Origin of the sequence: Arthrobacter mangrovi (genome assembly GCF_026011795.1) — a bacterium.
GTDB classification, from domain to species: Bacteria; Actinomycetota; Actinomycetes; order Actinomycetales; family Micrococcaceae; genus Crystallibacter; species Crystallibacter mangrovi.
The window spans coordinates 57,529-170,500 of the sequence record NZ_BRVS01000018.1 but is presented as its reverse complement, the minus strand read 5'-3'; the positions used below and the strand labels follow the sequence as shown (position 1 = coordinate 170,500).

The 112,972-nt window shown below is 68.4% G+C and carries 105 protein-coding genes, 4 tRNA genes and 1 other RNA gene (2 of these 110 running past the window's edge); 35 read left to right on the top strand and 75 right to left on the bottom strand.

Translation table 11 applies throughout. From position 1 onward, the window contains the following. Positions 1–331: the 5' end (the start) of a CDP-glycerol glycerophosphotransferase family protein gene (locus AHIS1636_RS15085; RefSeq protein ID WP_264796653.1), read on the bottom strand. 3,146 nt of this gene lie to the left of the window's left edge; only the first 331 of its 3,477 coding nucleotides appear in the window; its start codon is at positions 329–331; its stop codon lies off the left edge, out of view. Continuing rightward, entirely contained in the window at positions 328–1,857 is a 1,530-nt protein-coding gene (locus AHIS1636_RS15080) for a stealth family protein (protein WP_264796651.1), read from the bottom strand. Before AHIS1636_RS15080 ends, AHIS1636_RS15085 begins: the two co-directional genes overlap by 4 nt. A gap of 156 nt (positions 1,858–2,013) precedes the next feature. Between AHIS1636_RS15080 and AHIS1636_RS15075 the strand changes: the two genes are divergently transcribed. After that, a complete protein-coding gene (locus AHIS1636_RS15075) occupies positions 2,014–3,237 on the top strand; it encodes a CDP-glycerol glycerophosphotransferase family protein (protein WP_264796650.1) in 1,224 nt (407 codons plus the stop codon). A gap of 56 nt (positions 3,238–3,293) precedes the next feature. After that, positions 3,294–5,369 (top strand): acyltransferase family protein, encoded by a 2,076-nt coding sequence (locus AHIS1636_RS15070; protein ID WP_309298614.1) that lies wholly within the window; start codon positions 3,294–3,296, stop codon positions 5,367–5,369. Between the two features lie 49 nt (positions 5,370–5,418). Here AHIS1636_RS15070 and AHIS1636_RS15065 read toward each other — a convergent pair whose 3' ends face one another. Continuing rightward, a complete protein-coding gene (locus AHIS1636_RS15065) occupies positions 5,419–7,227 on the bottom strand; it encodes a glycosyltransferase (RefSeq protein ID WP_264796648.1) in 1,809 nt (602 codons plus the stop codon). Positions 7,228–7,265: 38 nt separating this feature from the next. Continuing rightward, positions 7,266–7,682, bottom strand: a complete 417-nt coding sequence (locus AHIS1636_RS15060) for a hypothetical protein (RefSeq protein WP_264796647.1) — start codon at positions 7,680–7,682, stop codon at positions 7,266–7,268. A gap of 120 nt (positions 7,683–7,802) precedes the next feature. On the opposite strand from AHIS1636_RS15060, the gene AHIS1636_RS15055 reads away from it, so the two are divergent. Together AHIS1636_RS15055 and AHIS1636_RS15050 are read left to right on the top strand one after the other, a co-directional pair. Further along, positions 7,803–10,358, top strand: coding sequence for a glycosyltransferase family protein (locus AHIS1636_RS15055; RefSeq protein WP_264796646.1), 2,556 nt, complete (start codon positions 7,803–7,805; stop codon positions 10,356–10,358). Continuing rightward, positions 10,355–11,416 (top strand): acyltransferase family protein, encoded by a 1,062-nt coding sequence (locus AHIS1636_RS15050; protein ID WP_264796645.1) that lies wholly within the window; start codon positions 10,355–10,357, stop codon positions 11,414–11,416. Before AHIS1636_RS15055 ends, AHIS1636_RS15050 begins: the two co-directional genes overlap by 4 nt. On the opposite strand, the gene AHIS1636_RS15045 is transcribed toward AHIS1636_RS15050, so the two are convergent. The 8 genes from AHIS1636_RS15045 to mptB form a co-directional block, all read right to left on the bottom strand. After that, positions 11,409–11,870 carry an FAD synthase family protein gene (locus tag AHIS1636_RS15045; protein WP_264796644.1) on the bottom strand — a complete coding sequence of 154 codons (462 nt, stop codon included), beginning with the start codon at positions 11,868–11,870 and terminating at the stop codon, positions 11,409–11,411. The genes AHIS1636_RS15050 and AHIS1636_RS15045 overlap by 8 nt on opposite strands. Positions 11,871–11,963: 93 nt before the next feature. Next, positions 11,964–12,887, bottom strand: a complete 924-nt coding sequence (locus tag AHIS1636_RS15040) for a glycosyltransferase family 2 protein (protein ID WP_264796643.1) — start codon at positions 12,885–12,887, stop codon at positions 11,964–11,966. A 12-nt stretch (positions 12,888–12,899) separates the two neighbouring features. Further along, positions 12,900–13,724 carry a CDP-alcohol phosphatidyltransferase family protein gene (locus tag AHIS1636_RS15035; protein WP_264796641.1) on the bottom strand — a complete coding sequence of 275 codons (825 nt, stop codon included), beginning with the start codon at positions 13,722–13,724 and terminating at the stop codon, positions 12,900–12,902. Further along, positions 13,721–14,737 (bottom strand): glycosyltransferase family 2 protein, encoded by a 1,017-nt coding sequence (locus tag AHIS1636_RS15030; protein ID WP_373875858.1) that lies wholly within the window; start codon positions 14,735–14,737, stop codon positions 13,721–13,723. Before AHIS1636_RS15030 ends, AHIS1636_RS15035 begins: the two co-directional genes overlap by 4 nt. A gap of 56 nt (positions 14,738–14,793) precedes the next feature. Continuing rightward, positions 14,794–15,582 (bottom strand): ABC transporter ATP-binding protein, encoded by a 789-nt coding sequence (locus tag AHIS1636_RS15025; RefSeq protein ID WP_264796639.1) that lies wholly within the window; start codon positions 15,580–15,582, stop codon positions 14,794–14,796. Then, on the bottom strand, positions 15,566–16,414 hold the full coding sequence (locus AHIS1636_RS15020) for an ABC transporter permease (RefSeq protein ID WP_264796638.1): 849 nt from the start codon (positions 16,412–16,414) through the stop codon (positions 15,566–15,568). Before AHIS1636_RS15020 ends, AHIS1636_RS15025 begins: the two co-directional genes overlap by 17 nt. Before the next feature lie 53 nt (positions 16,415–16,467). After that, a complete protein-coding gene (locus tag AHIS1636_RS15015) occupies positions 16,468–16,902 on the bottom strand; it encodes a DUF3224 domain-containing protein (RefSeq protein WP_264796637.1) in 435 nt (144 codons plus the stop codon). A gap of 72 nt (positions 16,903–16,974) precedes the next feature. Further along, positions 16,975–18,504: a polyprenol phosphomannose-dependent alpha 1,6 mannosyltransferase MptB gene (gene mptB / locus AHIS1636_RS15010; RefSeq protein ID WP_264796636.1), complete on the bottom strand. Its 1,530-nt coding sequence runs from the start codon at positions 18,502–18,504 to the stop codon at positions 16,975–16,977. Between the two features lie 241 nt (positions 18,505–18,745). Between mptB and orn the strand changes: the two genes are divergently transcribed. The 3 genes from orn (at position 18,746) to def (ending at position 20,271) form a co-directional block, all read left to right on the top strand. Next, a complete protein-coding gene (orn, locus tag AHIS1636_RS15005; RefSeq protein WP_264796635.1) occupies positions 18,746–19,360 on the top strand; it encodes an oligoribonuclease in 615 nt (204 codons plus the stop codon). A 166-nt stretch (positions 19,361–19,526) separates the two neighbouring features. Then, positions 19,527–19,602 (top strand) — tRNA-His (locus tag AHIS1636_RS15000). Positions 19,603–19,698: 96 nt separating this feature from the next. Continuing rightward, the gene (def, locus tag AHIS1636_RS14995) at positions 19,699–20,271 is read left to right on the top strand and encodes a peptide deformylase (RefSeq protein ID WP_264796634.1); all 573 of its coding nucleotides are present in this window, start codon (positions 19,699–19,701) and stop codon (positions 20,269–20,271) included. 27 nt (positions 20,272–20,298) lie between these two features. On the opposite strand, the gene AHIS1636_RS14990 is transcribed toward def, so the two are convergent. The 3 genes from AHIS1636_RS14990 to rnpB all read right to left on the bottom strand — a co-directional run bounded on the left by AHIS1636_RS14990 (position 20,299) and on the right by rnpB (position 22,704). Further along, positions 20,299–20,505 carry a hypothetical protein gene (locus AHIS1636_RS14990; RefSeq protein WP_264796633.1) on the bottom strand — a complete coding sequence of 69 codons (207 nt, stop codon included), beginning with the start codon at positions 20,503–20,505 and terminating at the stop codon, positions 20,299–20,301. 112 nt (positions 20,506–20,617) lie between these two features. Continuing rightward, on the bottom strand, positions 20,618–22,093 hold the full coding sequence (locus AHIS1636_RS14985; RefSeq protein ID WP_262104974.1) for a glyceraldehyde-3-phosphate dehydrogenase: 1,476 nt from the start codon (positions 22,091–22,093) through the stop codon (positions 20,618–20,620). 225 nt (positions 22,094–22,318) lie between these two features. Next, positions 22,319–22,704, bottom strand: an RNA gene (gene rnpB, locus AHIS1636_RS14980) — RNase P RNA component class A. A 93-nt stretch (positions 22,705–22,797) separates the two neighbouring features. On the opposite strand from rnpB, the gene AHIS1636_RS14975 reads away from it, so the two are divergent. Both AHIS1636_RS14975 and AHIS1636_RS14970 read left to right on the top strand, forming a co-directional pair. Next, the gene (locus AHIS1636_RS14975) at positions 22,798–23,562 is read left to right on the top strand and encodes a YaaA family protein (protein ID WP_264796632.1); all 765 of its coding nucleotides are present in this window, start codon (positions 22,798–22,800) and stop codon (positions 23,560–23,562) included. Between the two features lie 4 nt (positions 23,563–23,566). Continuing rightward, the gene (locus AHIS1636_RS14970; protein ID WP_264796631.1) at positions 23,567–25,336 is read left to right on the top strand and encodes an accessory Sec system protein Asp2; all 1,770 of its coding nucleotides are present in this window, start codon (positions 23,567–23,569) and stop codon (positions 25,334–25,336) included. Here AHIS1636_RS14970 and AHIS1636_RS14965 read toward each other — a convergent pair whose 3' ends face one another. Both AHIS1636_RS14965 and AHIS1636_RS14960 read right to left on the bottom strand, forming a co-directional pair. Then, a complete protein-coding gene (locus tag AHIS1636_RS14965) occupies positions 25,337–26,074 on the bottom strand; it encodes a zinc ribbon domain-containing protein (protein WP_264796630.1) in 738 nt (245 codons plus the stop codon). Positions 26,075–26,146: 72 nt separating this feature from the next. Then, a complete protein-coding gene (locus AHIS1636_RS14960; protein WP_264796629.1) occupies positions 26,147–27,052 on the bottom strand; it encodes a Nif3-like dinuclear metal center hexameric protein in 906 nt (301 codons plus the stop codon). Positions 27,053–27,150: 98 nt separating this feature from the next. Here AHIS1636_RS14960 and msrA point away from each other — a divergent pair, with 98 nt between their 5' ends. The 3 genes from msrA (at position 27,151) to epsC (ending at position 29,362) form a co-directional block, all read left to right on the top strand. Continuing rightward, the gene (gene msrA / locus AHIS1636_RS14955) at positions 27,151–27,675 is read left to right on the top strand and encodes a peptide-methionine (S)-S-oxide reductase MsrA (protein WP_264796628.1); all 525 of its coding nucleotides are present in this window, start codon (positions 27,151–27,153) and stop codon (positions 27,673–27,675) included. Positions 27,676–27,788: 113 nt separating this feature from the next. Continuing rightward, entirely contained in the window at positions 27,789–28,724 is a 936-nt protein-coding gene (gene cysK, locus AHIS1636_RS14950) for a cysteine synthase A (protein ID WP_264796627.1), read from the top strand. Between the two features lie 50 nt (positions 28,725–28,774). Then, positions 28,775–29,362 (top strand): serine O-acetyltransferase EpsC, encoded by a 588-nt coding sequence (gene epsC / locus AHIS1636_RS14945; RefSeq protein ID WP_264796626.1) that lies wholly within the window; start codon positions 28,775–28,777, stop codon positions 29,360–29,362. Between the two features lie 82 nt (positions 29,363–29,444). On the opposite strand, the gene gnd is transcribed toward epsC, so the two are convergent. From gnd to AHIS1636_RS14915, 6 genes are all read right to left on the bottom strand, one after another. After that, entirely contained in the window at positions 29,445–30,881 is a 1,437-nt protein-coding gene (gene gnd, locus AHIS1636_RS14940; RefSeq protein ID WP_264796625.1) for an NADP-dependent phosphogluconate dehydrogenase, read from the bottom strand. A gap of 145 nt (positions 30,882–31,026) precedes the next feature. Next, the gene (locus AHIS1636_RS14935; protein WP_264796624.1) at positions 31,027–31,929 is read right to left on the bottom strand and encodes a serine hydrolase; all 903 of its coding nucleotides are present in this window, start codon (positions 31,927–31,929) and stop codon (positions 31,027–31,029) included. 174 nt (positions 31,930–32,103) lie between these two features. Then, positions 32,104–32,176 (bottom strand) — tRNA-Val (locus tag AHIS1636_RS14930). 61 nt (positions 32,177–32,237) lie between these two features. Next, the gene (locus AHIS1636_RS14925) at positions 32,238–33,116 is read right to left on the bottom strand and encodes an NAD-dependent protein deacetylase (protein ID WP_264796623.1); all 879 of its coding nucleotides are present in this window, start codon (positions 33,114–33,116) and stop codon (positions 32,238–32,240) included. Between the two features lie 13 nt (positions 33,117–33,129). After that, positions 33,130–33,588 (bottom strand): peroxiredoxin, encoded by a 459-nt coding sequence (locus AHIS1636_RS14920; protein ID WP_264796622.1) that lies wholly within the window; start codon positions 33,586–33,588, stop codon positions 33,130–33,132. Positions 33,589–33,592: 4 nt separating this feature from the next. Further along, a complete protein-coding gene (locus tag AHIS1636_RS14915; protein WP_264796621.1) occupies positions 33,593–34,015 on the bottom strand; it encodes a DUF3052 domain-containing protein in 423 nt (140 codons plus the stop codon). A gap of 328 nt (positions 34,016–34,343) precedes the next feature. On the opposite strand from AHIS1636_RS14915, the gene aceE reads away from it, so the two are divergent. The 6 genes from aceE (at position 34,344) to fabF (ending at position 42,349) form a co-directional block, all read left to right on the top strand. Continuing rightward, positions 34,344–37,085, top strand: coding sequence for a pyruvate dehydrogenase (acetyl-transferring), homodimeric type (gene aceE / locus AHIS1636_RS14910; RefSeq protein ID WP_264796620.1), 2,742 nt, complete (start codon positions 34,344–34,346; stop codon positions 37,083–37,085). Between the two features lie 169 nt (positions 37,086–37,254). After that, entirely contained in the window at positions 37,255–38,526 is a 1,272-nt protein-coding gene (locus AHIS1636_RS14905) for a PucR family transcriptional regulator (RefSeq protein WP_264796619.1), read from the top strand. A gap of 95 nt (positions 38,527–38,621) precedes the next feature. Beyond that, complete coding sequence (locus tag AHIS1636_RS14900) at positions 38,622–39,599, top strand: ACP S-malonyltransferase (protein ID WP_264796618.1); 978 nt, start codon at positions 38,622–38,624, stop codon at positions 39,597–39,599. Continuing rightward, positions 39,596–40,663 (top strand): beta-ketoacyl-ACP synthase III, encoded by a 1,068-nt coding sequence (locus AHIS1636_RS14895; protein ID WP_264796617.1) that lies wholly within the window; start codon positions 39,596–39,598, stop codon positions 40,661–40,663. Before AHIS1636_RS14900 ends, AHIS1636_RS14895 begins: the two co-directional genes overlap by 4 nt. A gap of 109 nt (positions 40,664–40,772) precedes the next feature. Continuing rightward, positions 40,773–41,018 carry an acyl carrier protein gene (locus tag AHIS1636_RS14890; protein WP_005266827.1) on the top strand — a complete coding sequence of 82 codons (246 nt, stop codon included), beginning with the start codon at positions 40,773–40,775 and terminating at the stop codon, positions 41,016–41,018. A gap of 95 nt (positions 41,019–41,113) precedes the next feature. Then, positions 41,114–42,349 (top strand): beta-ketoacyl-ACP synthase II, encoded by a 1,236-nt coding sequence (gene fabF, locus AHIS1636_RS14885; RefSeq protein ID WP_264796616.1) that lies wholly within the window; start codon positions 41,114–41,116, stop codon positions 42,347–42,349. Between the two features lie 106 nt (positions 42,350–42,455). Here the strand turns inward: fabF and AHIS1636_RS14880 are convergent, their stop codons facing one another. From AHIS1636_RS14880 to ffh, 20 genes are all read right to left on the bottom strand, one after another. Then, positions 42,456–42,959, bottom strand: coding sequence for a DUF3145 domain-containing protein (locus AHIS1636_RS14880; RefSeq protein WP_262105019.1), 504 nt, complete (start codon positions 42,957–42,959; stop codon positions 42,456–42,458). Positions 42,960–43,161: 202 nt separating this feature from the next. Further along, positions 43,162–44,127 (bottom strand): tyrosine recombinase XerC, encoded by a 966-nt coding sequence (locus tag AHIS1636_RS14875; protein ID WP_264796615.1) that lies wholly within the window; start codon positions 44,125–44,127, stop codon positions 43,162–43,164. A gap of 127 nt (positions 44,128–44,254) precedes the next feature. After that, positions 44,255–45,454 carry a DNA-processing protein DprA gene (gene dprA, locus AHIS1636_RS14870; protein ID WP_264796614.1) on the bottom strand — a complete coding sequence of 400 codons (1,200 nt, stop codon included), beginning with the start codon at positions 45,452–45,454 and terminating at the stop codon, positions 44,255–44,257. Beyond that, positions 45,454–47,001, bottom strand: coding sequence for a YifB family Mg chelatase-like AAA ATPase (locus tag AHIS1636_RS14865; protein WP_264796613.1), 1,548 nt, complete (start codon positions 46,999–47,001; stop codon positions 45,454–45,456). The genes dprA and AHIS1636_RS14865 overlap by 1 nt, the downstream gene beginning before the upstream one ends. After that, on the bottom strand, positions 47,001–47,357 hold the full coding sequence (locus AHIS1636_RS14860; RefSeq protein WP_373875855.1) for a YraN family protein: 357 nt from the start codon (positions 47,355–47,357) through the stop codon (positions 47,001–47,003). The genes AHIS1636_RS14865 and AHIS1636_RS14860 overlap by 1 nt, the downstream gene beginning before the upstream one ends. A gap of 96 nt (positions 47,358–47,453) precedes the next feature. After that, positions 47,454–47,777 (bottom strand): DUF2469 domain-containing protein, encoded by a 324-nt coding sequence (locus AHIS1636_RS14855; protein WP_264796612.1) that lies wholly within the window; start codon positions 47,775–47,777, stop codon positions 47,454–47,456. Between the two features lie 63 nt (positions 47,778–47,840). Continuing rightward, complete coding sequence (rnhB, locus tag AHIS1636_RS14850; protein WP_264796611.1) at positions 47,841–48,734, bottom strand: ribonuclease HII; 894 nt, start codon at positions 48,732–48,734, stop codon at positions 47,841–47,843. Continuing rightward, the gene (gene lepB, locus AHIS1636_RS14845; protein ID WP_264796610.1) at positions 48,731–49,480 is read right to left on the bottom strand and encodes a signal peptidase I; all 750 of its coding nucleotides are present in this window, start codon (positions 49,478–49,480) and stop codon (positions 48,731–48,733) included. The genes rnhB and lepB (AHIS1636_RS14845) overlap by 4 nt, the downstream gene beginning before the upstream one ends. 2 nt (positions 49,481–49,482) lie before the next feature. Further along, complete coding sequence (gene lepB, locus AHIS1636_RS14840; RefSeq protein ID WP_264796609.1) at positions 49,483–50,190, bottom strand: signal peptidase I; 708 nt, start codon at positions 50,188–50,190, stop codon at positions 49,483–49,485. A gap of 19 nt (positions 50,191–50,209) precedes the next feature. After that, positions 50,210–50,569, bottom strand: coding sequence for a 50S ribosomal protein L19 (gene rplS, locus AHIS1636_RS14835; protein ID WP_262105029.1), 360 nt, complete (start codon positions 50,567–50,569; stop codon positions 50,210–50,212). Between the two features lie 222 nt (positions 50,570–50,791). Beyond that, positions 50,792–51,613, bottom strand: a complete 822-nt coding sequence (trmD, locus tag AHIS1636_RS14830) for a tRNA (guanosine(37)-N1)-methyltransferase TrmD (protein ID WP_264796608.1) — start codon at positions 51,611–51,613, stop codon at positions 50,792–50,794. Beyond that, on the bottom strand, positions 51,614–52,159 hold the full coding sequence (gene rimM / locus AHIS1636_RS14825; RefSeq protein WP_264796607.1) for a ribosome maturation factor RimM: 546 nt from the start codon (positions 52,157–52,159) through the stop codon (positions 51,614–51,616). Between the two features lie 103 nt (positions 52,160–52,262). Beyond that, entirely contained in the window at positions 52,263–52,505 is a 243-nt protein-coding gene (locus AHIS1636_RS14820; protein WP_262105034.1) for an RNA-binding protein, read from the bottom strand. Then, positions 52,505–52,939 carry a 30S ribosomal protein S16 gene (rpsP, locus tag AHIS1636_RS14815; RefSeq protein ID WP_264796606.1) on the bottom strand — a complete coding sequence of 145 codons (435 nt, stop codon included), beginning with the start codon at positions 52,937–52,939 and terminating at the stop codon, positions 52,505–52,507. Before rpsP ends, AHIS1636_RS14820 begins: the two co-directional genes overlap by 1 nt. A gap of 187 nt (positions 52,940–53,126) precedes the next feature. Next, on the bottom strand, positions 53,127–53,612 hold the full coding sequence (locus AHIS1636_RS14810) for a hypothetical protein (RefSeq protein WP_264796605.1): 486 nt from the start codon (positions 53,610–53,612) through the stop codon (positions 53,127–53,129). Positions 53,613–53,654: 42 nt separating this feature from the next. Then, a complete protein-coding gene (locus tag AHIS1636_RS14805) occupies positions 53,655–54,545 on the bottom strand; it encodes a VOC family protein (RefSeq protein ID WP_264796604.1) in 891 nt (296 codons plus the stop codon). A 60-nt stretch (positions 54,546–54,605) separates the two neighbouring features. Next, on the bottom strand, positions 54,606–55,823 hold the full coding sequence (locus AHIS1636_RS14800) for a hypothetical protein (protein WP_264796603.1): 1,218 nt from the start codon (positions 55,821–55,823) through the stop codon (positions 54,606–54,608). Positions 55,824–55,857: 34 nt separating this feature from the next. Then, positions 55,858–56,535 (bottom strand): alpha/beta fold hydrolase, encoded by a 678-nt coding sequence (locus AHIS1636_RS14795; RefSeq protein WP_264796669.1) that lies wholly within the window; start codon positions 56,533–56,535, stop codon positions 55,858–55,860. A gap of 34 nt (positions 56,536–56,569) precedes the next feature. After that, positions 56,570–57,103 carry an NUDIX hydrolase gene (locus AHIS1636_RS14790; protein ID WP_264796602.1) on the bottom strand — a complete coding sequence of 178 codons (534 nt, stop codon included), beginning with the start codon at positions 57,101–57,103 and terminating at the stop codon, positions 56,570–56,572. Between the two features lie 76 nt (positions 57,104–57,179). Further along, positions 57,180–58,763, bottom strand: a complete 1,584-nt coding sequence (ffh, locus tag AHIS1636_RS14785; protein WP_264796601.1) for a signal recognition particle protein — start codon at positions 58,761–58,763, stop codon at positions 57,180–57,182. A gap of 172 nt (positions 58,764–58,935) precedes the next feature. On the opposite strand from ffh, the gene AHIS1636_RS14780 reads away from it, so the two are divergent. Then, complete coding sequence (locus AHIS1636_RS14780) at positions 58,936–60,387, top strand: glucose-6-phosphate dehydrogenase (protein ID WP_264796600.1); 1,452 nt, start codon at positions 58,936–58,938, stop codon at positions 60,385–60,387. 121 nt (positions 60,388–60,508) lie between these two features. Here the strand turns inward: AHIS1636_RS14780 and AHIS1636_RS14775 are convergent, their stop codons facing one another. Next, positions 60,509–60,847, bottom strand: coding sequence for a P-II family nitrogen regulator (locus AHIS1636_RS14775; RefSeq protein ID WP_262105056.1), 339 nt, complete (start codon positions 60,845–60,847; stop codon positions 60,509–60,511). Next, complete coding sequence (locus tag AHIS1636_RS14770; RefSeq protein WP_264796599.1) at positions 60,844–62,148, bottom strand: ammonium transporter; 1,305 nt, start codon at positions 62,146–62,148, stop codon at positions 60,844–60,846. Before AHIS1636_RS14770 ends, AHIS1636_RS14775 begins: the two co-directional genes overlap by 4 nt. 175 nt (positions 62,149–62,323) lie before the next feature. Here AHIS1636_RS14770 and AHIS1636_RS14765 point away from each other — a divergent pair, with 175 nt between their 5' ends. From AHIS1636_RS14765 to AHIS1636_RS14755, 3 genes are read left to right on the top strand one after another with little or no spacing between them, the layout of a single operon-like run. Continuing rightward, positions 62,324–63,580, top strand: a complete 1,257-nt coding sequence (locus AHIS1636_RS14765) for an MFS transporter (RefSeq protein WP_264796598.1) — start codon at positions 62,324–62,326, stop codon at positions 63,578–63,580. Between the two features lie 55 nt (positions 63,581–63,635). Beyond that, positions 63,636–64,997, top strand: coding sequence for a carboxylesterase family protein (locus AHIS1636_RS14760; protein ID WP_373875854.1), 1,362 nt, complete (start codon positions 63,636–63,638; stop codon positions 64,995–64,997). 19 nt (positions 64,998–65,016) lie between these two features. Continuing rightward, the gene (locus AHIS1636_RS14755; RefSeq protein WP_264796597.1) at positions 65,017–65,814 is read left to right on the top strand and encodes a dioxygenase family protein; all 798 of its coding nucleotides are present in this window, start codon (positions 65,017–65,019) and stop codon (positions 65,812–65,814) included. A 115-nt stretch (positions 65,815–65,929) separates the two neighbouring features. Here the strand turns inward: AHIS1636_RS14755 and ftsY are convergent, their stop codons facing one another. Then, positions 65,930–67,132 carry a signal recognition particle-docking protein FtsY gene (ftsY, locus tag AHIS1636_RS14750; protein WP_264796596.1) on the bottom strand — a complete coding sequence of 401 codons (1,203 nt, stop codon included), beginning with the start codon at positions 67,130–67,132 and terminating at the stop codon, positions 65,930–65,932. 212 nt (positions 67,133–67,344) lie between these two features. Then, positions 67,345–67,572: a hypothetical protein gene (locus AHIS1636_RS14745; RefSeq protein ID WP_264796595.1), complete on the bottom strand. Its 228-nt coding sequence runs from the start codon at positions 67,570–67,572 to the stop codon at positions 67,345–67,347. A 133-nt stretch (positions 67,573–67,705) separates the two neighbouring features. On the opposite strand from AHIS1636_RS14745, the gene AHIS1636_RS14740 reads away from it, so the two are divergent. Both AHIS1636_RS14740 and AHIS1636_RS14735 read left to right on the top strand, forming a co-directional pair. Next, positions 67,706–69,256, top strand: a complete 1,551-nt coding sequence (locus tag AHIS1636_RS14740; RefSeq protein ID WP_264796594.1) for a CYTH and CHAD domain-containing protein — start codon at positions 67,706–67,708, stop codon at positions 69,254–69,256. A gap of 40 nt (positions 69,257–69,296) precedes the next feature. After that, on the top strand, positions 69,297–70,028 hold the full coding sequence (locus AHIS1636_RS14735; RefSeq protein ID WP_264796593.1) for a glutamine amidotransferase: 732 nt from the start codon (positions 69,297–69,299) through the stop codon (positions 70,026–70,028). Between the two features lie 64 nt (positions 70,029–70,092). On the opposite strand, the gene smc is transcribed toward AHIS1636_RS14735, so the two are convergent. Further along, entirely contained in the window at positions 70,093–73,749 is a 3,657-nt protein-coding gene (smc, locus tag AHIS1636_RS14730; protein WP_264796592.1) for a chromosome segregation protein SMC, read from the bottom strand. 240 nt (positions 73,750–73,989) lie between these two features. Here smc and AHIS1636_RS14725 point away from each other — a divergent pair, with 240 nt between their 5' ends. From AHIS1636_RS14725 to AHIS1636_RS14710, 4 genes are read left to right on the top strand one after another with little or no spacing between them, the layout of a single operon-like run. Further along, the gene (locus tag AHIS1636_RS14725; RefSeq protein ID WP_264796591.1) at positions 73,990–75,015 is read left to right on the top strand and encodes a 3-oxoacyl-ACP synthase III; all 1,026 of its coding nucleotides are present in this window, start codon (positions 73,990–73,992) and stop codon (positions 75,013–75,015) included. Next, on the top strand, positions 75,009–77,687 hold the full coding sequence (locus AHIS1636_RS14720; RefSeq protein WP_264796590.1) for an alpha/beta fold hydrolase: 2,679 nt from the start codon (positions 75,009–75,011) through the stop codon (positions 77,685–77,687). Before AHIS1636_RS14725 ends, AHIS1636_RS14720 begins: the two co-directional genes overlap by 7 nt. Next, positions 77,684–78,766, top strand: a complete 1,083-nt coding sequence (locus AHIS1636_RS14715) for an NAD-dependent epimerase/dehydratase family protein (protein WP_264796589.1) — start codon at positions 77,684–77,686, stop codon at positions 78,764–78,766. The genes AHIS1636_RS14720 and AHIS1636_RS14715 overlap by 4 nt, the downstream gene beginning before the upstream one ends. Before the next feature lie 11 nt (positions 78,767–78,777). Further along, entirely contained in the window at positions 78,778–79,593 is an 816-nt protein-coding gene (locus AHIS1636_RS14710; protein WP_264796588.1) for a serine hydrolase domain-containing protein, read from the top strand. Between the two features lie 10 nt (positions 79,594–79,603). Here the strand turns inward: AHIS1636_RS14710 and mutM are convergent, their stop codons facing one another. The 5 genes from mutM to coaD form a co-directional block, all read right to left on the bottom strand. Next, a complete protein-coding gene (gene mutM, locus AHIS1636_RS14705; RefSeq protein WP_264796587.1) occupies positions 79,604–80,605 on the bottom strand; it encodes a bifunctional DNA-formamidopyrimidine glycosylase/DNA-(apurinic or apyrimidinic site) lyase in 1,002 nt (333 codons plus the stop codon). Next, positions 80,598–81,293, bottom strand: a complete 696-nt coding sequence (rnc, locus tag AHIS1636_RS14700; RefSeq protein WP_264796586.1) for a ribonuclease III — start codon at positions 81,291–81,293, stop codon at positions 80,598–80,600. The genes mutM and rnc overlap by 8 nt, the downstream gene beginning before the upstream one ends. A gap of 11 nt (positions 81,294–81,304) precedes the next feature. After that, entirely contained in the window at positions 81,305–81,508 is a 204-nt protein-coding gene (gene rpmF / locus AHIS1636_RS14695) for a 50S ribosomal protein L32 (RefSeq protein WP_055240805.1), read from the bottom strand. A 2-nt stretch (positions 81,509–81,510) separates the two neighbouring features. Next, positions 81,511–82,110: a YceD family protein gene (locus AHIS1636_RS14690; RefSeq protein WP_373875853.1), complete on the bottom strand. Its 600-nt coding sequence runs from the start codon at positions 82,108–82,110 to the stop codon at positions 81,511–81,513. Between the two features lie 90 nt (positions 82,111–82,200). Continuing rightward, on the bottom strand, positions 82,201–82,680 hold the full coding sequence (gene coaD / locus AHIS1636_RS14685) for a pantetheine-phosphate adenylyltransferase (RefSeq protein ID WP_264796585.1): 480 nt from the start codon (positions 82,678–82,680) through the stop codon (positions 82,201–82,203). 73 nt (positions 82,681–82,753) lie between these two features. Here coaD and AHIS1636_RS14680 point away from each other — a divergent pair, with 73 nt between their 5' ends. Next, a complete protein-coding gene (locus AHIS1636_RS14680) occupies positions 82,754–83,995 on the top strand; it encodes an aminotransferase class I/II-fold pyridoxal phosphate-dependent enzyme (protein ID WP_264796584.1) in 1,242 nt (413 codons plus the stop codon). Positions 83,996–83,998: 3 nt separating this feature from the next. Next, positions 83,999–84,766, top strand: coding sequence for a spermidine synthase (locus AHIS1636_RS14675; protein WP_264796583.1), 768 nt, complete (start codon positions 83,999–84,001; stop codon positions 84,764–84,766). Here the strand turns inward: AHIS1636_RS14675 and rsmD are convergent. Genes rsmD through AHIS1636_RS14660 form a run of 3 tightly spaced genes read right to left on the bottom strand, consistent with a single transcriptional unit; the run spans position 84,747 to position 88,473 of the window. Then, positions 84,747–85,334 carry a 16S rRNA (guanine(966)-N(2))-methyltransferase RsmD gene (gene rsmD / locus AHIS1636_RS14670; protein WP_264796582.1) on the bottom strand — a complete coding sequence of 196 codons (588 nt, stop codon included), beginning with the start codon at positions 85,332–85,334 and terminating at the stop codon, positions 84,747–84,749. The two genes, AHIS1636_RS14675 and rsmD, sit on opposite strands and share 20 nt — an antisense overlap. 3 nt (positions 85,335–85,337) lie before the next feature. Beyond that, positions 85,338–87,545, bottom strand: coding sequence for an ATP-dependent DNA helicase RecG (locus AHIS1636_RS14665; protein WP_264796581.1), 2,208 nt, complete (start codon positions 87,543–87,545; stop codon positions 85,338–85,340). After that, complete coding sequence (locus AHIS1636_RS14660) at positions 87,538–88,473, bottom strand: DAK2 domain-containing protein (protein ID WP_264796666.1); 936 nt, start codon at positions 88,471–88,473, stop codon at positions 87,538–87,540. Before AHIS1636_RS14660 ends, AHIS1636_RS14665 begins: the two co-directional genes overlap by 8 nt. 200 nt (positions 88,474–88,673) lie before the next feature. On the opposite strand from AHIS1636_RS14660, the gene AHIS1636_RS14655 reads away from it, so the two are divergent. Beyond that, positions 88,674–89,159 carry a DUF3515 domain-containing protein gene (locus tag AHIS1636_RS14655; RefSeq protein ID WP_264796580.1) on the top strand — a complete coding sequence of 162 codons (486 nt, stop codon included), beginning with the start codon at positions 88,674–88,676 and terminating at the stop codon, positions 89,157–89,159. Between the two features lie 60 nt (positions 89,160–89,219). Here AHIS1636_RS14655 and AHIS1636_RS14650 read toward each other — a convergent pair whose 3' ends face one another. From AHIS1636_RS14650 to leuC, 6 genes are all read right to left on the bottom strand, one after another. Further along, positions 89,220–90,362, bottom strand: a complete 1,143-nt coding sequence (locus AHIS1636_RS14650) for a D-alanine--D-alanine ligase family protein (RefSeq protein ID WP_373875857.1) — start codon at positions 90,360–90,362, stop codon at positions 89,220–89,222. 2 nt (positions 90,363–90,364) lie between these two features. Further along, on the bottom strand, positions 90,365–91,402 hold the full coding sequence (locus AHIS1636_RS14645; RefSeq protein WP_264796578.1) for an NAD(P)H-dependent glycerol-3-phosphate dehydrogenase: 1,038 nt from the start codon (positions 91,400–91,402) through the stop codon (positions 90,365–90,367). Beyond that, the gene (locus tag AHIS1636_RS14640; RefSeq protein ID WP_264796577.1) at positions 91,399–92,163 is read right to left on the bottom strand and encodes a lysophospholipid acyltransferase family protein; all 765 of its coding nucleotides are present in this window, start codon (positions 92,161–92,163) and stop codon (positions 91,399–91,401) included. The genes AHIS1636_RS14645 and AHIS1636_RS14640 overlap by 4 nt, the downstream gene beginning before the upstream one ends. A 16-nt stretch (positions 92,164–92,179) precedes the next feature. Continuing rightward, positions 92,180–93,496 carry a UDP-N-acetylglucosamine 1-carboxyvinyltransferase gene (murA, locus tag AHIS1636_RS14635; protein WP_264796576.1) on the bottom strand — a complete coding sequence of 439 codons (1,317 nt, stop codon included), beginning with the start codon at positions 93,494–93,496 and terminating at the stop codon, positions 92,180–92,182. Positions 93,497–93,610: 114 nt separating this feature from the next. Continuing rightward, positions 93,611–94,210, bottom strand: coding sequence for a 3-isopropylmalate dehydratase small subunit (leuD, locus tag AHIS1636_RS14630; RefSeq protein WP_264796575.1), 600 nt, complete (start codon positions 94,208–94,210; stop codon positions 93,611–93,613). 15 nt (positions 94,211–94,225) lie between these two features. Next, on the bottom strand, positions 94,226–95,692 hold the full coding sequence (gene leuC, locus AHIS1636_RS14625; protein ID WP_264796574.1) for a 3-isopropylmalate dehydratase large subunit: 1,467 nt from the start codon (positions 95,690–95,692) through the stop codon (positions 94,226–94,228). A 159-nt stretch (positions 95,693–95,851) separates the two neighbouring features. Between leuC and AHIS1636_RS14620 the strand changes: the two genes are divergently transcribed. Continuing rightward, complete coding sequence (locus AHIS1636_RS14620) at positions 95,852–96,571, top strand: IclR family transcriptional regulator (RefSeq protein ID WP_264796573.1); 720 nt, start codon at positions 95,852–95,854, stop codon at positions 96,569–96,571. 56 nt (positions 96,572–96,627) lie between these two features. Here the strand turns inward: AHIS1636_RS14620 and AHIS1636_RS14615 are convergent, their stop codons facing one another. Beyond that, positions 96,628–97,626, bottom strand: a complete 999-nt coding sequence (locus AHIS1636_RS14615) for a thiamine-phosphate kinase (RefSeq protein WP_264796572.1) — start codon at positions 97,624–97,626, stop codon at positions 96,628–96,630. A 171-nt stretch (positions 97,627–97,797) separates the two neighbouring features. On the opposite strand from AHIS1636_RS14615, the gene AHIS1636_RS14610 reads away from it, so the two are divergent. Beyond that, positions 97,798–98,325, top strand: coding sequence for a DUF1697 domain-containing protein (locus AHIS1636_RS14610; RefSeq protein ID WP_264796571.1), 528 nt, complete (start codon positions 97,798–97,800; stop codon positions 98,323–98,325). Here the strand turns inward: AHIS1636_RS14610 and AHIS1636_RS14605 are convergent. The 6 genes from AHIS1636_RS14605 to AHIS1636_RS14580 all read right to left on the bottom strand — a co-directional run bounded on the left by AHIS1636_RS14605 (position 98,318) and on the right by AHIS1636_RS14580 (position 104,310). Next, positions 98,318–99,958 (bottom strand): GTPase family protein, encoded by a 1,641-nt coding sequence (locus AHIS1636_RS14605; RefSeq protein ID WP_264796570.1) that lies wholly within the window; start codon positions 99,956–99,958, stop codon positions 98,318–98,320. The two genes, AHIS1636_RS14610 and AHIS1636_RS14605, sit on opposite strands and share 8 nt — an antisense overlap. After that, positions 99,955–101,715 carry a GTPase domain-containing protein gene (locus AHIS1636_RS14600; RefSeq protein WP_264796665.1) on the bottom strand — a complete coding sequence of 587 codons (1,761 nt, stop codon included), beginning with the start codon at positions 101,713–101,715 and terminating at the stop codon, positions 99,955–99,957. The genes AHIS1636_RS14605 and AHIS1636_RS14600 overlap by 4 nt, the downstream gene beginning before the upstream one ends. Before the next feature lie 196 nt (positions 101,716–101,911). Further along, positions 101,912–101,984, bottom strand: a tRNA-Glu gene (locus AHIS1636_RS14595). Between the two features lie 120 nt (positions 101,985–102,104). Continuing rightward, positions 102,105–102,176: transfer RNA gene (locus AHIS1636_RS14590), tRNA-Gln, on the bottom strand. Between the two features lie 152 nt (positions 102,177–102,328). After that, positions 102,329–103,831 (bottom strand): glutamate--tRNA ligase, encoded by a 1,503-nt coding sequence (gltX, locus tag AHIS1636_RS14585; RefSeq protein ID WP_264796569.1) that lies wholly within the window; start codon positions 103,829–103,831, stop codon positions 102,329–102,331. A gap of 32 nt (positions 103,832–103,863) precedes the next feature. Then, the gene (locus AHIS1636_RS14580; protein ID WP_264796568.1) at positions 103,864–104,310 is read right to left on the bottom strand and encodes a MarR family winged helix-turn-helix transcriptional regulator; all 447 of its coding nucleotides are present in this window, start codon (positions 104,308–104,310) and stop codon (positions 103,864–103,866) included. Between the two features lie 110 nt (positions 104,311–104,420). Between AHIS1636_RS14580 and AHIS1636_RS14575 the strand changes: the two genes are divergently transcribed. Continuing rightward, positions 104,421–106,241, top strand: coding sequence for an ABC transporter ATP-binding protein (locus AHIS1636_RS14575; protein ID WP_264796567.1), 1,821 nt, complete (start codon positions 104,421–104,423; stop codon positions 106,239–106,241). A gap of 1 nt (position 106,242) precedes the next feature. On the opposite strand, the gene AHIS1636_RS14570 is transcribed toward AHIS1636_RS14575, so the two are convergent. The 6 genes from AHIS1636_RS14570 to AHIS1636_RS14545 form a co-directional block, all read right to left on the bottom strand. Continuing rightward, a complete protein-coding gene (locus tag AHIS1636_RS14570; RefSeq protein WP_264796566.1) occupies positions 106,243–106,842 on the bottom strand; it encodes a hypothetical protein in 600 nt (199 codons plus the stop codon). Beyond that, positions 106,843–107,616: a fumarylacetoacetate hydrolase family protein gene (locus AHIS1636_RS14565; protein ID WP_262105139.1), complete on the bottom strand. Its 774-nt coding sequence runs from the start codon at positions 107,614–107,616 to the stop codon at positions 106,843–106,845. It lies immediately after the preceding gene. A 72-nt stretch (positions 107,617–107,688) separates the two neighbouring features. Next, positions 107,689–108,471, bottom strand: coding sequence for an MBL fold metallo-hydrolase (locus AHIS1636_RS14560; protein WP_264796564.1), 783 nt, complete (start codon positions 108,469–108,471; stop codon positions 107,689–107,691). 90 nt (positions 108,472–108,561) lie between these two features. Then, positions 108,562–109,593: a M14 family zinc carboxypeptidase gene (locus tag AHIS1636_RS14555; protein WP_264796563.1), complete on the bottom strand. Its 1,032-nt coding sequence runs from the start codon at positions 109,591–109,593 to the stop codon at positions 108,562–108,564. Between the two features lie 373 nt (positions 109,594–109,966). Continuing rightward, the gene (locus tag AHIS1636_RS14550; protein ID WP_264796562.1) at positions 109,967–111,070 is read right to left on the bottom strand and encodes a branched-chain amino acid aminotransferase; all 1,104 of its coding nucleotides are present in this window, start codon (positions 111,068–111,070) and stop codon (positions 109,967–109,969) included. Positions 111,071–111,125: 55 nt separating this feature from the next. Beyond that, the gene (locus AHIS1636_RS14545; RefSeq protein ID WP_264796561.1) at positions 111,126–112,193 is read right to left on the bottom strand and encodes a 3-isopropylmalate dehydrogenase; all 1,068 of its coding nucleotides are present in this window, start codon (positions 112,191–112,193) and stop codon (positions 111,126–111,128) included. A gap of 205 nt (positions 112,194–112,398) precedes the next feature. Between AHIS1636_RS14545 and AHIS1636_RS14540 the strand changes: the two genes are divergently transcribed. Then, positions 112,399–112,972, top strand: partial view of a sensor histidine kinase gene (locus AHIS1636_RS14540; RefSeq protein ID WP_264796560.1) — the beginning only. The gene runs 635 nt beyond the window's last position; only the first 574 of its 1,209 coding nucleotides appear in the window; its start codon is at positions 112,399–112,401; its stop codon lies off the right edge, out of view.

The window sequence follows — 112,972 nt, the reverse complement described above, 5'->3', positions numbered from 1 at the left end:
CCCAATCCGGCCCCAGTTTGTCCGGCAACTCCTGCGCCAGATGCTCCAGGTTCAGGTCAACTTGGTACGTCACGCCGTCGGTGGACGCTGGGCTTCCCGGCGCCCGGCTGGCGCGGTCGACGTCGGCTACGCGGATCCAGCCCGCCTCGCGGTGGAGGGCCCAGACGGCCGCCGGCGCCAAGCCCGGGCTCACGGTGAAATCCACTGTCGCCGTGGTCCCGGACTGGACAACCCTGAGCTCATGGAGTTCGCGCCGTGCGGAATTGGACCTCGGGTCGAGCGCCTGCTCGGCCCTGGACTTGACCTTCGATATCAGTGAGGGCGTGTTCATTCTTCTCCTAGTTCAAACGAACCGGGCACCGGGAAATACGCTTCCAGGAAGTCGTGCAGCATCGCGTCCTGCCGCTCGGCAGGGACGTCGGCGGGACCGGTCTCGTTTAGGCAAAATACGTCGGCGTCCCTGTTGCGAAGCAGGCGCAGCAGCTTCACCGGCGCCGAGGGCTCCGTGATGTCGCAGAATCGGTAGTCAATGGTCCCGGGAACTGCAGCGCCGATTCCGTAACCGTAGTAGTGGGCCAGCGATGACGGAATGGAAATGTCCTCCGGGCTCCGGAACGGGGAACGGGTGGTCCGGGCGTGGTCGGAGGGAAAGTCCTGCTCGATCCGCTGCAGCGTGCTCACACGCTGCGCGTGGGCGGCGTGCTTGAACTTATAGGACACTGTCCGGCCGAATCGTTCCTCCAGCAGTGCCCGGTTCCGTTTGGCCGCGCTGTCCACCGGAAGGTCTGCCGCCGAGGTTCCGCCGGCAGGGATCCTCTGTTCGGAGAGGAAGAACTTCGCCAGGCCATTCCCGTGGAAGAACCGTTCCGGGCCGACGCGCCGCCCGAAGAATACGTCGTCGTTCAGGTAGAGGAAATGCTCGCTCAAGCCGGGAACCCGATGCAGCCTGGCCTCGATCGCGTGCGAGTTGAAAGTCGGCAGCGCCTCCGCCGGGAAGATTTCGCGGTGGTCGACGACGGTGATCCGCGGATTGCCGGTGTCCAGCCAATGCGGCACCTGGCCTGCCGTCACCAGGAAGATCCGGTTGACCCAGGGCGCGTAGTAGTCGATCGAGCGCAGGGAGTACCGCAGTTCGTCATGGGAGCGGTAGCGCTCAGGGTTGGCCGCGTGCGGGTTCACGGTTCCCGGATGGATCCGCGCCCAGGCGGCCTCACGCTCCCGCGCCCACCGGGGGTCCTCCCCGTCAACCCAGGTGTAGACGATGTCGACCGGGTCGATGACCTCGTCCATCCCTGCCGGGGGAAGGGCTTCCCCGGTGGGGCCGATTCGGCAGGCCAATTCGCTGCCGGACAGGACCAGGCCGTCCACGCAGCGGTACTCGAAGACGTCCAGCGGCCACGAATCGGGGCGCGCACTGCGGAGGAGCCCGGCCGGTGTCCCGTCCCTCCCCCCGAGGTAGAGGGCCCGGGTTTCTGCCAGCTGCCGCAGTTCGCGCGCAATCAAAGGGAGCCCCTCGGCAGCGGCCACCAGCCGGAGTCCGCGGCCCGGTGCCTTCGGCTCCAAGCGATAAGCGACTCCGGCGGACTCAGCCGCGGCCACGGCGAGCGCCGCATTTTCCTGTGCCGCGGCGACGGCCGAAAACCGCCGGACCTGCCTGGCCAGGACGGTTCCACCGGCTGTCCTCACAGGAACGTAGCCCGGCTCCAGATTGGCCCGGACGCCGTGCGTGCGCGCCTTGTCGATGCGTCCGGCCACAGCGCGCTGTGCCGCCGTGCGCCCCTCAATCACGTCGAAAGCCGCCTGCAGGACTGGCTGAGGCAGAAGGCGCGCGACCTTGCCCTTCATTCCTGCGATCATAAAATCCTTTCAGCACCGCTGGCGCCCCTCCTGCCCGGAAGAGCCGTTACAGTCTAGCAATGCCGCCTGACCGGGACAGTAGAGGCCCGGCGACGGCGGGCCGGCATGGTTCGTTAGGCTGTAAGGCACCGCTAGCCCTCCCGACAGGAGTTCCCCGTGCCGCGCATCGAGCAGTTCCGACGTGCTCTGAAAGTCCTTTCCGACCATGCCTCAAACCTCCTGCTCGAACGCAGGGTGCGGCAGCGGCTGGCGTCGGCTGCCCCCGCTGCCGGCCAAAAGTACGACGCCGTCATCTACTTCGCGGACGACGTCGCCAGCACCTACCAGGTGCGGCAGTGGTTCGGCCCGATGTCCAGGCTCGCGCGGACACATCCCGTCGCCGTCCTATGCCACCGGCCCTCCACAGCCGGCGCACTTTTGGAGGATGCGCCACTGCCCGTCTACCTGGTCACGGGCATTGCGCAGGTGGAGGAATTCGTCCAGGCCCACGGCGTCAGGGTGGTCTTCTACGTCAACAACAACCAGGCGAACTTCACTGTCCTGCGGCTCACCTCGCCAATCCACATCCACCTGAGCCACGGCGAGAGCGACAAGATCTCCATGGCCTCCAACCAGTTGAAGGCCTACGACCACTGTTTCATCGCCGGCGAGGCATCGCGGCGCAGGATAGAGGCCGCGGTCAGGCATCTGCGGCCCGGGAGCCTGGTCGAGGTCGGCCGGCCGCAGCTGGATGACTCCTTGGACGGCGCCGACGGACGCGCGCCGGAGGGAAGGACCGGCACGACGCGGCGCGCGACCGTCCTGTATGCTCCCACATGGGAAGGGGACCGCCCGGCCATGGCCTATGGCTCCCTCGTTTCCCACGGCCCCGCGCTGGTCGAGGCCATCCTGGCCAGCGGCGAGTACCGCCTCATCTTCCGTCCCCATCCCCGAAGCGGAACGCGGCTCCCGGCACACGGCCAGGTCCGCGAGAGGATCAGCGCGATGATCAAGGCCGCCGTCATAGCGGAGCCCGAGGCGGGGCACTACGTCGATGACCGCCCGGACTTCGAGAAAGCCATGTCGGAAGCCGACATCTGCGTCTGCGATATCTCCGCGATGGCGATGGATTGGCTGCCCCGGGGCAAGCCGCTCTTGGTTACGCGGCCGGCCGACCCCGGGGCCGCCGTCGACCGGAACGGAATCGCCGGCGTCGTTCCCCTGCTGGGCAGCGGTGATAGCGGCAACATCGTGCAGGTCCTGCACGATCTCGAGGCCGCTCCGGTCAGCCAGGACCAGGCGGACCTGGTCCGCCGGATCTTCGGCGACACCTCCCCCTACGCCAGCACGCGGCGCTTTATCAGCGCCTTCGAAAGGGCCCTGGCAGAGGCCGGCCTGTAGAATGGCGGGCTAACGGAGTCGGGGGTCCGGAGCAAAGTGCCGACAGGAGGCTTCTAATTTCAGCCGAACAGTCCAAAGAGGGCAGCGGGAAAACAGGTTTCCGCGCCGACATCCAGGGCCTGCGCGCCATCGCCGTAGGCCTGGTGGTCGTCTATCACCTGTGGCCCGAACGGCTCACCGGCGGGTACGTAGGCGTGGACGTCTTCTTCGTGATATCGGGATTCCTGATCACGTCCCACCTGATCAGCAAACCGCCGCGGACCGCCAAGGACCTGGCGCTTTTCTACGGCCGGCGGATCCGGCGCCTGCTGCCGGCCGCCTTCGTCGTACTGGCGGCCACGGCGGCAGCCGCCCGCCTGGTCGCGCCGCCAACCCTGTGGGAGGGCATCGCCAAGGAAGTCATCGCCTCCGCTCTCTACGTGCAGAACTGGGTCCTGGCCGGCAGTTCGGTTGATTACCTCGCGGCGGAAAACGAGCCGACCCCCACCCAGCATTTCTGGTCCCTGTCAGTCGAGGAACAGTTCTATCTGCTGTGGCCTGTCATCATCCTTGGCGTCTTCTGGGCCGCCGGCCGCGCCGGGCGGAACCCTGTCGGCCTGGTGCGGGCCGGCATCGGAACGGTCTTTGCCGCTTCGCTTGCCTTCTCCACCTATGCCACCGCCGCCGAACCAGGCAGCGCCTACTTCATCACTCCCACACGCATGTGGGAGTTGGCGGCCGGTGGCCTCGTCGCGACACTGGCTCCGCTGGCAGCAACCCGGCTCAACCCGGCGGCCAACGCCGTCCTTTCATGGACCGGAGTGGGCGCCATCGTCGTTGCCGGCGTGACCTACACGGATGCTACGCCGTTCCCGGGCTACGCCGCCGCGCTGCCGGTGCTCGGTACGGCCTTGGTGATCCTCGCGGCCTCCGGGCACCGGCTGTCGCCGACCCCCCTGTTCGCGGCCCGTCCGGTCCAGTGGCTGGGCGGTGTGTCCTACTCCGTCTACCTCTGGCATTGGCCCCTGATCGTGCTGCTCCCCTACGCCAGCGGCGGCGACTTGGGCTGGCTGGACAAGCTGGCCATCATCGCCGCGACCTTGGTGCTGGCCGCACTCAGCAAGACGTTCGTCGAGGACCGCTTCCGCTTCACCCGGGCCGCCCAGGGGCTGATTCCGACCTACCGGTTCGCCGCCGCCGGAATGGCAATCCTCGTCGCCGCCGGCGGCCTCCAACTGGCCGAAGTCGGCTTCCGCACGCAGCAGGCGCAACAACAGTTGGCTGCAGTCGAAACCAGCGATGATCCCTGCCTGGGAGCTGCGGCAGTCGCCCAAGGCCCCGAAAAGTGCCAGCCGGAACCTGACGCCCCGCTGGTTCCCGACCCGGCCTTGGCCAAGGAGGACCGCGCGGACGCCTACGAGGACCAGTGCTGGTCCAACGCTCCATTCACAGATCGTCCCGTCTGCAAATACGGCGACGGTGCGACCCAGGTTGCACTGGTGGGCAATTCGCACGCGGGCCATTGGCTCCCGGCGCTGCAGATTTTGGCAGAGAAGAACGACTGGACCATCTCGACATACCTGGTTTCACGGTGCAACCCGACGGATGTCCCGCTGAAGTTCGATACCCAGGAGAAGACCGACAACTGCAGGAAGTACGGGGACTGGGTCCTCGACCAGACAACGGGCGGCCAGTACGACCTGGTGATCACCTCCGAACGGCAGTCCGTACCGGTACAGGGCGAGTCCTGGAAGACGACCGAAGATCCCGCTGTCGACGGGTACCGGTCCTATCTGGCCGAATGGGACAAGGCCGGAACCAATATCCTCGTCATCAAGGACCCGCCCTATCCGGGCAACGAGATCAGCTCAATCCCCGACTGCCTGGCCGAGCACGAGGCGGATGCTGCCGCCTGCAGCGGCACTCCGCAGGAGTGGCACTGGATGGATCCCCTGTATACCGCGGCCCGGGGCCTGGATTCTCCGCGGATCCATACGGTGGACCTGGACAGCTATTTCTGTCCTCAGGGCACCTGCGAGGGCGCCGTCGGATCGGTCGTGACCTACTCCGACGGTTCGCACATCACGGCGACATATGCCAAGACGCTCGCCCCCTACCTCGAGCAACCCATCAGGAACGCTCTGAAGAGCTAGAGTTTGGCCGCCCGGAGCCGATCCGCCGGCTCCGGGCGCACCGCTGTCCCTAAACGAGTTTCAAGCTCAGCGAGGCGTGGGCCGTGGCGTAGGGCCTCCACGACGGGCCGGATCCGGGAAAGCCGATCCGGAAGGACTTCAGCACGTTGTTCCCATAGACCTGCAGGAGGATATCCAGCTCGGCATTGTCGTCGCGCACGCCGAGGCCGATTTGGTGCTCTGTCACCTCCGCACTGATGCCGAGGCGCCCCGGTCCCCGTGCCTCGATCTCGGCCGGGAAGAATGCGGGGGCGCCGCCCGTACGCTGCGCGACAACCAGGTTTGCCCGGAGCAGTCCTTCCGCGGCCGGGCCGGACTGCTGCACCCAGGTAATGTCACCTGTGATGCCAAGCCCGCCCGCTGGGGTGTAGAAGAGTTCCTCGAGCCGGAAATCCAGCTCAACCAGGACCAGCCGTTCCGTGCGCTGGCGCCACGCAGTCTCGATCGTGGCGGCCCATTGTTGCAGGACAGCCGCATCGGAGAACCGCTCGCTCCGTTCCCAGGCGACGGCACCCAGCCTGCGCGCCAGGTCATCGTCGTCGCACAACCGGATGACGCGGTCGGCGGCGGCCGCCACGTCCCGCGCAGGCACGAGGAACCCGTTGAGGCCGTCCTCGATCACGTCGCTCGGGCCGTAGCGGATGTCGTAGGCGACCGGCGGACATCCGCGGCCAAGGCTTTCCATGAGGGACAGCGGCTGGCCCTCGTTGCGGCTGGTCAGCAGGGAAAAGCTGGCGGTCTCGAACTGGGCCGCCGCGTTCGGAGTGTGCCCGTGAAGGCGGACTGCCTCGCCCAGTCCGAGCAGGTCGATCTTCTCCTGCAGCTCGTCGCGGAGCGAGCCGGTCCCGTAGATGTCCAGGCGGACGTGCGGCCTTTGTTGGTAAACGCGGGCCATGACCTCGATGGCTTGGGCGACGTTCTTCTGCGGCTCCAGCCGGCATGCCATGACTCCCCGGCCGGGGACCCGTCCGGCGAAGTCCGGCAGCTTGCTGCTCCGCGGTTTCGGATTCGGCACAGTGAAAAGATTCGTGGCGGTTCCGAAGCGGGCTTCGTAATCCTCGCGCTGCTTCCTGGTCAGGAAGACGAGACCGTCCCACGCCAGGCTGTTCTCGTGGATCGGCTTTTGGCCCGTGGCGAGCTTGCCTAGGAACGGGTCCCCGCCACCGCCGATATGGCTGTTGTGGAGCACCATGAGTTTGATGATGTTCGATGCTTCCAGCGGCGCGACCACCTTGCTGGCGAAGGAGCTATCGACGATAAAGGCCGCCGGCTGCCCCGCGGCGAGCTCGGTCATCCAGAAGCGGTAGAAATCACCGGCGCGGCGCCACTGGGCCACCGGGGACCCCGAATCATCGATGAGAGTCAGGAAGCGCCCCTTGGCCGCACCGTTCCCCGACTGCGGTGCTTCGTCCCGGAAGAACTCGGTCCCGTCCGGGCGGTAGAAGTGGCGGGCGGCGACCGTAGTGCCGTCGGGGCGGAGGAACGTCCGCGTGTAGATATTCCCGGCGGTGTCAAGGGTAACCTCGGGCAGCCCCCGCTGCCCCTCGTCCGCCGGGACGTCGGCCGGTTTGGGTCCCGCGACGGTCCTTGCGTCCACCGCACGGTAGTGCTGGAAGACGTTGAGGACCTCGGTGTCCCCGGAGAGCTTTCCCTGGCTGCGGAGCCGCTCGACGGTTGACGCGTAGCTTGGCTTGATGTCGAAAGTCAGGACAGCGGTCGGCCGGCCCGCCTCACCGAAAGCCCCCGCCCGGTGCAGGCTCATGGTGGTCATGCCGCCAAAGTTGTCCGCAATGCCCCACAGCACCATGAAATATTTCATGTCCGGAAGGCGACCCCCTCCAACTTCCTGCATGCCGCTCACGAGTCCTTCCTTTTCAGGCTCAAGTTGCCGAACTTAGTCGGGTAAGGAAGCCAGCGCGCCACGCTACGGTCCCAGGTGACGCGCGTCCTCGACTCGCCTCCCGGGCCGCGGCTGACGAAATAGACGTCGGCCAGGCTGTCGCCCGCGACGTCAAGCGCCCGGAGCGGAATACAGGCCGAGGCTTCCAGCCGCTGTCCTGCCGGGTCCAGCAGCGCCGGGAACTCACTCTCGACCTGGCTGTTCCTGCCCACGATGACAAAGGCCGCGGCGTCAAGGCCGGGCCCGCCGGGGCTGGCGAAGCCGGTCAACGTCAAATCGCCCGCCGAGTTGATACCGGTCTTGGTTAAAGTGAATCCTCCGGACGATGCAGCAGGCAAAGTTTCTCCCCATGGTCGATAAATGAAGTTCCGCACACGCGGTTAGGCACCAACCCTATCGTCACGGCCGATTCATTGTGCCGTTGGGACGGCAGCATCGCGGGTTCAGTAAGATGTCACCTGATGTTTCCCCCAACCCGTCGCAAGGACCACAACTTGACTGATCTTTTTGCCCTGCCCGGCCGTACGTTGCGAGAGGGGAAGCGCAGCCTACGGAAATCCCTCAAACCCGTGGCCAAGGCGGTCCTCCCCACGGTGGCCGGCATTGCCGGCGAAACCATCGCCCCGCGCAAACCGGCCCGCGTTCCTGCCGCCAGCGTCCCTGCCGTGTCCGCCGAACGGGAGCCTGCCGCTCCGTCAATCATCGAGATTGTCGCCGGCGGCGGCTCATTGGCCCCTACGATTATCCGCGAAGCACGTTCGGCCATCGCCGCCGGGGAGGCCCAGACCGTGCTCTCCGCCGGCCACAGCCTGCGCGCATCCGGTTCTCCGGTCAATATCGTAAGGAGCCTGCGGGGCATGGCCCTGCTGGTGATCTCCGGCACGGACCTGGCCTGGCGCGAGTTCCGCGACATCGATGATGACCGCATCCTCAACCTGTGCCCGGCGGAATACTTTGCGGCAGCGTTCGGCGAGGCGCCTGACGAGGCCTCCGAAACCCTTGAGCGGCTCCTGGCCAACCAGGGGCACGAAGAGTGGCCGGCGGCTGCCGTGCTGTCCGTTGCCGGCGTGGCTTTCGCGAGAAACCGGTTGGATGCGGCGAGGCTCCTGACCCTCCACGGACTGGGCAGGCCGCTGCACTCCCTGACACGTCTGCAGCGCCGTGAACTGGAACGCCTTCAGACCTGGTTCCCGGAAGGCTCGCGCCGGAGACCGCTGGAGAAGCCGCAGGCTGCCGTGAACTTCGGCCTGCTCAGCTACCAGCAGCCGGACGCGTGGTCGAGGAACGTCGGCGATTACATCCAGACCCTGTCCTCCATCGGACACCTGGTCCGGCACAGCAACCTCGAGTTCGCCGGCGATCCTGACCTCGTACAGTTCCTGGAGGGCGCCCGTTCCCGCGTCAAGGACGAGCGCCGGCTCGATAGCGCGAAGGCAACTGTGGGCGTCGTCGAGACGTTCCGGGATGCCAGCACGCTGCAGGATATCCCCGAGAACACTTGGGCCTTCGCCTTCGGGTGGTACATGCACCATACCTTCGGCCAGACGTTCAACTTCCCGTTCCACGCCAACATCCGGCCGATCTTTATCTCGTTCCACGTCAATAAGCCGGACATGCTGACGCCCGAGGCAATCGATTACCTGAAGGCATACGGCCCGGTCGGTTGCCGGGACTGGCAGACCGTGGCGCTGCTGCGGGCAGCAGGCGTGCCTGCCTTCTTCTCGGGCTGCATGACGACCACGGTGGACACCGTCTTCCGCCGCGAGGGCAGCGACGACCGCACGGCAACGGCGTTCGTGGATGCCCCCAAGACCGGCGAAGGCGATATCCTGCTGCAGACGCAGAGAAACATGCGCGAAATGTCGTTCACCGACAAGCTTGGCACCGCCGTCGAGTGGGTCGGCAATTACCACGAGCGCTACCGGAACATTTCGACTTCCCGGCTGCACTGTTTCCTTCCAGCCCGGTCCGTCGGCTGCGACGTCGATTTCCATCCCAAGAACCCGTCCGATGTCCGCTTCGGCGGGCTAATCGGCACTACGCCGCAGGATTTCGACAAGATCCGGCAGGGTATCCTGGACAAACTCGCCGCGGTCGTTCCCCTGATTGCAGGCGGTGCCTCCGAGGACGTCGTGTATGCCAAATGGGCGGAGGTTTGTGCACCAGCGATGGCCGAAGCAGACCGCTTCCTGGCCATGAAGCCTGCGGTTGAACCGACCGCCGAGGACATCAGCGGCATGGCCCGCAGCGCCCTCTCCTCGGACGGCAAGGCCGTCGACGTCGTCGTCGATTTGCGGCCCGGAAGAGCCGAGCACCTGCAGCGGCTGGTCAACTCCATCGCAGCCGCAACCACGGCCGAAGTCAGGCTTTGGGTACCGGATCACGACATCCCGCAGGACGTGAAAAACAACCTGAGGCTGCCGTCGCCCTCGCTCAGCGTGCAGTGGCTGTCCGGCAAGGAACTCAGCGGCGGGTTCGGCCCGGTGTCCGCGCAGCAGCGACGGAACGTGCTGCTGGCCCTGGTCCCGGAGATCCTGGCCGGAAGCAGCCGCGCGGTCTACATCAACGACGCCGTAATGCTGCGGGCCGATATCGCCGACCTGCTGCGAACGGAACTCGGCGGACAGGTCGTCGCAGCACGCGATGAGCACCGCAAGGGTTACCAGAGCGGCTTCCGGCTGCTCCGGTCTATTTCCATCCGACACCGCGCGAACCACGCGAAGGCGATGGAAATGGTGGCAGTGAGCCACGCCCTGCACCCGTTCGATTTCCGCGTGTTCGACGCATCGGTCCTGGTCATGGACCTGGAAGCCGCGCGTTCCGCAGGCGTCGCCCGGAGCGTCGTCGGCCTCCTGGTCAACTACAAGATGGACTTCGGCGAGGCGCTGAACGCCGTCCTTGGAGCCGCGCGGTCCCCGCTGGATCCGGCGTGGAATTATTCGCCGCTGCTTGGCGACGGGCATGAGGCCAGGCTCGTCAACTGGCGGGACGGACGGAAACCGTGGAGCTCGGGGTACGCCCCGTTCGCCGAGGAGTGGCGCCGCCTGTGACGGCCCGGGTGCAGCCGGACAGCGGGGCGCCTGCCCAGGCCCGCGTCCGCCAGACGTGGATCGACCAGGCACGCTGGGCCGCGATCGTCCTGGTCGTGGCCGGGCACGCGGTCGGCATGCTGCGCGGGAGCAGCGGCCTGGCCCTGGTGGTGTCGAATTACGTCTACATCTTCCACATTCCGGTCTTCGTGATGCTCGCCGGCTGGGGTGCCCGCCGCGCCCAGGCCGACGGGACCGGGCTGACCAAGATCTTCTGGCAGCTGCTCGTGCCGTACGTCCTGTTCCAGCTGATCGCCTTCGGCTTCAACTACGTCTTCGAGGATGACAACCCCAGCTGGTCCTTCACCTTCCAGACCTTCGGGCTGTGGTTCCTGGTGGCACTGGCCGGCTGGCGCCTGATCGGGCCGTGGTTCCGGGGACTGCGCTTCGCCGTTCCGATCGCGGTCCTGCTGGCCGTGGCGGCGGGCTTCAGCTCGAACATCGACGGGTTCCTGTCGCTGTCCCGCATCCTGTATTTCCTGCCGATGTTCCTGCTGGGCCCCTGGCTGGTGGACAGGATTTCCGAATGGCGCAGTGATCTCCGGTTCCGCATCGGCGGCGTCGCCGTACTGGCGGCGGGCGGCGTGCTGACCGTGCTGCTGGGCGGAAACTTCAACCGCGAGCCGTTCCTGGGGAACGTGGGCTACGAAGCGATGAAAATGTCGGCGCTCGAGGGGACCGGCTGGCGCCTGCTGGCGCTGGCCGCCGGCACCCTCATGGCGGCGGCATTCATGCTGGCCCTGCCGGGCCGGCCTAACGCCCCGTCCCGGCTGGGGTCGTCCGTCGCCGAAGCCGGGCGCCATACCATGTACCCGTACCTGCTGCATCTTCCGCTGCTGACCGTGGTGGGTTCCACCGCCCTGGTCGACGCCGGTCAGCCTACCCTGCGCACGGCGGCCTTTATGGCAGGCTCGCTCGCATTCTGCATCGTGGCCAGCTGGAAGCCTGTCAGGATGTTGACGGCCGTCGTCGTGGAGCCCCGGACCTTGTTCCCGCCGGCGCCCGGGAAGGTCAGCTAAGCTCCTTGACGATCTGGCTGATGCTGTCCAGGGTCCGCTTGAGCTCCTCGACGTGCCGCTCGTCGAACGCGCTGAGCACCCGCTTCATTTCCGTCGTGGAGATGCCGGAGGTCCGGGGCAGGTAGACGACCTCGACGCTGTCGCCCAGGTCGTCGAACTTCCCCTTCCAGTCCTCGCCGATCCCGAAGACATCCACCCCGTACTTGGCGATGTCTTCGCGCTTTTGCTCCCACCGGTCTTCCGGGATGGCTTCGTCGACATAGCGGATGGACCGCACGATCTCGATCCGCTGGTCGAAGGGGACAACGGGTTTCTTGCCCTTGAGTGCGTTGAACTCGTCCGTGGATACTCCGACGATCAGCCGGTCCCCCAGGGAGCTCAGCCGCTTCAGGATGTTCAGGTGTCCGATGTGGAACAGGTCGAATGTTCCGTAAGTGAGGACCGTCTTGCCCACGTGCTACCACAGACCTTTTCTTCAGCTGGAATTTACCTCTTGTTCAGTCTAGGGCAGTTCAGCGGGAGGCCGGCGCAGGACAGGCGGGCGGGCTCAGACCACGGGCCAGCGGCCGGCGGCACCCATCCTGACGATGGTCGACCATTTGAGTTTCCGCCTGGCCTCTCCGGGGGCCCACGGGTCCTGCGTCCAGCCCGAGCGCCAACCAGCGAACCAGGGCTTGAGCTGCTGCGGGTGCCGGCGCGAACGCGCGAGCTGGACGAGCGTCCAGGAGCCGACGTAGGCCCAGCTGAACGGCCAGTGCAGGTTGCGGCGGGCCAGCCAGACTCGGTTGCGTGCATTGAGGCGGAAGAATTCCTCGTGCCGCCGGGGGTCGATCACCGGGTGCCCGGCCCGCAGCCCGCCGGCATACCAGGTCCGGAAGCCCGTATCCCAGACACGCCATGCGAATTCAATACCCTCGTGCGCGTACCAGAAGCTCGACGGCCAGCCGCCCGTCTTCTCGAAGACATCGCGGCGCATGGCGATGGCCATTTCGACCACCGAGAAGACGTTGCTGGAATCGTGGTTGTCGCCCTTGCGCAGCCGGGGAATCCAGCGCTGCGGCGCGTCCGGGTCCGCCGGGTCCTCGATCCGGGGCTGGATCATGCCAATGTCCGGGTGCTCGCGGAACAGTCGTGCGCACGAGGCGAGGAAGTCTTCCTCCGGCAGCCACGCGTCGTCGTCCAGGAAGAACAGGAACTCGCCGGAGACTGCGGGCACGCCGGCGTTGCGGCCGGCCGGGATGCCAAGGTTCTCCTCGAGATGCAGTGCCTTGAAGCCGTCCGGCAGGCCCTCGGGCCGCCAGCCATTGCCAACGACGACGACGTCGAGCTCGACCCCGCGCTGCGCCTGCAGCGACCGGAACCCCCGCTGCAGGTCCTCCGGGCGCGTGCCCTGCGTGAGGATAACGACGCCGAACGTCGCCTTCGTCCGCGAGGCGCCTTCCGCCGTCGTGCTTTCCGCTGTGTCAGCCATGATGCTGCCGCCTCACTTCCGCAGCCTGGGCGAGGCCATAATGGCCACGAAATGGCCGAGGTTTACGAACAGGACGCCGGGCACGAGGACGTACAGCAGCCACCGCTCGCCGAGTTCGGCCTGGCCCGCCACGAGCGAAACGATCGCGGCAGCGAGGATCAGCAGGCTCATTTCGACGGAGTGCAGGACGCGGTGGAAGGGCAGGAAGCGGGCGAGGCGGCGCAGCCTGCCCACGAACGAGGCGGACGGAACCGCCTTCGCCTCGGCCGTGTCCGGCAGTTTTCCCAATCCTGCCAGGGCGCGCGATGCGTGGACCATCTCGTTCTGCGCTTTGTTGAGCACAATCAGCAGCGCCAGCACGGCGCCGAGGAACAGGTGCAGGTATGCGGCCGCCGGATCCGCATTGAGCAGGCCGAGGTCCAGGACGATCCGCAGGGCCAGCGCCAGCGGAATCAGCCCCTCGGTGGTGTAGTGGCCGATCTTGTCGAGGAAGATCCCCTTCGGGCTCTGTGTCCCCCGCCACCGCGCCACCTCGCCGTCACTGCAGTCAAAGTAGAGCTGAAGCTGGGAGAAAAAGACCGCCAGCAGCGGGCCCCAGATGCCGGGGATCAGCAGTGCGGCCGAGATGGCCCAGCCGGAGAGGATCATCAGGCCGGTGACGCCGTTGGCGGAAATGCCGGTGCGGACCAGGACGCTGGTCAGGTAGATCGAGATGTGGCGCAGGTAGAGCTCCGCGGTCCAGTGCTCGGCGTTCTTGCGGCTGCGCACTTCCGGAGGCTGCGCCACTTCGCGCAGCTGCTCCAGCGTCGGGCGGGCCGGACGGGTCGGGCCGCTCATGATTTCCTCCTGCTCGTGTCCACCGTGCCGTGCGCGCCGAAGATCCGGCCCCGCAGGTACCCCAGCCCCCAGCTGACGTGGATTCCGGGCAGGACGGCCAGCAGCCGGAGCCGTTCGGAAAGGGTGAGGTCCGCCTTGATGGTCACGGCCGCATAGACGGTCCCGAGCACGTACAGCACGGGGACCAGGCCCGCCAGCAGGAGCAGCACAGCAAGCCATGCGGGCCAGGCCGCGGTGGCACCGGCGGCCAGCAGGACGTCCGCGGCCAGTCCTACGGCCAGCCCGATGACGAGCAGCGGCGGCAGGAAGTGGCGGACGGACTTGCCTTCCTTGTGGCGCCGTGCCAGCTCGGCGCGCCAGATCCCGGCTGCATAGAACTGCCGGACCATCTTGGTCCAGGTGGCACGCGGCCAGTACCTGACCTTCAGCTCCGGATCGAACCACACGGCGTAGCCCGCCTTCCGGAGCCTGAGGCACATGTCCCAGTCCTGGCCGCGCCAGAGACTCTCCTCGAAGTGGCCGACCGCGTCGAGCGCCTCGCGCCGGAAAATGCCCAGGTAGGCAGATTCCGCCGGACCTTCCGGCGCGCCGCTGTGGTAGGCGGCGCCGCCGAGGCCCAGCGGCGAGACGTACGCCGTGGCGACGGCCCGCTGGAAGGGCGTCTTGCCCTGGGCGTCCATCAGCCCGCCCACGTCCGCCGCTCCGGTGCGCAGCAGGGTGGCCACTCCCCGCTCGGTGTACCCGGGCTCCAGTTCGGTGTGGGCGTCGACTCGGACCACCACCGGATACTGCGAGGCACGGATGGCCAGGTTCAGCCCGGCCGGTGTCCGGCCCGTCGGGTTGTCAACCGTGTGCAGCCGCGGCTCCTCCGCCGCCATCCGGGCGACCACCTCATTGGTGGCATCGGTCGACGGCCCGAGGGCGAGCACGATCTCCTTCCGGCCGGCGTAGTCCTGGTCGAGGATGCTGCGCACGGCGGCTTCAATGTGCTCGGCCTCATTGAGGATCGGCATGACGTAGGAGACGCCGGGGTGCTGGATGATGCGCGACAGGGTGGGTGAGTCGGGCACTACTTCTTGGTTTCCTTGTACGCGTCGACGACTTCCCTTGGATCGCCGTCCATCATGAGTTCGCCCTTGTTGATCCAGATCACCCGGCTGCAGGTATCGAGGACGGACTTCATGGAGTGCGAGACGAGGAAGACGGTGCCCGCGTTCTCGCGGATCTCCCGGATCCTTGCTTCGCTGCGCTGGCGGAACCGCTGGTCGCCTACGGCCAGGGCTTCGTCCACGATCAGGATCTCGTGCTGCTTGGAGGCGGCGATGGCGAACTTCAGCCGCGCCTGCATGCCGGAGGAATAGGTGCGCATCGGAAGGTCGATGAAGTCCTCGAGCTCGGCGAACTCGACGATGTCGTCGCGCAGGCGGCCGATCTCCTGCTTCGAGAACCCCAGGGCAAGGCCGCCCAGCTGGATATTCTTCTCCCCCGACAGGTCGGGGATCAGGGCCGCGCCCACGCCCAGCAGGTTAGGCCGGGACGAGGCGTAGACGGCGCCGTCGCTCGGCGGAGTCAGTCCAACCAGCGCACGCATCAGAGTGGACTTGCCGGAGCCGTTGGACCCGATGATGCCGATGGATTCGTTTTCGTAAGCCGTGAAGGACACGCCCTTCAGCGCGTGCACTGTCCTGATGCCGCGGCCCGCGCGATTGAGCAGCGCGCGTCCGGTGCCCTTGACCGGGCGTCCGCCCGCGTGCACCTGGTACTTCACATGCAGGCTGTCGACGACGACGACCGGCTTCCGCCCGTCCGCTGCGGTTTCGTTGAGCACTTCTTCTCCGGTTTTAGTCGACTCGGCCATAGCGCTCCTCGGCTGCCCAGAAGAACAGGACCCCGGCGACAAAGACCGCGAGCGCCCACACCGAGAAATACAGCCAGTAGATCGGATTGAATTCCCCGCCCGGCATCAGCAGCCCGCGGGCGATTGACAGCACTTCGTGCAGCGGGTGGAAATCGAAGAGGGCCACCGCCCAAGGGTAGGGCGCCAGGATGCGGTCAATGGCAAAGAGCACGCCGGAGGTGTAGAAGAGGATCCTCGTGACGAGCGGCAGCAGCTGCGTCAGGTCGCGGATGTGCACGGTCAACCGCGCACCGATCAGGGCCACGCCAAGGTTGAACACGGTGAAGATCGCCACCAGCGGGATCATCAGCAGCCATTCCGCCCGGATCGGTGCGCCCAGGATCAGGATGTAGACCACCATGACCCCGAGCATCGGAACCAGGGTCATCAGCTGCTGGATGACGGTAGACAGCGGCAGGGTGATCCTCGGGAAGGCCAGGGACTGCACCAGCGCCCCGTTGCCGGTGATCGACTTGGCACCGTTGTTCATCGAGGTCGAAAAGAACTCGAACAGGAACACCCCGATCACCACGTGCATCGGGAAGTTCTCCGGACGATTCGATCCCTGCAGGACGCCGAAGATCAGGCCGTACATCAAGGCGTTGAGCGTGGGCTTGATGAAGATCCACAGCATGCCCAGCCGGTTGCGCTGGTTCGCTGCTTCAATCTTGTACTTCGCCATGGCGATGGCGAAGTCGCGGCGGCTCCAGGCATCGGCTAGGTAGCGGGGCAGCGACGGCCGGGCACCGACTCGGTGGAGTCGATTCCGGTGCGCATAGTCGACAAGGCTCATGCCAGGTGTGTTTCCTTACAGCAATCGGTTTGTAACGTACTGAGTTTAGAGGATCAGCCGGGCAGCTCGGTCGGCGTCTCGGTGCGGAAGTAGATGCGCAGCTGGAGGCTGTGCTGCCCGGCCGCGTCCTGCGAGTAGGTCGCCTTGCCCACAATCCCCTTCAGCTCCCCGGTACCGGAGCCGGGAATAATGTGGCCGTCGCTGACCGCCACTTCCCCCTCGGCGAGGCCCCAGTGCTGGATGATCATGGAGCCGGACCTGCCGTCGACGGTACCGGTGAAAACCTCCGAGCCCACGTAGCCTGCTCCGCGGCCATTCCCTGCCATCAGCAGTTCTGCGCGGCTGGTGCCTGTGATCAAACCGTCAAAAAGCTTCGTCACCCGGACCCTGCTCAGTTCCGAATTGGAGCCCTCCATCTCGTAGGGCTCGGGGTCCCACTCGGTGACGTCGAAATCGGCGGCGATTACTTCTTCGGGTTCGGTCGTCATTGCTCCAGTATCTCCACTCTCTGCTGCCGCTGCCTTCGGAGGCGGCCGCCTCGCGGCCCGCCCTGCCGCGGGTCAGAACAGCCTGTCGTCGGCCGCGTCCCGGTATTCCTTCCGGAAAAGCCTGCGCGTCCTGGGGTCGAAAAAGATCAGGTAGACCGCGAAGGCAACGGCCACGAACGCGGCCAGCAGCCGGGCCGCGTTCAGGTCGATCGCGATGTACGGGAAGATGTCCAGCTGGTCCGCGATGGCATAGACCATCAGGAACGATGTGACCGAGTACACAGTCCGCACCTGCCAATCATTACGGATGCCGGTCGCCGCGAACAGCGGCAGCAGCCAGACCACGTACCAGGCCTGGATGATCGGTGCCAGCAGCACCACCGCTGCCATGGCCAGCGCCAGGCGGCGCACGATCAGCTCGTGCCTCCCGCGGAACATCATCCACAGTACGACGGCGATCGACAGTGCCGTGCCCGTCTTATGTACCAGCCAGGTCACCGTCTCCCCGTCCAGGGAGAAGGCATCGAACATGCCGCCCAGGGCCGCGCCGAGGAGGCCGATCGGGGCGTACCAGATCCAGATGCTCCCGGGGGTGCTCAAGGCCGAGACCCAGCCGAACCCGAATCCGTTGATCACGCCGAGGACGCCAAGGATTCCCAGCGACAGGCCTGCGGTCACGGCCCAGTAGAAGAACTTGCGCGGCCAGCTGGCGCCCTTGCCGGCCCAGAGGAGCCCCAGGAACGGCAGGAAGATCAGCGTGATCGGCTTGATGCCGACGGAGAGCGTCACGAGCAGGATGCCCCGCAGCGGCTTCCCCACCGCAGCGAGGTACAGGCCGCCGAGGGCCAGCCCCAGCATCAGGGCGTCGTTATGCACGCTGGCGATGAAGGTGGTCAGGAAGAGCGGATTGGCGCAGGCCAGCCAGAGCGCGCGGTTCGGGTTGATCCCGTGCAGTTCCGCCAGCTTCGGACCGTAGTAGACGCACATGGCCGCCCCGGCCAGGGCAATGATGCGGAACAGAATGATGGAGAACTCGGGGTGGCCGCCCGTCAGCCAGACGACGAACTCTTCCATCCACAGGAAGACCGGCCCGTAGGGCGTGGGGCTCTGCGCCCAAAGGTCGTCGGCCCCTGTCTGCAGGTAATTGGAGAGCTGGTCGTACCCGTCCACATAGGGGTTCAGGTTGTTGACCATCACCTTGCCCTGGGCGATATAGGCATACACATCCCGGCTGAACAGCGGGATGCTGAACGCCAGCGGAATCCCCCACGCGATGATCGCGGTGTAGGTCGCCCTGCGGGACTCCGCGCCCCACACAGTGAAGCGCTGGCCCAGGCGCAGCCAGGAACGGACCAGGAGCATGCCGCCGAGCGCCAGCAGCACCACGGAGAGGACGACGCCGGCCGGTTCTACCCGAAGCCAGATCAACAGCGGCCAGCGGCGCAGTTCGGAAATCGATGCCAGCCAGCCGACCCCGAGCGAACCGAAGAACATCAGGAAGGAGCCGATAGTGCCTTCGATGATGCTCCGCGCCGACTGCCCGCCTCCTTCGCGCCCCTTGGCGGAGCCGGTCGCTTCAGCAGCGGGCATGCTCGCTGTCATGGTCTCGCCATATCCAATCCATCCGGGCGGTCAGGTCAGTCACGGCACACTGCTGGGCCGGTTGCCACGCCGCGCGGCGGCGTTCCCCGGGAACGGCGGGCAAGGAGGCTGCCGCGGGCCCATGCCGCGGGGGTGCCTAACAGCGAATTCTAGCATTCGGACCCATCGCCGCCCCGGCAGGGCCCGCCGCGTGGGCGGTCCGGAACGACTGGCCGGAGGGCCGACGCGGTACATTGGAGCGGTGCCTATCTCTAATGAACATATTGTCTGGATAGATTGTGAAATGACCGGGCTCGACCTGGAAAAGGACGCCCTGATCGAAGTAGCCGTCCTCGTCACCGACTCGGAGCTCAATGTCCTCGGCGAAGGCGTCGACGTCATCGTCAAGCCGGCCGAGGAGGCATTGGCGCAGATGGGCGACTTCGTCCGCCAGATGCACACCACTTCGAAACTGCTGGACGAGCTTCCGTCGGGCGTTTCGATGAGCGAGGCGGAAGACCGCGTGATGGAGTACATCACCAAATGGGTCCCCGAACCGCGCAAGGCCCAGCTCGCCGGCAACTCCGTAGGCACCGACCGCAACTTCCTCGCCCGCGACATGCCCCGCGTCATCGAGCACCTGCACTACCGCATCATCGATGTCTCCACGATCAAGGAACTCTCCCGCCGGTGGTTCACGCGAGCCTACTTCCAGGCTCCGGCCAAGAGCGGCGGACACCGGGCCTTGGGCGACATCAAGGATTCGATCAACGAACTGCGCTACTACCGGCAGGCCGTCTTCGTCCCCTCCCCCGGCCCCGACTCGGCGGCGGCCAAGCAGATCGCCGCATCCGTCTCCGCCTCCGCCGTTGAGTAGCACCGATGTTAGGTGGGCCACATTTAGTGGAAATCGGGCCAAAAACGCCCGAATTGGCTAAAACCACCCCGCCGGACATGTAGACTAATCTGCGTTGCCTTTTGTGGTTGAAGACCGGCAGGAACCGCTAGAGTGGAGTCTGCCGGGAGGAACAAGGAGGCATATGGTGGGTATAGCTCAGCTGGCAGAGCGCCTGGTTGTGGTCCAGGAGGTCGCGGGTTCAATCCCCGTTACTCACCCCATTTAGGGTTTGGCGTCCACGCCGACCCGGCAAGAGCCGCATGGAACATCTCCAGGCGGCTCTTCGCTTTTTCCGGCCGTGCCACATGAGGAGAAGCATGACGATCCGTCCCGTCACCATCACCGGGGAACCGGTCCTGCACCGCCGCGCTGCCGCCGTGGAAGACTTCAACGACGAACTGCGCGAACTCGTCCGGGACATGTACGAGACGATGGACGAGGCCCACGGCGTCGGCCTCGCCGCGCCGCAGATCGGCGTCGGCCTCCGCCTCTACACCTACCACTACGCGAACGACGACGGCGTTCCCGAACGCGGCGTCGTCGTCAATCCTTCGGTCACCCTCGGCAAGGTGTCCGGCGCCGAGCCGGATCCGGACGACGAAGTCGAAGGCTGCCTGTCGGTGCCCGGGCTGTCCTATCCGCTCAAGCGCGCGGAGTGGGTACGTGTCCGCGGCTTCGACGAACACGGGAACCCGCTGGACTTCGAGGCCACCGGATGGTTCGCGCGGGTCATGCAGCACGAATACGACCATCTGGACGGCAAGCTCTATATCGACCGCCTCGACGGCCGCTGGGGCAAACGGGCGCGCAAGCACATCAAGAATGCCGGCTGGGGCATACCCGGGCAGACGTGGATGCCGGGCGTGGATCCCGATCCGTTCGGCCACTAAGTTCCGTGCCGGCCGGCCCTGCCGCCGTCAGTAGTCCGTGAAGCCGGAGCGGTGCTCCTTTTCGCAGCGCAGGTAATCCTCCGTGGCGATGTCCTTGAGCCTGGTCAGCTCGTCCACGCGCTTCTGCGGAACTTCGCCGCGGGCAAACGCGGCCTTGGCGTCCTCCAGCAGGCGGACGGCTTCCTTGTGGTTGGCCTGGGCCTTTTCCCAACGCGTCAGCTCTGTCTCAGTCATGGGGACATTCTAGGAACACGGCTGCGGCAAAAGCCATAGCCGCAAACGAAAGTGCCGGCCGCGCCACAGGGGGGCGCGGCCGGCACTTTCAGCCGGACCAGTCGGGGCCAGGTCAGCCGATCGCCTCGGCGAGCGGCTCGTTGGCGACGACGGGGAACTGCTGCGGGTGGACCCCCGCGATTTCCTCCAGGACGCGGATAACCTGGCAGCTGTAGCCGAACTCGTTGTCGTACCAGACGTAGAGCACGGCGTTCTTGCCGTTGGCGATGGTCGCCAGCCCGTCCACGATGCCGGCGCGGCGCGATCCGACGAAGTCCGTGGAGACGACCTCCGGCGATGCGATGTAGTCGATCTGCTTGTGCAGGTCGGAGTCCAGCGACACCGCGCGCAGGTAGCTGTTGAGCTCGTCCTTGGTTGCTTCCTGCTCCAGGTTGAGGTTCAGGATGGCCATGGACACGTCCGGGGTGGGAACGCGGATGGCATTGCCGGTCAGCTTGCCCTCCAGCTCGGGCAGCGCCTTGGCCACGGCCTTGGCGGCACCGGTCTCGGTCAGGACCATGTTCAGCGCAGCCGAACGGCCGCGGCGGGAACCCTTGTGGAAGTTGTCGATCAGGTTCTGGTCATTGGTGTACGAGTGCACGGTCTCGACGTGGCCATGAATGATGCCGTACTTGTCGTTGAGCGCCTTGAGGACCGGGGTGATCGCGTTGGTCGTGCAGGATGCGGCCGAGACGATCTTGTCCTCGGCGGTGATGTCCTTATGGTTCACGCCGTGGACGATGTTCTTCAGGTTTCCCTTGCCCGGGGCCGTGAGCACAACGCGGGACACACCCGGGCACTGCAGGTGCTGGGACAGCCCGGCCTCGTCGCGCCACTTGCCGGTGTTGTCGACGACGATGGCGTCCTCGATGCCGTACTGGGTGTAATCCACCGTGGACGGATCGTTGGAGTAGATGAACTGGATCAGGGTGCCGTTGGCGAGGATGGTGTTGGCTTCCTCGTCCACGGAGATGGTGCCCTCGAAGGGTCCATGGACTGAGTCGCGGCGCAGCAGGCTGGCGCGCTTGACCAGGTCGTTCTCGCTGCCCTTGCGGACCACCACAGCGCGCAGCCGCAGGCCGTGTCCGCCGCCGGAGTGCCCGATCAGGATCCGGGCGAGCAGGCGGCCGATGCGGCCGAAGCCGTACAGCACGACGTCGGTGCTGGTGCGGGTGTCTTCACCGCGCTTGCCGACGATTCCCGAGAGTTCCCCGCGCAGGAACTCCTTGAGGTCGCGGCCTGCGCCTTCGTCCTTGAACTTGCCCAGCAGGCGGGCCAGGTCGACCGAGCCTGCGCCCAGCTCGAGTTCGGTCAGAGCCTGCAGCACGGGGAAGGTTTCTTCCAGCGGCAGCTCCACCTCGTCGATCTGGCGGGCGAAGCGGTGGGCCTTGAGAATGCCCACGACGGACTGGTTGATCAGGCTGCGGCCATGGATGGACGTGACCACATTGTTCTCGCGGTACAAACGGCCAATCAGCGGAATCATCGTTTCAGCGAGCGCTTCGCGGTTGATCCACGTATCCAGGGCCGCTTCAGACTTCTGGTTCACAGAGTTACCTTCCTACATCAGCCGGGGTCTTCCTCGATCCCGGTTGTACCCCGCCGCGAATTCCGCGGCGAAACCCCGCAGCGAAGTCGAATGCTCTTCGCGCAGAACACACAGTCGCCTCGGCTGGCTCAGTGCTGTTGGGTGTTGCCCGCTTCCATTTTAGGGAATCCGGTCACACCCACGAATCGGTTACGTGTGAAGTCACTCACAGCGGCCGTACAAGGTGGGACAGGTTGGCCTGTGAGCCGGGTTCTGTCACCTGCACCGGTTTCCCCGTGCAGGGTAGCGATCATCCATCTAGGAGCACCGTTGCCGGTGCCCTCAAGCGGCCTACCCGGGCACTCGGGCGGGCGGCCCTCGAACGTGCCCTGTCTGGCCTTGCTCCGGGTGGGGTTTACCTAGCTGTCCCGGTCACCCGGGACACTGGTGGTCTCTTACACCGCCGTTTCACCCTTACCAGGCGCCGCGCGAGCGGCCCTGGCGGTCTGTTTTCTGTGGCACTTGCCTGCGGGTCTCCCCGAGTGGGCGTTACCCACCACCCTGCCCTGCGGAGCCCGGACTTTCCTCGGCAGCTGCCCGCGGGCAGCCAACGCGATCGCCCAGCCAACCTGTCCTTCTCCCACAATACAGCCGCGCGTGTCCCGGCCCGACATCGATGCAGAGGCGGACCCGGATTCGCGGCTGCCGGTCTGTAAGCTCTTATGGTGCTGATTCTGCTCCCACCCTCCGAAGGAAAGACGGCCGCTGAGAAGGGCCTTCCGTTCGAACTCGCCGAGTTGAGCTTTGCCGAGCTGAACGGTCCGCGCCAGGAAGTCCTCGCCGCGCTGGCCAATGCGAGTTCCCATCCGGAAGCCCTGGCGCTCCTGGGCGTGGGCGCTTCCCTGGCCGAAGAAGTGGAGCGCAACAGGCGCCTGGAGGCCGAACCGTCGGCACCGGCGCACACCGTCTACTCGGGGGTCCTGTACGACGCGCTCGGCTACGCCAGCATGACCGCCGCGCAGAAGCGCAAGGCGGACGCCGCCGTCGTCGTGATCTCTGCGCTCTGGGGTGCGATCGGCTTCGCCGACCGCATTCCGGCCTACCGGCTGTCCATGTCCGTCGGGCTTCCCGAGACGGGCAAGCTCGCCGGTTACTGGAAGAAGCACCTGCCCGCGGCGCTGGACGACCGCGCAGACGGGCAGCTGGTTGTCGACTGCCGTTCGAGCAGCTACGCCGCCGCCTGGGCGCCGCCGGCGGAGAGCACGGTGGCGGTCAACGTCGTCCAGGAGCGCGCCGGCAAGCGCACCGTCGTCTCGCACTTCGCCAAGCACACCCGCGGAGAACTCGCCCGGCACCTCCTGACCCGCCGCGGCAAGGCTCCGGCCACACCTGAGGCGCTGCTCAAGGCAGCGGAGGAGAAGTGGCGGGCCGAACTGACCCCCGGCACCGGACGGAAGCCGCACGCCCTGAGCATCATCCTGGAGGGCTGAGCGGATGGCGCGGGAACAAACCGAGCACACGCTGGTCCACGAAGGCGTGACGGTCCACTGCAAGAGCCGCCCCGCCAAACTCGACCGGCGGCATCTCATTGTCATGTTCGCCGGGATCCGCCCGATCGACAGCTACGAGTTCGACGGCCGCGGTTCGCGGGACAGCCAGGCGAACTGGCTGTGGCTGAAGGATGATTTCGGCGGCCAGTACTCCTACTACCTCTGCAACGGCCTGGACTTCTCCGTCGAGCGAGCGGTCATTGCCGCCATCGACCGCGAACTGGAGCGGCTGGGGCTTGGCCACGACGACTGCACGCTGGTCGGCTTTTCGAAGGGCGGGTTCGCCGCGCTCTATTTCGGCATCAAGTACGACTTCCCGAACATTGTGGCCAGCGCTCCCCAGATCTACGTCGGCAGCCACACGGCCAAGCACCGTCCGGTCATCCACCGCCACCTGACCCGCACCGGCAGCGGTGAAGAGCGGCAACTGCTCGACAGCCTGCTGCCCGATGCGGTCGCCGGGGACGCCCGCCGCGACCGGAATATCTATGTGTTCAGCGCGGTGCAGGACCAGTTCCACGCGGAGCAGGTGGAACCAGCGCTCCCCTTGCTGCGGCGATACTCCAACTTCAACTACATCGAGACGGATTCCGACCTCGTCAACGAGCACTCGGACGTCACCCGCTACAACATGCCGCTGCTGCTTTCCGTACTGTACGCCCTCGGCGAGAATGTCGCGCCCAGGTACGGTGAAGTGCGCAACGGCTACCGGCAGGACCCGGAAACAGCGGCGGCCGGCCTGCGGAAGCAGCGGAGCTCCTCGGCGGCCGTCGTGGACCTTCGGGACGGCAGGCTGGCCGGCCCGAAGTTCTTCCCGCAGGGAGTGGCATTCCTGCGCGGCCATGCAGCGGACCGGCCTGGAGCCTTGGGAACGTCCCTGGTCCTGCAAGGCAGGCAGGGGCGGCACGAATTCCCGCTGGTCCAGGTCCAGGACCGCGGCATCTACCAGACGCACTACGAGGACTTCTTCTGCGACTACCGCTTCGGCAAGTTCCGGGCACCGCACGACGGACTTGACCTCTCCGGCCTGCCCCGCGGCGACTACGAGGCCTCGCTGGCGCTCACCGCGGAATCAGCCGAGCAGACCGCCGCCTGTGTCTCCACCACACGGACGGTGACGGAAAGCAACGACGGCGGCGACCTCATCACCTTCGCGTCCGACAGCAAAGGCACCGTGCTGCGCAAGCGCCCGATCCTCGGAAATGCGCCGCATCAGGCCGTGTTCGACATCAAGAGCCAGTGGGCGCGCGGGGACCGGATCCATTTCGACGGCACCTTCGCTGTCCGGGGCACGTCGATGACCGGCTGGGAATCCGGCCGCTATTACCTCGTGCTGGCCTCCGCAACCAGCATCTGGTCCGTGCCGCTGGCCGGTGCCCGGGTCACCGAGCCCGCCGACTATTTCGGCGACGGCCCGAAGAGCCACACCCATGCCCGCTTCGCCACGCCCCGCTTCGCCGGGGTGACCCTGGCGGGCCTGGAGCCAGGCCTCTACGAAGCCCATGTCTCGCTCAGCGCCGGCGGGGCCATCCACACGATGGCCACGGGCCGGCGGGTCAGGCTAGAGGCGGCACCGGACGGGAGCCTGAAGGCTTCCCTGCTCGGCCCCCGTCCGCCCGTTTCCAACCGGGCCCGCGCCCGGAGGCTCCTCCGCGCGGTGAAGCGCCGGGCGGACCGGGTGCGGGGAAAAACTCCGAGCGGGCGGGATGCCTGACTAGCTCCAGTCGGCCGAACGCACGAGGATGCAGCCTGAATCCGGGCAGAACACGATTTCGTCCGCCGCCGCTCCGCGGATCTCGTTCAGGTCTCCCGGGCTCAGCTGCATGCCGGAACCCTCGGACTTGCCGTGGAACAGCCGCGCGGCCCCGATCCCGCGATGGGCGCGGGTCTTCTCGTAGACCGCGAGCAGCGGGGCTTCGAAAGTAGCAGCCAGCTCCGCGCGGGCAGCCTCGACGTCCTTGCGTTCCGCGGCGATGCCGGCCAGCTCGTCATCGCGGGTCTTCTCCAGCGCCACGAGTTCCTGCGCGAGGGCATCGTTCGATTGCTGGTGTTCGGCCTGGCGAACCCTTACGGCCTCCAGGCGCTCCATGACTTCCAGCTCCACGTCCTCGAGGTCCGAACGGCGCTTGTTCAGCGACACCAGCTCGTTCTGCAGCGCGGAGAGGTCCTTGGGCGAGCCGGCGCCGCTGTCCAGCCGCTGCTGGTCGCGATCAATACGGGCCTGGACCACTTCGACGTCGGTCTCGGCCCGCTTGAGCTGCATGGCCGTGTCGCTGGCTTCGGTGTTGATGGCCACGAGCCCGGAGTCCGCGGCGGCGAGCTTTTCCTTCAGCGCCGCGATGTCCGCGTTGGCCGAAACCGCGGCAGCGCGCCGGTCCAGCTGGGTCAACTTGCTGTCCAGTGCCTGAAGGTCAAGCAGCCTCAGCTGCTCGGATGCTGGTGCCTTGGCCATGGATTTCCTTCCGAATGCGAACCGTGCCCTCTCGGCCGGCATTGTCCTAGCCTATCGCCTCGCCCCGTCGGCTCAGCCCGGTGTGAGGATGAAGTCCCAAGGGTCGGTGTTGATCCCGCTGACATTGACCTCGACGTCGTACCCCTGGTCGCGCAGCACGTTGTCGAGTGCCTCGGCGGCAGGGGTCAGCCAAAGCCATTCGCTGCCGAAGTGCGAGACATCGATCAGGTACGGCCGCCCCTCCACTGCTCCCTCGCGCGCCTCCGACGCCGGGTGGTGGCGCAGGTCCGCCGTGACGTACACATCGGCCTGCGCGGCGCGGACGGCGTCGAACAGGGAATCCCCCGCACCTCCGCAGACGGCGACCGTGCGGACCACCCCGTTGCGGTCCCCTGCTACCTTCACTCCCCCGGCAACCGCCGGGAGCATGCCGAAAACGACGGCGGCGAAGTCGCCCAGCGTCGTCGCTTCCGACAGCTCGCCGACCCGGCCGATGCCTTCTTCCGGCAGCCCCTTCTCCGCCGGCACCAGCGGCTTGACGCCCTGGAGCCCCATGGCGTCTGCCAGCACATCCGAGACGCCTCCGACGGCGCTGTCTCCGTTCGTGTGCACCGTCACCAGGGCGCAGCCGCCCTCGATCAGCCGGTGCACCGCCTCCCCCTTGAAATGCGATGCCGCCACGGAATTGACCGGCTTGAGCAGCAGCGGATGGTGCGTGACCAGCAGGTCCGCCTGCCAGGCCAGCGCCTCGTCGATGACTTCCGCCGTCGGATCGACGGCGAAGAGGACCCGCTTGACCTCGGCCCCCGTCCGGCCGACCACGGGCCCCACAGCATCCCACGGCTCGGACAGCGACTGGGGCCACAGCTCTTCAATTGCGAGCAGCACATCCCCCAGCACGGGCGTGCCGCCCGGCTGCTCTTCGGCGGCAGGCTCCGGGGCATCCGCGGCATTCTGCGCTTGATCGTCGTCGTTCATGATCCTTTTCTACCCCAAATGGCCGCGCCCCCGCGCGATCATTTCGGGCCCGGCTCCGCTTCGGGAATGTTCGCGGACACCATGACATTGTTAAGACCATGAAGACTTTTGTGCTCGGCGGAGGCTGCTTCTGGTGCCTGGACGCGATCTACCAGAAGACGAAAGGAGTCACGGAGGTGGTTTCCGGCTACACCGGCGGCCACACGGAGAACCCGTTCTATGAAGCGGTCTGTTCGGGGACGACGGGACACGCGGAGGTGGTCGCGGTCACCTTCGACGAAGAGGTGGTCCCCGAGGACGTCATCCTGGGCTTGTTCTTCGCGGCGCATGATCCCACCACGCTGAACCGGCAGGGGCACGACGTCGGCACCCAATACCGCTCGTCCATGTTCTACCGCGATGAGCAGCAGAAGGGTCTCTTCGAGGCGGCCATCGCCCGTGCGCAGGAGGACTGGCGGGACCCGATCGTCACCGAGGTGGCGCAGCTAGGTCCCTTCCATCGCGCCGAAGAGTACCACCAGGACTTCTACGCCAAGCACCCGGAGCAGGGCTACTGCCAGGTCATCATCAACCCCAAGCTGGCGAAGGCCCGGAAATATTACGCGCAATGGCTAGCGGCTTAACGGCCGCGGGCGGCGCTGGCTAGGCTGGCTTCAACTGTGCCTTGGTGGCCTGCAGGCCTCTGCCGAGGCACGTCACTGCACTAAGCCCACTGGGCGGGAAGAGGCACCTTTTCATGGCAAGGATTTACGACGACGTCACCCAGATTGTCGGAGGGACGCCGCTGGTCAGGCTCAACCGGCTGGCCGAAGGCCTCCCCGGCAAGGTGGCCGTCAAGCTTGAGTTCTACAACCCCGCCAACAGCGTCAAGGACCGCATTGGTGTGGCGATCGTCGACGCAGCGGAGAAGGCCGGAGCGCTGCACCCCGGCGGCACGATTGTGGAAGGCACATCCGGCAACACCGGCATCGCGCTGGCCATGGTTGGCGCCGCCCGCGGCTACAAGGTCATCCTGACCATGCCGGAAACCATGTCCACCGAGCGCCGCGTGATGCTTCGCGCCTTCGGTGCGGAAATCGTCCTGACGCCGGGTTCCGAGGGCATGCGCGGCGCGCTGGAGAAGGCGAAGGAAATCGTCGCGACCACGGAAAACTCCATCTGGGCGCAGCAGTTCGCGAACCAGGCCAACGTCGCCATCCACCGGCGCACCACGGGCGAGGAGATCTGGGCAGACACCGAGGGAGCCGTCGATATCTTCGTGGCCGGGATCGGCACCGGCGGCACCATCACCGGCGCCGGCGGACTGCTGAAGGAGCGCAAGCCCGGCCTCAAGGTCGTCGCCGTGGAGCCGGAAGACTCCCCGATCCTGACGGGCGGAACCCCGGGCCCGCACAAGATCCAGGGCCTCGGCGCGAACTTCGTTCCCGAAATCCTGGACACCGAGGTGTACGACGAGGTGCTTGATGCTCCGACCGAGGCCTCGGTCCGCACGGCCCGCGAACTCGGCATCAAGGAGGGCATCCTCGGCGGCATCTCGGCCGGCGCCGCCGTCTGGGCGGCCCTGGAAGTCGCGAAGCGCGAAGAGAACGCGGGTAAGCTGATTGTGGCCGTGGTCCCGGACTTCGGAGAGCGCTACATCTCCACGATCCTGTACGACGACATCCGCGGCTAATCATCCGTAACGGCAACGGCGGCCGCCGCGCCGCCGAAGAGGAAGTGGCAATGGGATTCACAGCGCGCCTGCGGGAAGACCTCGAGGCTGCGAGGTCGCACGACCCGGCGGCCCGCGGCCAGGTCGAAAACATCCTGGCCTATTCGGGGCTGCACGCGATCTGGATCCACCGCCTCACCCACCGGATGTGGGCGAACCCGGCGCTGCGGTTCCCCGCCCGCCTGCTCTCGCAGTTCGGGCGGTTCCTCACCGGCATCGAGATCCACCCCGGCGCCGTGATCGGACGGCGGTTCTTCATCGACCACGGCATGGGCGTCGTGATCGGCGAAACCGCCGAGATCGGCGAGGACGTCATGATCTACCACGGGGTGACCCTCGGCGGCCGCTCCCTGGCCAAGGTGAAACGGCACCCGACCATCGGCGACCGCGTGGTCATCGGCGCCGGCGCCAAGGTCCTCGGACCCGTGGTCATCGGGGCCGACAGCGCCATCGGCGCCAACGCCGTCGTGGTCAAGGACGCGCCGCCCGAATCGATCATCACCGGCATCCCGGCAACCTTCCGGCATCGCGACCCGCAGAAGGAGACGAAGCCGGCCGTGGACCCGGCCGAGTACATCGACCCGGCGATGTGGATCTGACCGAGGCAGCATGAAGCCCCGGGCCGCTGGAAGACCAGAGCGGCCCGGGGCTTTCGCGTTCCCGGTCGGGAAAGACTTCGTCCTAGTGGGTATCCACCGCGGACACTTCGGACTTGTCCCCGCTCCAGAGCGTGTGGAAGGTGCCCTCGGTATCGATCCGGCGGTAGGTGTGCGCCCCGAACAGGTCGCGCAGGCCCTGCGTCAGCGCGGCCGGCAGCCGCTTGCGGCGAAGGCCGTCGTAGTAGGCCAGGGAGCTGGAGAAGACCGGCACCGGGATCCCCAGCTGGACCGCCGTGGCGACAACGCGCCGCCAGGCAGGAACGGCGTCTGCGATCGCGGCGGCGAAGGCCGGGGCGAACAGCAGGTTCGCGGGCTTGTCCTCGTCCGCGTAGGCCTTCATGATGTCGTCCAGCAGCTCGGCGCGGATAATGCAGCCGGCCCGCCACAGGGAGGCGATCTCATCCAGCTTCAAGTCCCAGCCGTACTCCGTGGCGGCGGCGGTCAGCATGTCGATCCCCTGCGCATAGCTGACCAGCTTGGAGGCGAACAACGCCTGCCGGACGTCGTCGACGAAGCCCTCCGGCACCTGGATCCGGTCCTCGTGGCCGGCGAGGATGTCCTGCGCCAGTTCCCGCTGGTCGCGCTGGGAGGACAGCCCGCGGGCGAACACGGACTCGGCGATGCCGGATACCGGAGAGCCCAGTTCCAGTGCAGAAACCACTGTCCAGCGCCCGGTGCCCTTCTGGCCCGCGGAGTCGACAACGACGTCGATAAACGGCTTCCCGGTCTTCGCATCCTGGTGGGCCAGCACTTCGGCGGTGATTTCGATCAGGAACGAGGACAGCGGTCCCTTGTTCCACTCGGTAAAGACCTCGGCCTGTTGGGCCGGCTCCAGCCCGGCAGCCGAGCGGAGCAGGTCCGAGGCCTCGCCGATGACCTGCATGTCCGCATACTCAATGCCGTTGTGGACCATCTTGACGAAGTGCCCGGCACCGTCGGTACCCACCCACCGGCAGCACGGATCGCCGTCGTACTTGGCGGCAATCTTCTCCAGCATCGGCCCGAGGGAATCGTAGGACTCGCGCGAACCGCCGGGCATGATGGAGGGCCCCAGCAGGGCGCCCTCCTCGCCGCCGGAGACCCCGATCCCGACGAAGTGCAGGCCCTTCTCCGCAAGGGCCGCCTCGCGCCTCCGGGTGTCCTCGTAATGGGAGTTGCCGGCGTCGATGACGATGTCGCCCTCGTCCAGCAGCGGGACCAGCTGGTCGATTACCGAATCCACCGGGCCGCCGGCCTTGACCATGATCAGCACACGGCGCGGCTTCTCGAGGGCCTCCACCAGTTCGGCGAGGGTCTCGGTCCGGATGAAGTCGCCCTCGTCGCCGTAGTTCTCCAGCAGGGTATCCGTCTTGGCTGCCGAACGGTTGTGCAGCGCCACGGTGTAGCCGTTGCGGGCGAAGTTGCGGGCCAGGTTGGCGCCCATGACGGCCAGGCCGGTCACGCCGATGTGTGCACTCATTAAGTCTCCATTGCTGGTGTGCGGTCCGGCAGCGGATGCGCCGGACAGTGGGATTCCTGCGTCCAGCCTAATGGGAGCCCCGGCACGAGGGAAAAGCGGTTGCACTATATTGTCAGCTTTGCCCGCGCGGACGGCGCACGTCCTGCTAGAGGTCGTGGACGATCGCGGCCACGTCTTCCACGAGGGAGACGCCGTCGTCCATGGCAGCGCTGCCGGCCGAGAGCACGGCGATACTGTAATCGTCGGCGCCCTCGCTGACATGGCCTATGCTGTTGACGCTCCACAGGCCGTCCTCGTCCTGCAGCCATCCGTTCTTGACGGCGACGGCGGCGTCGCGCGTTCCCGCAGGAACGCCCCAGTACTGCGATCCCTCCACCGAGTTCATCAACTCGAGAAGGTAGCCGCGCTGGTCTTCGTCGAGCCAGTCCGTGCCCTTGGTGACCGCCTCGACGACCTTGAGCTGGTCTTCGGCCGTGGTCAGCGAGCCGCCCCAGCCGGGGCCGGACTCGGTACCGGACATGCCGAGCAGCTCGTAGGTCCCGCCCAGCCCGACGTTTCCGCCGATCCTCGCGTACAGCTCGTTCGTGGCGTCATTGTCGCTCTTCGTGATCATCAGCCGCGAGAGCTCGATTTCCTCGTCCGAGAGCCCGCGGCCCTCCTCGGTGGCCTGGCGGATCAGCGACAGCACGATGGAGACCTTCACCACGCTGGCCTCCATGTAGCGCCGCTCGGGCGCGTAGGTCCAGGTCTGGCCGGTGGCATCATCACGAACCGCCACGGAAAACGTCTGGCCGGCCTCCTCCGCCTGCCGGGCCATGGCGGCGCGGAACTTCTCCTCCCGGGTGCCGGAGCCGTCGGCAACCTGCGGCTCTGCTGCCGGGGGCTGCGCCGCCACTTGGTCCGCCACTTGCTCTGCCACGACGTCCTGCGCGGCGTGGGCGGTCGAGGAGAGGATGGAACGGCTATCGCCGCCAGCCGGCCCCACGGACGACGCCGTGAGCGTGGCGGCCGTCGCCGCGGCCAGGGTTCCGGCTATGGGCCGGGTCATGCGTTTGGGCATATCAACCTAAGGTCGGAAATCTTCCTCTTCTTTGGTATCAAGCCGGGGCGGCCCTTGGCCAACCGGGAGGAGGGGCAGGCTGCCGGGACGGGCCGTATACGTCACGCTGGCCCGCAGTGCGCTTAAACGCGAACAGGACCCCGTCTCCGAGGTCCTGGCGGGTGGGTCCTACCGGGATCGAACCGATGACATCCACGGTGTAAACGTGGCGCTCTACCAGCTGAGCTAAAGACCCGTTGCGATGTCTTGTACAGTGCCGCAATGCGTTATCCGCCGCAACATCACAAGGAAATACCTTACCTGATAACCGGACCCGCTTGCCAATCGGACGCGCCCGCAGCGGCCTCGGCGGGCTCCGGAAGTCCGGCGGACAGGGCCTGGAGCGATTCCGAGGTTCCGGCCTCGACCTTGACCGTGGCCAAGTCGTCTCCGCGCGTCCGGCCGCGATTGATGATCACGACCGGCTTGTCCTGCTTGGCCGCGTGCCGCACGAAGCGCAGCCCGCTCATGACAGTCAGCGACGACCCGGCCACCAGCAGCGCCGCCGCCGTGTCCACCAGCGCGTAGGCGGCCGCCACCCGGTCCTTGGGAACGTTTTCGCCGAAGTACACGAAGTCGGGTTTGAGCATCCCGCCGCAGACTTCGCAGGCGGCAATCACGAAGCCCTCGGTATCGGACACATCCGCGTCGGCGTCCGGAGCTACGTCCCCGGCATCGGACCGGCCGGCCATCCAATGCGCGTTCAGTTCCTCGAGGCGGAGTGCCAGCGCGGCGCGATCCACCGTTGTCCGGCAGTCGAGGCAGACCACCCGGTCGAAGCGGCCGTGCAGGTCGATGACCTTCCGGCTGCCCGCGGCCTGGTGCAGGCGGTCGACGTTCTGGGTGATCAGGCCCGTCAGCACGCCCCGTTGCTCCAGGTCCGCGAGGGCGTAATGCCCGCTGTTGGGCTCCGCGCGCCGCATATGCCGCCAGCCGGCGTGGTTCCGGGCCCAGTACCTTCGGCGCGACGCCTCGTCGGAGACGAACTGCTGGTAGGTCATGGGATTGCGCGGCACCGACCCCGGCCCGCGGTAGTCCGGGATACCGGAATCCGTGCTGAGCCCCGCTCCGGTCAGAACAGCCAGGGGCCGCCCGGAGAGCAGCTCGAGCACCTCGCGCAGTTGGCCGCGGTCCATGCGCCGGCCCCGCTCAGAGTTCCTTGAGGATGCGGTGGTATTCCTGGATGTCGCGCGCCTGGGTGCGCGGGTTCCTGATGATGTGCCGGAGGGTCCCCTCGGCGTCGATGATGAAGGTACCCCTGGTCGCCATGCCGGATTCGTCGTCGAACACGCCGTAGGTCTTGGCGACGCCGCCGTGCGGCCAGAAGTCGGCCAGCAGGTCGAAGTCGTAGTTCTCCTTCTCCGCGAAGGCGCGCAGCGCAAACTTGTGGTCGACCGAAATGCCCAGGACGCGGGCGTTCTCGCTCTTGAACGACCCGAGGTCATCGCGCAGTTCGCACAGTTCACCGGTGCAGATGCCCGAGAACGCGAACGGGTAGAAGACCAGGACGATCTTTTCGCCGCGCAGGGCCGACAGCCTGACGGGTTCCCCGAACTGGTTGGAAAGCTCGAAATCCGGTGCCGGCTGGCCCGCCTTGAGTTCCGTCACGGCGCTACCCCTTGTTCCGCTTGCTGACGAGCCGCGCGGCGGCCCAGTCATCGGAGACACCCGCCGAGGATGTGGCGTGCAGTCCGGCGGTAGGAGCGGCTTCCTGGATTTCCGACGGCGGTACGTAGCCGTCGCGCCCCGACTTGGGCGTGAGCACCCATACCTGGCCTCCGGCGTCGAGCGTGGTCTGGGCATCCATCAGCGCGTCGACGAGATCGCCGTCCCCATCCCGCCACCAAACGATGACGGAATCGACGGCCTCCTGGTCGTCTTCCGTCAGCAACTCGGAGCCGGTGAGTTCCTCAATGTCGTCGCGGAGATCGAAATCCACGTCGTCGTCGTAGCCGAACTCCTGTATCAGGTCTCCTTCTTTGAAACCCAATCTGCCCGCCACATTGTCAACCGCGGCGGTCTCGGCCTCGCTCACTGTGCTCCTCCTCGTTGCAATTCGCTTCGCCCGGTATGGACGCTGTTATGGATATTACAAGCCAACACCCTATTTGCGGTTGCTTCAAGCCGCATGACGAGCCGCAGCGGAAACCGGCGGGAGGTCCGCGCCTGCGTGAAGGCCGTCACGTACTGCATAGTGGTTAGGCAAACGGTTAGAGTTGCACCAGTTGTACCGTCGGCGGAACCGGCCGCAGGGAACAGCAGCCGACGCCTCCGGCGAAGAGGCCGAGCCCCGCCGTACCATCGGCCGGGACGCTTAATCTAAAAAAGGCGCAGACACAATCTGCACATCAGAGAGGTTGGACGTGAGCGCAGGAGAAGACACCTCGCACATCCTGAGCGGCCTGACAAGCCAGCTGCCGGACCGTGATCCCGAAGAGACTGCCGAATGGGTGGAGTCTCTGGACCAGCTGATCCAGTCCCAAGGTACTGAGCGCGCCCAGTTCATCATGCGTTCGCTGCTGCAGCGTGCCGGCGCCCAAAGCGTCGGCGTCCCCATGGTGACGACCACGGATTATGTGAACACCATTCCCGTGGACCAGGAGCCTGCCTTTCCCGGCGACGAAGAGATCGAGCGGCGCTACCGTGCGTGGATGCGCTGGAACGCCGCCATGCTGGTGCACCGTGCCCAGCGCCCCGAAATCGGCGTCGGCGGCCACATCTCCACGTACGCGGGCGCCGCGACGCTCTACGAAGTCGGCTACAACCACTTCTTCCGCGGCAAGGACCACCCGGGCGGCGGAGACCAGATCTTCTTCCAGGGCCACGCCTCTCCCGGCATGTACGCGCGCGCCTTCATGGAAGGCCGCCTGAGCGAGGAAGACCTGGACGGCTTCCGCCAGGAGAAGTCCCGCGAGGGGCACGCACTGCCGTCCTACCCGCACCCGCGGAACATGCCGCACTTCTGGGAATTCCCGACCGTCTCGATGGGCATCGGCCCGGCCAACGCCATCTACCAGGCGCAGGTCAACCGCTACCTGCACAACCGCGGCATCAAGGACACGTCCGACCAGCACGTCTGGGCCTTCCTCGGCGACGGCGAGATGGATGAGCCGGACTCGCGCGGCTTCCTGCAGCTGGCGGCGAACGAAAAGCTCGACAACCTCACCTTCGTGATCAACTGCAACCTGCAGCGGCTCGACGGACCGGTCCGCGGCAACGGCAAGATCATCCAGGAACTCGAAGCCTTCTTCCGCGGCGCCGGCTGGAATGTCATCAAGGTCGTCTGGGGCCGCGAGTGGGACAGCCTGCTGGGCAAGGACAACGACGGCGCCCTCGTGGACATCATGAACTCCACGCTCGACGGTGACTACCAGACCTACAAGGCCGAATCCGGCGGATTCGTGCGCGAGCACTTCTTCGGCAAGACCCCGCAGACGAAGGACATGGTCGCGGACATGACCGATGAGCAGATCTGGAACCTCAAGCGCGGCGGCCACGACTACCACAAGGTTTACGCCGCATATAAGGCCGCCACCGAGTTCAAGGGCAAGCCGACGGTCATCCTGGCCCAGACGGTCAAGGGCTACGGCCTCGGAACCCACTTCGAGGGCCGCAACGCGACCCACCAGATGAAGAAGCTGACCCTCGATGACCTGAAGGGGTTCCGCGACCACCTGCGCATCCCGATCAGCGACGAGGCCCTCGAGGCCGACCCGTACCGCCCGCCGTACTACCACCCGGGTCCGGACGCCCCCGAGATCAAGTACATGATGGAGCGGCGTGCCGCCCTCGGCGGCGCCGTGCCCGAGCGGCGCACCAAGCACACCCAGCTGCACCTGCCCGAGGACAAAGCCTACGAAGTCGCCAAGCGCGGCTCGGGCAAGCAGCAGGCCGCGACGACCATGGCGTTCGTCCGGCTGTTGAAGGACCTCATGCGGGACAAGGAATTCGGCAACCGCGTGGTCCCGATCATCCCGGACGAAGCCCGGACCTTCGGCATGGACTCGTTCTTCCCCACGGCCAAGATCTACAACCCCAAGGGCCAGAACTACCTGTCGGTGGACCGCGACCTGGTGCTCGCATACAAGGAATCGCCGCAGGGCCAGATCCTGCACACCGGCATCAACGAGGCCGGCTCGACCTCCGCCCTCACGGCCGCCGGCACGTCCTACGCCACCCACGGCGAGCCGCTGATCCCGATCTACATCTTCTACTCGATGTTCGGTTTCCAGCGCTCGGGCGACTTCTTCTGGGCCGCCGCGGACCAGATGGCCCGTGGCTTCGTCATCGGCGCGACCGCCGGCCGGACCACGCTGACGGGCGAGGGCCTGCAGCACGCGGACGGCCACTCGCCGCTGCTGGCCTCGACCAACCCGGCCGTCGTCACCTACGACCCGGCCTACGGTTACGAGATCGGGCACATCATGAAGTCCGGCCTGGAGCGGATGTACGGCGGGAACCACCCGGATCCCAACGTCATGTACTACCTGACCGTCTACAACGAGCCGATCGTGCAGCCTGCCGAGCCCGAAGAACTGGACGTCGAGGGCCTCGTCAAGGGCATCTACCTGCTGGCCCCGGCAAAGATCGACGGTCCCCGCACCCAGCTGCTGGCCTCCGGCGTCTCCGTTCCGTGGGCCCTCGAGGCCCAGCAGATCCTGGCCGAGGACTGGAACGTCTCCGCCGATGTCTGGTCTGTCACCAGCTGGAACGAGCTGCGCCGCGAGGCGGTCGCCGCCGAGGAGGAAGCGTTCCTCAACCCGGGCCAGGAGGCGCGTAAGCCCTTCGTCGCCCAGCAGCTTGAGGGAGCCACCGGCCCGATCGTGGCCGTCACCGACTACATGAAGTCGGTGCCGGACCAGATCCGCCAGTTCCTCCCCAACGAGTTCGCGACCCTCGGCGCCGACGGATTCGGTTTCTCCGACACCCGCGCGGCGGCACGTCGCTTCTTCAAGATCGACAGCCACTCGATCGTGGTGAGGGCGCTGCAGATGCTCGCCCGCCGCGGCGAGGTGGACCAGAACGCACCGCGTGAAGCCTTTGAGCGCTACAAGCTCACCGACGTCAACGCGGGAACCACCGGAAACGCCGGCGGCGAGTCCTGACCTCGAGGCCGGCTTAGTCCCGACCGCAAGGCTGCGGCGGACACCCCTAAACGGGTGTCCGCCGCAGCCTTTTTTCGGCGCGGCGCAGCCACCCTCGGCCGGTGTTTTAGTAGGAAACACACAAAGCCCGTGAATGGAGCCGGGCCCGGCAACTGCGTATGCTCAATGCATGCCCCGCCCTCGGACCGATTCCTCCGCTGCACCCTCCGGTGCGCGGCCGGCGGCGTCCCGGAGCACCAAAAGTGCGCCGGACACGGCCGCCCCGACCAACGCCGCCACCCTGGACAGACTGCGCTCCCGGATCGGCGCACTGTCCACTACCACGCTGAAGCGGCTGGAGAACGACCTGCCCTGGTACCGCAGCCTGCGCCCGGACGAGAGGGCCGCCCTCGGCCTCGTGGCACAGAAGGGAATCGCCTCCTTCGTCACCTGGTACGAACGCCCGGCATCCCCAGCCTGGGTCATGAACGACGTCTTCGGCACCGCCCCGACCGAACTGACACGCTCCATCAGCCTGCAGCGCGCCCTGCAGCTCATCCGGGTCGTCGTCGAGGCCGTCGAGGACCAGGTGCCGGACCTTGCGGGAGGGAACGATGAGGCGGCCCTTCGCGAGGCAGTACTGCGGTATTCGCGCGAGGTCGCCTTCGCCGCGGCGGACGTGTACGCCCGCGCGGCGGAGACCCGCGGCGCCTGGGACACGCGGCTGGAAGCCCTGGTCGTGGACGCCATCCTGCGCGGCGAGTCTTCCGATGCCCTGCGTTCACGCATCGCGGCCGTCGGCTGGAAGTCCACCGGCCGGATCACGGTCATGGTCGGCAGCTCGCCGGGCGAACCAAGCCCCACGTTCGTGGCGGAAGTGCGCCGCGCCGGATCCCGCTTCGCCGACGACACGCTCGTCGGTATCCAGGGCGACCGCCTGATCCTCGTCCTCGGCGGAATCTCCGACCAGGGCCCCGCCTTCCTAAGGCTGAGCGAACTCTTCGGCCCGGGCCCCGTTGTCTACGGCCCGGAGTCGGTATCGCTGGTGGACGCCAGCCTCTCCGCCCAGGCCGCGTTTGCCGGGCTGACCGCCGCCCGGGCCTGGCCCGCCGCGCCCCGGCCCGTGGCCGCCAACGACCTGTGGCCTGAACGGGTGATGTCCGGCGACGAGGCCGCCCGCCGCGACCTGTACAAGCACATCTACGTTCCCCTGCTCAACGCGGGCAACGGCCTGGTCGAAACCCTCTCCAGCTACCTCGCCCTCGGACATTCGCTGGAAGCCACGGCCCGGGAACTCTTCGTCCATGCCAACACCGTCCGCTACCGGCTCCGGCGGGTCAGTGACGTCACGGGCTGGGACCCGCTGCTGCCCCGCGAAGCCTTCGTCCTGCAGACGGCCCTCGTGGTCGGCCGGCTGGTCGGTTCGCGCGCCACGCAGGACCGCCCGCCTACTCGGCAGTAACTTCGGCGCCTTGTAGACTTCCTACAAAGCGGCCCGGTGAGCTTCGTCCGCCGAAACACCCTTGGAACTGCACCCTTTTTGGAAAGCTGGATAACGTGCTTGCTATCGTCTGCCCCGGCCAGGGGTCCCAATCGCCCGGTTTCCTGTCCCCGTGGCTCGAAGTACCCGGGGTCGCGGACCACCTTGGCCTGCTGAGCGATATCGCGCAACTGGACCTCGTGGCGCACGGAACGACCTCCGATGAGGAAACCATCAAGGATACCGCCGTCGCCCAGCCGCTGATCGTCGCGGCCGGACTCGTCACGGCCAAGGCACTCACCGCCAATGACCCGCTGGACTTGTCGACCGTCATCGCGGGGCACTCCGTCGGCGAAATCACAGCCTCCGCCATCGCGGGCGCCCTCAGCGAAAATGACGCGATGGCCTTCGTCCGGGAGCGCGCCAACTCCATGGCCCGCGCCGCCGCCCAGACTCCGACAGGGATGAGCGCTGTCCTGGGCGGGGACCAGGAGGAGGTGTTCGCCGCCATCGAGGCGGCCGGCCTGACTCCTGCGAATGCCAACGGCGGCGGCCAGGTTGTAGCAGCCGGCACCCTGGAACAACTCCAGGGCTTCGCGGCCAACCCGCCGGCCAAGGCCCGGGTCATCCCCCTCAAGGTGGCCGGCGCCTTCCACACCACGCACATGGAGCCCGCCGTCGGAGCGCTGGAGGCGCTGAGGCCGCAGCTGTCCCCCACCTCCCCTGCGCTGACGCTGCTCTCCAATTACGACGGCGAACCGGTAGCGGGCGGCGAGCAGAACCTTGACAGCCTCATCGCCCAGGTTTCCCGCCCGGTCCGCTGGGACCTCTGCATGGAGGAGATGCTCTCCGTAGGCATCACCGGCATGCTTGAACTGACGCCGGCAGGAACCCTGACGGGCCTGGCCAAGCGCGGCATGAAGGGCGTGGCAACGCTGGCCCTCAAGACGCCCGAGGACCTCGAAGCGGCGCGCGACTTCGTGGCCGAGCACACGCGGCAAACGCCTCAGGCCGCAACAACTGTCGAAGAAAAGTCTGGAGACATCCACCTGTGAGCACTCCCGTCCTGCGCCAGTCACAGCTGCGCGACCATTCACGCATCCTCGGATACGGTGCCTACCGTCCGGACGTCATCGTCACCAACGAAGATGTCTGCCAGTGGATCGATTCCTCCGACGAGTGGATCCGCCAGCGCACCGGCATCGTCACCCGCCACCGCGCCGGCGCGGACACCTCTCTGCTGGACATGGCAGAAGGCGCTGCCACCGAAGCCCTGGCGAAGGCCGGAATCGAGGGGTCCCAGCTGGGTGCAGTCATCGTCTCGACGGTTTCGCATCCCTACGCTACGCCCTCGGCGGCCGCGGCCCTGGCTGACCGCGTAGGCGCGACACCTGCTCCCGCCTTCGATATTTCGGCTGCCTGCGCCGGCTACTGCTACGGCATCGCCCAGGCCGATGCACTGGTCCGTTCGGGTGCGGCCGAATACGTACTGGTCGTGGGCGCCGAAAAGCTCTCCGATGTGATCGACAACACCGAGCGCACCATTTCGTTCCTGCTCGGCGACGGCGCCGGCGCCGTCGTGATCGGCCCTTCCAACACGCCGGGCATCGGCCCCTCGGTCTGGGGCTCCGACGGAAGCAAGTGGGACGTCATCAGCATGACCCACTCGCTGAACGAGGTCCGGGAGCTCTCCCTAGCCGCCGAAGCAGCGGGGTCGCTCGGTGCAGTCCTGGCTGAACGCGGGGAGCCGGACCACAAGCTCTGGCCGACCCTCCGGCAGGACGGCCAGTCCGTCTTCCGCTGGGCCGTCTGGGAAATGGCCAAGGTGGCCAAGCGCGCCTTGGAGGCCGCCGGCGTCGAACCCGGCGACCTCGCAGCGTTCGTCCCCCACCAGGCGAACATGCGCATCATCGACGAAATGGTCAAGCAGCTGAAGCTGCCGGAGAATGTCGTGGTGGCCCGCGACATCGCCGAAGCCGGCAATACGTCGGCGGCGTCGATCCCCCTGGCTACGCACCGGCTGCTCGAGGAGCACCCGGAACTCAGCGGCGGGCTTGCCCTCCAGATTGGTTTCGGCGCAGGCCTCGTCTTCGGTGCACAGGTCGTGGTTCTGCCGTAATATCGCAGCGTCGCGGCACAGCAAGGAAAAGTTTGCCGATCCAAACCGCAGTCTGCGGTTTGACAACCCACGCCGGACAGCGCGCCGGCTACAAGAAAAGGAGCCTTCCATGGCTAGCAACGAAGAAATCCTGGCAGGACTGGCAGAGATCGTGAACGAGGAGACCGGCCTGGCTCCCGAAGCGGTTGAACTGGACAAGTCCTTCACCGACGATCTGGACATCGACTCCATCTCCATGATGACCATTGTCGTCAACGCCGAGGAAAAGTTCGGTGTCCGCATTCCGGACGAAGAGGTCAAGAACCTCAAGACCGTTGGCGACGCCGTCGACTTCATCGCCAAGGCCCAGGCCTAGCCTCCCGCAGGGAAGCCGGCGGCCGGACACCCGCTTCAGCAGTTCCGGCCGCCGCCCATTGCTTTTTCCGCCCATCCCCCTGAGAGATTGAGTACATGGCACGCAAAGTAGTCATCACCGGCCTCGGCGCCACCACGCCCATCGGCGGCGACGTCCCCACCACCTGGCAGAATTCCCTCAAGGGTGTTTCGGGAGCCCGCACGCTTGAGGACGAGTGGGTTGCCCGGTACGAACTGCCGGTGACCTTTGCCTGCCGGGCGAGCAACAGGCCCGACGAGGTCCTCAGCCGGGTCGAAGCCAAGCGCATGGACCCATCCACCCAGTTCGCCGTCGTCGCGGCGCGCGAGGCATGGAAGGACTCGGGCATCGAGGACATTGACCATGACCGGCTCGCTGTTGCCTTTGCGACCGGTATCGGCGGCGTCTGGACCCTCCTCGATGCTTGGGATACCTTGCGCGAACGAGGCCCGCGCCGGGTGCTCCCGATGACCGTGCCGATGCTCATGCCCAACGGCCCGGCTGCCGCGGTCAGCATGGATCTCGGTGCCCGCGCCGGTGCCCACACTCCCGTCTCGGCCTGTGCTTCCGGGACGGAAGCCATGTCCATGGGTATCGACCTCATCCGGGCCGGCAAGGCGGACGTGGTGATGACCGGTGGCGCCGAGGCTGCCATCCACCCGATGCCGATCGCCGCTTTCAGCGCCATGCAGGCACTGTCCAAGCGGAATGACGATCCGGAGCACGCCTCACGTCCCTACGACATCGACCGCGACGGCTTCGTGATGGGCGAGGGCGCAGGCGCTCTCGTCCTCGAAGCCGAAGAACATGCGCTGGCCCGCGGTGCCCGCATCTACGCCGAACTGGCAGGCTCGGGCGTAACCGCGGACGCGTACCACATCACCGCCCCGGATCCCGAGGGCTTGGGCGCTACCCGGGCGCTCAAGGCCGCCCTCTTCGACGCGCGGGCCCAGGCCACCGACGTCGTGCACGTCAATGCGCACGCCACGTCGACGCCGGTGGGCGACAAGCCCGAGTACACAGCCCTCAAGGCGGCCCTGGGGAACCACGTGGACAACGTCGCGGTCTCCGCGACCAAGTCGCAGACCGGCCACCTCCTGGGGGCCTCCGGCGCCGTCGAATCCGTGCTCACGGTCATGGCCATCTACGAGCGGAAGATGCCAGTCACCATCAACCTGGAAAGCCAGGACCCCGACATTCCCCTGGACGTCGTTACGTCGGTTCGGGACATGCCGGGCGGCGACGTCGTCGCGCTGAACAACTCCTTCGGCTTCGGCGGCCACAACGCCGTCGTCGTCTTCCGCAACGTCTGACCCCTGTACGGGCGTACGGGCTAACGGACACGATGAGGCGGCCGGGCTAAAAGCCCGGCCGCCTCATCGTTATTAGAAGGAGGATGCGAAAAGCTCCGCCGGTGGCTCAGCCCACCTGGTGGAGCCAGCGTACCGGCGCGCCCTCGGCGGCATGCCGGAACGGCTCGAGTTCTTCGTCCCAGGCCTCGCCGAGTGCCAGCGAAAGCTCGTGGTAAACGGCCGCGGGATCGCCTGCGCCCGATTCGTAGGCGTAGCGGATGCGGTCCTCCGAAACCATGATGTTGCCGTGGACGTCCGTGACGGCATGGAAAATACCGAGTTCAGGGGTGTGCGACCAGCGTCCGCCGTCCACTCCCGCGCTCGGCTCTTCCGTCACTTCGTATCGCAGATGTGCCCAGCCCCGCAACGCGGAAGCCAGCAGCGCTCCGGTCCCCTGGGCGCCAACCCACGACAGTTCCGCGCGGTACATCCCGGGCGCAGCAGGCTGCTGCGTCCATTCAAGGTCCGTGCGCTTATCGACGACCGACCCGATAGCCCACTCGATATGCGGGCATAGCGCAGTCGGCGCCGAGTGCACGAATAACACACCACGCGTCATCACAACAGACATCCCATCCTCCATTTGCTGTAGGTACGTCTTCCCCAACGACCTTCAGCCCGCGGATGGAATCCTGGTGCGGTACCGTATTCGTCCCGATAGCAGCAGCTACGGGAACTCTATTTCGCCAAATCGTTTGATTCCCGACTCATTCTGCCGCATGTCCCCGAATTGTGCCACTGTCACTCCACTCACTCTCCCAAACGGACGCATATTAGGCCCGGGGGTGGGCCTGCCGGTAGCTGGAGTTCAGCCGTTCCACTGATACGTGGGTGTACAGCTGGGTAGTGGCGAGCGAGGTGTGCCCCAGGATCTCCTGCACCGCGCGCAGGTCCGCACCGCCGTCGAGCAGGTGCGTAGCAGCGCTGTGCCGCAGGGCGTGGGGGCCGCTGGCCGCCGTGTCGGCAATCGCGGCCAATAACCGGGCGGCCACCGATCGGACCTGCCGCGGATCGATCCGGCCGCCGCGCCGGCCCAGGAAGAGCGCCGGGCCGCTGCCGGCGACGGCCAGCCGCCCGCGCCCCCGCCGGAGCCAGTCGTCCAAGGCCGTACCGGCCGGGACGCCGAAGGGCACGGTACGCTCCTTATTGCCTTTGCCCAGGACCCGGACCGCACGACGGTCGTGGTCCACGTCGTCGACATCCAGACCGGCGAGCTCGCTGACCCGGATACCCGTGGCATAGAGCAGCTCGACCATGGCCCGGTCACGCAGTGCCACCGGATCGCCTTCCGCGGCCTGGTCCGACAGCGCTTCGAAAAGCTGCTCCATTTGGCGCCGCTGGAGCACCTCCGGCAGCGCTGACTGGCGTCGGGGGGCCTTCAGCCGCTGCGCTGGGTTTTCCGCAACCAGCTCTTCCCGGAACGCCCAGGCCATGAATGTCCGGGCAGCGGCGGCCCGCCTCGCCAGCGTCGCCCGGGCCATGCCCGCCGTGTTCATGCTCCCCAACCAGGACCTCAAGACGGACAGGTCGATGTCCGTCACGTGTTGCCCCGGGCCTTTGGCCGCGAAGCCCAGCAGGCTTGCCACGTCGCCCAGGTACGCCCGGATAGTATGTTCCGACCGCGCGCGTTCCGCCCGCAGGTACCGGCCAAACGCGCCAAGGGCGGCGGCGAATTCCGCCGGCAGTTCTTCGCCCTCTGCCCCTTCGGCTGCAGCCGCTGGGTCGTCCCGGTCAATCACCCTCCAACTTTCGCGGATCCTGCCACCCGGCTCAAGCAGGCGCGCGGACCACGTGCCGGAAGCACCCTCCCGGGCGGGCTGGCCCGCATCGTGAAAGGCTCGACGGCCGCGGCCCGGTAACGGGTGTTTAGGGTCTGCGCGCGCGGCGCCAACCAGAGCCATCCTGCCGTGCCAGACAACGCGACTCCAGCCTGCCAAGTCCGGCCAGGACGCTCCGCGCAGGCAGCCCGGCCACGGCAGCGAGCTTGTCGATGCTGACGCCCTGCCGGATCGGAAGGGCGTCCAGCAGCAGCAGGTCTTCCACGCCGAGGCCATCATGGTCGGCCAGTACTTCCTGCTGACCCGTCGCACCGGTGGCGTCAAAGGGCCCGGCCAGCTCGGCTACTTCTGTCGCGTCGGTCACGCAGGTGGCGCTGCCGTCACGCAAAAGCCGGTGTGTGCCCGCCGAGTTCGCCGAGTACACGGACCCCGGCACGGCACCGACCGGACGGCCGAGTCCGGCGGCGTGATGCGCCGTGTTCAAGGCACCCGACCGCCATCGTGCTTCCACTACGACGGTGACACCAGCCAAGGCCGCGATGAGCCGGTTGCGCTGGAGAAACCGCCATCTGGTCGGCGCCGAGCCCGGCGGTACCTCCGCGAGGATGATTCCGCGAGCGGCGATAGAACGCAGCAGGTCCTCGTTGCCCGCCGGGTAGTAGCGGTCCAGGCCGCACGCCATAACGGCCATGGTCGTCACACCGTCGGCCTCATCTGCTGCTGCGAGCGCGGACCGGTGGGCCTGGGCATCGATGCCGTACGCTCCTCCGGATATGACACAGTAGCCCCGGTGGACCAGGCCGGCAGCCATGTCTCCGGTCACGGAATTGCCGTAGTTGGTGCTGTCCCGGGAACCGACGATGGCGACATTTCGGTTCAGGGCAGGAACTCCCTGGTCAAGGTCTCCGCGCATCCACAGGCACACCGGCTCCCCCAGTTCCAGGTCCGCCAGCGCCGGGGGCCAGAGGTCGTCCGATGGAATAACCACCCGTCCGCCCAACCGTTCCATGGTGGCCAGGTCCCGCTCCGGGGCCAGGTCCTTCACCCGCGGAGCCCAGCGCTGCAGGGCATCCCCCAGCAGGGACTGCTGCGCCCCGCCCGCCTGCCGGTCGAGCACCCGGCGCAGCTCTCCTTCCAGCTCCCGGCCGGGCCCGATCGAGCCGGTGGCTACCCGGAGGGCGTCCACCGGGCCGAGGGCCGCAACGAGGGCCAGGCCCACCCAGTCCGACGGTTCCATGAGCCGGGCCAGCGCCGCCCGGGCCCGACGCTCCTCCAACGCTTCGGCCATCACGCGGCCATCCTTTCGTTCTGGCGGTAGGCCAAGGCCAGCCCCACGCAGTCCCGGTCAGGGGCGGCTTGACCCGCCAAATCGGCAATGGTCCACGCGACCCGCAGGACTTTGTTGTAACCGCGGGCTGTGAGCACGTTGTTGTCCATGGCCCGGTCGAGGTCGACCGACATCCGGCGCGGCAGGCGCAGGGGACCTTTGAAGAGCTCGGCGGGCACCTCGGCGTTCAGGACATGGCCCCACCGGCCGAGCCGGTCGTGCTGGGCCTGCCGCGCCCGGGCGACCCTGGCCGCGACCATCGCCGTACCCTCCTGGCCCTGCATGGAAGCCATGTCGCTCCGTTTCAGGCGCGTCAGTGCCAGCTGAAGGTCGATCCTGTCGATCAGTGGACCGGAGAGCTTGCCGAAGTACCGGCGGCGCTGAGTAGGGGTACAGGTGCAGTCGATACCCTTCTCGTCGGACCGGCCGCACGGACACGGGTTGGCTGCCAGCACCAGCTGGAAGCGGGCCGGATAGGTGGCGGTCCCCGCCGCACGGTGCAGCACCAATTCCCCGCTCTCCAGTGGCTGCCGCAGCGCGTCGAGTACGGCCCGGTCGTACTCGGGCGCCTCGTCGAGGAAGAGCACGCCCCGGTGGGCGCGGGAAGCCGCACCGGGACGAGGCATACCGGAACCTCCGCCGATGATTGAGACGGCGGTGGCGGTATGATGCGGATTCTCGAACGGCGGGCGGCGCAGGAGCTCGGTCAGCCCCGCCGCCGTACTGCTCAGGGAATGCACGGCCGTCACTTCCATCGCGTGGTCGTCCGGCAGGTCCGGCAGAAGTCCCGGCAGCCGTTCGGCCAGCATCGTCTTGCCGGCGCCGGGCGGACCGACCAGCATGATGTGGTGCCCTCCGGCGGCGGCGACCTCGAGCGCCGTCCTGGCCTCCTGCTGGCCGGCAATGTCAGCCATGTCGGGAGCGCGTCCCGCCGCCGCGGCAGGCGCAACGGGTCCCGGGCCCGCCTCGGCTTCCTCCGGGGGCAGGACCACCCGCGCCGGATCAGCACCGAAGGCCAGTAGCAGTTCGGCGACCGTGGAGAAGCTGCGGACGCACGCACCCGGCACCAGGTCCGCCTCGGAACGGTTCCCGTCGGCCACGACAACGTCGGGGCGTCCCGCGTTGACGGCGGCCATCACGGCCGGGAGGATGCCTCGCACCGGCCGCAGCCTGCCGTCCAGCCCCAGCTCCGCGAGGAACACGGTGCCGCCGCTCGGACGGACGTCCCCTGCCGCCTGGAGCGCCGCCATCATTATCGCCAGGTCGAACCCGGAGCCTTTCTTGGGCAGCGATGCCGGAATCAGGTTGACAGTAAGCTTGCGGGGGCTCAGCGGCATCCCGGCATTCCGCGCGGCCGACCGGATGCGCTCCTTCGCCTCGGTAAGGGATGCATCGGGAAGCCCCAGCAGCACGAACGCCGGCAGCGTCTGGCCGATGTCCGCCTCCACCTCGACAATGTGCCCCGCCAGCCCGACGAGCGCGACCGAGAAAGACCTGCCCAACCCCATCAGCCGACAGCCTTGAGGTGCTCAATGACCGGAGGATGCTCGCCGTCGTCCAGGACGGCGACCGCGTCAATCCGATAGCCGTTGGAGGACATACCGTGGGCCTGGAGCCACTGCCGCGCGAGGATCTGCAACCGCTCGACTTTGGCCGGGGTAATGGCTTCCAGCGGATGGCCGTAGTCCACCGACCTGCGTGTCTTGACCTCGGCGACGACGACGGTGGCGCCTTCCAGGGCGACGATGTCGATCTCCCCTGCGGGGCCGCGCCAGTTGCGGTCCACCACCCGCTGTCCCGCTTGCTCCAAATAGGCCGCGGCCAGCGTTTCTCCGGACCTGCCGAGTTTGTCTTTAGCTCTCATAGGTTCCAGCGTGCGCCGCTGACCGGCGTACCGCGGCAACCCGTTCGCCCATGTGGAAAGCCCGCCGGCAAGGCGGGCTGTGGAGGAGGACTGGCCTTAGTTGCCCAGGCCGTCCTTCGGCAGGGTCAGGTCGTCCGACTTGGACAGTTCTTCGATGTTGACGTCCTTGAATGTCAGGACGCGGACCTTCTTGACGAACCGGGCCGTTCGGTAGATGTCCCAGACCCAGGCGTCCTGCATCGTCAGGTCGAAATAGATCTCGCCGTCGGCCGAACGCGCTTGGAGATCGACGTGGTTGGCCAAATAGAACCGGCGCTCCGTCTCCACGACATAGCTGAAGAGGCCCGCGACGTCGCGGTATTCCCGGTAGAGCTGCAGCTCCATGTCCGTTTCGTAATTCTCAAGGTCTTCAGCGCTCATGAGTCCATCTTCTCGCAGATCGGTAGGGGATGCCGCCGGTGGGGCGGGATGCCGCCGGTGGTGCTAAGCCAGGCTCGGGGCAGGGGCGGGTGCCGCCGCTGCCTGCTCCGGGACCTCCCCGGGACCCGCCTCCGGGGCGGGAGCGCCAGCCACCCGTGCGGGATGCTCGGCACGGTCCGCCTCGGGAGTAGGTGCGGCCTCGGTGCCCGGCACGGCCGCGGGGCCGGGGGTCTCCCCTGCCTCCCCCGAGCCGGCGGCCTCGTCATCCGGCCCGCCGGCATCGTCCAGCACCGCGGGCATCAGGCGCCAGCTGCGCCTGTGGACACCCGACGGTCCGTGCGTAGTCAAGGCCGTCCGATGGGCGGCCGTCGCGTATCCCTTGTTGATTTCCCAGCCGTACTCGGGATGCGTGAGCGCCAGCTCGGCCATCAGGTTGTCGCGCTCCACCTTGGCCAGGACGCTGGCCGCCGCGACGCTGAGGCAGTTGAGGTCAGCCTTGATTCTGGTCTGTACCGGTACATCGCATCCGGTCCCGCTGCCCGCATCGAAGAGGGTGGGCTGCTCGACCGGCGAGAGCCAGTTGAAGTTTCCATCGAGGATTACGACGTCGGGACGGGACGTCTCCAGCACCGACTGCCAGGCGCGGGTGCCGGCGAGCCGGAGCGCGGCCGTCAGGCCCATCGAGTCGATCTCGTCCGGGGATGCATGGCCGACTCCGTAGGCGACCGCCCAGGTCCGGATTTTCGGAACCAGCAGCTCGCGGTCCCTCGGGTTCAGCAGCTTGCTGTCCCGGACGCCTTTCAGCGGCTTCACGGCGCCGGCATCAATGAGCACCATGCCGACGGTGACGGGCCCGGCCAGTGCACCCCGGCCGACCTCGTCGGCACCGGCAACCATGCGGAACCCCTGTGACGTCAGCGAGCGTTCGAACCGCAGGTGCGGGTTCTTGGGGGTCATTCTCCGCCCTCCTGCTCCGATCGTCCGGAGGGCGTGTTGGCCGGTGCCGAACCGCCGCCGGCCGGCGGCACGCTGTCGAACACCTCGGGATAGTTGCCGATCACGCCCATCCGGTCCAGCGGCCAGGCGATGACCGCGGCTTTGCCTTCCACCGAGTCGAGGGCTATGAAGCCTCCGGAGGCTTCATCGCGGTGTTCCCGGGAGTCCGCCGAATGGTTCCGGTTGTCTCCCATGACCCAGATTTTACCGTCGGGAACGACGACGTCGAAGGGCTGGCTTTCGTTCGTCGAGTCCGGGTGCAGGTAGGGCTCGTCCAGCGCCTTCCCGTTCACCGTGATCCGGCCGTCCGCATCGCAGCAGACCACACGGTCTCCGCCGATGCCGATCACGCGCTTGACGAGATGCTGCTCGGAGCTGTCCGGCATCAGCCCGACAAAGGTGAGCGCCTGCTGGAACCAGTTCCCGCCGTCGTCGCCGGCCCCATTGGCCGGCAGCCACCCCAAGTCGTCGCGGAAGACGACAACATCGCCCCGCTCGAGGCCGATGGGCTGGGGCACCAGGAGATTGACGAAAATGCGGTCATTGACTTCGAGGGTGTTCTCCATCGAGGTCGACGGGATGTAGAAGGCCCTAAAGAGGAACGTCTTGATCAGGAAGGACAGCAGCAGCGCGACGACGACAATGATCCCGATTTCCTTCAGCCAGGCCAAAGCCGGGTTCCTGCGCTTGCCTGCCGCCTGCTCCATGTCTATTTTCCTTCATCCGACCCTGTTCCCAAGGCGATTCGTTCCAGCCTGCCGGACCGCTCCAGCGGCCAGATAATGTGTGTCGGCCTCCCGATCACCCGATCCGTCGGAACCATGCCGCCGCCGGGTGCGCCGAGCAGGCCCCGGGAATCGGCGGACACCGACCTGTGGTCCCCCATCAACCACAACCTATCCTGTGGCACGCGGACGGAGAACTCCAGTTCGCTCGGCGCGTCGCCCGGGTGGACGTAGGGCTCGGCCACGGCCTCGCCGTTGACCTCGAGCAGGCCTTCGGCAGTGCAGCATTCCACGGAGTCGCCGGGCAGCCCGATGACCCGTTTCACGTAGGTAGTGCCGTTTCCGGCGAACCCGAACCACTGGCCCATCTGCAGCAGGGCATCCACGTAGGCCGGATTCCCGCTGCGGAGCGGGGCAAACGAGCCGCGGCCGTCGAACACGACCAGGTCGCCCCTGCGGATCGGCCCATAGCGGTAGTCGGTCCGGGAGACCAGGACGCGGTCGCCTTCGGTCAATGCGGGTTCCATCGACGCCGACGGAATGTAGTAGACGTCGACGAAGGTTGCCCGGACCACCGCGCTCAGCACGATGGCAGCCACCAGGCCGGCGAAGACAAAACGCCAGCCCGGGAACCCGGGCCGGCGTTCTGAGCGCTCCCCAACGTTCAGCCGGGGAGCTTTATGGTCTTGCACCGTGAAGTCAGGGAAGGTGCTACTTGGCGGAGCCGAAGTCGCGCTTTTCCTTGATCTTGGCGGCCTTGCCGTGGCGGTCGCGCATGTAGTACAGCTTGGCGCGGCGGACGTCGCCCTTGGTCAAAACTTCGATCCGGTCAATGATCGGAGAGTGGACCGGGAACGTACGCTCGACGCCGACGCCGAAGGAAACCTTGCGAACGGTGAAGGTCTCGCGAACGCCGTCGCCCTGGCGGCCCATGACAAAGCCCTGGAATACCTGGATACGCGCGTTCTTGCCTTCAACGATGTTCACGTGGACCTTGACGGTGTCACCGGCGCGGAACTCGGGGATGTCGCTGCGCAGCGAGGCTGCGTCGACGGAGTCGAGGATGTGCATGCTTGTCACTCCTGGTGAACGCCACAGGTCATTCACGTTGGTCACGGCGCGGAAGCCGGCAACGCCGCTTCTTCCGACACCGAAAATCAATGGACCGGCGGGTCCGGGATTCGGCCGCCGGCGTGTCTGGCTGTTGGCATGTACGCCCCCTGTGGCAGGCGCAAGCCCAGCAAACACAATGAACTATTCTGCCACAGAGCAGGCCGGGGCCGCCAATTCGGGCTACTGTTCCTGCAGCTCCTGCGGGCCTGCTGCTTCGGCCAGGATGGACTGGTCCGACGCGGTCAGCTGCTCCGGCGCCAGGGCGCCGGCCAGGTCCGGCCGGCGCAGGGCCGTGCGGCGCAGCTGCTCATCGCGGCGGAAGCGCGCGATCCTGGCGTGGTTGCCGCTCAGCAGCACCTCGGGTACGGCCCGGCCGCGCCACACCGAAGGCTTGGTGTAGACGGGGTACTCGAGCAGGCCGTCGGAGTGGGACTCTTCGACCAGGGACTCGGGATTTCCGACGACACCCGGAACCAGCCGGCCGATCGCCTCGACCATCGCTAGGACGGCCACCTCGCCGCCGTTGAGCACGTAGTCGCCTAGGCTCATCGGCCTGACCCGGAAGGAGCCTGCCGCCCACTCCAGGACGCGCTCGTCGATCCCTTCGTAGCGGCCGCAGGCGAACACCAGGTGCTGCTCCGCCGCAAGCTCGTGGGCGATCGACTGCGTAAAGACCTCGCCTGCAGGCGAAGGAACGATCAGCACGGGGCGGCGGTCTTCAATCGCGCTGTCCGAGCCGGGCCCGGGACCACCGGAAGGGGCCCCCGCACCAGCAGACGCCAGCACCGCTTCGAGCGCCAGCGCCCAGGGCTCGGGCTTCATCACCATGCCGGCCCCGCCGCCGTACGGGGTGTCATCCACCGTCCGGTGGCGGTCCGTCGTGAAATCGCGCAGGTTGCGGACGTTGAGTTCGAGGAGCCCGTCCTGCCGGGCTTTGCCGATCAGGGAGAGCTCCAGCGCGTCCAGATACTCGGGAAAAATACTGACGACGTCGATGCGCACCTAGCGCTCCCCCTCGCCGTCGTCCGGTTCGGTCCGGTTTTCCGGGCTGTTGACCTCGAAGAGCCCGGGCGGCGGGGTGAGCCGGACGAAGCCGTTGTCGACGTCGACTTCCGGCACGATCTGCTCGACGAACGGCACCAGGATTTCTTCGCCGTTGGCGGCCTCGATGACCAGCTGGTCCTGTGCGGGCATGGTGTTCAGGCCGGCCACTCGGCCGACCTCTTCGTCGCCGACGAGGGCCTTCAGCCCTACCAGCTCATGTTCATACCAGGCGTCCTCATCCTCATGGTCATCGCTGTCCACGAAGAGCTTCGCGCCGCGCAGCTCCTCGGCGCCGTTGCGGTCGGAAACTTCGTCGAATCCCAGCAGCAGGATCTCCTTGTTCCAACGCGCCGAGCGCACGGTCAGGGGACCGAGCCGTTCCGGCTCCACCACAAGCCGGGCACCGGGAACGAACCGTTCCTCGGGGGCATCGGTGAGGACCTGGACGGTGACTTCTCCCCTGATGCCGTGCGGTTTGCCGATCCTGGCAACCTGGACGTGCATGGACTCTCCTGTCGGATGTACTGAACGGACTGGCAAGATGCGTCCGGCCCCGCCACCATATCTGGTGCCGGGGCCGGATGGCTCGACTGGTGCCGCTGGCGGATCAGCGGCGGCGGTCCGTGTCCACCACGTCTACCCGGACCGGTTCACCGTCTGCCAGGGCAGAGATGACGGTCCGCAGTGCGCGGGCGGTGCGGCCCTGCCTGCCGATCACGCGGCCCAGATCATCCTGGTTGACCCGCACCTCGATGATTTCCGAGCGGCGGTTGCTTTTGACCGTGACCTTGACGTCCTCGGGACTGTCAACGATGCCACGGACCAGGTGTTCGAGCGCTTCGGCCAGCATTACTCAGCCTTAGCGGTCTCGTCAGCTTCCTCGGCCGGAGCTTCAGCAGCAGCCTCGTCAGCGTCTTCCTTCTTGGCCTTCGGGGTGATGGCCTCGGGGATGATGACAGAGTCCTTCTCGGGGGCCACGAAGGCCTCCTTCGGAGCCTTGGTCTTGAGGGTGCCTTCCTGGCCCTCAATGCCCTTGAACTTCTGCCAGTCACCGGTGATCTTGAGCAGAACCTCGGCCTGCTCGGTCGGCTGGGCGCCGACACCGAGCCAGTACTGGGCGCGCTCGGAGTCGATCTCGATGAGCGAGGGCTCCTGGGTCGGGTGGTACTGCCCGATCTCTTCGATGGCACGGCCGTCACGCTTGGCGCGGGAATCCATGACAACGACGCGGTAGTGGGCAGAGAACTTCTTACCGAAGCGCTTAAGGCGAATCTTTACGGCCACTTTTGTGGTCACTCCTGGTTCTGAAAATGGGCGAACCCGTATGTCTGCTCCCGTGGGGCGGGCCATGGTTGGGGTTCAAAGGACAAGATGCATGCGCGGAGAGAGGGGCCGCGCAGATCGAGTACCTGTCTATTGTGCCAGACGGGAGCCAATCCGCGCGAACCGGCGCATCGGCCCGCCGAGCCCGTCAGGCTTCCGCCGTGCTGCTCCAGACGTACAGCTGGAGACGGTCTCCTTCTTCGGCCTGCCGGGCCAGCTCCGCAAGGCGGCGCACGTACTCCTCGGCGACGTCCCCGCTGAAGGGCATGTCCTCCTCCGAGGCCCAGAGGGAGGCGACCTCGGGAATCACCGATTCCCCGCCGTCGTCGACGTACGTCAGCAGTTCCGCCAGCGACTCCACCATGGAATCCGGGGCCACCATCAGGTAGTCGCTGGAGACGTCCGCCATGTCCAAAGCGGCATCGCCGGCGGCACCGACGGCCTTGGCCGCCAGTCCCCCGAGGATCTCGATCTCAAGGTCAGTGATCCCGTTGATCCGCGCGTTCGGGGCGTCCTCGATGGCTACGCCGGAGGCGTCGGTGTCCGCACGGGCATCGAAACTGGCTTCCAGGGCGGCGGCGCGCCGCACGGCTACATCATGGGTGGCGACGAAGACTTCAGTTGTACCGGACATTGGGCGTCCCTTCGCGGTTAGGCAGGATGGTGCGCCTTCAGCCTAGCCGACGGCGACGCGCAGCTGGTTGCGCCACGGGTCTTCGAAGCGGAGCTCGGCGCCGGTGTGGTGATGGCCGATCCCGGCACTGGAGAGCCGCTCGGCCAGTGCGCCGACCTCGTCTTCGGTCGGCACGTGGATTACGACCTCGCCCAGCCCCAGAGTGTCCTTCCGCGGACCGGCGCCGCGGCTGTTCCAGACGTTCATGGCCATGTGGTGGTGGTAGCCTCCGGCGGAAACGAACAGGGCCTGGCCGTGCCAGCCCGCCGTGCGCTCGAAGCCCAAGGTCTTGACGTAGAAGTCCTCGGCGACATCGGTGTCGCCCACCTGGAGGTGGACGTGGCCGATCTCCGCCCCAGCCTCGCGCTGCCCGGCCAGGGAGGCCTCGGTCAGGTGGTCCTGCAGGTACAGCTGCGGCGGCAGGGCAACGTTGTCCATGTGGACTTCGCGGCTGCCGTCGGCGCCGGTGTTCCACTGCCAGCTCTCGCGGGGCTTGTCGAAGTACAGCTCGATGCCGTTTCCTTCGGGATCGGTGAAGTAGAACGCCTCGCTGACCAGATGGTCCGCACTGCCGGCGAACCGGCGCGGATCGTACTGCGCGGCGGTTGCGACCGTGGCCGCGAGGGAGGCACGGTCACCGAAGAGGAACGCGGTATGGAACAGGCCCGCCTCGCCCCGCGAGGGCAGCTGCAGGCCCCCCGCCGGGGCCAGGTGGACCAGCGGGGTGGAGCCGCGGCCCAGATAGACGCCGCCGAGACCCTCGCTCAGCGGGTCCAGCCCGAGCGCCTGCTCGTAGTAGGAGGTCATGGTCTTCATGTCGCCGACCTTGAGCATCACGGTACCCATGCTGAGATCGGCGGGCAGCAGGTCCTGGGCGTTTACTTGAAGATTCATACAAGTAACAATACTTGAAGCTTCATGTTTATTCCAGTCCTCGCCGGCAGGCGCTTCCGGTCAGCGGCGGCGGAATTTCAGGTAGCCATAAAGGGCCAGTTCGCTGGCAGCCTCGGCTGCCAGCGACAGCGCACCGGCACGCAGCAGGCCGCCGTTCCGGCGCAGCGGACGACCGGAGGCGCGCAGCAGGACGGCGGCCGCCCCGGCCGCGACGGCGGCGCTGCCGGCGAGCAGCTCGGGATGGGCGAGGACGCGGCGGTGCCAGCGGGCCAGCGGAGAACTGCCGGTCATGGGCGTGGCCATCAGTTCCAGCACGGCCTTGCCCAGGGGAAGCGCCGGCAGATGTTCCGGGACCGCTCGAGATGACTGGCCCGACTCCGCGAGCTCCCCTGCCAGCCGCGGCAGGCCCAGGGCTTCGGCGGTCTGCGCGAGGACGTCTTCCGAATCCTCGCCAAGCAGCAGCTCGGAGAGCCGGGCTTCGGCCTGGCCGTCCAGCCCGAAGGCCCGCGCGAGGTCCCCCGTGTGCGGATCCGCCGAGCGAATGAGGGTTCCGAGCAGCCGAAGCGCCTCGGCCGACGCCCGCTCCGTGCTCGGAAACGGCTTGGGCTGCGGCTGCCACGCGTGCCAGAAATTGTTGGCCGGATCCTTCCGCGGCCCCGGCAGCCAGGCCTCGACCGCCCGCAGGCCGTCCAGGTTCACGAAGGCGGCCATCGGCTTCGCCTGTTCCGGCCAGTTGTACAGCCCGGGCGACGCGCCTCCGTGGACGACGACGATCCGGCGCCCCCGTTCGCCGTCGTCCTCGAAGACGTCCAGCGGCGCCGAATTCAGCGCACCGAACATCAGCAGGTCCTCGCGCCGGAACCGTCCGACCATGACGGTGCGCAGCACGGGTGGCGCCATGACATCCAGGTCGTCCAGCGCGGTCCCGCGGTCGGAAGGGTCCAGCTCGAGGGCTGCGTCCGCCGCCGGCGCCTCGTACTCGAAGCCGTCGATGTCCACGGCGCCGCCGGCAGCCAGCGAAAGGCTTTGTGCCAGCATCCGGTAGTCCGGACCGGCCACCGCCGCCCCGTCCGGATCCAGCACGGCCACCCGGCCCGAGGGGTCGCGGGCCAGCAGGAATTCAACGACGGTCTGGCCGGCCGCCGGGTTGCCCGCCGCGAAGGCGCCGAGCAGGGAACGGTCCGCGAACTCCCGGACCAGCGCCCGGGCGCCGGGTCCGTCCAGGGGCCACGGCCACCAAAGCTGCCCGGATACCGGCTCCCAGCCAAATGCGTTCATGAGACAACGCTAGCAAGAGCCGCGGCAGCCGCGGCTACTGTTCGAGGGTCGGCAGGAATTCTGCCAGCAACCCGTGGCCCTCGGCACGATCCTGGGGCCGATGATGGCCCGGCGCGTGGCGGTGCACCGCCCCGGTGGTGGCCAGATACTCGCCGACCTCTTCGTACAGCGGCTCCCAGCCCCCGGTCACCACGAGAGTCGGAAGCCCGGGGACGATGCTGAGCGGCGCGGCCCAGGGCGCCTCCTGCAACCGCAGGCGCCGGGCTTCCCGGCGCTCCTGCCAGGTGCGCAGCGGCCCGGGCCGGGAACCGGACATGAGCCAGCTGAACTCCCGCAGGTACTGTTCGTCCGTCAGCTCGCCGCGCGCTGCATACAGCGGCGCCAACCGCTCCCGGTGCGCCCGGGTGGCCGGCAGGTCCGCCGTCAGGGACAGGCAGGCGGGCTCGAAAAGCGTGAGCGACCGCACGAGGTCCGGCCGCTCGACCGCGGCCATCATGGCCGAGATCGCACCGTGGGAATGGGCGACGACGTGTCCGCCTTCCCCGAGATTCGCCAGCACGATGTGCATATCGGCCTGGAAATCCGTCGGCAGCGGGGCGGCCGTGGGCGCGAAACCGTGCCGGCGCAGGAACAGGCAGTCGTACTTCCCGGCCAGCCGGTGCTGATGCGGCCAGGCGGCGGCGCCGAAGCGGCCCGGTCCGTGCACGAACACCACGCGCGTCTTTCCGGCGGACCGGGAGCCCCAGCTAGCGGCCAGGGCTCAGCGTCCCGTCGAAACCGGCCATGAGTTCCCGCCGCGGCACGTCCCGCTGCACGGTATCCAGCGGCTGCCCGTTTCGCAGTTCGAGGACCGTCAGCAGCTCGTGGGCGTCCAGCGCTGCCTTCAGCTGTGCCGCCTGGGTCCGGTCCAGCTCCAGCAACGCCAACTGGAAGTCCAGGAAGCCCGCCTGTCCCCCGGCAGCCGCCGCGAGTTCACCGCCCTCGTACGTACCGCCGTCGTAAATGAACGTGAACGCCTCGGCGGGCGCGTCCGGCGCCTGCTGGTAATCAATGGCGAGGATCCGGCCCAGCGGAAGCTGCAGCGACGTCGCGTCGAGGACCCGGGCGGCCGCCCCGCGGGGATCCTCGCCGCTCTTGACCAGGCCGGCCGGCAAGGCCAGACCGCCCGTGGGGTCCGGGGCCAGCAGGACCGACCCGCCGACCGTGCGGACAATGACGGCCACCGAGGCAGGCCGTTTCCAGACGGAACCATAGAATCCGTCCAGATGCTGCTTGGTCACAACTGCCCTCCCTGCTCGGCCTGCCACGGCGCGGTGCAGCAGGATCCGGCAAAGCCGCCGGACCTTGCGTTGAAAGCTACTTACCGAGGAACTTCTCGAAACCCTTCGGCAGGTTCAGTGCCGAAGGATCGAACTCCTCCTGCTGCTGGCCGAACGCGGCCCCGGTGGGCAGCGCGTTCCGGGCGCCCGCACGGCGTTCCTCGGCCTCGCGCAGCTCCTGGGCGGCCTTGGCCGGATTGCCCGAACGGGCCTTCTTCTTGCCCTTGGCCACCTGCTTGCCCTTGCGCGCCCCGCCGAAGCCGCCGGGGCCGGCCATGCCTGGCATGCCCGGGATGCCGCCGCCCTGGGCCATCTTCTTCATCATCTTCTGGGCCTGGCCGAAACGCTCCAGCAGGCCGTTGACTTCCGAGACGTGGACGCCGGAGCCGCGTGCGATGCGGGCGCGCCGGGAGCCGTTGATGATCTTGGGCGCCAGGCGTTCGTGCGGCGTCATCGAGCGCACGATGGCCTCGACCCGGTCAATCTCCCGCTCGTCGAAGTTCTCCAGCTGCTGCCGCATGCCGGCGGCACCGGGCATCATCATGAGCATCTTCTTCATCGAGCCCATTTTGCGGATCTGCTGCATCTGCGCGAGGAAGTCCTCGAGCGTGAAGTCCTCCTGGTCGACGAACTTCTTCGCCATCCGTTCGGCTTCGCCCTTGTCCCAGGATTTTTCCGCCTGCTCGATCAGGGACAGGATGTCGCCCATGTCCAGGATCCGGTTGGCCATGCGGTCCGGGTGGAAGATCTCGAAGTCGTCCAGGTTCTCGCCGGTCGACGCGAACATCACGGGCTTGCCGGTGACGGAAGCCACCGACAGCGCGGCACCGCCCCTGGCGTCGCCGTCCAGCTTGGAGAGCACCACGCCGGTGAAGTCGACGCCCTCGTTGAAGGCCTGCGCCGTGTTGACCGCGTCCTGGCCGATCATGGCGTCGATGACGAAGAGGACTTCGTCCGGGTTGATGGCGGCGCGGATGTCCGCCGCCTGCTGCATCATTTCGGTGTCGATGCCCAGCCGTCCGGCGGTGTCCACGATCACCACATCGTGCAGCTTCGCACGGGCTTCCGCCACGCCGTCGCGGGCTACGGCCACGGGATCGCCGGTGGGTGCCTCGAACTCGGACTGCACGCCCGGGTGCGGGGCGAACACCGGGACGCCGGCGCGCTGGCCGTTGACCTGGAGCTGCGTGACGGCGTTGGGCCGCTGGAGGTCCGCGGCAACGAGGATGGGGCTGTGGCCCTGGCCCTTGAGCCACTTGGCCAGCTTGCCGCCGAGGGTGGTCTTGCCGGCACCCTGCAGGCCGGCAAGCATGATCACGGTCGGCGGGTTCTTGGCCAGCCGGATGCGCCGGGTCTCGCCGCCGAGGATGCGCACCAGCTCGTCATTGACGATCTTGACGACCTGCTGGCCGGGATTGAGCGCGGCGGAGACTTCCTCGCCCAGCGCCCGTTCCTTCACATGGGCGGCGAACTCACGCACCACGGGGACGGCGACGTCGGCATCGAGGAGGGCGCGGCGGATCTCGCGGACGGTGGCGTCGACGTCGGCTTCGGACAGGCGTCCCTTGCCGCGCAGATTCTTGAAGGTTGAGGCCAACCGGTCAGAGAGTGAATTGAACACGTGCCGTGCACTTCTTTCGTCGATCTTCGGTCAGATCCGGCAGGCATGGCCGGAGTACAGCTTTTCCAGCGTACCAAGTATGGACTTGAGGTTGGTCCGGGACGCCCCGATGGCGGATCCGAAATCCGGCCAAGCAGGCGACAGTTCACCGCTCCGGTGGCAAGGTGTGAATGTGACGAACCCCGCGACCACCCCGGCCACCAACCCCAATTCCGCCCCGGAGCCGGTGCGGACGCTCCTGATCCTCGGCGCCTCAGGCGACCTGACGGGGCGGCTGCTGCTGCCCGGACTAGGCAAGCTGATAGCCCAAGGGAGGACGCACGGGCTAGAACTCGTCGGCGCCGGCGCGGACGATTGGGACACAGCCAGATGGCGGGACCGCGTCGGAACGGCGTTCACCGACTGTGCGGGGAAGGCCAACGACGCCGGCAGGCAGGACCTGCGCTCCATCCAGGAGCGGACGGAATACCATGTGGTCGACGTCACGGCCGAGGGGACCCTCGCACGCCTGATTGCCTCCGTCGAGGCCCCGGTGGCGGTCTTCTTTGCGCTGCCGCCCGCCGTAAGCCAGAAGGCCTGCGAACTGCTGGAGCCGCAGGACCTGCCCGAGGGAACCCGCCTGGTGCTGGAGAAGCCGTTCGGTACCAGCCGGGAATCCGCGGCCTCGCTTAACCGCACGCTGCTCTCGCTGGTTCCGGAAGACCGGATCCACCGGGTCGACCACTTCCTCGGCAAGGCCACCGTCTTCAACATCCTCGGCCTGCGGTTCGCCAATCGGCTCCTCGAACCGCTGATGAACAACCTGCACGTCGAGAAGGTGGAGATCTTCTACGACGAATCGCTGGCGCTGGAGGGGCGCGCCCGCTACTACGACAAGGCCGGCGCACTGCGCGACATGATCCAGAGCCACTTGCTGCAGATCATGGCGCTGATGGCGATCAACGCGCCGGCCTCGCTGACCGAACGGGATCTCCGGGACCATATCGGCAGCGTCCTGCGGGCGAGTTCCGTCAATCCCGACTACGCCAGGAGCACGCGGCGGGCCCGCTACACCGCCGGGCAGATCGACGGGCGCGACATCCCCGACTATGCCGCCGAAGCCGGCGTCGACCCGGCGCACGAGACGGAAACACTGGCGGAAATCGAAGTCTCCGTCAATAACTTCCGCTGGGCCGGCGTGCCCTTCATCCTGCGCTCGGGAAAGGCCCTGGGCAGGCAGCAGAAGGAGGCCATCGTGACCTTCAAGCCGGTGCAGGTTCCGGCGGGATTCAAAGGGGTGGACGCTCCGACCCGGCTGCGGATCGGCTTCGGACCCGAAACGCTGCAGCTGGAAATCGACGTCAACGCCCCGGGCGACATCTTCACCCTCGACCGGGTGGCGCTGGAGGCCGCCATGCACGCCCCCGACCTGCTCCCCTACGGCGAAGTCCTCGAGGGCGTCCTGCGCGGAGACCCCCTGCTGTCTGTCCGCGGCGACATCGCGGAAGACTGCTGGCGGATCGTCGAACCCGTCCTCAAGGCCTGGGCCGCCGGCGAGGTGCCGCTCGAGGAGTACCGCGCCGGCAGCCGCGGCCCGGAAGGCTGGGAAACCTCCCGTCCCGACAGCGTCCTGCCCCGGAGATGACATGGGAGCCTGGCCCGGGCTTGGGGAAGGCCGCCTCCGGGAGCGACAGCCACGATAATTCGTGCTGCGCCCCGGGGCGGCCTTCCTGCTTACGGCTTCACCGCCGTTGCGCCGGGATGGCTCAGATGGCGGCTTCTCCCCGTTCGCCGGTGCGGACCCGCACGGCTTCCTCTACGTTGATCAGCCACACCTTGCCGTCGCCGGCTCGGCCCGTGTTCGCGGTGGCGACGAGGACGTCGACGATGTCGTTGGCCCATTCGTCGGCGACCAGGACCTCGATCCGCAGCTTCTTCAGCAGGTCGACGGTGTACTCGGCGCCGCGGTAGACCTCCGTGTGTCCGCGCTGCCGGCCGTATCCGCTGGCCTGGCTGACCGTCAGTCCCTGGACGCCGTAGCTCTCCAGGCTGCCTCGGACATCTTCGAGCTTTTCCGGGCGGATGATGGCGGTGACCAGTTTCATGCCGTTACCTCTTCCTTGGAACCTTCGTGGGCGCTGCGGTCGGTGGCCGGATGCGGGACGAACGTGCCTCCGGTGCCCAGGCCGCCGAACTCGTAGGCGCTTTCCGCGTGCTGGGTCAGGTCCACGCCCGTGACTTCTTCTTCCTCGCTGACCCGGAAGCCCACCGTCTTGTGGACGGCCAGGCCGATGATGACGGTCAGGATGGCGCAGTAGGCAACCGAGACGACTGCAGCGACGACCTGTGCCAGCAGTTGGGCGAAGCCGCCTCCGTAGAAGAGGCCGCCGCCGGCGCCTTCGGCCGGCAGTGCGATGAAGCCCAGGGCGAGGGTGCCGACGATACCTGCGACCAGGTGGACGCCGACCACGTCGAGGGAGTCGTCATAACCGAGCTTGTACTTCAGGCCGACGGCGAGAGCCGCGAGGACGCCCGCTACCACGCCGAGGCCAATCGCTCCCACCGGCGATACGTTCGCGCAGGCCGGCGTGATGGCTACGAGTCCGGCCACGACCCCGGACGCTGCCCCAAGCGAGGTCGGACGGCCGTCGCGGATGCGTTCGGTCACCAGCCAGCCGAGCATTGCCGCGGCCGGGGCCGCCATGGTGTTGACCCAGATGAGGCCCGCTTCCTCAGCCGACGATGCCGCTCCGCCGTTGAAACCGAACCAGCCGAACCATAGGAGTGCCGCGCCCAGCATGACGAAGGGGATGTTGTGCGGACGCTGGGCCGGGTCCTTGCCGAAGCCCTTGCGCTTGCCGAGGATCAGGGCGAGGATCAGCCCGGCCATACCGGCGTTGATATGGACCACGGTGCCGCCGGCGAAGTCGATAGCCTCCCCGGCCCAGGAACCGATGGCGCCCTCCGCGCTGAGCAGGCCGCCGCCCCAGACCATGAAGGCCAGCGGGCAGTAGACCAAGGTGACCCAGATCGGGACGAAGAGTGCCCATGAACTGAACCTGGCGCGATCGGCGATGGCGCCGGAGATGAGCGCTACCGTGATGATCGCGAAGGTGGCGCCGTAGCCGGCGCCGATCAGGTCCTCGGTGTTCAGCAGGCCTTCCATGCCGAAGGAAGCGAACGGGTTGCCGAACAGCTGCGCCACCCCGTCGCCGCCGCTCATGGAGTAGCCCCACAGCACCCACACCACGGCAACCAGGCCGATGGAAATGAAGCTCATCATCATCATGTTCAGGGCGGCCTTGGCACGGGTCATGCCGCCGTAGAAGAATGCCAGGCCTGGCGTCATGAGCAGCACAAGTGCTGCCGAGATCATTACCCAGACGTGACCTGCTGACAGATCCATTTTCACGTCCTCTCGTCCTTGGGCGGGCAGTTCCCGCATCTGCATCAAGATTGCCGGGACCGTGTTTCCTCCGATGAGTGGCCTCATTGCGGAAAAGTTACAAGGAATGCGCGCAGGTAAAACCCGCTTGTCCTGCGTGTTTCAGGCGTGTTTCAGACCCGGCTAGGGTTGTTCCATGCCCCTCTTCCGCCGGTTGGTGTCCGTTCCGGGCGCGCCTCGAGACGTTCGCGACGAAGTGTCCCCTGCCCCGCTGCCGAGGGACATCAAGGTCCTGATCGCCGCCGCCTTCGTTATCGCCCTTGGCTACGGCATCGTCGCGCCGGTCCTGCCGCAGTTCGCTGCGAGTTTCGACGTCGGCGTGGCAGCCGCCAGCATTATCGTCAGCGTCTTCGCGTTCATGCGCCTCGTCTTCGCCCCCGTCGGCGGTGTCCTCGTCGGCAAGTGGGGCGAGCGCCGGGTCTACCTGATTGGCCTGCTGATCGTTGCGGTCTCCACCGGTGCCTGCGCCCTCGCACAGGACTACTGGCAACTGCTGCTGTTCCGCGGCCTTGGCGGCGCCGGCTCCACTATGTTCACGGTCTCCGCAACCGCCCTCATCATCAGGCTGGCCCCGCCGAACAGCCGCGGCAGGGTGTCCGGCGCCTACGCGTCGACATTCCTGCTGGGCGGCATCCTCGGCCCGGTCGCCGGCGGCCTGCTGGCAGGGTTCGGGCTGCGGATGCCTTTCATCGTCTATGCCGTCGCGCTGGTCGTTGCCGCGGCAGTGGTCGCCGTGCTGCTGAAGAAGCCACCGGCAGGAACCGGCGAGGACATCCCCGTTCCCGAGCCGATGGCCGTCCGCGAGGCATTGGCCGATCCCGGCTACCGGGCGGCGATCGTTTCCGCGTTCGCGAACGGCTGGGCGACCTTCGGCGTCCGAATGGCACTGATTCCCATTTTCGCCGCGGCGGTGCTGGGAGCCGGACCGGAGACGGCCGGCCTTGCGCTCGCGGTCTTCGCCGTGGGCAACGCGCTGGCCCTGACTTTTTCCGGCAGGCTCTCCGATTCCGCCGGGCGGCGGCCGCTCGTGATCGCCGGCCTGGTCATCGTCGGTTTGTCCATCGCCGCCATTGGCTTCACCGAGTCCGTCCCGCTCTTCGTGGCCGCCTCCGTCACGGCGGGTTTCGGATCAGGTCTCCTCGGTCCGGCCCAGCAGGCAGCTGTCGCCGACATCATTGGCAACGACCGCAGCGGCGGCAAAGTGCTGGCGGTCTTCCAAATGGCCACGGACGGCGGCGCCATCATCGGCCCCGTGCTGGCCGGCGCCCTGGCGGACCGCCTCGGCTACGACTGGGCTTTCGCCGCCACCGGAGCCGTCGCCGTGGCCGCCGCGCTGCTGTGGTTACTGTTCGGCCGCGAGACCCTTGCCCGGCCCGCCCCGCCGAAGTCCTGACCGTTTCCATGCACGCACGCCCGTCACCGCATCCGGATGCCGGCAGAAGAAGGCAATGATGGAGTCCGCCACGCTGGCCTTCGCGCCGCCCTGCGGTCCTATACACGCTTGGGACGACGGCGCCGTCGTCCGGGCCACAGGCATTCCCTACGCGGCCGCAGACCGTTTCGCCGCCCCGGTCCCGGCACGGGATTGGACAGAGCCGTTTGCGGCGACGGAACCGTCGCCAGCCTGCCCCCAGGCCCGCTCACGCTTCCTCGCCGAAGTCCTCGGCGACGCGCTGGCGGGGATGCCCCGGGACGAGCATTGCCAGCGGCTGTCCATCACGCTGCCGCGGCAGGTACGAACCGGCGAGCAACTTCCGGTCATGGTCTGGATCCACGGCGGTTCCTACACCAGCGGGGCGGGCGACGCCCCGATCATGGACCCGGCCCGGCTGGTCGCCGAACAGCGCGTCATCGTGGTGGCGGTGACGTACCGGCTGGGCCTCTTTGGCTTCCTGGGCTCGGGACGCACCCGGCCGGCCAACCTTGGACTGCTGGACCAGCTCGAGGCCTTGCGCTGGGTGCAGCGCAACATCCGGGCCTTCGGCGGCGACCCGGACCACGTCACGCTCTTCGGCCAGTCCTCCGGCGGCGACGCCGTGGCCCATCTCATGGCGGCCCCGGGAGCAGAATCGTTGTTTCGCAGGGCCATACTCCAAAGCCCGCCGCTTGGCCTCTCCCGAGACCGTCGCGGGATGCAGACCGCCATGGCCCGGGCAGCGGAGGCAGCCACCGCGGACATGTCCGCTGCCGAGGTCCTCGCCCTGCAGGCCGAAGTCCAGCGGCGTGCCGCCTCATTCGGGCTCATGGGGCAGATGGCGTTCGGGACCCAGTACGGACATCATCCCCTGCCCGCGGAGCACGGGATCGACGCGGCGTGGGACGGCGCAGCACCGCAGATCGACATCCTCATCGGCCACACCGCCGAGGAGGCACGGCTGTACCTGCCCACAGTGCCTGCCCTGCAGCGAGCCATCCAGGTGCCGCTGCTCGGCCCGCTGGTCCGCCGCGCCGTCGTCAAGACTCTGACGGCGGCGGTCTACTCACGGGCCATCCGGCGGTTCGCCGGGCGGCACGCGCGTGCCGGCGGTACTGCCCACAGGTATGTGCTCTCCTGGGCCGTCCCCGGCAATCCGTACGGCTCCGCCCACACGATCGACCTGCCACTGCTTCTGGGGACAAGGCAGGCCTGGGCCGCGTCACGGTTGCTGGCCGGGGCCTCGTGGGAGACCGTCGACGGACAGGGCCGGCGGCTGCGGCGGTTGTGGGCCGATTTCGCCCGCGGGGTTCCGCTGCAGGACAAGGGCTGCATTCCGGGACTCCTGAGCCATCGCCGGATCAAGCGCCCGGCCGAACACTTGAAACTTCAATAAAAACCCCTACACTGGAACCATGACTGAAACCGCTGCCCTCCCTCCTGTCCTCTTCCTCAGCCACGGAGCTCCCCCGCTGGCAGACGATGCAACCTGGACGCGGCAGCTGGCGGACTGGTCCGCCGGCTTCGACAAGCCGAAGGACATCCTGATGGTGTCCGCCCACTGGGAGAATGCCCCCGTCACCCTGAGCGCCACCGAGCGGAAGACGGACCTCGTCTACGACTTCTGGGGCTTCCCGCAGAAGTACTACGACGTCACCTACGACGCCCCGCTGGCCCCGGAACTGGCTTCCGAGGTGGACCGCCTGGTTTCCGTGCACGGCCATCACGTGGAACGCGACGAGTCCCGCGGCCTCGACCACGGAGCCTACGTTCCGCTGGTGGAGATGTTCCCGGACGCGGACGTTCCGGTGGTGCAAATGTCCATGCCGACGCTGGATCCGCAGGGCCTGTTCGAACTCGGAAAGTCCCTCGCCCCGCTCCGCGAGCGCGGCACGCTGATTGTGGGCTCCGGCTTCACCACCCACAACCTGCGCTGGTTCAACCCCGCGGCCGGCCCGGACACAACCCCGCCCGCGGCCTCGAGCGAGTTCGACCACTGGGCCGAGGAGGCCATGGCCCGCGGCGATGTCGATTCGATCCTCGACTTCCTGCATAAAGCGCCGGCCGCCCGGGAGGCCCATCCGCGCTCGGAGCACTGGGCGCCGTTGTACGTTGCCCTCGGAGCCGCCTACGCCTCCAGCGGCATCGAAGCCAAGACGGCGATCGACGGTTTCTGGTTCGGCCTCTCCAAGCGCTCCTGGACGCTGACCTAGGGCCAGCCTTCGGACCGTGCCGGACCGGCCTCCGGACGCGCACGAAAAAGGCGCCTCCTGCGGTTCGCAGGAGGCGCCTTCGCGTGCACGCGGCCGCGGCCGCGTGCAGCGGCAGCTAGTTCAGCAGCGCATCGACGAAGCCATCGGCTTCGAACGGGGCCAGATCGTCCGCCCCTTCGCCGAGGCCGATGAGTTTCACCGGCACGCCGAGGCTGCGCTGGATTGCCACGACGATCCCACCCTTGGCCGTGCCGTCCAGCTTGGTCAGCACGATGCCGGTGATGTTGACGACCTCGGAAAACACCTTCGCCTGGTTCAGCCCGTTCTGGCCGGTCGTCGCATCGAGGACCAGCAGCACCTCGTCGACGGTTGCCTGCTTCTCGATGACGCGCTTGACCTTGCCCAGCTCGTCCATCAGGCCGACCTTGTTCTGCAGGCGCCCGGCGGTGTCGACCATAACGACGTCCACTTCCTGGTCGATGCCCGCCTTCACGGCTTCGAAGGCGACGGACGCGGGATCGGCCCCGTCGACGTCGGACTTCACCGTGGGCACGCCCACCCGCTGGCCCCATGTGGCCAGCTGCTCCGCCGCGGCCGCCCGGAACGTGTCCGCCGCGCCCAGCAGGACGTCCTTGTCTTCGGCCACCAGGACGCGGGCGAGCTTGCCCACCGTGGTGGTTTTTCCGACGCCGTTGACGCCCACCACCATAACGACGGCGGGGCGGTCCGGGTGGCGGTCGACGGCAAGAGAGCGGTCCATGCCCGGGTCGACGAGCTTGACCAGCTCCTCGCGCAGCATCGCTTTCACGTGCTCCGGGTCGCGGCTGCCCTCGACCTTGACCCGCTCGCGCAGCGCGTCGACCAGTTCCATGGTCGGCTCGGTACCGAGGTCGGCCATCAGCAGCGTTTCCTCGATCTCGTCCCAGACGTCCTCGTCGATGTTGTCGCGCGAGAGCAGCGCGAGCAGGCCCTTGCCCAGTGCGTTGTTCGATTTGACGAGGCGGGCGCGGAGCCGGGCCAGCCGTCCCTGGACCGGGGCGGGGGTCTCGACGGCAACGGTTTCCAGGCCGGCCAGGTCGTCGGCGACTTCGACGTCCGTCGCGCCCGGCTCCTCCGCGGATGGCACGGGGCGCTCGGGCGGCGCCTCCAGCACGTCCGTTCCGGCCTGTCCGGCGGCAGGAGCCTGGTCGTTGGCGTCCCGCGTGGTGGTGTAGGTGCCGGGCGGGGTCTTGCGGCCCTTCAGCAGGAGAATGGCAACAGTTCCGACGACGGCTATAGCGATGACAGCGTACAGAATGATGAGGGTTACGTCGTTCACAGACCCTAGCTTCTCACAGGGGCCCGGGCCGCGGACCTGCAGCCCCGGCTCCCGCCCGCGAGCCCCGGCAGAGGACCGGGCGATTATTCACGCCCTGTTCACGGCCCCCGGCTACAATGTGACGGAAGGCACCACAGCCTCATCCTTCGGAGCGTCGCATGGCCTTCAGCGGCCGGAGAACCGGTCCCCCGGCGGGAGCCGCCCCCGCCCCCTCAGTTTGCGCTCTGCCCGGCGCGGCGTTCCGCCGCCTTGGTCCGGATGAAGGACCGGGCCGCGTCGGATACCTCGAAATGGTCCTGGTCGGGCGCGTCGCCGACCGACGCCCTGATGGCGTTAGCCACCGTGCGGGGCAGGATGACGGTGCCCGGATTGTCCATAAGCCACTGCTGGGTGCCCGGATCCAGCCGGCCCCACCACTGTTCGATGCGTGCAGCTTCCATAGCCGTCCCTCCATTGGTTGGCCCGCTTCGACCCGAGATGATTCAAGATACTGCGCGGATATGAACCCCGTGTTAACTTTCCCGGCCATTCTCCGGGCTTGCGGCCAAATCCACTAGGGAACGGAGTCCTGACGTGACGACTGCCGATACCGACACCGTGCAGGAAACGGTCGAGGTCGAACGGAAATACGACGTCGACGAATCCTTGTCCCTTCCGCCGCTGCAGGATCTGCCCGGAGTGCTGTCCGTGGACCAGCCGGTCGAGCACCAGCTGGAGGCAACCTACTTCGACACCGAGGACCTGACGCTGGCGGCCCACCGGATCACCCTCCGCCGCAGGACCGGCGGCGAGGACGAGGGCTGGCACCTGAAGCTGCCGGCCGGCATGGACGCGCGGCGCGAACTGCGCGAGCCGCTCGGCAAAGACCGGGAGAAGGTCCCGCTGCCGCTGCTGCGCTTGGTACGCGCGCACGTCCGCGACCGCCCGCTGGCCGCGATCGCCCGGCTGCGGACCCGGCGCGTGGTGCACCGGCTGCGGGGCGCGGACGGCATCCTCGCCGAGGTCGCCGATGACCAGGTCGAGGCCACGGCCCTGCCGCAAGCGGACGGGCCCGAGGGGCCAGCCTCGGGTTCCGTCTCACGGTGGCGGGAGTGGGAGATTGAGCTGGCCGACGGCCGGCCGGACCTGCTCGACGCCGCCGAGGAGCTGTTCCGTGCCGCCGGCGCGGAGCCCTCCGCACACGCTTCGAAGCTCGCCAGGGCCTTGGGGCGGCAGCTCCCGCCCCCGGAGCCGAGTACTCCCGCGGCACAGCGGAAGGAAACAGCCGCCGACGTCGTAATGGCCTACCTGCGGGCCCAGGCCACGGCACTGAAGGAGCAGGACCCGCTGGTGCGGCAGGATGCCCCGGACGCGATCCACCAGATGCGCGTGGCCACCCGCCGGCTGCGCTCCTCGCTCGCCACGCACCGCAGGCTCTTCGACGCCGATCGGACAGCCGCGCTGCGGGAGGAGCTCAAGCTGCTGGCCGGGCTGCTCGGCGAAGCCCGTGATGCCGAGGTCATGCATGAGCGGCTGGGAAGGATGGTCGGCGAAGAACCGCCGGACCTCGTGCTCGGTCCGGTCGCCCGGCGGCTCGACGTCGACCTGGCCACGGCGTACAAGTCGGCCCACGACAAGGTACTCAAGGCACTGGAGCAGAAGCGCTATTTCCGCCTGCTGGACAGCCTGGACGAGTTCATCGCGGATCCGCCGCTGGCCGGGGAAGCTCACGGTCCGGCCACGAAGGTCATCGCGAAGTCCGTCCGGCGGGACCTGAAGCGGGTGCGCCGGGCCGTGAAGGAGGCCAAGCGGGCACGCGGCACCGAGGCGGCCGATCCCACGCTGCACGAGGCCCGCAAGACGGCCAAGAGGCTGCGCTACGCCTGCGAGGCTGCGGCACCCGTGGGCGGCAAGCGGGCCCTCAAACTCGAGGACAGCGCCCACCGCATCCAGCAGGTCCTGGGCGACCACCAGGACAGCTTCGTCGCCCGCCAATTGCTGCGGAAAGCCGGCGTAGAGGCCTTCGGGCAGCATGAAAACGGCTTCAGCTACGGCCGCCTGCACGCGCTGGAGGAGGCGAGGGCCGCCCGGTCGGAGAAGAAGTTCTGGCGCCGCTGGAAGGATTTTCCGGCCAAGTCCTGGTAACCGGCCGCGGGTGGTCCCGGCCGGTGGGTAGCATCGAGGCATGAAGCCCTTCCTGCTGCTGGCCACCCGCGCCCAGGACAAGGCGGCGGACGAAGAGTACGCCGCGTTCCTGCGCTTCGGGGCACTCGAACCCGGCCAGCTGCACCGCGTCCGGCTCGAGGCCGGCCCGCTGCCGGCCGTCGACCTCGACCGCTACAGCGGCATCATCCTGGGCGGCAGCCCGTTCACCGCGAGCGACCCACCGGAGAGCAAGTCGGGGGTGCAGCTGCGCGTCGAAGCGGAGCTGATGGAGCTGGTCGAGCGTGTGGCCGCCGCCGACTTTCCCTTCCTCGGTGCCTGCTACGGCATCGGCACCCTGGGCCGGCTGCGCGGCGGCCAGGTGGACGGCCGGTTCGGCGAGCCGATCAGCGCCGTGGACGTGGAGCTCGCCGACGGCGCGGGCGCGGATCCGCTGCTGTCCGGTGTGCCGCAGCGGTTCAAGGCGTTCGCGGGCCACAAAGAGGCCTGCTCCGTCCTGCCCGCCGGCGCCGTGCGGCTGGCCGGCACCGCCGCCTGCCCGGTGCACATGTTCCGATTGGGCAGCAACGTCTACGCCACCCAGTTCCACCCGGAGCTGGACGAGGACGGGCTGGTCACGCGCATCTCGGTCTACCGCCATGCCGGCTACTTCCCGCCGGACGAAGCAGACGAGGTCGTCGCCTCCGTCCGCGGCCACCACGTGCATGTGCCGCAGCTGATCCTGCGCAATTTTGTCCTGCGCTACGGTTCCTGACGCCGCCAACGGCTCCTGGCACCGAGGACGACGGCGTACCACGGCCCGGGTGCCGGCGGCGCAGTCATGCCGGCGCCGCCAGCCGCTGCGAGATCACCGTGGACACGCCGTCGCCGCGCATGGTGACTCCGTACAAGGCGTCTGCCACTTCCATGGTGCGTTTCTGGTGGGTAATGACGATGAGCTGGCTCGACTCGCGCAGCTCCTCGAAAATCGTGATCAGCCGCTGGAGGTTGGTGTCGTCCAGCGCGGCTTCCACCTCGTCCATCACGTAGAAGGGCGACGGCCGGGCCTTGAAGATCGCCACCAGCAGGGCCACGGCGGTCAGCGACCGTTCGCCGCCGGAGAGCAGGGAAAGCCGCTTGATCTTCTTGCCGGCCGGGCGGGCCTCGACCTCGATCCCGGTGGTGAGCATGTCCTGCGGATCCGTGAGCACCAGGCGGCCCTCGCCGCCGGGAAAGAGCCGGCCGAAAACGCGCTCGAACTGGGCGGCGGTGTCGGCGTACGCCTCGGTGAAGACCTGCTGGACCCGTTCGTCCACCTCTTTGATAATGTCCAGCAGGTCCTTCCGGCTGGCCTTGAGGTCTTCGAGCTGGCTGCTGAGGAACTGGTGGCGTTCCTCCAGGGCCGCGAACTCCTCCAGCGCCAGCGGATTGACCTTGCCGAGCGCAGACAGGTCCCGCTCCGCCTTCTTCAGCCGCTTCTCCTGTTCGGCGCGGACGAAGGGCACGCCTTGCACGATCGGGTTGCCGTCCTCATCCACCTCCGCCCGCAGCTCCGCCCATTTGTCCGTCGAAGCCGCGGCGGCGACGGGCACGGGCCGGTGCGGTCCGTACTCCTCCACGAGGTGGTCGGCGGTCATGCCGAGTTCCTCGACCGCGCGGTTCTCCAGCGACTCGATCCGGAGCCGCTGCTGCGCCCTGGCCAGTTCATCCTTGTGCACGGAGTCCGTCAGGTCGCGCAGTTCCACGGCGAGCGCATCGGTGGCGCCACGGACGGCGGACAGCTCCTTCTCCCATTCGGCGCGGACCTCCTCCGCGGCATCGCGTTCCAGCCCTGCCGCCTGGACCGACACGTCCAGCCAGGCCAGCACCTGTTCCACCGCGGCGGCCACCGAGGCGGCCTTGGCGGCCTGCAGCTGCCGCTTCCGGGCACGCTCAGCCGCCTGCGCCCGCGCGTGGCGTTCCGTGGCCGCCGCCCGCTCCAGGGAGGATGCACGGTTGCCCATGGCGCTCAGCTGCTCTTCCCCGGACCGCAGGGCCAGCCGGGCCTCCAGCTCGGCCTGCCGGGCCCTGGCCGCAGCTGCGGCGAGCGCGTCGCGGCGTTCGGTGGACGGTTCCTCTTCGGCGGGTGCTTCCTGCGCCGCACCGAGCCGTTCGGTGACTTCTGCCAGCTTCTGCTGCTCGGCGTCAATGTTGGCCTCTGCGGCCTCCACCAGCCGGGCCAGGCGGTCGCTTTCCCCGGTGGCGGAGCGCAGTGCGGAGCCCAGCTGGCCGAGCCGCTCCGCCACGGCCGCCAGGCGCGCGTCCGATTCGTGCAGCTGTTCCAGCGCCGTGTCGGCCCGGACTGCTGCCTCCGCGCGGCGGGCCTTGGCGGCGGCGATCGCGAACTTGGCCCGCTCGGCCCTGGCCGCGGCTTCCTTCAGCTGCCGGCCCGTTTCCTCCACGGCGGCCTGCACCTCCAGCAGGCTGGGGCCGCCGGATGATCCCCCGCGTGCCGCGTGCGCGCTGAACACGTCCCCTGCCCGCGTGACGGCCGTCAGGTCCGGCCGCCCCGACAGTACGGCCGACGCCGCCTCCAGGTCCTCGACGACTACGGCGCCGGACAGCAGCGATGCTACCGCCTCCTCGACCGCGGCTTTAGCCCGCACCAGGCCGGCGGCCGGCACCGCTCCCGGGGGCACCGGCATTTCCGCGGACGCCGGCTTTCCGCCCGCTACGCCGGCCGCGTCCGTGCCCTTGGCATCCTTCGCATCCTGCGCCTCGGCCGCGCCGCCTGCGACCACCAGGCCGCCTGCGACCACCAGGTCCACGGTGCCCGCGTCCTGTGCCTTCATCAGCCCCACCGCGCGGATCGCGGCCGGAAGATCGGCCACGGCGATGGCCTCCGAGGCGGCTCCCAGGGCAGCCGCCACGGCGGCTTCGTAGCCTGGTTCCACCGTGACCAGGTCCGCCAGCGGTGCGAGCAGGCCAGCGGCGTCCGAGGCGAGCAGCGCCGAGCGGCCGTCCCGGCGCTCGAGGCCAACCTCCAGCGCCTCCTTGCGCGCGGCCAGCGCGTCCCGGGCACGCTCGGCCTCCCGCTCCTCGGCCGCCAATGCCTCCAGTTCGGCGTCGAGCCCGTCCACCACCGCCGCGGCATCCTCATACTCGGCGTCCAGGCCCTCTTCGCCGGCCTCGGCACCGGCCACCTGCGACTCGAGGGCGCTGAATTCGGCCTGGGCTTTGCGCCGCCGCTCCTCGCCCTCGGAGATCGAGGCCCGCAGCCGGCCGAGCTCTGCCTCCGCCGCCTCCACGCGGGAGCGGGCCGCGCCGACCGCGCCCGCAAGCTTGGCCAGTCCCTCCCGCCGGTCCGCCGCCGCGCGGAGGATCGCCGTCAGCCGGCGTTCCTCCGCGGCGGCCGCGTCTTCGGCACCGGCCCTGGCCTCCACGGCATCATCGAGGGCCATCCGGCGCTCTTCGAGCTCGAACTCAAGTTCTGCCTGCTCCTCGCGGACGGCGGCAGCCTGCTGCTCCAAATGCTCAGGGTCCCGCCCCGGCTCAGGCCCGGCGTCCTCCCGGCCCAGCAGCCGGCGCCGCTCGTTGGCCAGGTTGCCCAGCGAGCGGAACCGTTCGCGGGTGGAGGAGAGCCGGTACCAGGCATCCCGGGCCGCGTTGACCCGCGGCGTCGCCTCCGCGGCGAGCCGCTCCAGTTCGGCCAGCCTCCGGCGCTTGGCCTCAAGTGCGCGCTCCACCTCGGCTTGCCGGGCCTTTGCCGCGGCCTCGTCTGCGACGTCCTGCTCCAGGGCATCGGTCAGCTGGACCAGGTCGTCGGCCAGCAGCCGGGCCCGTGCGTCGCGGACTTCGAACTGGACCTGCTGTGCGCGGCGAGCCACCGCGGCCTGCTTGCCCAACGGAGTCAGCTGGCGCCGGATCTCGCTGGTAAGGTCCGTCAGCCTGGTCAGGTTGGCCTGCATGGCCTCCAGCTTCCGGACCGTCTTCTCCTTGCGCCGGCGGTGCTTGAGAATGCCGGCGGCCTCCTCCACGAAGCCGCGCCGGTCCTCCGGTGTCGCGTGCAGGATGCGGTCCAGCTGGCCCTGCCCCACGATGACGTGCATCTCCCGGCCCAGCCCCGAGTCGCTGAGCAGCTCCTGGATGTCCAGCAGCCGGCAGTTGCTGCCGTTGATGGCGTACTCGGAGCCGCCGGCACGGAACAGGGTCCTCGAGATGGTGACTTCCGAATACTCGATCGGCAGGGCGCCGTCGGCGTTGTCAATGGTCAGCGACACCTGCGCGCGGCCCAGCGGCGCCCGGCCCGCCGTTCCGGCGAAGATGACATCCTCCATTTTTCCGCCGCGCAGGGTCTTCGCCCCCTGCTCGCCCATGACCCAGGCCAGGGCGTCGACGACGTTGGACTTGCCCGAGCCGTTGGGGCCCACTACCGCTGTGACGCCGGGCTCGAATTCGAACGTCGTTGCGGACGCAAATGATTTGAAGCCGCGCACAGTCAGGGATTTCAGATGCAAATTGTGTCTCCCGCAGCACTTTTTCCTTGACACAATCTATCTTGTTTCCGCAGAAGTCCCGGGAACTTGGGCTGCTTTGCGCACAAAGCCCTGCCTTAGTGCCACTGTGGAGGACAGGCCGTTTCCATATCCGCGCAGGCATATGCGGGAACGAGTCCCTTGGGTGCATAGTTAAGGTTTCGGAGCTTCATCGGTGCTACGACCGGCGGGGCGGGCAGACACACGAATAAAGGCTGGATATTGAGCGGAAACGCGACGTTTCGACATGACAACACGGCGCTGCTGGCCGTCTCGAGCGTGGAGGCACCAATAGCCGTCAGTTCGGCCGAGTTCGACGAGCGGCTGGCCCCCAGCCTCAAACGGCTCCGGCTCTCGAAGCGGCTCCTCGAGCGCGTTGCCGGGGTCAGCGAACGCCGGTGGTGGGCCCCGGGAACTTCCTTCGACGACGGAGCGGTCGAGGCCGGCGCCAAAGCCATGGCCGAAGCAGGCATCGAGCCCGGCCAGATCGGCCTGCTGATCAACACCTCCGTGACGCGCCGCAATCTCGAGCCTTCGGTCGCGGTCAAGATCCACCACGGGCTCGGCCTGCCGTCGTCGGCCATGAACTTCGACCTGGCGAACGCCTGCCTCGGCTTCGTCAACGGCATCACGCTCGCCGCCAACATGATCGATTCCGGCCAGATCAACTACGCCCTCATCGTCGCCGGGGAAGACGCCCAGTACACCCAGGAGACCACGTTCCGCCGGCTGAACAGCCCGGATTCGACCCGCGAGGACTATCTGCGTGAATTCGCCACGCTGACCCTTGGCTCGGGCGCCGCGGCCGCCGTCATCGGCCCCGCCGAAGGCCACCCTGGATCACACCGCATCCTCGGCGGTGTTTCCCGCGCCGGCACCGAGCACCACGGCCTGTGCGTCGGCGGCCACGACGGCATGTTCACCGACACCAAGGGCCTGCTCGACAACGGCCTTGAGCTGGTGCTCAACGCCTGGCATGAGGCCCACGGAGACGGCTGGGACTGGACGTCGATGGACCGCTACGTCACGCACCAGGTCTCGTCCTCCTACACCAACGCCATTATCAAGGCGGTCAACCTGGCCCGTGAGCGGGTGCCGATCACCTTCCCGAAGTGGGGCAACGTCGGCCCCGCCTCGCTGCCGATGACCCTCGCCCAGGAGGCCCAGACCCTCCGCGCCGGCGACCGTGTGCTCTGCATGGGCGTCGGTTCGGGCTTGAACACCACGATGATGGAGATTGCGTGGTAGCAGAGCTCTGGCCCGGCGTGCCGGCCGCCTGGTCCCGCCGCGTCCGCGTCCCGTCCACCGCCGCGGTGGATCCCGCCGGCACCGTCCACGCGTGGCACCTGCTCGACAACGGCGCCGAGCTGGCCGAGCGCGGCATCACCCCCGAGGGGACGCTGCTGTGCGTGCACGGCAACCCGACCTGGTCGTACCTCTGGCGCAGCGTGCTCGCCGCCGCCGGGAAGCTGGACAAGCCGTGGCGGGTCATCGCCGTCGACCAGCTGGACATGGGCTTCTCCCGGCGGACCGGCCGCTTCCGGCGCCTCGCGGACCGCATCACGGACCTGGGCGACCTGACCGCGGAGCTCGGACTGGAGGGCCCGGTGGTCACGGTGGGCCACGACTGGGGCGGCCTCATCTCGCTCGGTTGGGCGCTGAGGCACCGCGACCAGCTGGCCGCCGTGGTGCTGACCAACACGGCCGTGCACCCAGGCGGCTTCGAGGTGCCGGCGGCGCTCCAGCTCGCGCTGCATCCGGCCGTCCACCAGTGGGGAACGACGACGTCGGCCGCCTTCCTGCGCGTGACCCACGCCCTGGCGCAGCCCGCCTTGGAAAAGGGCGTCCGGAGGGCCTTCATGGCTCCGTATCTCAATGCCGCCCGCCGCCAGGGCGTCGGCAATTTCGTCGCCGATATCCCCGGCGATCCGTCCGCACCCAGCTGGCCCGCGCTGGCCGAAGTATCTGAAGGCATCCGCGGGCTCGACGTCCCGGCGCTGATCCTGTGGGGTCCCAAGGACCCGGTGTTCTCCGACCGCTACCTGCGCGACCTGCTGCAGCGGATGCCGCACGCCGCCGTACACCGCTTCGAGGGTGCCGGCCACCTGCTGCCCGAGGACCGGGACATCGCGGCGCCGGTCTTCGACTGGCTCGAGGGCACCGTGGGTCCCGCGCGCTCCCGCTCCGCGGCCAAGGCGGGCAGCCGCGCCGACGGGAGTACCGGAGCCGGCCTCCCGACGCCGGCGGCGGAAGCGGGCCCCGAGGAGCCCTACCGCCCGATGCTCGCCGAACTCGACGAGCGCAGCGCGGACGGCTCCCCCGCCGTCGTCGACATGGCCCCGCTCCACGCCCCGGACGCGGGCCCGCGCACCCTCTCATGGTCCGAACTGGCGGGGCAGGTTGACCTGCTCGCCGGGGGCCTGCGGGCCCACGGCGTCCGGCCGGGCGACCGGATCAGCCTGCTGGTCCCCCCGGGCATCGAGCTGACCTCGCTCATCTACGCCTGCCTCAGGGTCGGTGCCGTCGTGGTCGTGGCGGACGCCGGCCTGGGCACCGCCGGCCTCAGCCGGGCCATCAAGGGCGCAGGCCCGGCCTTCCTGGTCGGCATCGAACGGGCCCTGGCGGGTGCCCGCCTGCTCAACTGGCCCGGCCGCCGCATCAGCGTCGCGGAGCTGTCCCCGGCCAAGCGGCGGCTGTACAAGGTCGGGGCCACGCTGTCCGAGCTGCTGGCCGCGGGAGCTTCCGATGGCGGCCCGGCCGCGGCGGTAACACCGGCACCGGACGATGACGCGGCCATCCTCTTCACCTCCGGGTCCACCGGCCCGGCCAAGGGCGTGGCCTACACGCACCGGCGGCTGGCGGCGATGCGGGACACGCTCAAGGACACCTACAAGCTGGAGGCCGGGACCGCCCTGGTCGCAGGCTTTGCGCCGTTCGCACTGCTCGGGCCGGCGCTGGGGGCGACCTCCGTCACCCCGGCCATGGACGTCACCGCGCCGAAGACGCTGACCGCGGCCGCACTGGCGGACGCGGCGGCTGCGGTGCAGGCCACCGCCGTGTTCGCCTCGCCCGCCGCCCTGGCCAACGTCCTGGCCACCGCGGACGGCCTGCGCCCGGAGCACCGCGCCGCGCTGGAGAAGGTGGAACTGCTGCTCTCCGCCGGCGCTCCCATACCGGAACCGCTGCTCTCCCGGGTGCAGCACCTGGTCCCGGCGGCCTCGCTGCACACGCCGTACGGGATGACCGAGGCGCTGCCCGTCACCGACATCAGCCTGCCCGGGATCCGCGCGGCCGGTGCCGGCAACGGCGTCTGCGTCGGCACTCCGGTGGTCGGGGCCCGCGTGGCGATCGCCAGGCTGGATGCGCTGGGCGTGCCCGGGGACGAGCCCACCACCGAACCGGGAACCACCGGCGAGATCCTGGTCAGCGCCCCGCACGTCAAGGACCGCTACGACCGCCTGTGGATCACGCAGGCCCACTCGGCCTCGGTGCCCGGATGGCACCGGACAGGCGACGTCGGCCATCTCGATGGCGACGGCCGGCTCTGGGTCGAGGGCCGCCTCGCGCACGTCATTACCGCGTCCGGCGGCGTCATCACGCCGGTCGCCGCGGAGCAGGCAGCGGAAACCAACGACGGCGTGCGGCTGGCCGCCGTCGTCGGCGTGGGTCCGGCGGGCGCCCAGGTTCCCGCGGCCGTGCTCGAAACCGTGCCCAGGACCCGTCGGCCCGGCCCGGCCCCGCAGGAGCTGACGCGCCAGGTGCGCGCCGCCGTGGCGCGGGCCACCGGCGTGGAGCTCGCCGCCGTGCTGATGCTGCCGGAACTGCCCACCGACATCCGGCACAACTCGAAGATCGACCGGGCGAAGCTGGCCGCGTGGGCGTCCCGCACCCTGGCCGGCGGCAGGATCTCCGCGCCATGAGCGGCGGCGCGGAAGGGACGGACCGCCGCAGCGTCCTGGTCACCGGCGCCAGCGGCATGCTCGGCGGCGCCGTCGCCCGCTTGCTGCTGGACCAGGGCCACCGGGTCCGCACGTTCCAGCGCCGGCCGGCCGATGTAGCCGGTCCCGCAGCGGGGACTGCGGGAGCTGGCGGCATGGCCGGGACGGGCGGCGGTCCCGCGGCCGAGCAGGTCCTCGGCTCGCTCGCCGATCCGGCCGCCGTTGCCCGCGCCGTCGAGGGCATGGACGCGGTGATCCACCTGGCCGCCAAGGTCTCCTTCACCGGCGAGTGGGACGAGTTCGCCGCGGTGAACATCGAGGGCACCCGCACCCTGCTGGACTGTGCCCGGGCCGCCGGCACCGCGGACCTGGTCTTCGTTTCCTCCCCCTCGGTGGCCCACTTCGGCGAGCCGATTGCCGGGGCCGGGGCGGGGGCGGCGGACCCGGAACGCGCCCGCGGCTTCTATGCCCGGTCCAAGGCCTCCGCCGAGCTGCTCGCGCTCGGCGCCGACGCCCCCGGGTTCCGGGTCGCGGCCATCCGACCGCACGTCGTCTGGGGCCCGGGTGACACGCAGCTCGTGGAACGCGTCCTCGAACGCGCCAAGGCCGGCCGCCTGCCGCTGCTGGACCACGGCGCCGCCCTGATCGACACCACGTACATCGACAACGCCGCCGATGCCATCGTGCGCGCCCTGCACCGGATGGAGTACGCGCACGGACAGGCCCTGGTAGTGACCAACGGGGAGCCGCGGACGGTCGGCGAGCTGCTGGCCGGCATCTGCACGGCGGGCGGCGTCAAGCCTCCGGCCTGGCGGGTCCCCGGGCGGGTCGCCCGCGGCGCGGGGTCCCTGCTCGAGCACGTCTGGCTGGCTGCGGGCCGCCGCGGGCTGGTCCGGGACGAGCCGCCCATGACGCGGTTCCTGGCCGAGCAGCTTTCCACATCGCATTGGTTCGACCAGCGCCGCACCCGCGAGGTGCTCGATTGGTCCCCCGCCGTCAGCATCGACGACGGCCTGCGCCGGCTTGCCGAACACTACAGCCGTCCCGGCCGGACGGCCTGAGGAGGATACGCATGGACAGCGTCACGCAGATCGACCAGTGGCCGGTGGCGAATGCCTCGACGGCCCTTGTGGGCAGGGACGGCAAGGTGCTGGATTCGCACGGCCACCAGCACCGGCCCTACCGGCTGGCGTCGGTGACCAAGCTGCTCAGCGCCTACGCCGTCCTGGTCGCCATCGAGGAGGGCGCGCTCGAGCTGGACCAGCCGGCGGGTCCGGAGGGGTCGACGGTGCGGCACCTGTTGGCGCATTCCAGCGGCTACGATTTCGGCGACCGGACCGTCCGTTTTGCCCCCGGCAGCCGCCGGCTCTACTCGAACGCCGGCTTCGACGTGCTCGGCGAGACCCTCGAGCGGGCCGCCGGCATGCCGTTCGCCGAATACCTCAGCGAAGGAGTCCTCCAGCCGCTGGGCATGGGCGCCACGGAGCTCAACGGCTCCCCCGCGGCCGGTGCGACGTCGACGGTGGCGGACCTGTCGATTTTCGCGGCGGAGCTGCAGCAGCCGAAGCTGCTGGACCCGGCGACGCTCGCCGAGGCTACCACCGTCGTGTTCCCGGGGCTCGCGGGCGTCCTGCCCGGCTTCGGCCGCCAGCCGCACAACGACTGGGGGCTCGGTTTCGAGATCCGCAACGCCAAGGATCCGCACTGGACCGGCTCGGCCAGCTCGCCCGCGACGTTCGGCCACTTCGGCCAGTCCGGGACCTTCCTGTGGGTGGACCCGGAAGCCGGTGCTGCGTGCGTTGTGCTGACGGACCGGGATTTCGGGCCGTGGGCCGCCGAGGCCTGGCCGGCGTACACCGACGCGCTGCTCGCGGACCTCGCCAGCTAAAGTCGGCAGGTCACCAGCGGCCGTTGCGGGGGCGGCGCTGGCACACCGGGCAGGTGTAGGACGAACGGTTCATGAAGGAGTCGCGGCGGATCCTCGTGTCGAGGCCCAGGCCCGCGCAGCGCTGGCAGGGCAGGCCCTCCCGGCCGTAGGCGTTCAGGGACCGGGCGAAGTAGCCGGAGGCGCCGTTGACGTTGACGTACAGCGAGTCGAAGCTTGTACCGCCGGCCTCCAGCGCCCGGTTCATCACGTCCCGGGTCGCCTCCACGAGCGCCAGGGCCTCCTTGCGGCGCAGCGTATCCGTGGGGCGGGCGAAGTGGAGCTTGGCGGCCCACAGCGCCTCGTCGGCGTAGATGTTGCCGACGCCGGAGATCAACCCCTGGTCCAGCAGCGCGCGCTTGATGCCCGTCCTGCGGGCCCGGAGCCGCCGGTAGAAATCGTCGAAGGAGAATGCCGGGTCCAGAGGGTCGCGGGCGATGTGGGCGGCCTCCGCGGGGACCAGCGGCAGCGGCGTCTCCGCCAGCCCGCCGGGGTGGCCGTCCGCGGTGGGCACCAGATCCGCCAGGAACATCCCGCCGAAGATCCGCTGGTCCACGAAGCGCAGTTCGGCCGGCATGGCCCGGCCTTCGGCGTCCAGGGCCGGACTCAGGTCCAGGCGGACCTTGAGGTGTTTTTCGTCCGGAGCATCGGCGTCCTCGATCAGCAGCTGGCCGCTCATGCCCAGATGGGCCATCAGCGCCAGGCGCGGCGCACCGCCGTCGTTCTTGGCGTTCGCGGCAGCCGCGACATCCCCGCGGAAATTACCGCCCGCGGACAGGGGCAGCCAGAGGAATTTGCCGCGCCGGACCGCGTCGACCACGGTGGCGCCTTCGAGGTTGCCGCGCAGGTCCTCGGCGCCGAGGACGTGGCGGCGGATGGAGCGCTCGTCGAGGACCTCGGCCCGGGTGATGGTGCGGCCGCGCACCCAGCGGGCGAGGCCGCGGCGGACGACCTCGACCTCGGGCAGTTCAGGCATCGGCGGTTTCGGCCGCCCGCAGCTGGCGCCAGGAAACGGCTGCGGCTTCCTGCTCCGCTTCCTTCTTGGAGTGTCCCGTGCCCTGGCCGTAGGCGGTGCCGCCGATATGCAGCGTTGCCACGAAGGTGCGGGCGTGGTCCGGGCCGGAACCCTGGACCAGGTATTCCACGCCGCCCATCTTCCGGGCCGCGGCGAGCTCCTGGATGCTGGTCTTCCAGTCCGTACCGGCCCCAAGGGCCTCGGCGTCCGCGAGCAGCGGCGAAATGAGCCGCATGACCATCTGGCGGGCCACCTCAATGCCGTTGGTGAGGTAGGTGGCCCCGATCAGCGCTTCGACGGTGTCGGCCAGGATCGAGGACTTGTCCGCGCCGTTGGTGAGCTTCTCGCCCTGGCCCAGCAGGATGTGCTGGCCGATGCCCAGCTCGCGGGCGATGCCGGCCAGCGCGCGGGTACTGACGACGGCGGAGCGCCGCTTGGCCAGGTCCCCTTCCGGCAGTTCCGGGTTGTCGCGGTAGAGCGCGTCCGTCACGGAGAAGCCGAGGATCGAATCCCCCAGGAACTCCAGCCGTTCGTTGGTAGGCAGGCCGCCGTGCTCGTAGGCGTAGGAACGATGCGTGAGGGCAAGACGAAGCGTCCCGGCGTCGATATCGACGCCGAGACGCTCCAATAGCTCTTCAGTTGAAGGCATGCCGGACGGGATTAGACGTCGGCGACCTTGCGGCCCTTGTACTCAAGGAACAGCGCAGTACCGGCCGAATCGGTGACAACCTTGGCCTGGTGCGGCAGGCTGTAGGTCACGCGGCCGTTTTCGACGGTCTTGACCAGGTTGGGGGCGGTAGCCTTCCACTGGGAACGGCGTGCGCGCGTATTCGAGCGGGACATCTTCCGCTTGGGAACAGCCACGGCTAACTCTCTTCTCTCTCGTCTGACTCTGTACTTGTTGGTGCCTTGTCGGCAACCGTGCCGGCCAGCCCGGCAAGGGCTGCCCAGCGAGGATCCAAGACCTCATGGTGGTGACCCGGATCCTCTTCAAGGCGCATCCCGCATTCAGGGCACAAGCCTTGGCAGTCTTCCCGGCACACCGGCTGGAACGGCAGGGCTGTCACCACTGCGTCCCGCAACACCGGTTCGAGATCGATGGAATCGTGCTCAACCCGCCGCTGCTCTTCAGCCTCTTCATCATCCGGGCCCTGATCCTGAGAATCAAATCCCTCGAAGTAGAAGAGTTCCTGCACCCTAACGGCCTGCTCGTAGGCGATGGGATCCAGGCAGCGCCCGCATTCACCGGTGACGGTGACGGTGGCGGTGCCGGAAACCAGGACACCTTCGTGGACAGACTCGAGCCTGAGATCCAGCTCCATGTCGGAGCCTTCCTCCACGCCAATGAGTGCCACACCGAAATCCTTCGGCGTTGGTACATGTTCATTCAGGGTCCGCATGCTGCCGGGGCTGCGCCCGACATCCTTGACTCCGATGATCAATCGTGAATTCTGATCATGATTCATGACCACGTTAATGCGAACTCCCTACTGAACATACGACCGACGAACCATCATAGCCTGAACTGCGGCGCAGCCCCAAATGGGCGGACCCGCCTACTCGGCCTTCTCCTGGCGGATCCGCTCCAGCACCGCCTTCGGCACGAACTCGGAAATATCACCGCCGAGCGCGGCCACTTCCTTCAGCAGGGTCGAGGACAGGTGGGTGTAGCTGCTCTCGGCCGGCAGGAAGATGGTCTCGACGCCGGTGAGATGGCGGTTCATGTGCGCCATCGGCAGTTCGTAATGGTAGTCCTGCGTGGTGCGCAGGCCCTTGAGGATCACGTTCGCGCCGTGGCTGCGGCAGAACTCGGCGAGCAGCCCCTCCCCCATGGGCTCGACCGTGACGCCGCGCAGGTAGGAGAGGGTCTGGGTCGCCATCTGGAGGCGGGTCTGCAGGTCGAAGCGGTACTTCTTCGCATAGTTGGTCGAGACGGCGACGATGACCTCGTCGTACATGCTGGCGGCACGGGCGATGATCTCGACGTGTCCGTTGTGCAGGGGGTCATAGGATCCGGGGCAGACGGCGCGGCGCATATCTACGAATCTAGCCCATCCAACCGGCACGCTGCAGCATCCGCGGCCTATACCAGTGGTATTACTGGGAAGCATGAGCAGAACCGACAGGACCCTGGCCCAGGGACACCCCGGCAGCACCGACGCACCGTGGCGGCGGGCGGCCGCCGGCGCCAACCTGCTGGGCGCCGACGGCCGCCTGGACGCGACAATCTTCGAAGAGATCACTACGCTGGCCGTCCGTACCGGCGCCATCAACCTGGGGCAGGGCTTCCCGGATGAGGACGGACCCCGGATCATGGCCGAGGCGGCCCGCGACGCCATCGCCTCCGGCGCGAACCAGTACGCACCGGGCAAGGGCATTCCCGCGCTGCGCGAGGCCATCGCCGCCCACCAGCAGCGCTTCTACGGTCTGGAGCTCGACCCCGACAGCCAGGTGGTGGTGACCACCGGCGCCACCGAGGCGATCGCGGCGGCGCTGCTGGCGCTCACCGGGCCCGGGGACGAAGTCCTGACCTTCGAGCCCTTCTACGATTCATACGGCGCGGTCATCGGGCTCAGCGGCGCCACCCACACCACCAGCCCGCTGGCCGCCCCGGACTTCCATCCGGACCTTGAGGCACTGGAGGCCGCGGTCAGCGACCGCACGCGCGCCATCCTGGTCAACAACCCGCACAACCCGATGGGCAGCGTCTTCACGCGGGCGGAACTCACCCGCATCGTGGAGCTGGCGAACCGGCATGACGCCATCATCATCACGGACGAGGTCTACGAACACCTGACCTTCGGCGTCGAGCACATCCCGGTGGCTACCCTGCCCGGAGCCGCCGAACGCACCCTGACCATCTCCTCGGCGGGGAAGACTTTCTCCTTCACCGGGTGGAAGGTCGGCTGGGTCAGCGGTCCCGCCGAACTCGTCGCGGCCGTCCGGACCGTCAAGCAGTTCCTGAGCTATTCCTCCGGTACCCCGTTCCAGCCCGCGGTGGCGGCGGGGCTGGCCCTGGAGCAGGAGTTCTTCAACGGCATCTCCTCGAGCCTGCAGGCCAAGCGGGACATCCTCGCCGAGGGGCTGCGCGCCGCCGGCCTGGAGGTCTTCCTGCCGGAGGGCACCTACTTCATCAATGTCGACGCGGCGCCGCTGGGCGTCACTGACGCCACCGCCCTGGCCTACCGGCTGCCCGAACTGGTCGGCGTCGCGGCCATTCCGGTTCCGGTCTTCTGCCACCCGGAAGGAGCCGAACGGACCAAGTCGCTGCTGCGCTTCGCCTTCTGCAAGCGCGCGGAAGTGCTCGAGGAAGCCGCGTCCCGGCTCGCCGGGCTCAGGGAACGGCTCTAGCCGGTGGCCGGACGCTTCCTGCGCGGGGCAGGGCTGCACGCAGAGATCTTTCCCGACGAACGGATCCCCGGCAGCTACATCCTGTCGATCGGCGGAGCCGAGCAGTCGCACGTGAACCTGTTGCACCCGCAGGAGGTCTTCTACGAGTACCTGCGGCGGATCGCCAATGTCGCGGACCTCGCGGCGCCGGCGGGAGCACCCGTGCGCTGCCTGCATCTGGGCGCCGGGGCGCTGACGCTGGCCCGCTACCTGCAGGCGACCAGGCCGGGTTCCGAACAGCACGCGGTGGAACTCGAACGCGAACTGCTCGACTTCGTCGTCGACCAGCTGCCGCTGCCCGAAGGCACGGACCTGACCGTGTACATCGGCGACGCCCGGCACGAGGTGGCGTTCGGCGACGTCGACGGACCCTTCGACCTGGTGGTCCTGGACGTCTTCGCGGGCGAGGATGCACCGGAGCACCTGACGACGGCGGATTTCTACGCCGAGCTGCTGGAACTGCTGTCGCCGCATGGCGTGCTGCTGGTGAACATCGGAGACGACCCGCCGCTCGCCTTCGCCAAGCGCCAGCTCGGCGCGGTGCTCGAGTCCACACCGCACGCCGCGCTGCTGGCCGACGCCTCCATGTTCAGCTGCCGCCACCCCGGGAACGTGGTCGTCGCGGCGCGGCGCGAGCCCTGGCCGCAGGAGTGGACGGCGGCGCTGCTCGCGGCAGGACCGCATCCGGCCGGCGTGCTGACCGGAGCCGAGCTCAGGAGTTTTGCGGGCTGACCTCGGCCGGCTCGGCGAACCACAGCTGCGTTTCCCCGTATTTTCGGTCCGAGAAGCACTCCAGCCCGGCGGGCCATTGCGGCTGGGGCGAGCGGGAGGAACGTTCGACGACGACGACGGCGCCCTCCGCGAGCACCGGCACCAGGAGCCCGAGGACGTGGGCGAGCTTGTCATCGGTGAGCGGATAAGGCGGATCCATCAGCACCAGGTTGTAGTGACCGCCTCCGGGCAGCTTCGACAGGAACCCTTCGACCCCGGTGCGGTGCACCTGGACCACGCGGCGCCGCAGCACCGTGTTGACCTGGTCCGCGTTGCGCCGGCACACCGACGCCGCCTTGTCCGCCTGTTCGACCAGCTCCACCCGGGCGGCGCCCCGGCTGGCGCATTCGACGCCGAGTGCCCCCGAGCCCGCGTAGAGGTCCAGCACCACCGCATCGTGCAGGACGCCGTACGCCTCCAGCCGGGAGAACAATGCCTCCTTCACCCGGTCCGTGGTCGGCCTGGTCGCGGAGCCCGGGACGTTCGCCAGCGCCAGTCCTCCGGCCGTGCCCGCAATGATCCGGCTCATGCGTCAGCCCCGCTCAAGGAAGGCCTCCTTCTCCGGGTTCAGGTAAAGCTCGATTGCTTCGGCCAGTTCCGGGTAGTCTCCGAGCTGCGCGTCATGCTCGATGATCGCCGCCGCATCCCGGCGCGCCTGTTCGATGATGGGCTCGTCCTTGATGACCCGCAGCAGCTTCAGCGTGGACTTGCCGCCGGACTGCGTGGAGCCGAGGATGTCTCCTTCGCGGCGCAGCTTCAGGTCCTCCTGGGACAGCGCGAAGCCGTCGGTCGTCGAGGCCACCGCCTGGAGCCGGTCCCGGCTCGGATGGCCGGGCTCCAGCTGGGTGACCAAAAGGCAGGTCCCGGGCAGTCCGCCGCGGCCCACGCGGCCGCGCAGCTGGTGGAGCTGCGAAATGCCGAACCGGTCCGCATCCTGGATCACCATGAGCGTGGCGTTGTGCACGTCGACGCCTACCTCGATCACGGTGGTGGACACCAGCAGGTCCAGCCGGCCCTCGGCGAACGCTGCCATCGTGGCGCTCTTTTCCTCCGGGTCAAGCCGTCCGTGCAGCGTGCCGATCCGCACCCCGGAGAGCACCGGGAGCGAGGCGAGCGCCTGGACGGTCTGCTGCACGGAGGCCAGCGGCCGCCCTTCCTCGTCGTCGTCCGCCGTAGGCTCCAGCGACGCGGGGTCCTCGCTCTCGCCGTCTCCGATTTTGGGACAGACAACGTAGACCTGGCGTCCGGCGTCGATCTCTTCCTTGGCACGCTCCCAGATGCGCGTGCCCCACGCCGGGTGTTCGGCGAGGCCCACCATGTGGGTGCTGATCGGCGCCCGGCCTGCCGGAAGCTCGCGCAGCACCGACGTTTCGAGGTCGCCGAACACGGTCATCGCGACGGTCCGCGGGATCGGCGTCGCCGTCATCACGAGCAGGTGCGGCGGGCGCACGGCGCGGGAGCGGAGGGCGTCCCGCTGTTCGACGCCGAAGCGGTGCTGTTCGTCCACGACGATCAGCCCCAGGTCGAAATACTGCACCTCGTCGGAGAGCAGGGCGTGGGTTCCGATGATGATGCCGGCCTCCCCGGAGGCGATGTCCAGCAGGGCCTTCCGCCGGGCGGAGCCGGTCACGGATCCGGTGAGCAGCACCGCCCGCGTTCCCTCCGCGTCGCCGCCGAGCATGCCGGCCTCGGCCAGCGGCCCCAGCGTGCGGCGGATGGAATCATAGTGCTGGCCGGCGAGGACTTCGGTCGGCGCCAGCAGCGCCGCCTGCCCGCCCGCGTCGATGACCTGCAGCATGGCACGCAGCGCCACCAGCGTCTTGCCGGAGCCCACCTCGCCCTGCAGCAGCCGGTTCATCGGGTGGTCGGCGGCGAGTTCGGCGGCCAAGGTTTCGCCGACCTCGCGCTGGCCCGCGGTCAGCGTGAACGGCAGCGAAGCATCGAACCGCTCCAGCAGCGCGCCGGGCTTATGCGGGCGGGCTGTGGCCTCCTCCGCCGCCGCCTGTGCGCGCCGGCGGGCCAGGGCGGTCTGCAGGATCAGCGCCTCCTGGTAGCGGAACCGGTCCTGGGCCTTCAGCGCGGTCTCGAACTCGTCCGGCAGGTGGATGTTGCGGTAGGCGTCGCCCAGCGAGTACAGGCGGTCCCGGATCGCGATGTCCGCCGGCACCGGGTCCGGCACCCTGTCGAAGTCGACGCTGTCCAGCAGGACCTCGACCGCCGACCGGATCCGCCAGCTCGCCACCTTGGCCGTGGCGGGATAGACCGGAACCGGGCGGCGGGCGGCATCGGCGTCGAACTCGGATTCGTCCCCGAGCAGCACGTACTCCGGGTTGGTCAGCGTCAGACTGTCCCGATAGGTGGAGACCTTGCCGGCGAACATGGCCAGCGTGCCGGGCGTCAGCTCCTTGGCGGCGCGGTAGGCGTTGAAGAAGGTGAGGGCGACCGAGCTGTGCCTGCCGCCGAGGCCGTCGGTGACAACGACGTCGGTGATCGACCCCTTGCGGGCCCGCATCTGGCGGGAGCGGCTGCTCAGGACGCGCGCCACGAGGGTCACGTCCTCGTCCATCGGCAGGTCGGCAATGGGGGTCAGCTCGCCGCGCTTGAGGTACTTGCGCGGAAAGTAATTGAGCAGGTCCGCGGTGGTCCGCAGGCCCAGGTGCTTCTCCAGGACATTGGCGGTGCGTTTGCCGACCCGGCGCTCGAGGGGCAGCGCCAGTTCCGGGGGTTGCCGATCAGTCATGGGCCTCGTAGGCCGGCGCCGCAAGGTCCGTCACGGACAGGTTGCTCGGCTCCCCGAAGGACCGGATGGCGGCCAGCGCCGGATCGGCGGCGGGAACATGGGCATGGATGCGCCAGCGGTAGCCGCCCTCCACCTCCGTCACGGCGCTGAGGATCACGGAGTCCCCGAGCTCGTCCAGCTGCAGCCGCAGCGTCGCGGCGTCCAGCGGACTGAGGTTGATGGTGCACATGACCTCGACGCCCTCGTGGGCATGGTCCAGGTGGATGTGCGGGTCCTGGACGCTGTACCCGTGGAGCCCGTCCAGCAGCTCCGGCTGGAGTTCCTCGCCCAAGGCGCTCGCGCGGAGGGTGTCGAGGATGAGCAGGAAGCCCACGGCGCCCGCGTCCACCACCTCCGCGGCTGCCAGCGGGCCCAGCTGGTCCTCCGTCTCCACCACCGCTTCCAGGGCGGCGGCAACGACCGCCTCCAGCGTGGCGGCCAAAGCATGGTTCGAATGGTCCCCGGCATGCACCGGGTCCCCGGTGTTGGCCGCGCGGGAGACGGCCTCGATCACGGACAGCATCGTGCCCGGCACCGGGTCGCTCAGGGCCGACCAGCAGCGGATCTCCGCGCGCTGCAGCGCTGCGGCCAGCAGCGGGCCGGTCAGCCGGGTGGTGCCGTGCAGCGGCTCGGAGAGCGCCGAGAGGAAAACCGAGAACAGGGTTCCGCTGTTGCCCCGGGCCTCCTCCATTGCCGCTTGGCCGGCAGCTGCCAGCAGCTCGCCCACGTCCGTGGTCTCCGCCTCCGCGGCTGCGAGGGCGGCGGACCGCACGGTCAGGTAGAGGTTGGTTCCGGTGTCACCGTCCGCGACCGGGAAAATATTGATCGCGTTCAGCCGGTCGCTGTGATTGCCCAGTACCACTTCCGCTTTGCCGAGCCAGCGTTTCAACGCCTGCGCATTCGCGGCTACTTTTGTCTGCAAGTCGGTCCGTTCCCGTGGCCGCCGGCGCGCTGGCCCGCGGCGTCTTTCAGTTCTGAGGCGTTAACCGAGCCTACCGCAGAGAATCTGCGGCGGGGATAACGTTTTGGCATGCCGCGCGGAACAAGAGCCGAAATTCTTCTGCTTCCGGCAGCCGATAGGCTGGATCCATGCACCGAAATCCGTCCGCGAAGCGCGTGCCCCTCCTGCTCCTCGGTGCCGGGGTGGTCATGGCGGCCTCCGCATGTTCCCCGATCGTCGATGTCGAGCCGGCCGAAGACGCGGCCAACCCCGCCTGCGCTCCCATGATGGTCATACTCCCCCAGTTCGTTGCGGACTTCCCGCGCCGCGAGACGTCCAGCCAGGCGACCGCGGCTTGGGGAGACCCGTCCCGCGTGATCCTCAGGTGCGGTGTTCCGGCCCCCGGTCCGACGACGGACCAGTGCGTCAACGTCAACGGGATCGACTGGGTGCTGCGCGAAGGCGACGGCACCTGGACCGCCGTCACCTACGGACGCACTCCGGCCACAGAACTGGTCTTCAACCCGGACGAGGTGGCGGAAAGCACCATCCTGGTGGACCTGGCGGACGCGGCGGCCAAGATCCCGCAGACCGACAGGTGCCTGGGCGCTGGAGACACCCTCGAAGTTCCGTAGGCGCGCCGGCAGCCGGCTGGCGCAGCCCGGTAGGCCGGCTAGCGGAGCCCGGTAGACCGGCTAGCGCAGCCCGGTAGGCCGGCTGAGCGCCAGGTGGATCAGCTCGTCGATCAGCTCCGTGTACGGCAGGCCGGACTTGGCCCACATCTGCGGGTACATGCTGATCGGCGTGAACCCGGGCATCGTGTTGATCTCGTTGATGACCAGCCCGCCGTCCGGGGTATAGAAGAAGTCCGCCCGCGAGAGGCCTTCGGCTCCCACGGCGTCGAAGGCCCGCGCAGCCAGCTCCCGCACCCGCGCCGTCGCGTCGTCGGGCAGCTCGGCGGGGCAGCTCAGCGCGGCCGCCGCGCCGTCCACGTATTTGGCTTCGAAATCGTAGAAGGCATGCTCGCCCGGCTGCACCGCGATCTCGCCGGGCAGGCTCGTGCGCGGATCCTCGATGCCGCGGCCCTGCAGGACGGCGACCTCGATCTCCCGTCCGGGGATGCCGGCTTCCACGACCACCTTGGGGTCATGCCCGCGGGCGATTTCGACGGCGGAACGCAGCTGCGCCGCCTCCGTCACCCGAGTGATCCCCATGGAGGAACCGGCTCGGGCGGGCTTGACGAACACCGGGAAGCCCAGCGCGGCGGCACGCTGCAGCGCGGCTTCCGGGTCCCGCTGCCACTGCCGGTCCGTGATGACCTCGTACGGTCCCACCTCGAGTCCTGCGGCGGCGAAGGCCAGCTTCATGAAGTGCTTGTCCATCCCCACGGCCGAGGCGAGCACACCCGCGCCGACGTAGCGGACGTCCGCCATCTCGAGCATGCCCTGCAGCGTGCCGTCTTCGCCGAACGGGCCGTGCAGCAGCGGCAGCACCACATCGATGCGCCCCATGCTCCGGGTCGATTCGGGACCGGTCCGCATCAGCAGCTCCGCGGCCGAATCCCGTGCGGCCAGCATCACCTGCTCCGCCGAGTCCGGGACCTCCGGCAGCTGGCCGGCCGTGAGGGTCCATTCCTGCGGATCCGCGTTGACCAGCACCCACTGGCCGTTCCGCGCGATCCCCACCGGAACGACGTCGTACTTGTCCTTGTCGATCGCCGCGAGCACTCCCGCGGCGGTCACGCAGCTGACGGAATGTTCGCTGGAACGGCCGCCGAACAGCACGGCCACGCGGGGCTTGGTGCCGGATTCCGGCTCGGTCGCATCGAAAGAGGTCAAAGTCACTGGTCCTGCTCGCCTTCTGATTTGAGTTCACGCGTCAGCAGCCGCGGTGCGAGGTCCTCCACGGAGATCTCCCCCTCCAGCACGGCCACCACGCTTTCGGTAATCGGCATTTCCACGCCCATGTGGTTGGCCAGGTCCAGCACGGCGCGGCCGGACTTGATGCCTTCGGCCGTCTGGGTCATGCGCAGGTTGACCTCGTCGAGGCTTAGCCCCTCGCCCAGCAGCCGGCCGGCGGTGTGGTTGCGCGAAAGCGGCGAGGAACACGTCGCCACCAGGTCGCCCAGCCCGGCGAGTCCGGCCATGGTTTCGACCTCCCCGCCGAGGGCGAGGGTCAGGCGGGTGGTTTCGGCCAGGCCGCGGGTGATCACGGAGGCCTTGGTGTTGTCGCCCATGTGCTTGCCGTCGCAGATGCCGACGCAGAGCGCGATAACGTTCTTGACGATCCCGCCGATTTCCACGCCCACGACGTCCGTGTTGGTGTACGGCCGGAAGTAGCTGGCCGTGCAGGTGTTGGCGATCCACTGCGCGACCTCGCGGTCCGTGCATGCGACCACGGAGGCGGTGGGTTCCTTCCGGGCGATCTCCATCGCCAGGTTGGGTCCCGAAATGACCGCGACGCGCTCGTCCGGCAGGCCGAGTTCCTCCTTGATCACCTCGCTCATGCGCGCGTCCGTGCCGCGTTCCAGCCCCTTCATCAGGGAAACTACGACGGCGGTGTCCTCCAGCAGCGGCTTCCAGCCCGCCAGCTGCGGGCGCAAGGTTTGGGCCGGGACGGCCAGGACCACCAGGTCCGCGCCGGCGAGCACCTTGGCGACATCCGCGGAGGCGCCCAGATTCTCCGGCAGGACGATGTCCTTGAGGTACTTGGAGTTCAGGTGGCTGGTATTGATCTCTTCCGCCACCTCGGCCCGGCGGGCCCAGAGACGGACCTCCAGTTCCGGATGGGCGTCGGCAACGACCTTGGCGAACGTGGTGCCCCAGCTGCCGGCGCCAAGCACGGCTACCGCGGCCGGCAGGCCCGTCCGCGCGCTCACGCCTGGTCCTCCGGCAGCGCCCCCCGCTCGAAATCCCGGCCCGTGGGGCTCTGCCCGCGCTGGGCAGGATCCCACCGGGTGGCCGGAGCCTCCTCATTGCGGAGCCCCTCCAATAGCTCGGTGATGGCGTCCATGATCTTGTTCGTGGCCGCCTCCAGCACCGTTTTGGTCACCGGAAGGCCCTCGAACTCGCTCAGGTCCACCGGCGGGCCGGCGACGACGCGCGCGGTCTTGCGCGGGAACAGGTGCAGCTTCTTCGCGTAGCGCGGAAGGAGCTCGTTGGCGCCCCAGTGCGCCACCGGTACCACGGGCGCCCCCGTCTGGAGCGCCAGCCGCGCGGCTCCGGTCCGGCCGCGCATCGGCCAGAGATCGGGATCGCGGGTCAGTGTGCCCTCGGGGTAGATGATGACCGCTCCGCCCTCGTCCATGACGCTGCGCGCGGTCTCCAGCGAACGGTTGGCTCCGGCGCTGCTTCGCTCCACGGGAATCTGCCGGGAGGCGCCCAGGATCTTGCCGACCACCGGAATGTTGAACAGCGACGCCTTCGCGAGGAAGTGCGGGAGATGGCCGTGGTTGTAGATGTAGTGCCCCACGACCAGCGGGTCGATCTCCGTGTTGTGGTTCGGGCAGACGATGAAGCCGCGGTCCTTGGGCAGATGCCCGCCGCCGCTCCACTGACGTCCCAGCACCAGGTCCAGGACCGGCCGGACCAGCACGGCCACCGTTCCGAGGGTGGCACGTTCCTTGCGTCCCGCTTTCATTCCTTGCGCCGGCGCCTCAGACAATGTCGAAATCCGCGCCGAGGCTTTCCAGCTTGGACTGGAACCGTTCGTAACCGCGGTTGATCAGCTCAAGGCCGGTCACCCGGGACGTTCCGGTGGCGGCCAGGGCCGCGATCAGGTGGCTGAAGCCGCCGCGCAGGTCCGGGATGTCGATGTCCGCGCCGCGCAGCTGCGTCGGTCCGGAGATGACGGCCGAGTGCAGGAAGTTGCGCTGGCCGAAGCGGCAGGGCACGCTGCCCAGGCACTCGCGGTGCAGCTGGATGTTTGCGCCCATCCGGACCAGGGCCTGGGTGAAGCCGAAGCGGTTTTCGTAGACGGTCTCGTGCACGATCGACACGCCGGCAGCCTGGGTCAGGGCGACCACCAGCGGCTGCTGCCAGTCCGTCATGAAGCCCGGGTGCACGTCCGTCTCGAGCACGAGCGGCGAGAGCTTGCCGCCGGTGTGGCGGAACCGGATGCCTTGGTCGTCAATGTCGAATTCGCCGCCGATCTTGCGGAACGTGTTCAGGAACGCGGTCAGGTCCGCCTGGACCGCGCCCTCCACATAGATGTCGCCCTCGGTCACCAGCGCGGCCGATGCCCACGAGGCGGCCTCGTTGCGGTCCGGCAGCGCGCGGTGGTTGAAGCCGCGCAGCTGCTCCACGCCCTCGATCCGGATCACGCGGTCCGTCTGCACGCTGATGATCGCGCCCATCTTCTGCAGCACCGCGATCAGGTCCATGATTTCCGGCTCGATCGCCGCGCCGCTGAGCTCGGTGATGCCCTCGGCGCGCGTGGCGGTCAGCAGGACCTGTTCCGTGGCGCCGACGCTCGGGTAGGGCAGCGAGAGCTTGGCGCCCTTGAGGCCCTTCGGCGCGGAGATGGAAATGCCGCCCTCGCGCTTGTCCACGACGGCGCCGAACTGGCGCAGCACCTCGAGGTGGTAGTCGATCGGCCGGTCCCCGATGCGGCAGCCGCCGAGGTCCGGGATGAAGGCCTCGCCGATGCTGTGGATCAGCGGCCCGCAGAACAGGATCGGGATCCGGGAATCGCCGGCGTGCGCATCGATGTCCTTCATCTGCGCCGTCTTGACGTGCGACGGATCCAGCGTCAGGTCGCCCGAAACCGGGTCCTTCGCCACATCCACGCCATGGAGGCGCAGCAGGCTGGTGACGACGTCGACGTCCTTGATCTCCGGCACGTTCCGGAGCACCGACGGCTCGTTGCCGAGCAGCGAGGCGACCATCGCCTTGGGGACCAGGTTCTTGGCTCCCCGTACGGATACCTTTCCCGTGAGCGGGACTCCACCGCGAATGGTCAAAACGCTTGCCATAAACACCTGATTCCTTAAATTGGCAGGGCCCTCGAGACTTCGCGAAGGCCTCAGCTAAGCATAGAAGCTACCGCAATCATCCCGAAATACAGTGGCGTTCACCACCGTGGCGCGCTAGGTCCGGGCCGGCAGCGTCTTCGGCTTCCAGGCCGGACGGGTCTGCTCGTAGGCGGTGATGTCCCCCTCGTGCTGCAGCGTCAGGCCGATGTCGTCCAGGCCCTCGAGCAGGCGCCAGCGGGTGTAGTCGTCGATCTCGAACGGCGCGGTGAGGGTTCCGCAGACCACCGTCTTGGCCTGCAGGTCCACAGTGACCTCGGTACCCGGATGGTTCTCCAGTTCCTTCCAGATCAGCTCGATGTCGTCCTGCGCGACCTCGGCCGCCAGCAGGCCCTGCTTGCCCGAGTTGCCGCGGAAGATGTCGGCGAACCGGGAAGAGAGGACCACCTTGAAGCCGTAGTCCTTCAGCGCCCAGACGGCGTGCTCGCGGGAGGAGCCGGTACCGAAGTCCGGGCCGGCCACGAGGACCGAACCGCGGCTGAACGGCTCCTGGTTCAGGATGAAGGTCTCCTGCTTCCGCCAAGCGGCGAACAGGGCGTCCTCGAAGCCGCTGCGGGTGATCCGCTTCAGGTAGACGGCCGGGATGATCTGGTCCGTGTCCACGTTGGACTGGCGCAGCGGAACGCCGATGCCGGTGTGGGTCGAAAACTTCTCCATAATCCTCAAAGCTCCTTAGGCAGCAGGCCGGGACACGGCGTCATCGTTAATGGGGTCCAGGTCCGACGGCGAGCTCAGCGTGCCGCGGACCGCGGTCGCGGCGGCGACCACGGGCGAGACCAGATGGGTGCGTCCGCCCTTGCCCTGGCGTCCCTCGAAGTTGCGGTTGGACGTGGAGGCGCAGCGCTCCCCCGGAGCCAGCTGGTCCGGGTTCATGCCCAGGCACATCGAGCAGCCGGCAAACCGCCATTCGGCGCCGAACTCCTTGAACACCTTGTCCAGCCCCTCGGCCTCGGCTTCCAGCCGCACGCGGGCCGAGCCGGGGACCACCATCATCCGCACGTTGGGGGCCTTGCTCCGGCCGCGGATGATGTCCGCCGCGATCCGCAGGTCCTCGATGCGGCTGTTGGTACAGGAGCCGAGGAAGACCGTGTCCACGCGGATGTCCTTCATCGGCGTACCGGCCTCCAGGGCCATGTAGTCCAGTGCGCGCCGGGCGGCGGCCTTGGCGTTCTCGTCCGCGAAGTCGTCCGGATCAGGCACGGCCTGCGAGAGCGAAACGCCCTGGCCGGGGTTGGTTCCCCAGGTCACGAACGGCTCCAGGGTGTCCGCGTCCAGGAAGACCTCGGCGTCGAATTCGGCGTCGTCGTCCGAGCGCAGGGTGCGCCAGTAGTCGACGGCGGCGTCCCAGTCCGCGCCTTCGGGCGCGTGCGGGCGGCCCTTGAGGTAGTCGAAGGTGGTGTCGTCCGGCGCCACCATGCCGGCGCGGGCGCCGGCCTCGATGGACATGTTGCAGATGGTCATGCGCGCTTCCATGCTCAGCGAGCGGATGGCCGAACCGCGGTACTCCAGCACGTAGCCCTGGCCGCCGCCGGTGCCGATCTTGGCAATCACGGCGAGGATGATGTCCTTGGCGGTGACGCCCGGCCGCAGCGTGCCTTCTACATTGATGGCCATCGTCTTGAACGGCTTCAGCGAGAGGGTCTGGGTGGCCATGACATGCTCCACCTCGGAGGTGCCGATGCCGAATGCCAGCGCCCCGAAGGCGCCGTGGGTGGAGGTGTGGGAGTCGCCGCAGACCACGGTGAGGCCCGGCTGGGTCAGGCCGAGCTGCGGGCCGACCACGTGGACGATGCCTTGCTCCGCGTCGCCGAGTGAGTGCAGCCGGACGCCGAATTCCTTGCAGTTGGTGCGCAGGGTCTCGATCTGCGTGCGGCTGGTCGGGTCGGCGATCGGCTTGTCGATATCCAGCGTAGGAGTGTTGTGGTCCTCGGTGGCGATGGTCAGGTCCGGCCGGCGCAGCTTGCGGCCGGCCAGGCGCAGCCCCTCGAATGCCTGCGGGGACGTCACTTCGTGCACGAGGTGGAGGTCGATGTAGATCAGATCGGGCTGGCGTGCGGCGCCTTCGCCTTCGCCGGGGCGCACGACGTGCGCATTCCAAACCTTCTCGGCGAGCGTCTTGCCCGCACTCGTACCGGCCATGGCCAGCTCCCTCCGTCAGTGACAGCGCGGCCGCCCGAGGACAGGAGTGCCGCATCGTCTCGGACCGCAGAAGTGTGTACTTAAATCCTGTCAGGACCGCCCGATTGCGCGCCAGCGAGCCGACTTGCATCTCAGATATTGAGACGTCAATATCATTTTATGGACAATTCAAGTGGCGTCGGAGTCATCGACAAGGCCGTCATGGTGCTGGACACCCTCGAAGCAGGACCGACTTCGCTGGCGCAGCTGGTCGCGGCCACCGGCCTCGCGCGGCCGACGGTGCACCGGCTGGCGCTGGCGCTGGTCCACCACCGCCTGGTCAGCCGGGACATGCAGGGACGGTTCGTGCTGGGCCGGCGGCTGGTGGAACTGGCGGCCGCGGCCGGCGAGGACCGGCTCATCGCTTCGGCCGGGCCGGTGCTCCTCAGCCTGCGCGACGCCACGGGCGAGAGCGCCCAGGTTTTCCGCCGCCAGGGAGACGCACGCGTCTGCGTGGCATCGGCGGAGCGGCCCGTTGGCCTGCGCGACACGATCCCGGTCGGGACGCAGCTGTCCATGAAGGCCGGCTCCGCGGCCCAGGTCCTGCTGGCCTGGGAGGACCACGAGCGGCTCCTCGAGGGACTGCGGGGCGCGCGGTTCACGCCGACCGTGCTCGCCGGGGTCCGGCGCCGCGGCTGGGGCCAGAGCCTGGGCGAACGCGAACCCGGCGTCGCCTCCGTGTCCGCGCCGGTGCGGGGTCCTTCCGGACGTGTCATCGCCGCCGTCTCCATCTCCGGGCCGATCGAGCGGCTGAGCCGGCAGCCGGGCCGGATCCATGCCGAGGTGGTCGTCCAGGCCGCCCAGCAGCTCACCGAGGCCCTGCGCAAGAGCAACGACTGAACCCCGGGCCGGTCCGGCGCTGAGCCGCGGGCCCGGCCGCGTGACCACTTCCGGCGCTAGCCGCGGAAGTGGTCCCAGCCGAGCACTTCCGGCACGGCACCGTCCACGGTGACGGCCGGCGCGCCGGCCTGCACCGAGCCGACGGCGTGGAAGCCTTCCGGAAGCTCCGATTCCGGTCCGAAGGCCGCCAGCAGCCCATGGTCCTCTCCCCCGCCGAGCACCCAGTTCCGCGGGTCGGCGCACAGCAGTTCGGCGGCCGGGCGCAGCTCCGCTTCGAAATCCCGCAGGAGGGCACCGTCGAGGTCAAGGGCCACGCCGCCGGCGCGGGCCAGCCGGCCGGCGTCGCGGACCAGCCCGTCGGAAATGTCCATCATGGCGTGCACTCCGGCCCGTGCGGCCAGCGGCCCCGCTGCCAGGGGCGGCACCGGCCGGGACTGCAGTCCGGTCAGCCGGCGCAGCGCGGGCGGCAGGGCGGCGTAGTCGGGCGCCTTCTCGAGCAGGGCGAGTCCTGCGGCCGCGCGGCCCGGGGTTCCGGCCACCGCCACGATGTCTCCAGGCCGCGCCCCCGAGCGCAGCACCGGCGCGCGGCCCTCGAGGTCACCGGTGACCGCCGCCGTCACGACGATGACCGGCCCCTTGCCCAGGTCCCCGCCGACCACTCCACAGCGGTCCGCGCCCAGCTCCTGGAGCGCCGCGCGCAGACCGTCGGCAAGTTCCTCGACCCAGCCCACCGGCGTCGTACCCGGCAAGGTCAGGCTGACGACCAGGGAGGTGGGAACCGCGCCCATCGCGTTGATGTCGGAAACGTTCTGCGCCGCGCACTTCCAGCCGACGTCGAAGCCGGAACTCCGGTAGCCGCCGGCCCAGTCCAGCCGGAAATCCTGGTCCTGCACGAGCGTGTCGATGGACAGCACGGTGCGCCCGTCCGGGGCGGCGACGACGGCGGCGTCGTCGCCGGGTCCGACCAGTGCGCCGTCCGGGCCGAGCCGCGGGAAGATCAGCTCCAGCAGCCCGCGTTCATCCAGTTCGGCTACCGTGCGCCGGTCATCGGACACCCGTCACTCCCTTTCACGTCAGTTCACGTCGGCCTGGTTGGCTTCCGCACTGGAACCTATCACGCGGCCGGAGCCGCCCACCGGGCCGGCGTTGTAGGGCCGGAGCTGTCGGGCCCGTAGTGCCGGGCTAAGCGCTGACACCTCCGCCGGATCCCCGGTATGATCCGGCCCATGACAAGCTATGCGGTGTTCCTGCGGGGCGTGAATGTGGGCGGCATCAACCTCAAGATGGCGGACCTGCGGCAGGCCCTCGCCGAGCTGCCTTTGGCCGGCGTGAAGACGCTGCTCGCCAGCGGGAACGTCGTCTGTTCCAGCGAGGCGCCGGCCGGTGAGGTGAAGGCCCTGGTGGAGGCGAAGCTGCGCGAGCGCTTCGGCTACGACGCCTGGGTCATCGTGCTCACCGCGCAGCGGCTGGCGGAGCTGGTGGCCGACTGCCCCTACCCGGCGGATACCCCGGACGTGCACGCCTACATCACTCTGGCGTCCGATCCTGACGCGCTGGAGGAGCTCTTCGACGCCGCCGCAGCCGCGGGCGCCGAACAGCACCGGCTCGGGCCGGAGGCCAGCGCGTGGACGGTGGCCAAGGGAAGCACGCTGGAGAGCCCGGTGAACAAACTGAGCGCCAAGCAGCGCTACAAGAGCACGACGACGACCCGCAACCTGCGGACGCTGCACAAGGTTCTGGCGGCCCTCACCTGAGACCGGCTTTGACGGCGCTGCCGTTCCGCGCGGCCGCGACGGCGTGCCTGAAGCGGTTGCAGCGCTCGACCTCGTCCTCCACCGGGGCGATCACCTGCGCCCGGGCCACCTCGTCCACGCTGGCGCGCAGCCGCCGCCGCGCTTTCGCCGTCCGGGACCCCGCTACGGCGCGGGCGACGGCCGCGGACAGCAGCGCCAGCAACACGCCGAGCAGTACGCCGGCGGCGAGCATGAGGGTCGGCACGGGGAAGCCCTCGACGCGCGGAGCGGGCGGCACTTCGAACTGCAGGTAGCCGAGTACCGCCAGGCCCAGCAGCCACAGCGCGCCGGCCAGCGCGGCAGCCAGGGCGACCCACTGCAGCAGGCCGACGAGCGGCCACCACCAGGATTTCCGGTTCGAACCCAGGTCGGTGTGGGCCAGCGCCTGGTCCAAGGCATCCGGAAGGACGTCCGCCCGGGAACGGGCCGCCCGCCGGATCGATGCGCGCCAGGCCTCGGGGGCGCCCCGCCCGGCCGCGTCGGCGAACTCGCGCAGCGCGGCGTCGGCCTGGGCCCGCTGGGCCGGGCCGGGTGCGGGCAGCGAAGACCGGCTCAGCGCGGGATCGATGTCCCGGCGGTCCAGGTTGAGCCGCTTCAGCGGATCCCGGCGGAGCCGCCCGAGCCAGCGGGTGAGGGGCCAGCCGGTGTGCCGGTGCGCCTGCCGCCGGTACGAGCGGCCGACCGTTTCCGCAACCCGCTCCACTCCGGCGGTGGTGGCCAGCGCGTTGGAGAGCCTGCGCCGGGCGTCCTTCGACGGCGCCGGCAGGTCCGAGTCCGCGGCGGCGCCGGCCAGGGCGTCGGCGCCGGCTGCCACGTCCGCCAGGAGCCGCTCGGTTCCTGCCCGGCGCCGGCGCACCACGTCGCCGAGCGCCGCGCGCAGTCCGTCCACCCCGGCTCCGGTCGCGGCCGACACCGGATGGATCTGCACGTTGGCGAGGCCGTCCGCGGCGAGCGTCTCCCGGAGGGAAGCCAGCACCGGCTCCACCTCGTCGGGAGCGAGCCGGTCAATCTGGTTCAGCACCACCATGGTCACGGCCTCGTGCGAGGCCAACCCGCGCAGGAAGCCGTTGTGCAGCGCGGCATCGGCGTACTTCTGCGGGTCCACGACCCAGACGAGGACGTCCACCTGCCCCACGAGCCGCTCCACGATCCGCCGGTGCTCGGCCGCCGTGGAATCGAAGTCCGGCAGGTCCAGCAGGATGAGGCCGGGCGGGTTGTCCGCGGACCCGTCATCCGGAAGGACGTGCCGCTGTTTCACCTCCAGCCAGTCCAGCAGCGGTCCGCTCCCCTCCGGCGTGCGGATGCCGGCCAGCGGCTCCGCGGTCGTCGGCCGGCGGGCCGCCGCGACGGCGATGCGGCCGCCGGTCACGGCGTTGAACAGCGAGGACTTTCCGCCTCCGGTGGCGCCGAAGAAGCCGACGACGGTGTGGTCGGCGGAGAGCGACCGCCGCGCGCTGGCCCGCTCGAGCACGCCCAGGACCGGCGCCAGCTCCTGCTCCCGCAGCCTGTCCCCGGCCAGCTCCCGGGCCTCGGACAGCGCTTCCAGCCGCTTCTGCAGCGTGGAGGCATCCCCGGCCCCGCGATGGCGGCTCATACCGGGTCTCCCGCTCCGATGCGCGCGGCGAGGTCGTCCAGCCGGGCGCGAAGCTCCCGCCATTCCGCGGGGCTATCCCCGGCCAGCACCGGCAGCCGGTCCAGGAACCGCCGGGCTTCCTCGTCCATCAACTCCTGCGTCCTCTGCCGGAGGCCTGCACGCGCCTTGCCCGCCAGCCGACGCACCGCGTCGTCGCCGAATACGGCCTCCAGCAGCTTCTGGCCTACGACGGCGGTCCCGCCGGCCACGCCGATTTCCAGCCCGGTGAGTCCCCCGGTGGTCGCGAAGACGACGATCATCAGTGCCACCCCCAGACCGTTCACGCCGAACGACAGCATCCTCGCCTTGAACCGCTTGTCCGTCCCCTCGGTCCGGATCAGCTCCAGCAGGTCCCCCTGCCAGGCCCGGATCTGCGCGGCGGCTTTCCCGGCGAATCCCTCCCCGGCGCCGGCCAGGTCCGCGCCGGCCAGCAGCTGCCGGCCGGCAGGATCGTCCCGCCAGCGGGCCTGGGTGTCTTCGGCCGCTTTTTCGGCCTCCTCCACGATCACCGACTGCAGGCCGGATTCGATGGCTGTCTCCACCGTGGCCGACGGTTCCGGGCGGCCGCTGAAGAACGCCGCCACGCGATCGCGCACCCGTCCGATGCCGCTTTCGAGGGAGCGGAAGAACTCGCCGGTGCCGACGAAGTCCTGCCACCGCGCCAGCACCTCGCCGCGCAGCAGCGTTCCGTCCTCGGTGGCGGCCAGCGCCCGCGCCGTGGCCGCCCGGTAGGCGCCGAGGGCGTCCGAGCGCAGCCGTTCGGCGGCCGCGGCCTGTTCCTCCCCGGCCCGGGCCACGTCGGCGACCTTGGCGCCGAGCAGTCCCACCGCGCCGCCGAGCGTGCGCCGCGCGATCCCGGCGCGAACCGGGGCGTCCGCAGCGAGCCGGGCAAGCCACTCGCGGATCGGCGCCACCGCCTCCAGCGGCAGCATGCCCCGCCCGTCCAGCGCGGTCTCCGCAACGACGAACAGCTTGGCCTCGCCCAGGCCGCGGTGCTGAAGCATAGCGGCCAGGTCCTCCCGCACCTCCTCCTCCACGCCCGGCGGCACGCGGTCCAGTACGACGGCGACCGTGATGTTGCGTCCGGCGGCCTCCGTGAGGAGGTGCCAGGGTACGGCATCGGCGTAGCGGTTGGCCGTGGTCACGAACAGCCAGAGGTCCGCGGCCGAGAGCAGCTGCGACGCCAGCAGCCGGTTTTGCTCGGAGACGGAGTCGATGTCCGGTGCGTCCAGCAGGGCGACGCCCCTAGGCACGACGGCGTCGGCCACCAGTCGCAGGGAACCGCCGTCACCGGACGCCGCGCCCGGGTCTCCGGCGGCGGGCGTGAGCCGGCTCAGTCCGGGGAGGATGCGCTGGTCCTCGAACCACCGGCGGTCGGCGGGGTGGTGGACCAGGGTCGGTTGGCGGGTGGTGGGGCGGATGGCTCCGGCCCGGGAGACGGGCCGCTGCACCAGCGCGTTTACCAGGGTCGACTTGCCCGCGCCTGTCGATCCCCCCACGACGGCGAGCAGCGGGGCATCCAGGCTGCGCAGCCGGGGCAGGATGTAATCGTCGAGCTGGACGGCCGCAGCCCGGGCGCTCCTGCGGGCAGCCGCCGCCTCAGGCAGGTCGAGGGGCAGCTCCACGGCCTCGAGCCGGTCCCGGACCTCCTGCAGCAGGACCGCGCCCTCCGGCCCGGGGTGCGTCGCCGCTTCCGTCGTACTGTCCACGGACACCATCATGCCAGCCATGTTTGCCGCGACCGGGAAATAGGGCGGAAAACACCCGCAGCGGAAAACCGGCAAACGGGAGCACGGAAAACGGTGTGGAAAACCGTGTTCGGGACTCTTTTTGGCGTATAACGCCAAACCCGGGAAAGGCACCGGAATACGAAAAAGCCGGTCCCGGACATTCCTGTCCGGGACCGGCCATCGGTGACCCCAGCGGGATTCGAACCCGCGTTACCGCCGTGAGAGGGCGGCGTACTAGGCCGCTATACGATGGGGCCTTGCACTTTTCCTAACCGGCTTTCGCCGATCGGGCTAGAAGAGTATTGCATACCTTCCGCCCGGCTGCCAAATCCTTCGATTTGATTCAAATCCGCCGGAAAACAGCGGACCTGCCAGCGCTGGGATACCAGGACTCGAACCTAGAATGACGGTACCAGAAACCGTTGTGTTGCCAATTACACCATATCCCAATGGCACTTCCGGACCTTGCCCGCCAAGCCTTCCTGACCGGCTGAGCCCCTCAGCACGAGTAATTACTCTACCGGATGCTCCCGCTGTTTTTCAAAACGAGAGGGGCCTTTTTGGCTGAGCCGTGCGTCACACTGCCCGGAAGTGCCGTCAATCAGGCGTTGCGGAAGGCCTTAATGCGGGCCAGGGAGGAGTCCTTGCCCAGGATGACCATGGACTCGAACAGCGGCGGCGAGATCCGGCGGCCGGACACTGCGGTGCGGACCGGCCCGAACGCCAGCCGGGGCTTGAGCCCGAGGCCGTCCACCAAGGCGCTGCGCAGCGCCTGCTGGATGTTCTCCGCCGTCCAGTCCCCGACCGGCTCGAGCGCGGCCAGCGCGGCATCCAGCGCCTCGGCCAGGTTCTCCGGCAGGCCCTTTCGCGCGTCGGCGGCGACATCGATCCCGTCGTCGGCCTTGAACAGGAAGGACAGCATCTCGGGCGCCTCGCCCAGCAGGCCGATGCGCTCTTGGACGAGCGGGGCAGCCTCGGTGAGGATCTCGTTTTCACGGTCCGTCAGGGTCTCGCCGACGAGGCCTGCCGTCCGCAGGTAGGGCACCAGCCGGTTGCGGAAGTCTTCGGCTTCGAGCATGCGGACGTGGGTTCCGTTGATCGCCTCGGCCTTCTTCAGGTCGAAGCGTGCGGGGTTCGCCAGCACATCGTGGACGTCGAAGTTCTCGATCAGCTGCTCGACCGTGAAGATGTCCTCGTCCGCCGAGAGGCTCCAGCCCAGCAGCGCCAGGTAGTTGAGCAGGCCCTCCGGAATGAAGCCGCGGTCCCGCAGCAGGAAGAGGTTGGACTCCGGGTCGCGCTTGGAGAGCTTCTTGTTCCCCTCGCCCATGACGTACGGCAGGTGGCCGAACTCCGGCATGTACTTTGCGATGCCCAGCTCCATCAGGGCGCGGATCAGCACGACCTGGCGCGGCGTGGAGGAGAGCAGGTCCTCGCCGCGCAGCACGTGGGTGATTCCCATCAGCGCATCGTCGACCGGGTTGACCAGCGTGTAGAGCGGTGAGCCGTCGGCGCGGACAATCACGTAGTCGGGGATGCTGCCGGCCTTGAAGGTGATGTCGCCGCGCACCAGGTCGGTGAAGGTGACATCCTCGTCAGGCATCCGGACGCGCAGCACCGGTTCGCGACCCTCGGCCCTGAACGCCGCGACCTGCTCGTCCGTCAGGTCGCGGTCGAAGTTGTCGTAGCCGAGCTTCGGGTCGCGCCCGGCCGCCCTGTGCCGGGCCTCGACCTCGTCCGGGGACGAGTAGGACTCGTAGGCGTAGCCCGCCTCGAGCAGCTTGGCCACGACATCCTTGTACAGGTCCAGCCGCCGTGACTGGCGGTAGGGCTCGTGCGGCCCGCCCACTTCCACGCCTTCGTCCCACGTGATGCCGAGCCATTTCAGCGCCTCGAGCAGCTGCTCGTAGCTCTCCTCCGAATCCCGTGCCGCGTCGGTGTCCTCGATGCGGAAGACGAACGTGCCCTTGGTGTGCTTGGCATGGACCCAGTTGAACAGTGCCGTGCGGATGAGGCCCACGTGGGGCGTTCCGGTCGGCGACGGGCAGAACCGGACGCGGACAGTCGTTTCGTCGGAAGTAGAGGCGGGGGCAGCATCAGTAGTCATAGTGCCACCCAGTTTAGTGGACGAGCGGCCCGCTATCCCGACGGCGGGGCCTCCCCGGTCCCGCCTCCGCGCTCCGGGCGAAGCTTCCGCAGCGACAGTGCCAGGGACTCCCGCTCCTCGGGTGTGAGCACGCTGAAGTACTCATCGGCTTCGGCCAGCTGGGCCGCCCTGATATCCCTGCGCCGCTGTTCGCCCTCGGGTGTCAGCGACACCACGGTGGCCCGGCGATCCCCCGGGTCGGGTTCGCGCGCCACCAGGCCCAGGGCCTCCAGCCCGTCCACCACCTCGGTCGTGGACCTGGCAGCGATGCGCAGCCTTTCAGAGAGGACGCCGAGACGCATCGGTCCATGCCGCCCAAGTTCCCCCAAGGCCCGCGACTGCCAGGGCGAGATGCCCCACGGCTGCAGCATGCTGCGGGAGCGGCCGCGCAGGGCCCGGGCCACGGCCCAGAATGCATCCAGCAGGTTTTCTTCGGCCATGGGAATAGGCTAGCAGAAATGCCTGTTGTATCCTCATAGTGAGGCCACCTCACCAATAGCGGCGGCGCCCAGTCCGCCGCTCCCCCTCAGCAGAACGGGGGTGATTCCCTGTGGAATCCTTCTCATCGAGCCCCTTGCCGGGGACGGACGGCGGTGCCGGCCGCCGGGCCGCCCGTGCGGTTACCGCGGCGGAGCGCGACCAGGCCCGGCATGTGCCCCTCCGCCGGATCGCTGCGCTCTTCAGGTCGCACCGCGGGGCGCTCGCCCTCGTCACCGTGGTCATCGTGGCGTCGTCCATCGTTTCGATGGCGTCGCCGTTCCTGCTCCGCGCCGTGATTGACGATGCCCTGCCGGACCGCAACCTGGAGCTGCTCGTGGCGCTGGTCGCGGGCATGCTCGCCGTCGCCGTCCTGACCGCCGTGCTGGGCGTGGTGCAGACCTGGATCAGCACGCGGGTCGGCCAGCGGGTCATGCACCGGCTGCGCTCGGAGGTCTTCACCCACCTCCAGCGCCAGTCCGTAGGCTTCTTCACGCGCACCCGCAGCGGGGAAATCCAGTCACGCATCACCAATGACATCGGAGGCATGCAGCAGGTCGTGACCAGCACGGCCACCAGCATCGCCGCGAACCTGACCACAGTGGTTGCCACCGCCGCGGCCATGACCGCCCTGTCCTGGCAGCTGTCACTGATCTCCCTGGTCGTCATGCCCCCGGCCGTGCTGTTGACCCGCAAGGTCGCGCAGCTGCGGCTCGCCGTCACCGCGGCGAAGCAGCGCGAGCTGGCGGACCTGAACGTGACGGTCGAGGAGAGCCTGTCCATCAGCGGAATCCAGCTCAGCAAGACCATGGGGACCGGCCCGGCCCTGGCCGACCGCTTCGCCCGTTCCTCGAGCCGGCTCATCGATTTGGAGCTGCGCTCGGAACTGGCCGGCCGCTGGCGCATGGCCACCATGAGCATCATCTTCGCGGCGGTCCCCGCCGTCATCTACCTGGCGGCCGGGCTTCCCGCCACCGCCGGCGCCCTGTCGATCGGCACCGTCGTCGCGTTCACTACGCTGCAGACCGGCCTCTTCCGCCCGCTCATGGGCCTGCTGAATGTCGGCGTGCAGGTCATCAGCTCGCTGGCGCTCTTCGCCCGGATCTTCGAGTACCTCGACCTGCCGGTAGAGATCGCCGACCCGCCCTCCCCCCGCACCATCGAACCGGCCAGGGTCCGCGGCGATGTCCGCTTCGAGGACGTCAGTTTCAGCTACCCGGGCAGCACCGGCAAGGCGCTCAGCGGCGTCAGCCTGGACGTCCCCGCCGGCAGCACGCTGGCCCTGGTCGGCGCCACCGGGTCCGGCAAGAGCACGCTCGCCTCGCTCCTGGCGCGGCTGCAGGATCCCGAGGACGGCCGGGTGACCATCGACGGCGTCGATATCCGCGCCCTGCGGCTGGCCGATTTGGCGCGGATCGTCGGCGTCGTCAGCCAGGATACCTACCTCATGCATGCCACCATCGCCGAGAACCTGCGCTACGCGAAGCCGGACGCGACCGACGACGAGATCATCGAGGCCGCCCGCGGGGCCCGGATCCACGAGCTCATCGCTTCCCTCCCGGACGGCTACGCCACTATGGTCGGCTCACGCGGCCACCGTTTCTCCGGCGGGGAGAAGCAGCGCCTGGCCATTGCCCGGACGCTCCTGCGCAATCCCCGGATCCTGATCCTCGACGAGGCCACGAGTGCCTTGGACACCCGGACCGAGCGGGCCGTGCAGGAGGCCTTCGAGCAGCTGTCCGTCGGCCGGACCACCATCACCATCGCGCACCGGCTCTCCACCGTGCGCAACGCGGACCAGATCGCCGTGCTCGACGGCGGCAGGGTCGCCGAGGCGGGCACGCACCAGTCCCTGCTCGAGTACGGCGGGCGCTACGCGGCGCTCGCGGCCTGAGTCAGCGCACGGCCTGGAGCAGCAACGCGTAGGTTCCGCCGCAGACCGCGGCACCGGCCAGCGCGGAGCCGGCGAGGACCCCCGCGGTGCCGCGCCCGAGCACCTGCTGGGCCCAGAGTCCCGCGGCGGCGGCCGGCCAGGCTGAGAGACCCGGCATGCCCAGCATGAGCGGCAGAATCACCGCCATCGCTCCGCAGGATGCCGCCGGCCAGTCGAGCCGGACCACCCTGGACAGCAGCAGGACCGCTCCCAGCCCGGCGCAGGCGGCGAAGATCACCGCTGCCAGGGACAGCGGCCCGTCGAGCCAGCGGATCGCGCGCAGCACGCCGTACATCAAGGCGCCGGCGCACACGGCCAGCGGAGTCAGCCCGAAACGCCGGATTCCCCGGCGCAGCTGACCCTGCCGGTCCAGCTTCGTGACGATGAGCCACGGCACCAGGCAGATGAGGACTGCGGCACCGATCCCCCACGCCAGCGCCCGGGCCCCGGACGAAGCGGTCGCGGCGCCGAGAACCATCGTTGCGCCCCACACGACACCCGGCGACAGCACCAGCGCCACAAGCCGCGCGGCGCGCACCCGGGAGGGCACCGCCGTCGGCATTTACCGGCGGGCGGTATTGGAAAGGCGGCCGATCCCTTCGATCTCCACCTCGTAGCGCTGGCCGGCCTCGATGGTGCCGACGCCGGCCGGCGTGCCGGTCATGATGATGTCGCCCGGCAGCAGCGTGAAGGCCTGCGAGACGTAGGACACCAGCTCGCGGACGCCCCAGATCATCTGCGACGTGCGCCCGTCCTGCTTCAGCTCGCCGTCCAGCCGGCCGCGCACGGCCAGGTCTTCGGGGTCCAGTTCCGTCTCGATCCACGGACCGATCGGCGCCGACCCGTCGAAGCCCTTGGCGCGGGCCCACTGGTTGTCGGTGCGCTGGGCGTCGCGCGCGGTCAGGTCGTTGCCGCAGGTGTAGCCGAAAATGACCTCGTCTACGCGGTCCACCGGCACGTCCTTGCAGATCCGGCCGATCACCACGCAAAGTTCGGCCTCGTAGGAGACCTCGTCCGAGAATTCCGGCAGCGGCATAGGCTCGTTCGGGCCGATCACCGAGGTGTTGGGCTTGAGGAACATCAGCGGAGCCGGCGGCGTCTCGTTGCCCATTTCCTTGATGTGCTCGGCGTAGTTGCGCCCGATGCCCACCACCTTGCTCCTCGGGATGATCGGGGCCAGCAGCCGCACATCCTCGAGCTTGTGCCGGGTGCCGGTGGGCTGGATACCGGTGAAGAACGGGTCGCCGCTGATGACGGCGATCTCCTCGCTGCCTTCGTCACCCTCGACAATGCCGAAGGCCGGGTCGGAATCAACTACAAATCGGGCTATACGCATGGGGCTAGCCTAACGTTTGCCCGGCCCGGTTCGCGGCGGCGGCACGGACCGGCGCCGGACTGCCGAGCGACGTCAGCCGCGCAGGTAGTCCAGCTGGGCCGCCACGGAAGCCTCCGCGGCCCCGCGGACCGACGGGTCGATATCGAAGTAGACCTGGTCCGTCACGGCCGCCACGGAGGCATCCCCGCCCAGTACCTCGAGCGCGGCCCGGATCTGCCCGAGCCGCTGGTGCCGGTGGTCGGAATATTCGCGGCAGATGGCGGCCAGGTCCGGCAAGGTCCCGCCGTGCGCGGGCAGCACCGTGGCCGGCCCCAGCCCCTGCAGCCGCGCGAGGGAGTCGAGGTACGGCCCGAGCCGCCCGTCCGGGTAGGCGATGATCGTGGTGCCGCGGCCGAGGATGGTATCACCGGTCAGCACGGAACCGCGGGCGCCGTCCTGGGGCAAGTGGAAGGAAACCGAGTCCGCGGTGTGGCCGGGCGTGGCGAGGACGTCGATCCTGACGCCCGCCGCCTCGATGGTTTCGCCGTCCCTCAGCGGCTCCCCGCCGTGGCACTGTGCGGGATCCAGCGCGCGCACCGGCGCGCCGGTCAGCTCGCGGAACCGGGCGCTGGCCTCCGTGTGGTCGATGTGGTGGTGCGTAATCAGTACGAGCTCTACCTGTCCGCTGCCGGCGAGTTCCCTCAGGTGCGTCTCGTCCAGCGGTCCGGGATCGACGACGGCGACGCGCCGGCTTTCGGGGGCCGCGATGACGTAGGACTGGGTGCCGTCCAGGGACATCGGACCCGGGTTCGGCGCGAGCCGGTAGCGGGTGAGGTCGCTGCTGCGGACCAGGGCGGAGTTCGTCTCTGCATGCACGGCTCTATTGTGGCACCCGGCGGAGGCTGCGGGCGCGGACCCGATGATCCGCGCCCGCAGCCGTTTTCCAAAACCAGGCGCCGGCGGCGGTTACTCGCTGCGGGTGTTCTGTTCGGCCAGCGTGTCCCAGAACGACGTTTCCGCGTCGGCGATCGAGCCGTCGGCGATGGCCCGGGCGGTCGCCTCCAGGGTGGTGACGGTCTGCTTGATCAGGTAGCCGTTCGACTTCTGCCCCAGCACGTAATCCTCGCGGTAATGATCGCTCATGCCGCGCATCTCGAAGAGCAGCGTGGAGATGCCGTATTCCACCGCGATGCCGTTCCGGCTGATCGTCTCCGCGCTGCCGCCGACGTACTTCCCGAGGTGCCCCCAGCCGGTCGGATCGATGGCGTCGAACACCACGGCGCCGAGCTTCTTGGAGCCCTCGAGCACCGCGGGATCGACGTTCGGCGTCGTCGGATGCAGGATGGAGCCGGAGACGAGCCGGCCGTCGCGTTCGCTCTGTGCCCCCTGGTGATGCAGGTCGATCATGTAGTCGATGCCGTACTTGCGCATGACGTTGTTGTGCAGCGCTCGGGTCTCCGGCTCGACCTTCGCCACGTGGTCGCGGTTCAGGTCGACCTCGTTGGCGTTGTTGCGGGTCAGGTGGCGGCCGCCCGACGCGATGTAGTCCTCCAGCGAGAAATCGACGTCGCCCATGGCGCCGTCCGGGTTGAGCATCGGTACGACGAGGATGTTGACGCCGTCGAGCACGCCCTGGTTCTTGCCGGTACCCAGGTGCTTGATGAACTCGAGCGCCCCCTCGGTGGTCAGCTGCTCGTTGCCGTGCTGCTGCGTCAGGTAGAGGATGGTCGGGTTGTCCGGGTTGGAGATGTACTTCGCCAGGTACAGGTCGCAGCCCTTGACGCTCTGGCCGATGACTTCAAGGTCCAGCCGCTCCTGCTTGGCGTCCTGGGTCTTGAGCTCGGCAACCAGCTGGTCATAGGTATGCAGGATGGACGTATTGACCGTCTCGTTGCCGCCATAGCCCGGGCCTTCCCCGACGGCGGCAACGGGTCCCGCCGTTCCGGCAGTGACGACGAGCGCGCCGGCAAGGGCTGCTGCGGCAAGGGTCTTCCTCATGGGTGGTCCTCCTGTGGACAGTGCGAGCGAATGCCGGACCGGTTGTCCGGCCCGATTGGGCTTTCCCAATCCCCCCTGCTGGCACGCTACCGGCGGCGGCCGTCCGTCGCTAGATGTATCCATTAATCAGGGCCAGAGAAAGGTCAAAGACTCCGCCGCTCTGGCCCTTTCCGAGCCGGTATGGCATCATCCACCGCCCGCAGGCAAAAGCGACTTCGTGGTCCGCGCGCGAAAAAGGCAGAGTCCCCGACCGCTTGCGCGGAAGGGGACTCTGCCCTGCGTTTCGCCTTCATTCACTTCGCCGGGCCTCGAAAGGCCTGCGGCGAGGGGGCGAACTCCGGCCGGGCCCGGACAGGCCGGACCGCCGCCGGTCCTAGGCCAGCCGGGTCAGCCAGCCGTAGGTGTCCTCGACGTCGCCGGTCTGGATCCCCAGCAGCTGCTTCCGGATGGACATCGAGACCTCGCCCGCGCCGCTGCCCGGGGAGGCGATGGTTCCGTCCTTGGTCTTCAGCTCGCCGATCGGCGTGATAACCGCGGCCGTGCCGCAGGCGAAGACTTCGGTAATCTCGCCGGAGTCGACGCCGCTGCGCCATTCGTCGATGGTGATCTTGCGTTCCTGGACGTCCATGCCGCGGTCCTTGGCCAACTGGATCACGGAGTCGCGGGTGACGCCGTGCAGGATGTTGCCATTGAGCTCGGGAGTAACCAGCCGGCCATCGGCGAACACGAAGAAGATGTTCATGCCGCCGAGTTCTTCCACGGCATTGTCGTTGAACGGATCGAGGAACAGGACCTGCTTGCAGCCGTTGGCCTCGGCTTCGAGCTGCGGCGCCAGCGACGCCGCGTAGTTGCCGCCGCACTTGGCTTCCCCTGTGCCGCCGCGGCCGGCTCGGGCGTAGTTCTCCGACAGCCAGATCGACACCGGCTTGAGTTCGCCGCCGAAGTAGTTACCGGCGGGAGAGGCGATCACGCGGAACGAGACTTCGCGGGCCGGGCGCACTCCGAGGAAGGCCTCGGTGGCGATCATGAACGGCCGAAGGTACAGGGCGGCGCCTTCCCCGCTAGGGATCCAGGCCTTATCCACGGCGACCAGGCGGCGCAGCGACTCCAGGAAGGTTTCCTCCGGCAGCTCCGGCAGCGCCAGCCGGCGCGCGGAGAGGTTCATCCGCTTGGCGTTGGCCTCGGGACGGAAGGTCCAGACGGAACCGTCGGCATGCTTGTAGGCCTTCATGCCTTCGAAGATTTCCTGCCCGTAGTGCAGGACCGCGGCCGCGGGATCCATCATGATCGGGCCGTAGGGCTCCAGCCGGGCGTTGGACCATCCGCCGTTGCCGTTCATGTCCACCTTGTAGTCGACGACGACGGTGTGGTCCGTGAAGTGGTTCCCGAAGCCCGGGTCGGCCAGGATGGCGGCACGTTCTTCGTCGCTCTTCGGGTGATCGGAGAGTTGCTGGGTGAATTCCAGCGTTGTTGTCATTGGTCCTCCACGTCTGAACAGCACGACGTTGTGCAGAAAAGTTAATGATCGCTAACTAGCGTACTGCCAAAAGAGACGCAATCGCATCGCCGGTCTCCGCAGTGCTGCGCACCGCGGTGCCACGCCCGGCGACGTCCTTCTCGACCGCCTGCTCCACGCGGGCGGCGGCATCGGAGAGCCCGAGGTGCTCCAGGAGCAGCGCCACGGACAGGATGGCTGCGGTGGGGTCCGCCTTCTGCTGTCCGGCAATGTCCGGCGCGGACCCGTGGACCGGTTCGAACATCGACGGCGCCGTGCCCTCCATGTTGATGTTGCCGCTGGCCGCCAGGCCGATGCCGCCGGTCACCGCGGCGGCGAGGTCTGTGATGATGTCGCCGAACAGGTTGTCGGTGACGATGACGTCGAACCGCGACGGGTCGGTCACCATGAAGATTGTTGCCGCATCGATGTGCAGGTAGTCGACGGCGACCTCCGGGTACTCGCGGGCCACTGCCTCGACAGTCCTCCGCCACAGATGGCCGGCGTGGACCAGCACGTTGTGCTTGTGCACCAGTGTGAGCTTCCTGCGGCGCTGCTGTGCGCGGCGGAAGGCATCGCGGACGACCCGTTCGACACCGTAACCCGTGTTGACCGAAACCTCGGTGGCGATCTCGTGGGGCGTTCCCACCCGCAGCGCGCCGCCGTTGCCGACATAAGGACCCTCAGTGCCTTCGCGGACCACCAGGAAGTCGATTGCGCCGGGGTTCGCCAGCGGACTCTGCACGCCGGCAAGGAGCTTGGCCGGCCGGAGGTTGATGAAGTGGTCGAGGCTGAAACGCAGCTTCAGCAGCAGTTCGCGTTCGATCAGCCCGGACGGGATCCGGGTGTCGCCCGGGGCGGCGCCGATCGCGCCGAACAGGATCGCGTCATGGCTGCGCAGCTGGTCAAGGGTTTCGTCGGGCAGCGTCTCCCCCGTGGCCAGCCAGTGCTCGGCCCCAAGCCGGTATTCGCGGAGGTTGAACTCTACGGGCTCCTGTGCCGTGGCGGCCTGCAGGACCTTGACCGCTTCAGCGATGACCTCGGGGCCGATGCCGTCGCCGGGAATGACTGCCAGAGAAATTGCCTTGGAATCTGCTGCGTTCATACTCCTAGTTTAGGAACCCGTCCCACATCCTGAGCAAGGCATCTCACTAAGTGGACACGCCGAGGGAGAACGCCGTTGCGTCCGACCGTTGCCGGACCGCGCCTGCCCCGCCAGCGCCCTCGCCCTCCAGCACCCGGCCACGGCACAAAAATCAGACCTCGGCATGACGCGCCCGCATGCGGCCGGCCCTAGAGTCAGTGTCATCATGCGCGTTCACCACAAAATCTACCGCTGGCTCCAGGACCACCCGGGCAAGGTCGACCTGATTGCCATGCTGGTCGCCGTCGTCGCCTTTGTCCTGCCGTTCCTGCTGGTCGGCGACCTGGCCGCCTTCGCGGTATCCGCGGCGATCGTGCTGCCGCTGGCCTGGCGCCGCACGCGGCCCTGGCAGTCCGGCCTGGCCACCGCCCTCGCGTGCGTGGCCCAAGTGGTCCTGATCGCCGAGCCGCTCCCCGCCGACGTCGTGGTGCTGGTGACCGTCTATTCGCTGGCCGCCTATGCTCCTCGCTGGGCCAGCGTCGGCGGCCTCATCGCGGCGCTGGTCGGCGGCCTGCTGTTCATCGTCCGCTACTGGTTCGTCCCGAGCGGCTACGGATTCGACCCGGCCGGCGCCGGCATCCATGTGCTGGTTCCCGTCTACATCATCGGCCTCATCGCGGTCGACGCCGTCGTCCTGGCCTGCTGGACCTTTGGCGACCTCGCCCGGACCCGCCGGCTGGCGCTTCAGGCCCTGCAGGACCGGGCCCGGCGGCTGGAAGTCGAACGCCAGCAGGAGCGGG

Bases quoted from the DNA above. Each gene is read 5' to 3' on its own strand.
- AHIS1636_RS15015 (WP_264796637.1), bottom strand. From the start codon at position 16,902: ATGACGACCGAACCCGAAGAAGTAATCGCCGCCGATTTCGACGTCACC.
- AHIS1636_RS15080 (WP_264796651.1), bottom strand. From the start codon at position 1,857: ATGATCGCAGGAATGAAGGGCAAGGTCGCGCGCCTTCTGCCTCAGCCA.
- rplS (WP_262105029.1), bottom strand. From the start codon at position 50,569: ATGCACATCCTCGACTCCGTCGACGCAGCCTCGCTGCGCAGCGACATC.
- AHIS1636_RS15030 (WP_373875858.1), bottom strand. From the start codon at position 14,737: ATGCCGATCCTCAATGAGGCCGAGCACATTGAAGCCGCCGTGCGCAGC.
- AHIS1636_RS15025 (WP_264796639.1), bottom strand. From the start codon at position 15,582: ATGGCCGAGTCGACTAAAACCGGAGAAGAAGTGCTCAACGAAACCGCA.
- fabF (WP_264796616.1), top strand. From the start codon at position 41,114: ATGGCACGCAAAGTAGTCATCACCGGCCTCGGCGCCACCACGCCCATC.
- mutM (WP_264796587.1), bottom strand. From the start codon at position 80,605: ATGCCTGAACTGCCCGAGGTCGAGGTCGTCCGCCGCGGCCTCGCCCGC.
- def (WP_264796634.1), top strand. From the start codon at position 19,699: ATGACGATCCGTCCCGTCACCATCACCGGGGAACCGGTCCTGCACCGC.
- AHIS1636_RS14580 (WP_264796568.1), bottom strand. From the start codon at position 104,310: ATGGCCGAAGAAAACCTGCTGGATGCATTCTGGGCCGTGGCCCGGGCC.
- AHIS1636_RS14665 (WP_264796581.1), bottom strand. From the start codon at position 87,545: ATGACTGATCGGCAACCCCCGGAACTGGCGCTGCCCCTCGAGCGCCGG.
- AHIS1636_RS14715 (WP_264796589.1), top strand. From the start codon at position 77,684: ATGAGCGGCGGCGCGGAAGGGACGGACCGCCGCAGCGTCCTGGTCACC.
- AHIS1636_RS14935 (WP_264796624.1), bottom strand. From the start codon at position 31,929: ATGACCCGGCCCATAGCCGGAACCCTGGCCGCGGCGACGGCCGCCACG.
- msrA (WP_264796628.1), top strand. From the start codon at position 27,151: ATGAAGACTTTTGTGCTCGGCGGAGGCTGCTTCTGGTGCCTGGACGCG.
- rsmD (WP_264796582.1), bottom strand. From the start codon at position 85,334: ATGAGCCGGATCATTGCGGGCACGGCCGGAGGACTGGCGCTGGCGAAC.
- AHIS1636_RS14680 (WP_264796584.1), top strand. From the start codon at position 82,754: ATGAGCAGAACCGACAGGACCCTGGCCCAGGGACACCCCGGCAGCACC.
- AHIS1636_RS14550 (WP_264796562.1), bottom strand. From the start codon at position 111,070: ATGACAACAACGCTGGAATTCACCCAGCAACTCTCCGATCACCCGAAG.
- AHIS1636_RS14655 (WP_264796580.1), top strand. From the start codon at position 88,674: ATGCACCGAAATCCGTCCGCGAAGCGCGTGCCCCTCCTGCTCCTCGGT.
- AHIS1636_RS14865 (WP_264796613.1), bottom strand. From the start codon at position 47,001: ATGGGGTTGGGCAGGTCTTTCTCGGTCGCGCTCGTCGGGCTGGCGGGG.
- AHIS1636_RS14570 (WP_264796566.1), bottom strand. From the start codon at position 106,842: ATGCCGACGGCGGTGCCCTCCCGGGTGCGCGCCGCGCGGCTTGTGGCG.
- AHIS1636_RS14820 (WP_262105034.1), bottom strand. From the start codon at position 52,505: ATGCTGGCCGAAGCGCTCGAACACCTGGTCCGTGGCATCGTTGACAGT.
- rimM (WP_264796607.1), bottom strand. From the start codon at position 52,159: ATGCACGTCCAGGTTGCCAGGATCGGCAAACCGCACGGCATCAGGGGA.
- AHIS1636_RS14880 (WP_262105019.1), bottom strand. From the start codon at position 42,959: ATGTCTGTTGTGATGACGCGTGGTGTGTTATTCGTGCACTCGGCGCCG.
- AHIS1636_RS14620 (WP_264796573.1), top strand. From the start codon at position 95,852: ATGGACAATTCAAGTGGCGTCGGAGTCATCGACAAGGCCGTCATGGTG.
- AHIS1636_RS14800 (WP_264796603.1), bottom strand. From the start codon at position 55,823: ATGAACGCATTTGGCTGGGAGCCGGTATCCGGGCAGCTTTGGTGGCCG.
- AHIS1636_RS14690 (WP_373875853.1), bottom strand. From the start codon at position 82,110: ATGAATCATGATCAGAATTCACGATTGATCATCGGAGTCAAGGATGTC.
- AHIS1636_RS14545 (WP_264796561.1), bottom strand. From the start codon at position 112,193: ATGAACGCAGCAGATTCCAAGGCAATTTCTCTGGCAGTCATTCCCGGC.
- AHIS1636_RS15020 (WP_264796638.1), bottom strand. From the start codon at position 16,414: ATGAGCCTTGTCGACTATGCGCACCGGAATCGACTCCACCGAGTCGGT.
- AHIS1636_RS14925 (WP_264796623.1), bottom strand. From the start codon at position 33,116: ATGGACCGCGGCCAACTGCGCGAGGTGCTCGAGCTGCTCTCCGGGCGG.
- lepB (WP_264796610.1), bottom strand. From the start codon at position 49,480: ATGGAGCAGGCGGCAGGCAAGCGCAGGAACCCGGCTTTGGCCTGGCTG.
- AHIS1636_RS14755 (WP_264796597.1), top strand. From the start codon at position 65,017: ATGACTGAAACCGCTGCCCTCCCTCCTGTCCTCTTCCTCAGCCACGGA.
- AHIS1636_RS14805 (WP_264796604.1), bottom strand. From the start codon at position 54,545: ATGAATCTTCAAGTAAACGCCCAGGACCTGCTGCCCGCCGATCTCAGC.
- AHIS1636_RS14605 (WP_264796570.1), bottom strand. From the start codon at position 99,958: ATGAGCCGCCATCGCGGGGCCGGGGATGCCTCCACGCTGCAGAAGCGG.
- AHIS1636_RS14960 (WP_264796629.1), bottom strand. From the start codon at position 27,052: ATGAACGACGACGATCAAGCGCAGAATGCCGCGGATGCCCCGGAGCCT.
- dprA (WP_264796614.1), bottom strand. From the start codon at position 45,454: ATGGCCGAAGCGTTGGAGGAGCGTCGGGCCCGGGCGGCGCTGGCCCGG.
- rnc (WP_264796586.1), bottom strand. From the start codon at position 81,293: ATGCCTTCAACTGAAGAGCTATTGGAGCGTCTCGGCGTCGATATCGAC.
- AHIS1636_RS14565 (WP_262105139.1), bottom strand. From the start codon at position 107,616: ATGCGTATAGCCCGATTTGTAGTTGATTCCGACCCGGCCTTCGGCATT.
- leuD (WP_264796575.1), bottom strand. From the start codon at position 94,210: ATGGAGAAGTTTTCGACCCACACCGGCATCGGCGTTCCGCTGCGCCAG.
- AHIS1636_RS14990 (WP_264796633.1), bottom strand. From the start codon at position 20,505: ATGACTGAGACAGAGCTGACGCGTTGGGAAAAGGCCCAGGCCAACCAC.
- AHIS1636_RS14555 (WP_264796563.1), bottom strand. From the start codon at position 109,593: ATGAGGAAGACCCTTGCCGCAGCAGCCCTTGCCGGCGCGCTCGTCGTC.
- AHIS1636_RS14765 (WP_264796598.1), top strand. From the start codon at position 62,324: ATGCCCCTCTTCCGCCGGTTGGTGTCCGTTCCGGGCGCGCCTCGAGAC.
- coaD (WP_264796585.1), bottom strand. From the start codon at position 82,680: ATGCGCCGCGCCGTCTGCCCCGGATCCTATGACCCCCTGCACAACGGA.
- AHIS1636_RS14710 (WP_264796588.1), top strand. From the start codon at position 78,778: ATGGACAGCGTCACGCAGATCGACCAGTGGCCGGTGGCGAATGCCTCG.
- AHIS1636_RS14905 (WP_264796619.1), top strand. From the start codon at position 37,255: ATGCCCCGCCCTCGGACCGATTCCTCCGCTGCACCCTCCGGTGCGCGG.
- epsC (WP_264796626.1), top strand. From the start codon at position 28,775: ATGGGATTCACAGCGCGCCTGCGGGAAGACCTCGAGGCTGCGAGGTCG.
- gltX (WP_264796569.1), bottom strand. From the start codon at position 103,831: ATGACTACTGATGCTGCCCCCGCCTCTACTTCCGACGAAACGACTGTC.
- AHIS1636_RS14640 (WP_264796577.1), bottom strand. From the start codon at position 92,163: ATGAAAGCGGGACGCAAGGAACGTGCCACCCTCGGAACGGTGGCCGTG.
- AHIS1636_RS14890 (WP_005266827.1), top strand. From the start codon at position 40,773: ATGGCTAGCAACGAAGAAATCCTGGCAGGACTGGCAGAGATCGTGAAC.
- AHIS1636_RS14745 (WP_264796595.1), bottom strand. From the start codon at position 67,572: ATGGAAGCTGCACGCATCGAACAGTGGTGGGGCCGGCTGGATCCGGGC.
- AHIS1636_RS14770 (WP_264796599.1), bottom strand. From the start codon at position 62,148: ATGGATCTGTCAGCAGGTCACGTCTGGGTAATGATCTCGGCAGCACTT.
- AHIS1636_RS14810 (WP_264796605.1), bottom strand. From the start codon at position 53,612: ATGTCCGGTACAACTGAAGTCTTCGTCGCCACCCATGATGTAGCCGTG.
- mptB (WP_264796636.1), bottom strand. From the start codon at position 18,504: ATGACAGCGAGCATGCCCGCTGCTGAAGCGACCGGCTCCGCCAAGGGG.
- AHIS1636_RS14965 (WP_264796630.1), bottom strand. From the start codon at position 26,074: ATGGCCAAGGCACCAGCATCCGAGCAGCTGAGGCTGCTTGACCTTCAG.
- AHIS1636_RS15065 (WP_264796648.1), bottom strand. From the start codon at position 7,227: ATGAAATATTTCATGGTGCTGTGGGGCATTGCGGACAACTTTGGCGGC.
- AHIS1636_RS15040 (WP_264796643.1), bottom strand. From the start codon at position 12,887: ATGGCTGACACAGCGGAAAGCACGACGGCGGAAGGCGCCTCGCGGACG.
- AHIS1636_RS14735 (WP_264796593.1), top strand. From the start codon at position 69,297: ATGAAGCCCTTCCTGCTGCTGGCCACCCGCGCCCAGGACAAGGCGGCG.
- murA (WP_264796576.1), bottom strand. From the start codon at position 93,496: ATGGCAAGCGTTTTGACCATTCGCGGTGGAGTCCCGCTCACGGGAAAG.
- AHIS1636_RS14775 (WP_262105056.1), bottom strand. From the start codon at position 60,847: ATGAAACTGGTCACCGCCATCATCCGCCCGGAAAAGCTCGAAGATGTC.
- AHIS1636_RS15035 (WP_264796641.1), bottom strand. From the start codon at position 13,724: ATGAGCGGCCCGACCCGTCCGGCCCGCCCGACGCTGGAGCAGCTGCGC.
- rnhB (WP_264796611.1), bottom strand. From the start codon at position 48,734: ATGACCCCCAAGAACCCGCACCTGCGGTTCGAACGCTCGCTGACGTCA.
- leuC (WP_264796574.1), bottom strand. From the start codon at position 95,692: ATGGCCGGTACGAGTGCGGGCAAGACGCTCGCCGAGAAGGTTTGGAAT.
- AHIS1636_RS14855 (WP_264796612.1), bottom strand. From the start codon at position 47,777: ATGAGCGCTGAAGACCTTGAGAATTACGAAACGGACATGGAGCTGCAG.
- AHIS1636_RS14600 (WP_264796665.1), bottom strand. From the start codon at position 101,715: ATGGTGTCCGTGGACAGTACGACGGAAGCGGCGACGCACCCCGGGCCG.
- AHIS1636_RS14970 (WP_264796631.1), top strand. From the start codon at position 23,567: ATGGCGCGGGAACAAACCGAGCACACGCTGGTCCACGAAGGCGTGACG.
- AHIS1636_RS14610 (WP_264796571.1), top strand. From the start codon at position 97,798: ATGACAAGCTATGCGGTGTTCCTGCGGGGCGTGAATGTGGGCGGCATC.
- gnd (WP_264796625.1), bottom strand. From the start codon at position 30,881: ATGAGTGCACACATCGGCGTGACCGGCCTGGCCGTCATGGGCGCCAAC.
- AHIS1636_RS14760 (WP_373875854.1), top strand. From the start codon at position 63,636: ATGATGGAGTCCGCCACGCTGGCCTTCGCGCCGCCCTGCGGTCCTATA.
- AHIS1636_RS14860 (WP_373875855.1), bottom strand. From the start codon at position 47,357: ATGAGAGCTAAAGACAAACTCGGCAGGTCCGGAGAAACGCTGGCCGCG.
- cysK (WP_264796627.1), top strand. From the start codon at position 27,789: ATGGCAAGGATTTACGACGACGTCACCCAGATTGTCGGAGGGACGCCG.